Raw genomic sequence first — 112,926 nt, 5'->3', positions numbered from 1 at the left:
GTCTGCTCGGCGCGCCGCGGCGCATGGCGTACTACGACTACACCGCGCCCGGCCTCGAACAGCAGGCCATCTGGGTGGCGATGTCGGCCATCGGCGGGTTCGTGCTGGTAATCTCCGGCGTACTGTTCATCTACATTCTCGCCAAGTCGCAGTTCGGACCGCTGACGCAGCCCAAGGAATTCCGCTTTAGCCTCGCGACTCATCCTGTGGATCACGTGCCCGCCGCGCTGAACAGCTTCGGCCTGTGGGTCGGGCTGATGATCGCCCTGACGGTCGTCAATTACAGCGTGCCGGTCTTCCAGCTACTGCGGCTGCAGCAGACCTCCGTGCCGGCGGTCGTCGTCGGAGCCCAGCGATGAATCAGGAACGCGTCTTCAGCATGCGCAACCCATGGTTCGTGACGAGCGTGGGCGGCATCTTCGCGGTGGCGGTCATTTCGATCCTGATCGGCTTTATCTGGCTGCCGTCGGCCAACGGCGACTTCAGCGGACGCGGCTTGTGGGCGACGATCTGCAGCGCGGCCGGCGCACCGTCGAGCTGGTACGGCGGCGGCACGAACCTCTCCGGGCCGGCGCCCAGCGAGGTGGTAGTGTTGCCGCCGCGCCAGGTGAATGCCGATGCGGCCTCCATCGGGCGCGGCGCGACCATCGCGACGCAGAACTGTTCGATGTGCCATGGCGTGCTCGGCACCGTGCAGGTCACCGCGCCCGCGCTCGCCGGTCAGTACGCAGACGTGATCTACAAGGAGTTGCGCGATTACCAGAACGGGCTGCGCGTCAACGCGATCATGCAGCCGATCATCCAGAGTCGCAGCGACCAGGATCTGCACGATCTGGCCGCATATTACGCCTCGCTGCAACGGGCCGCGCCGGCCGAACCCGGCGGCGCGACAGGGGCCGCTCAGGATGTCGACGCCGTCAGGCTGGCGATGCAAGGCGACCCGATCCGCAACATCGCGCCGTGCGCGGCGTGCCACGGGCAACTGGACCGCAAAGGCGCCGCGCCGTGGCTCGGCGGCCAGGCGTCGATCTATCTGGCCGCGCAGATGCAGCGCTTTGCGAGCGGCGAGCGCCACAACGACATCAACGAACAGATGCGCAATGTGGCGCGGCATCTGACGCCGCAGGAAATCGACGGGCTGGCGAAATACTATGCCGCCCAGCCTTAGCGGCGATGCAGCGACCGCTCTATGCAGCGACCGCTCGCGCGCCGCTGCCGCTCTTACGCGCAGAGCCGGTTGCCGCTGAGCGCGCGGCGGGCGCCCCGCCCGCCCCGGTGCGGAAAACCGCCACCGCCGCCGTCAGGCGGCGCGCCTGATCTTCCAGCGAACTGGCCGCCGCAGCCGCCTGCTCGACCAGCGCCGCGTTCTGCTGCGTCACTTCATCCATCTGCGCGACCGCGAGATTGACCTGATCGATGCCGATGCTCTGCTCCGTCGCCGCGGCGGCGATCTCGCTCATGATCGAGCTCACCCGGGCGATCGCCTCGACGATTTCGCTCATCGTCGTGCCCGAACGCTCGACCAGTTGCGCGCCGGTTTGCACGCGCCCATTCGAATCGTCGATCATCGTCTTGATCTCTTTGGCGGCGCCCGCGCTGCGCTGCGCGAGCGAGCGCACTTCGCTTGCCACCACCGCGAAGCCGCGGCCCTGCTCGCCCGCGCGAGCCGCTTCGACCGCGGCGTTAAGGGCGAGGATGTTGGTCTGGAACGCAATGCCTTCGATCACGCCGACGATATCGGCGATCCGGCGCGAATCGTCGACCATGTGATGCATCGTGCCGACCACCTGCTGGGTCAGCTCACCGCCCTGCGCGGCGAGCGTCGAAGCGCCTTGCGCGAGCGAGCTCGCCTGCTTGGCGTTCTCGGCGGTTTGCTTGACGGTGGAGGTGAGTTGTTCGATGCTCGCCGCAGTCTCTTCGAGCGAGGCGGCCTGCTCTTCGGTGCGCTGCGACAGGTCGGTGTTGCCGGCGGCGATTTCGCTGACGCCGGTGTCGATCGATTCGGTGCCTTGACGGACCGTGTTCACGGTCGAGATCAGCGAGTCCTGCATCTTGCGCAGCGCGGCGGCGAGCTTGCCCATTTCGTTGTCGCTGACGACTTCGATACGCCCCGTCAGGTCACCCCCGGCAATGCGCTCGAACTGGCCGATCGTCGCATCCACCGGATCGACAATCGCGTGCACCAGCACCACCCGTCCCAGCCACGAAAACACCAGCGCCAACACCATCCCCACGCCGACCGCGACGCTGATTGCAAAGAAACGGTCCTGCGCGTCCTGATAGCGTTGTGCGCCATGGCTCAGTTGCAGTTGCTCGAGGGTGAGCATCGCCTTTTCGTAGTTGTTGTAGAGCGAAGGCAGCTTGTGCGCCTGCAATTGCTGGAAGCCCGGCTTGTCGCCCGACTTGAGCGCGGCCATCGCCGGCTCGACGCCCTCGTGCAGGAAGAGGTCGCGCTTGTCCTGCATGTCCTTGATCAGGCGCTGCTCTTCGTCATCCGAACCGGCGCGGCTCACATAATGGGCAAGGCGATCGTTCGAGACTTTCAGATACTGGTCGAAGCGCTGCAGAACCGCCGTTGCACCGTCCTGATCGTTCAAATCGACAAGCGACGCGTAGGTGGCCAGCGCCAGGCGCAAACGCAGCAACTGGCCGGCGCTGCCTTCGAGATCGGCTACCGCGGGGGTATCCACCGTATACATCTGTTGCAGCGAGTCGTTACTGGCGCGTAAGGACAGCAGCCCCGCCGCCGCCCCGATCAGCAATACGACGCCGAAGAAGACGATCATCAAGGTCAGGCAAGCGCGGATCGACAACTTGTTCAACATGGCCAGGTCTCCAATGGGCTTACCCGCCGAAGGTCGAGCAAGCCCCCCGGACAGGCGTGCTGCGCCCAAGCCCTCTGGCCAGGTTCGCAACTTGTTTAAAAATTAAGCGAACGCCACATGGAATGGTCTACGGCTGTCTGGCCGAAAACTTTATGGTTCTCGTCAGACAAAATGCCTTACCGGTTCTCCCAACGACGCGCTGTCCTGGATATTGGCAGCCTCGCTAATCGATGCGCCGGTATTGTTGCCTGTCACCACGCGGTGGTTGATGCGTCAGGTCAAGGAGCCGAGGCAGGCGCCGGCCGCCGCAGCGGGACTACCCGAGGTTGTTCTCGCCGGCGAGTTGCAGGAAAGTAGCGAAGCGATGTTCCGCGGAGCCGCGCGCCATGTACGAAATCGGTTCGGCCTTGCTGGTGTTCGTGCTGCTTCTGGCCGGCACGGGAGCGGGTGTGCTGGTGCGGCCGCTGCTGCCGGAAGAGCACAAGGCCCACGAAACGGTGCAGTTGATCCAGTTGGTGATCGGCATGCTCGTCACCTTTGCGGCGCTCGTGCTGGGACTGATGACGGCGTCGGCCAAGAGCAACTTCGACACGGTCGGCAACGACTTTCGGACCTACGCCGCTGACCTGATCCAGCTCAACGCGACCTTGCGTCAGTACGGCACGGACGCCGGCGAAGTCCGGCAACTGCTGCGCGCCTATACGGCCGCGGCCATCGCCAGCACCTGGCCGTCCGAGCCGCGTCCCGCCGGCGACTACTACCCGACCGACATTCCAAGCGAGAACAATTCGGAAAAGCTGGAAGACACCCGGCTCGGCGACATGCTCAATCTGGCCGGCGTACACCTGCGGCAACTCTCCCCGAGCGACGTCTACCACCAGCGGCTGCTCGAGCAAGGTATCGAGCAGTTCGAGCGGATCGTTCAGGCGCGCTGGAAACTGATCGAAGAAGCGCACAGCACGATTTCCCAGCCGTTCTTCACGACGCTGACGTTCTGGCTGTTCGTCATCTTCCTGAGCTTCGGCTTGATCGCGCCACGCAACGCGCTGGCCCTCGTGACGATCACGCTTGGGGCGCTGTCGATTGCCTCGGCCGTGTACGTGATCGTCGATCTGGATACGCCGTTTACCGGCCCGATAGTCGTATCGAGCCAGCCCATGCGCGACGCGCTGATGCATTTGAACCGCTAGCGGCCCTGGCTCAGCAAGCCACCATCTTTTCGCGAGCCCACGCCACCGCGGCGCGCGCCGGAGCGATACCGGTTGCACGGACACGCTCGGCCAACTCAAATACGCGCGGACCGATCTGCGCGACTTCGGCGAGCACCGCCTGTTCCTCGCCCGAACCCTGATATTCCCGCACACAACTAATGATGCCGCCTGCATTCACGAGGAAATCCGGCGCGTAGAAAATGCCGCGCTGATGCAGCACGTCGCCTTCGGCCAGCGAAATCAACTGGTTGTTGGCGCCGCCGGCCACCACCTTGAAACGGCACTGCGCCGCGACCGCTTCCGTGATCGAACCGCCGAGCGCGCAAGGCGCGAACACGTCCGCTTCGACACCGGTGATCTCCGCCGTGCCGACCACACACGCATTGAAGCGCTGCTGGGCACGCGCCGTTTTGACGGCGTCGATGTCCGAGACGATCAATTGCGCGCCCGCCCGATGCAGACGCTCGCACAGATCCCAGCCCACCGAGCCGAGGCCCTGCACCGCCACCGAGACGCCGTCGAGCGACTTGCGTCCAAGCGCCGCCTCCACGGCGGCCAGCAGGCCGACGAACACGCCATAGGCGGTACGCGGCGAAGGGTTACCGCCGTACACGTCGCCGGCGCGCGGAATGCCGCTTACATAGCCGGTCTCGCTTTGCACGGCGCGCATGTCGTCGGCGGTCGTGCCGACATCCTCAGCCGTGATGTAGATCCCTTCCAGCGATTCCACCAGCCGGCCGAACGCCTTGAACAGCGCGCCGCGGTCGGACACGTCTGGGCGGCGCAGGATCACGGCCTTGCCGCCGCCGAACGGCAGATCGGCGAGCGCGTTCTTGAACGCCATGCCTTGCGACAGGCGCAGCGCGTCGTTGTAGGCCTCATGGTCCGATGCGTATTGCCAGAAACGGCAGCCGCCGAATGCTGGGCCGCGCGCCGTGCTGTAGACGGCAACGATGGCTTGCAGTCCGGAGGCGGCGTCGGTGGCGAGGACGATGCGTTCGTGCGCGGGTTCGCCGTGCAGTCCAAAGAGCGTGCCGGCGGCAGTGGTCGTCAGTCGGTCCATCGATATTCCTTCCTTGTGGGCGGAGAGTTCGTCATCCGCGCGAAGCGATCGCTTCGCGCCTGGCCGCATGCGGACCGGATCGCGGCGGCATGCGGAGTTCGGGCGAGGCGCACGGCGGGTGATTTTGGTGCATCCCGACGGCAAGAGTGTATGCGGCCAATTCCGGGGATTTCTTCTGTTTATCTGGCATCATGCCGGCCAAGGCAAAAGCTTCGGCTATTTATGGCCACTTATAAAGACGAATCGTCTTCCCGCTTGCGGCGCGCGGAAGACCCATTGGAGGACGACATGAAGCTCGACGCGATCGATCAGCGGATCCTGCGCGAACTGCGCAGCGACGGCCGCCTGTCCAACGCCAAACTGGCCGAGCGCGTCGGCCTGTCGGCCACGCCGTGCTGGAACCGGGTGCGCGCGCTCGAAGAAGCGGGCGTGATCGAAGGCTATGCGGCGCTGCTCAACCAGAAGGCGCTTGGCCTGCCCGACACCGTCATCATCGAAGTGACGCTCGACAAGCACGACGAGCGCACGCTGGAGCGCTTCGGCGAGGCGCTCGCGGACCTGCCGGAAGTGGTCGAGGCGTTCCTCGTCTCCGGCGAATACGACTATCTGATCAAGGTGGCGGTGGCGGGCACCGAAGGCTATGAGTCGTTCCTGCGACGCAAGCTCTACCGCCTGCCGGGCTTTCAGAACAGCCGCTCGATTTTTGCGCTGCGCTGCCTGAAGCGCTCGGTGTCGGTCGAGCCTTGAGGGGTTTTCCCGGGCTGCTGGAACAACGCAGGTACAGCAAAATGCTGCGCGCATGACCCGGCGCCGTTGCATCAAGGGTCAACCATTGCGGCAGGGCAAAACGCTGATTCGAACTGGTGCAGGCGATGCACCAAGATGCGCTAGATGGTTTCCTCTAGTTTCGGCGTTTCCAAAATCGCGCGTTCTTTCGGCGTGTTATAAGCGCGATACCCTGTCGACCGTGCGGTAGCTACGGATACCTAAACACGGCTGACTTTTTGTAATCCAATCAGTCAGTTGCCTCGATATCAACGAGGCAGCGGACCGATGGGCGGGAATCGGGACATGCTTTTGGCATGCCTTCTGCTTAGGGTGCCGTCGCCTCAAACCAGCGTGCCGCCGACACAATCGGTGTTGCGTGCTGATGGGACTTTCGATAACGAATGTTGCGCGTCAACGGCAAAACGCTTGCCGGACAACGCGCATGACTGCTGGCTCACGGCTCGTACGCCGATGGGCAGGTCGTCCATGGTTGTGGCTTCAACGACAGGAAGAATCGTAAGTGAAACGTATGCAAGTGGTATCGGCCGCCGGGCGACGACAAGGCGGTACACCCATGCCGGCAGGGCAAGACCTACAGGTATCCTCGAACGCGCAAGGCGCGCGGCAAGCCGACCCGGGCGAGCCACCGATGCACGCCGCATCGCCCCGTCGCTCCGTGCAAGACTTTGCGCGGCGCCATCTGTCTTCAGACATCCTCTTCCTCACCCGACGTCCATACCCGCTCGCGGGCCACGACGCGTTGCCGCCTGATCCCAGGTGAGCTGCGTCGTGCTGCGACGTCGTGCTTTTCTCTCCGCCGCCGGCCGCGCTGTTGCGCGGGGCGCGGTTTTCTCTTGAACCTCTTCTTTCGAAACTTCGAAACAGGCCATGAAACTGTCGCAATCCCTTACTGCGGTGCTCTCAGCGATCACGTTCACCTTTGCCGGCACGGCGTCGGCAGTCATCGTGCCACCGGGCACCTCGCTCGCCGCCAAGCAGGAATTGACCCGGCAGGTGCCGACCGAAGTCGAATCGCTCGACCCCGCGCATATCGAATCGTGGACCGGCAATACGATTGGCCTCGACATGTTCGAGGGGCTCACGCGCATCGGCGCCTCCGGCGCGGTCGTACCGGGCGTGGCCGAGTCGTGGACGCGCACCGCGCCCGACACCTGGGTGTTCAAGCTGCGCCATGACGCGAAGTGGAGCAACGGCGAGCCGGTCACGGCGGCCGATTTCGTCTACTCGTGGCAGCGCGTGCTCGATCCGAAGACGGGCTCGAAGTACACGATCCTGGTGGAATTCGTGAAGAACGCAAAGGCGATCATCGCCGGCAAGGCGCCGCTCACCTCGCTCGGCGCGCGGGCGGTCGATCCGTACACGCTCGAAGTGAAGACCGAAGTACCCGCCGCGTTCTTCCCCGAACTGGCCGCCATGCCGACCATGGCGCCGGTGAACAAAGCGGTGGTGGCCAAGTTCGGCGATAGCTGGACGCGTCCGGGCAACATGGTGAGCAACGGTCCGTACACGCTGACCGACTGGGAGCCGAACAACCGCATCGTGATGGTCAAGAACGCCAAATACTGGAACGCGCCGCAGGTGGTGATCACGAAAGTCACCTACGTACCGGTGGAAAGCGATGAGACGGCGATGCACATGTACCAGTCCGGCCAGATCGACTATACGTATTCGATCCCATCGGGCATCTACGCCCAGGTCAGCAAGCAGTTCGGCAAGGAACTCCAGACCGGCGTGCAAATTGCCACCTATTTCTATAGCCTGAACAACAACGACCCCGCGTTCCACGACCCGCGCGTGCGGCTCGCGCTCTCCATGGTGATCGACCGCGACCTGCTCACGTCGAAGCTCACCCAGGCCGGCGAGTTGCCGATGTACGGCCTGATCTCCAAAGGCACCAAAGGCGCCGCCGTCTACACCCCAGACTGGGCAAGCTGGCCGATGGCCAAGCGCGTCGACTATGCGCGCGGTCTGTTGAAGGCCGCCGGTTATTCAGACGCGAAGCCGCTCGCCTTCACCCTCACCTACAACACGAGCGACCTGCACAAGAAGGTGGCGCTTTTCTCCACCTCGGAATGGCGCACCAAGCTCGGCGTGAATGCGAAGCTGGAGAACGTCGAATACAAGGTGCTGCTGAGCGAGCGCCATGCGGGCAAGGTGCAGGCCTCGCGCGACGGCTGGTTCGTCGACTATAACGACGCCATGTCGTACTTCGATCAGCTCCGCTGCGGCAGCATGCAGAACGATCAGAATTTCTGCGATCCGAAGGTCGACGCGCTGGTCGACCAGGCCAATGGGCAACTCGACGACGCACGCCGCACCGCGTTGCTCACCCAGGCGCACAATCTGGCCATGAGCGAAACGCCGATGGTCCCGCTGTTCCAGTACTCGGCGGACCGTCTCGTGAAGCCGTATGTGGGCGGCTACCTGCCGACCAACTACGTCGACCAGCGTGCGTCGCAGGACATGTACCTGCTGGCCCACTGAACCCTGCTCACTGACCACTGAACGTTGAAGTAACGGAATCCGCCATGCTCGCCTACGCGCTGCGCCGCACCCTCTGGGTCATTCCAACCGTTCTCGCCGTGATTACGGTGTGCTATCTGATGTTGCACGCGACGCCCGGCGGTCCGTTCGACACCGAAAAGCACCTCTCGGCAGCCACCCTCGCGAACCTCAATGCGAAATATCACCTCGACCAGCCGCTCTGGAAGCAGTACCTGCTGTATCTGAACGCGTTGCTGCATGGCGACCTGGGGCCGTCGGTCCGCTACGTCGACTGGTCGGTCAACGATCTGGTGAGCAAGGCGCTACCGGTCAGTCTCGGCGTGGGCGGCCTCTCGGTGCCGATCGCGCTGGTGCTGGGCGTGCTGCTCGGCACAGCCGCCGCCGTGCGCCGCGACGGCATCACCGATCGCATCGTGATGCTGCTCGGAAACGTCGGCAATGTGGTTCCGCCGTTCGTGCTCGGGCCGGTGCTGGTGTGGGTGTTTGCGATTCTGCTCAAGCGTTCCGATGGCCACGGCTGGCTGCCCGCCGGCGGTTGGGGCGACGGCGGCTGGCACTACCGCGTGCTGCCGATGGCGTTGCTGGTCATCATCAACGTCTCGTCGATTGCGCGGGTGATGCGCGGCAGCATGATCGAAGTGCTGTCGGGCAACTTCATCCGCACGGCGCGCGCCAAGGGCCTGCCCGGTCACGTGATCGTGCTGCGTCACGCACTCAAGCCCGCGTTGATGCCGGTGGTGTCGCTGCTCGGCTCGATCTGCATTTCGTCGATTACCGCGGCCGTGGTGACGGAGTCCGTGTTCGCGCTGCCGGGCCTCGGGCAACTGGTGGTGGACGGCGCCATCAACCGCGACTACACGCTCGTGCTCGGGCTCGTGGTGCTCACCACGGTTACGGCCGTCGTGTTCAACCTGCTTGTCGATCTGGCGTACGCGTGGCTCGACCCGCGCATCCGTTACTGAGCTTTCCGTTACGGAACCCGCCCCGATCATCGAACTTCGCTAGAGACGCCATGAACACCTCCCCTTCCACTGCGGCGCCCACAGCTACCGCTGCCGCCCCGCGCCGCTCGCGCAGTCCGCTCGAACTGGCCTTCAGGCAGTTTCTGCGCAACCGCGCCGCACTCGTGAGCCTCGTGATTCTTGGGCTCATCATCATTGCCTGTTTTGCAGGCCCATTGTTCCTCTCCAACGACCCCGCCGCCAACGACTGGGGCGCGATCAGCATGGCGCCGACGCTGCAGGGCCAGCACTGGTTCGGCACCGACGAGCTGGGCCGCGACCTGCTGGTGCGTACGCTTGCCGGTGGGCGCGTGTCGCTCGAAGTCGGACTGCTCGGCACGCTGGTGTCGGGCCTGATCGGCGTCGCCTGGGGCGCCACGGCCGGCTATATGGGCGGACGGACCGACGCGGTCATGATGCGTATCGTCGACATGATGTATGCGATTCCCTACATGCTGATCGCCATCCTGATGATGACGCTGCTCGGCCGCGCCTTCTATCTGGTAGTCCTGACGATCAGCGCGTTCTCATGGCTCGATATGGCGCGCGTGGTGCGCGGCCAGACGCTGTCGCTGCGCACGCGCGAGTTCATCGACGCGGCGCGCGCCACCGGTGTGCGGACGCCGGGGATCATCGCGCGGCACATCGTGCCGAACCTGCTCGGCGTGGTGGTGGTGTACGCGACGGTCACCGTGCCGGGCATCGTGCTGACCGAATCCGTGCTGTCGTTTCTCGGCCTGGGCGTGCAGGAACCGATGACGAGCTGGGGGGTGCTGATCAACGACGGCGCGCAAAAACTGGAGTCGATGCCGTGGCTGCTGTTGTGCCCGGCGGTGATGCTGTGCGTCACGCTGTATTGCGTGAATTTTGTAGGCGACGGGCTGCGCGACGCGCTCGATACCAAGGAGCGGTGAGATGGCGTTGCTCGAAGTAAAAGACCTGGGGGTACGCTTCACACGGCGCGACGCGTCGCCCGTGGATGCGGTGCAACGCGTGTCGTTCACGCTCGAAAAGGGCAAGACGCTGGGGATTGTCGGCGAATCCGGCTCGGGTAAAAGCCAGACCGTGATGGCGCTGCTCGGACTGCTGCCGGGCAACGGTCAGGCGTCCGGCGAAGCACTCTACGCGGGACGCAACCTGCTGACGCTGAGTCAGCGCGAACTGAACCAGATTCGCGGCGATCGGATCGGCATGGTGTTTCAGGATCCGATGACCTCGCTCAATCCGTTTCTGACCGTCGAGCGGCAGATGACCGAAGCGCTACAGATGCACCGTGGCGTATCGCGGCGCGAGGCGCGCCGCCAGGCCATCGAAGCGCTGCAGCGCGTGTGGATTCCGGACGCGGCGCGGCGCATCGACCGCTATCCGCATGAGTTTTCCGGCGGCATGCGCCAGCGGGTGACGATCGCCACCGCGCTCTTGACCGAACCCGAAATCCTCATTGCCGACGAGCCGACTACCGCGCTCGACGTGACGGTGCAGGCGCAGATCATCGAACTGCTGCGCGAGCTGAATCGCGACCTGGGTACCGCGATCATCCTGATCACGCACGACATGGGCGTGGTAGCGGGACTCGCCGACGACGTGATGGTGATGTACGCGGGCCGGACCGTGGAGCGCGCAAGTGCGCACGCGCTCTTCGAGCACCCGACTCATCCTTATACGCGCGGGCTGCTCGACGCGTTGCCGCGACTCGACGACGGCGATAGGACACATGACATCGACGCGCCGCTGCGCACGATCGCGGGCAATCCGCCGGCGCCGGGCGCGGTTATCGAAGGTTGCGCGTTCGCGCCACGCTGCGCGCTGGCGCGGGAACGCTGCCACAGCACGCGGCCTGAACTGGAGCCGGTTGCCGGTGTGACGGACGGCTGGCGCGCATGTCTGCGGCCTGTCGCGGAGATTGAGGAGGTGGTGCGGTGAGTGATACGGCAACGCGCCAGGCGGCGCATGGCAATAGTGAATTGACGGACTCATCGCCCGGTGGCGCAGCAAGCGCTGCGCGGACTGCGCCGGTTGGCGAGCCGGTGTTGACGGTGCGCGATCTCAAGGTGCATTTCCGCGTGCCGCGCGGCGGCTATCCGTGGTCGCCCAAGGCGACGCTGCGCGCGGTCGAAGGCGTGTCGTTCGACATTCGCCGCGGCGAGACCGTGGGACTCGTCGGCGAGTCGGGCTGCGGCAAGTCGACGTTGGCAAGGGCGATTATCGGCTTGACGCCCGTGACGGAAGGCAGCGTGCGTTGGCGCGATACCGAAACGGTCAGCGATGGACGGCGCCCTGCCGCTGCAATGGAGCTGCTGCGCAAAGACGTGCAGATGGTGTTTCAGGACCCGCTTGCGTCGCTGGATCCGCGCATGACGATCGAGCAGATCGTCACCGAACCGCTGAAGGTGCAACGGCCGGGCCTCGGACGTGACGAGACGCATGCGCGGGTAGTGACGATGCTCGAACGCGTGGGGCTCGGCGCGCATCATCTGTCGCGGTATGCGCATGAGTTTTCCGGCGGGCAGTGCCAGCGGATCGGGATTGCGCGGGCGCTGGTCGGTGAGCCGCAACTGGTAATTTGCGATGAACCGGTGTCCGCGCTGGATGTTTCGATTCAGGCGCAGATTGTTAACCTCTTGCGCGATTTACAGCGGGAGTTGTCGCTTTCGCTGCTGTTTGTCGCGCATGATCTGGCGGTCGTCAAGGCGATCAGCCAGCGGGTGCTGGTGATGTATCTCGGGCGGGTGATGGAGCTTGGGACGCGCCAGGAAGTGTATGGATCGCCGCAGCATCCTTATACGCGGGCTTTGTTATCCGCGGTGCCAAGGCCGGATCCGGCGACGGAGCGCACGCGCAAGCATGCGGTGCTGACGGGAGAGATGCCTTCGCCGCTGAATTTGCCCTCTGGGTGTGCGTTTCGCACGCGCTGCCCGGAAGCGATTGCGGCTTGCGCTGAAGAGGTGCCGCAGTCGGTGTCGCGTGGGACGGGGGATCGGAGGGTGGCTTGTATCCGGGTGGGGGTCGATCTCCGCGAGGCGCCGCCCGTTGTCTGAGCAATGTTTAAGCGGCAGGCGCCCGGTCCGCGGACCGGGCTGAAACCGCGCGACATATCTTGCCCATATTTTTTAACCGGACCGCTCCCTAGACTGGCTTCATGGGACGCGATGGTGATGGTTTGCCGCAGGCGATGCGTCCTGCCACAAACCGGAACTCTCGCATCATGGTCTCAATGGGAAAACTTGGGCTTTATGTCTCAGCGTTCATCGTCAGTGTGTCGATGATCGAAGCATGGGTACTCAGCCGCAAAAACCGCAACAGCAGCACGCCTTTCGACTGGCATGAAGTGATGCTGTCGCTGGCCGATCTGGTTGGCCGCAAACTCCTCGCGCTATTGCCGCTCTCGCTCGCGACGCCGATCTTCGCGTTCGCGTGGGAGCATCGCATTCAGACGATCACGATCAACAGCGCGCTGATGGTCTTGCTGCTGTTCGTCGGGCAGGAATTTTTCTACTACTGGTATCACCGCGCGTCGCACCGAATCCGCTTCTTCTGGGCGACGCATGCGGTTCACCACTCGCCCAATCAACTCACGCTCTCTTCGGCGTACCGGCTCGGTTGGACCGGCAAGCTAACCGGCACGGCGATGTTCTTTGCGCCGCTTGTGTGGCTCGGCATCCGGCCTGAGATCGTACTCGCGGCATTGATGATCAATCTCTGGTATCAGTTCTGGCTTCACAACACGTGGATGCCCAAGCTTGGGTGGTTTGAATATGTGTTCAATACGCCGTCCGCGCATCGGGTGCATCACGCTTCGAATGCGGAGTATCTCGATGCGAACTACGGAGGTGTGCTGATTATCTTCGATCGGCTGTTTGGGACTTATGTTGCGGAGCGTGAAGACTTGCCTTGTCGGTATGGGTTGACCACGCCGACGCGGTCGCACAATCCGTTTGTCGTGCAGTTCGAGCACTGGGTGAGCCTCGCAAAAGATATCGCGGCGTCGAAGCGGCCTTGGACTGCGGTTGAATATTTGCTGCGGCCGCCGGGGTGGAGAGCGGATGGCGCGGGGGAGACGACCGAGGATTTGCGGCGGCGGGCTTCGATGTAGGGTGTGCGGGTTGCGAGAGGTCGCGTGGCCCTTCTGCTTCCGTAGAAGCGACAAGAATGGGATATCCGTATTTCCTATGGGCCACTCGTGTATCCAAGGCAACCCATTACGCTGAAGAGCGCAATCGCCAACAGGAACAAGCCAAGCAAGACATGAACGAGGAGAAACTGGATGGGCGATTGGGACTTGTATACGACGACGCCGCGAGCTTGGCATGTGTTTCTTAGTTGAGGCCGAGCGACGGCCAGCCTGCCGGGTCAGATCTCTAGTTGCTCCTACCCGCACATAACCAATGTCAACGGCAGCGGTAAAACTGGACCAAGGCCTCTACTTTTTGCTGTCTTTGCCGTAAACCCGGTCATCGGCTATCCACGACACTCGGGCATTCCTTTGCCGCAGGACTCCCTACACCGAGTCGATAATCTCGCCACGACTGCGGGACGACGACGTTTGGACCGAGTGTACCCACCACAACGTTACCGTGTCTGTTTCTATTACCACCGGAAAACTGGCTGTTCTCGCAGGCCGACATCCTTTGATGGTCGGTGCACTAGGCAGCCTGATGGCATTAGGCGTAATGGCAATCAGTCTGGTCACACTTCTGGCCTCTCGTGACGCCGCTGTCGAACATGCTCATGAAACCTCCAGAAACGTTACCGCCGTTCTGGTCAGCAACATCGCCCGGACGATTGAAACGTCAGACAATTCACTTCGTGCCTTGATTGCCGCGCTGAACAAGCCTGCTGTCCAGAGCATGGATGCGGACCTGCGTCACGAATTGCTGTTTGACCGGACCGCTGCCGAGTACGTTACCGGTATGGGGGTGACGGATAATAAGGGACGACTAATCGACGGCTGCTGTTCCAGCTCCCATACTTGGGATTTCAGCGACCGGGATTACTTCATTGCTCATCGCCAGTCGGCGAATGTCGGGCTGTATGTGTCATCAGTCTACCGGGCACGGTCGCGGCCTGGCGCGCAGTCAATTGCGATGACGAGAAGGATGAGCCAGCCCGATGGGTCATTCGGCGGAGTAGCGATTGTTGCCATTGACGTCGAGTACTTTAAACAACTTCTTGCAAAACTGGACGTGGGGCCAAACGGCGTCACTGCGATCGTTCGTACGGACGGTACGCTGGTGGCCAGAAATCCCCCATTCAGCCAGGCAAGGCTGGTCAATCTGGGTAAGTCACCGACGTTTCCGCGTATGGTGAACCATGATTCCGGGTTCTATTCTGCTCCCTCGATCTCAGACGGGGTCCTGCGCCTGTATACATTTCAACGTGTTCCCGGGACGCCGCTCATCGCCGTTGTCGCGCCGGCGGAAAGCGACGTGCTGGCATCCTGGAAGCGATTGTCATGGATAGTCGGAGTCTCAGCCTCGTCGGTTAGCCTTGCGTTCTGCACGGTGGTCTGGCTCCTTGCTTTTGCGTTGCGGGACCACGCAAAGACTCAGGTACTGCTTACGGAGCTAACGCAAACCGATCCGCTGACAGGGCTCAGGAACCGCCGCGCCCTCGACGAGGTCCTCGAGAACGAGTGGCGAAGACTGCAGCGCAGCGATGGTTCCCTGTCGCTGCTGTTCGTCGATGCGGACAGCTTCAAACAGTACAACGACAGGCATGGTCACGCGCAAGGTGATATTGCACTGAAACATCTCGCGGAATGCATCAATCGACACACGCGTCGTCATGGCGATCTCGCCGCGCGATACGGCGGGGAAGAGTTTGTTGTCGTGCTGCCCGATACGGACAAAACGGGAGCGGCTCAGATCGCTGAAGCTATACGTCAGGAAGTTGAGCATGGGCGAGCGACAGTACCATCCGGGGCAATTCCACCGTTCACGGTCAGTATTGGGTGCGCGACCGGTCGACGCTCACTTCCATCGTCACTGGATGAATTGACGAATTCAGCTGATCTGGCGCTGTACGCGGCCAAAAGGAGCGGAAGGAATGCCGTCGTCTCCGCAGGCGATATTGCTGCATCGCCTCAGCCGCAGAGCTGATTGCACTCCTTGACTGTGCCTGTCTCATTCTGATGTCCGGGCGGTCAGTCGTGGAAGAATAGCGACCGGTTGAATCCGCAGTCGATTAGCCCCACTCGGCTCGACCGCGCATGCCAAAGAACAATGGCGGCGACGCGAAACGAAACATGAGTATCAATCGCGTAATACGGATACCCCAATAATTTGAACTGACAGAGTTGCTGTTTACATTTTCCGAGGTAGCAGTCCAGTAGAAGACCAACCCATTTCGAAAAGGCGAAAACAAGAAAAAAGGGAAGTCAAATCAATGACTTCCCTTGGGTTATTTACAAAACCCGGTTAGGTCGACTTCAGAACGGAATATCATCATCCATCTCATCAAACCCGCCACCCGCCGGCGCGCTCGGACGGCTAGCTCCACCGCCGCTACCGCCACGCGAAGCGCCACCACCCGAAGCCACGCGACCACCACCACCGCCACCACCACCGCCGCCACCACCGCCACCACCACTCCGCTCCGACGGCTCACCGCGGCTATACCCACCCTCATCACCGCCGCCGCCCATCGACCCGCCACGGCCACCAAGCATCTGCATCTGCTCAGCAACGATTTCGGTTGAGTAACGATCGGTGCCATCCTGCGCTTGCCACTTGCGCGTACGAATCCGCCCTTCGATATAAACCGACGAGCCCTTCTTCAGATACTCGTTAACAATCTCGGCAAGACGCCCGAAAAACGAAACGCGATGCCACTCGGTGGCTTCCTTCATTTCGCCGGACGTCTTGTCCTTGTACCGGTCCGTCGTCGCAAGGCGGATGTTCGCCACTGCGTCGCCGCTCGGAAGATAACGGACTTCCGGATCGGCTCCGAGGTTGCCGACGAGAATGACCTTGTTCACGGATGCCATGAGTTTCTCCTGTTGATTCCGTTGCAGGCGGCGCGGCAACGCACATTTCACATCTCAGAACCAGCCGGCCCGAGACGAAAACTGCGCCTCAGCCGGCCACCGGTGAGTTGTGTTACGCCTTCTTGCGCGGCGGCTGCTTCATATTTGCCGCGATTATAAGCCAGCAAAATACCAACCCAGAGCACGCGAAGAACACCGCGCTCTGCCCGTCCGCTTTCAGCAACACGCCGCCGATCACGCCGCCGATGGCCAGGCCAATCGACTGCGTGGTGTTGTACACGCCCGTGGCCGCGCCCTTGCGCGAACCGGGCGCCAGCTTCGACACCAGCGAAGGCTGCGACGCTTCAAGAATATTGAAGCCGAGAAAGTAGATAAAGAGGATCCCGGCCACACTCAGAATGGTATGGGGTGCGACGCCCAGCAGCAACTGTCCGATCAGGATAAGACCAATCGCACCGACGAGCACGCTCTTCATCTTGCCGCGCGTTTCCGCCGCGATGATCGCCGGGACCATCATCACAAACGACAGCCCCATCACCGGCAAATAAACCTTCCAGTGCGACGCAACGGGCAGCCCGCCTGCTTCCAGAATCCGCGGCACCACCAGAAACAGCGCCGTTTGCGTGGCATGCAGCACCAGCACGCCGAAATTCAGGCGCAGCAACTCGACGTTGTGCAGCACTTCCGAAAACGGTGCGCGCACGTGCACCGGCATCGGTGCGTCGGGCACGATCCAGATCACCACGCCGATCGCCAGAATCGAAAAAATGCCGACCAGCGTGAACAGGCCGCTCATGCCCACCCACTGAAATACGATTGGCGCGCCGACAATCGCCACCGCGAACGACACGCCGATGCTGCCGCCCACCATCGCCATCGCCTTGGTGCGATGCTCCTCGGAGGTGAGATCGGCGATAAAGGCGAGCACGGCGGACGACACGGCGCCCATCCCCTGAATCACCCGGCCGACGATAATCCACGTCATGTCGTGCGCGCCGGCCGCGACAAAGCTGCCGAGCGCGAAGATCGCGAGCCCCGTGGCGATCACGGGCTTGCGGCCCACCTTATCGGAAATCCAGCCGTAGAAGATATACAGCAGCGATTGGGTCACGCCGTACGCGCCAAGCGCGATCCCCACCAGCAGCACATTGTCGCCGCCGGGGATGGTTTTCGCGTAGATCGAGAACACCGGCATGATCATGAACAGACCGAGCATGCGCAGCGCGAAGATGCCTGCGAGCGACACGGTCGCGCGCATTTCAGGCGCGCTCATGCGTGAAGATGTGGCGGACGGATTGGACATCGGGAACGTGTTTTGAATAATCTGGACGGCCTGGGGCCGGGGACACACCGTGGGGCAGCATACCCTCGGCAGCCTGCCGTGAGCCAGCGTCGGCCTGCGGCAAAGGCCCGCAGACGTCTTGCAGCCGCGAAAAAAGGCCCCACCTGCAACCCTTCGTCACGGCGCTGAGAACCGTTGCCTTACGGCTTGCCGCGCGCCTGTAGGGCGCTGTCAGGTAGCCGTAACAGCGGTCTTGAAAAGTCGTTATAGTAGCAGGTTTAGCCTCTTCCTCTTTCCGCCAGGTCATGGATCAACGCGTGGAACAAATCCGTATCCGTGGGGCCCGTACCCACAACCTGAAGAACGTCAGTCTCGACCTGCCGCGTCACAAACTCATCGTGATTACCGGCCTGTCGGGCTCGGGCAAATCGTCGCTTGCCTTCGACACGCTCTACGCGGAAGGGCAGCGGCGCTACGTCGAAAGTCTCTCCGCCTACGCGCGGCAATTCCTGCAATTGATGGAAAAGCCCGACGTCGACCTGATCGAGGGGCTGTCCCCCGCCATTTCGATCGAGCAGAAGGCCACTTCGCACAATCCGCGCTCCACGGTCGGCACCGTCACCGAGATTCACGACTACCTGCGTCTGCTGTTCGCGCGGGTCGGCACGCCGTATTGTCCGGACCACGAGATTCCGCTGGAGGCACAAAGCGTCTCGCAGATGGTCGACGCCGCGCTCGCACTGCCGGAAGACACCAAGCTGATGATCCTCGCGCCCGTGGTGGCGAACCGCAAGGGCGAGCACGTCGAACTGTTCGAGGAAATGCAGGCGCAGGGCTTTATCCGCTTTCGCGTGCGTTCGGGCGGCGGCACCGCCAACGAAGAGGTCGCGAAGATCTACGAAGTGGACTCGCTGCCGAAGCTGAAGAAGAACGACAAGCATACGATCGACGTCGTCGTCGACCGTCTGAAAGTGCGCGCCGACATGAAGCAGCGCCTCGCCGAATCGTTCGAAACCGCACTGCGCCTCGCAGACGGCCGCGCCATCGCGCTCGAAATGGACACCGACAAGGAGCATCTGTTCAGCTCCAAGTTCGCCTGCCCGATCTGCTCGTATTCGCTGCAGGAACTCGAGCCGCGCCTCTTCTCGTTCAACAATCCGATGGGCGCATGCCCGGAGTGCGACGGCCTCGGCCAGATCACGTTCTTCGATCCCAAGCGGGTAGTCGCACATCCGTCGCTGTCGCTGGCAGCGGGCGCCGTGAAGGGGTGGGACCGGCGCAACCAGTTCTACTTCCAGATGCTGCAAAGCCTCGCGGCGTTCTACGAGTTCGATATCGACGATGCCTTCGAAGACCTGCCGGAAAAGGTCAAGAAGATTCTGCTGTTCGGCTCGGGCAAGCAGACCATTCCGTTCTCGTATATCAACGAGCGCGGTCGCGCATCGGTGCGCGAGCATGTGTTCGAAGGGATCATCCCGAATCTCGAGCGCCGTTACCGCGAGACCGATTCGGTTGCAGTACGGGAAGAACTCGCCAAGTACCAGAACAACCAGGCCTGCCCCGCCTGCGAAGGCACGCGCCTGCGCCGTGAAGCGCGCTTCGTGCGCATCGGCGCGGACGGCGACGCGCGCGGCATTTTCGAAATCAGCGGCTGGCCGCTGCGCGATGCGCTCGGTTATTTCCAGACCCTGCGCCTGGAAGGTTCGAAGCGCGAGATCGCCGACAAGGTGATCAAGGAAATCGTCGCGCGGCTGATGTTCCTGAATAACGTCGGGCTCGACTATCTGTCGCTCGAACGCAGTGCGGAAACGCTTTCGGGCGGCGAAGCGCAGCGCATCCGGCTGGCCTCGCAGATCGGCTCCGGTCTCACCGGCGTGATGTACGTGCTGGATGAGCCGTCGATCGGCCTGCATCAGCGCGACAACGACCGTTTGATCGCCACGCTGAAACACCTGCGCGACCTCGGCAACTCGGTGATCGTCGTCGAGCACGACGAGGACATGATCCGCATGGCCGACTATGTGGTCGACATGGGGCCGGGCGCCGGCGAACACGGCGGCATGATCATCGCCGAAGGCACGCCCAAGGAGGTGGAGGCCGATGCGGCGTCGATTACCGGCCAGTATCTGTCGGGCGAGCGCACGATTCAGTATCCGGACGAGCGCAAGGAGCCGGACGAACGGCGCCTGCGCATCGTCGAGGCGTACGGCAACAATCTGCAGCGCGTCACGCTCGACCTGCCGGTGGGCCTCCTGACCTGCATCACCGGCGTCTCCGGCTCGGGCAAGTCCACGCTGATCAACGACACGCTGTATCACGCCGTCGCGCATCACCTGTACGGCTCGTCGGCCGAGCCGGCGCCGTACGAGTCGATCGAAGGCCTCGAGCACTTCGACAAGGTCATCAATGTCGACCAGTCGCCGATCGGCCGCACGCCGCGTTCGAATCCGGCCACGTATACGGGCCTCTTCACGCCGATTCGCGAGCTGTTCGCGGGCGTGCCCGCCTCGAAGGAACGCGGCTACGATCCCGGCCGCTTCTCGTTCAACGTCAAGGGCGGCCGCTGCGAGTCCTGCCAGGGCGACGGCGTGCTGAAGGTGGAAATGCACTTTCTGCCCGACGTGTACGTGCCGTGCGACGTTTGCCACGGCAAGCGCTACAACCGCGAAACGCTCGATGTGCAGTACAAGGGCAAAAACATCAGCGAAGTGCTGGAGCTGACCGTCGAGAGCGCCTATGAGTTCTTCAAGCCGGTGCCGGTGGTGGCGCGCAAGCTGAAAACCTTGCTGGACGTGGGCCTTGGCTACATTCGCCTGGGGCAGTCGGCCACCACCCTGTCGGGCGGCGAAGCGCAGCGTGTCAAACTTTCGCTGGAACTGAGCAAGCGCGACACGGGTCGCACTCTATACATTCTCGACGAGCCGACCACCGGCCTGCACTTCCACGACATCGCGCTGCTGCTCGAAGTGATTCATCGTTTGCGAGATCAGGGTAATACCGTGGTGATCATCGAGCATAATCTGGATGTAATCAAAACCGCGGACTGGCTGATCGACCTCGGCCCGGAAGGCGGCGCCGGCGGCGGCCAGATCATCGCCCAAGGCACGCCGGAGCAGGTGGCGAAGTCGAAGGCAAGTTTTACCGGTCGATATCTGGCGCCACTGCTCAAACGCGATGCCGCCAAAAAGTAATGCCGCAAACCCTGGGTTGGATACGGAAATAAGCCATGACCAAGCGTAACGAGGCGCCCGAAGATGGGCAGGTGCAGGATCTGCGCCCACGCCCGGTCAGGCTGACGAGCGACATGAGCCTGCCAAAACTGTCCGCCGTCGAGATCGGCAGCTATCTGCTGATGCTGTTCGGCATGTGGGCCGTCCTCAACCTGCGGCTGCTCGGCGCGTTGCTGGCCGGTCTGCTCGTGTATCAGCTCATCCAGACGATCGCGCCGCGCATCGAAAAGCACATGTCCAGCCAGCGCGCGCGCTGGCTCTCCGTGGTGATTCTGGCGGTGGTGATCGTCGGCGGGCTGACGTTGCTCGTGATCGGCATCATCGATCATTTCGAGGGTGACGTACCGAACGTGCAGGCGCTGCTCGATCAGGCCATGCAACTGATCGACGAGGCGCGCGGCCGGATTCCGCAGTTCGTCGCCAACTATCTGCCGGTCGACACCGATCAGATGAAAGCGCGCGCCACCGAACTGATGCAAACGCATGCCGGCATGCTGCAGCAAGGCGGCAAGAATGCGGCGCGGGTCTTCACGCATATCCTGATCGGCATGATCATCGGCGCGATCATCGCGGTCGGCGCGCAGAAGCATATGCAACGGTTGCCGCTGTCCACCGCATTCGTCACCCGCGTGACGCGCTTTGCCGACGCTTTCCGCCGCATCGTGTTCGCTCAGGTGAAGATTTCGGCCATCAATGCGGTCTTCACCGGCCTCTTCCTGCTGGTGCTGCTGCCGATCTTTCACGACCGGCTGCCGCTCTCCAAGACGCTGGTGCTCGTCACGTTTATCGTCGGTTTGCTGCCGGTGATCGGCAATCTGATCTCGAACACGATCATCGTCGCGGTGGCGCTCTCGGTGAGCTTTCCGGCCGCGGTCATGTCGCTGGTGTTCCTGATCCTGATCCACAAGCTCGAGTACTTCCTGAACGCGCGCATCGTCGGCGGGCAGATCGAGGCGCGTGCGTGGGAACTGCTGATCGCAATGCTGGTGATGGAAGCCGCGTTCGGCATCCCCGGTGTGATTGCCGCGCCGATCTTCTATGCGTATATCAAGCGGGAGCTGATCTATCTGCGGCTGGTGTGACCGCCTCCTGAGCGACGGCTCGCTTGGCCGGCGCTTCGCCCCATGAAAAAGGCCGCCTGTCGCAATGACCGGCGGCCTTCGTTTTTTTGCCAGGCGGCGTCAGCTCAGCCCACGGCTTAGCGGAACACCACCGTCTTGCTGCCGTTCAGCACGATGCGATGTTCGACGTGCCACTTCACCGCCCGCGCGAGCGTCACGCATTCGACGTCGCGGCCAATCGCCGTAAGCTGATCCGGCGTCATGCTGTGGTCGACCCGCTCCACTTCCTGCTCGATGATCGGGCCTTCGTCGAGATCGGTCGTCACGTAGTGCGCGGTTGCGCCGATCAGCTTCACGCCGCGGTCGAACGCCTGGTAATACGGCTTCGCGCCCTTGAAGCTCGGCAGAAACGAGTGATGAATATTGATCGCACGGCCCGCGAGACGCTCGCACAACTGCGGCGAGAGAATCTGCATATAGCGCGCGAGCACCACCAGATCGGCCTTGTGCTCGCCGATCACTTCGAGCACGCGCGCTTCCTGGGCCGCCTTCCCTTCGGGCGTCGACGCCATCAGCGGGAAATGGTGGAACGGAATGTCGTAGCTCGCGGCAAGTTGATAGAACTCCTTGTGGTTCGAGATGATCGCCGGAATCTCGATGCCAAGCTGACCGGTGCGGTAGCGGAACAACAGGTCGTTCAGGCAATGGCCGATCTTCGAGACCATGATCACCACGCGCGGCTTCACGTTGGCGTCGTGCAGTTCCCAGCGCATGCCGAACTCGTCGGCTAGCGTGCCGAACGCGGCGCGCAGCGCCTCCAGACCGGGATCGCCGCCCACCTGCTGGAAATGCACGCGCATGAAAAACTCGCCCGTGTGGCTATCGCCGAACTGCGCCGAGTCGAGAATGTTGCTGCCGCGCTCGAACAGAAAGCCCGATACGGCATGCACGATGCCGGGCCGGTCGGCGCACGACAGTTGGAGAATAAAGCTGTGATCGGTCGACATGACCTGGGTGACTCCCTTCTTCAATGCGTAATGTGTTGCTTGCGCTATGCGACGGCGGGCGGTTCGAACAGCGCGTCGATCCCCGCGCAGTCCTGCGCATCGATCCAGCGGCGGCGCAGCAGGCAGTCGAGTGTCGCGAGGCTGGCATCGACCGTCATGGCGTCCTCTTCGATCCAGCGCGCCACTTCATCGATGCGCGCCAAGCGGTGCTCGCCTACTTCACCGTCCTGATTGCGCGGCGCGAAATCTGCCGGCAACGCCAGGTCGTAGACGAAAATCTGCTCGGCCTGAGTGCCTTCCGGCAGCGACTGCAGCACGTGCACCGTCCGCCCTGCCGTGGCACGCGTGGCGATCGCCTCGGGAATGCCGGCTTCTTCCCAGCACTCCTTGACGATCGTCGCCTCGATGCCGAAGCCCCAGCCGATCCCGCCCGCCACCACGTTATCCAGCATGCCCGGATCGGTCGCTTTGGTGTCGCTGCGGCGCGCAATCCACAGTTGCGGTGCGCCATCCGCGTATTCTACGACGCCGTTCAGATGCACCGCGTAGGTCATCGTGCCGAAGAAGCGCGACGCGGCGCGTTCGATGTACGCAAGCGGCGGCGCGTCGAAGGCATTGCGGATCGCATAGGTTTCGTCGCGCCAGCCGGGAATGCGGCCATCCGCGGCAAGCGCGCCGATCACGGCGCCCAGCGCCGCGCTGCGTAGGTCGAGCGTATTGAAGCGCGACGATAACGTTACGCACGCGGCATCGAGATCGAAGACATCCGGCCAGCGGGCCAGCAACGGCAGATCCGTTGCACGAACCCAGCCGACCTGCTGGCCGTCGATCCAGAACGGCCGATGCGCGTGCGCTTCGAAGCGGCGCGCCTTGGTGATGCAGGGCAAAGTCATGAATGCTCCAACTGCACGGCGAGCCGCGCCGCGCAAGTCAATTCGGACGCTCGTTAAACGCGTCAGTCGCGCAGCGCGACACGAATGCCGATCGCGATAAAGGTCGCACCGGCAAGGCGATCGAGCCACACGCCGACGCGCGGGCGGCGCTTCAGCCAGCCACCGATCATCCCGGCACACACGCCGAACAGCGAAAACACCACCACGGTCTGCAGCATGAACAGCGCGCCCAGTTCGAGCATCTGCAGCGTCACGCTCTGCACGCCATGCGGTTCGATGAACTGCGGCAGGAACACGAGGAAAAACAGCGTCACTTTGGGGTTCAGCATGTTGCCGAACACGCTTTGGCGGAACACCGACCACAGCGGCTGAGCCGGACGCTCATGAGCCGTGGCGAGCCCCTGGCTGCGCAGCGCCTTGATGCCGATCCAGATCAGGTAAGCGGCGCCCGCGTACTTGATAGCCTGGAAGGCCAGCGGCGAAGAGCGCAGCAACGCCGCCACGCCCAACGCGGCGAGCGTCGTGTGGAACGTGATGCCGGCCGCAAAGCCGAGCGCGGCGACGAGGCCGGCCGCGCGCCCTTGCGAAATGCCGCGCGCCAGCACTTGCAGGTTGTCCGGGCCGGGCGCCAGCGTGATCGCCACCGAAGTGGCGAGGAACAGCAGGAAATTGGGCATGCTTCTTACCTCGTCGCGAGTGTGTTGCCGGTGGCCGCGCATCTTCGGGCCAAGCCTGATGAACCTGCGCCGGCGGGTCGGCCCGAACGGGTCGCCTCCGGCGGCTCGATGCTAGTGACCGCTAAACTCGGTCACGGTAAACAGCGGCAGCCCCGCCGAGCGCAGCAGCGCGGACCCGCCCAGCTCCGGCAAGTCGATAATCGCCGCGCCTTCGATCACCTCTGCGCCCAGCCGCTCGAGCAGCTTCTTGCCGGCCATCATGGTGCCGCCGGTCGCGATCAGATCGTCGACGATCACGATGCGGTCGCCCGCCGAGCAGGCATCTGCGTGAATCTCGACGGTCGCCGTACCGTATTCGAGCTCGTACGACTCGGACTCCGTCCTGTACGGCAGCTTGCCCGCCTTGCGGATCGGGATGAAGCCCACGTTCAGCTCGTAAGCCAGCACCGGCCCGATGATGAAACCGCGTGCGTCGAGGCCCGCGACGTAGTCGAGCTTGGCGTCGATATAGCGCTGCACGAACAGGTCGATCAGCACCCGAAACGTCTTCGGATGCTGCAGCAGCGGCGTGATATCGCGAAACTGCACGCCGGCCTGGGGCCAGTCGGGCACGGTGCGAATCTGGCTTTTGACGAACGCAGCCGCGTCGAGCGGCGCGCTCGCAAGCGCGTTGGACATGATGACTCCAGATGGATCCCGATGGATCCGGGTAAAAGACCTAAGAATCTCGCGCGGCGGCCGCGCCCGCCCGGCGATGCCGCGACAGCCGCTCTTCGGCTTCGGCCAGCGCTTCGGGCAGGCCGCGCAGCACGACGATGTCGCTCGCGCGCAGCTTGGTGGACGGGTCCGGCTCCACGCCGCGAATGCCGTGGCGGCGGATCGCCGTCACCTCGACGCCCAGCTCGAACAGCCCCACCTCCGCCAGCGTGCGGCCCACCGCGTCCGAGTTCTCGTCGACCGGCACCGATTGTAGTCGCACCTGCTCGTGACTGTCGTCGTCGCCCACGTCGTCGGCGCCGTGGAAATAGCCGCGCAGCAGACTATAACGCTCGTCGCGCATCTCCTCGACACGCCGCACCACCCGCCGCATCGGCACGCCCATCAGCACCAGCGTATGCGAGGCGAGCATCAGGCTGCCTTCGACGATCTCCGGAATCACCTCGGTCGCCCCGGCGGCGAGCAGCTTTTCGAGGTCGGCGTCGTCCACCGTGCGCACGATGACCGGCAAGGTCGGCTCGAGTTCGTGGATGTTGTGCAGCACCCGCAACGCGGACGGTGTATTGGCGTAGGTGATCGCCACCGCGGCGGCCCGGTGAATCCCGGCCGCCAGCAGCGACTCGCGCCGCCCGGCGTCGCCGAACACCACCGACTCGCCCGCCGCCGCCGCAGCCGCCACCCGGTCGGGGTCGAGGTCGAGCGCGACATACGAGAGCCCTTCGTGTTCGAGCATGCGCGCGAGGTTCTGCCCGGCCCGCCCATACCCGCAGATGATCGTATGGCCGCTTTGCTTCAGGCTTTGCGTGGCGATGCGCGTCATCTGTAACGACTGCATCATCCATTCAGTGGACGACAGCCGCAGCACGATGCGATCCGCGTTCTGGATCATGAACGGCGCGGCGAGCATCGACAGCAGCATCGCCGCGAGAATCGCCTGCAGGAAGGTAGGGTCCACCAGGTGCTTGTCGAGAATCAGGTTCAGCAGCACGAAGCCGAATTCGCCGGCCTGGGCGAGGCCGATGCCGGTGCGCATCGCCACCCCGGGCGAGGCGCCGAACAGGCGCGAGAGCGCCGTCACCATGATCAGCTTCAGCACCATCGGCCCGATCAGGAAGGCCAGCACAATGAACGGATGCTTCCAGATCACGACCGGATTGAGCAGCATGCCGGTGGTGACAAAGAAGAGCCCAAGCAGCACGTCGCGAAACGGCTTGATGTCTTCTTCCACCTGATGCCGGTACGGCGTCTCGGCGATCAGCATGCCGGCGATGAACGCGCCCAGCGCGAGCGAGAGCCCGAACTTGTCGGTGATGAACGCCGCGCCGAGCGTGACGAGCAAGAGGTTCAGGATGAACAGCTCCTGCGAACGGCGCCGCGCCACCACGTTGAACCAGCGCGTCATGAAGCGCTGCCCGACGATCAGCAGCAACGACAGCGCCACGACGATCTTCACCGCCGCGAGGCCGAGCGCCGTCATCAGGCTGCGCGAGTCGCCGCCCAGCGCCGAGATGATGATCAGGAGCGGCACCACCGCCAGATCCTGAAACAGCAGCACCCCGAAGATATTGCGGCCGTGTTCGGTCTCGATCTCGAGCCGCTCCGCCAGCATCTTGCTGACGATGGCCGTCGACGACATGGCCAGCGCCCCACCCAGCGCGATGCTGCCCTGCCAGGTAATGTGAATCCAGCGCTCCAGCACGAAGCCCAGCCCCACCGCCACCGCTACCGTGCCGAGCACCTGCAGCAGGCCGAGTCCGAACACCAGCCTGCGCATCGAACGCAGCTTGGAGAGCGAAAACTCCAGTCCGATCGAGAACATCAGGAACACCACGCCGAACTCGGCGAGGTTCTGCGCGCCTTGCGAATCCGGAATCAGGCCGAGCGCATGCGGCCCGACGACGATGCCGACCGTCAGGTAGCCGAGCATGGGCGGCAGGTTCAGGAAACGGAAAACGACGACGCCCGCCACCGATGCCAGCAGCAGGAACAGCGTCATTTCGAGCGGGGAAATCATCGGAAAGCGTCCTGGTTCGTCGACATAACCATCGCACGCGAACCGCCGTGCGACAAGGTTGAGGGGCCGGTAAGGGCAGCGGCTGGGCACGGCAGGCCCGGCGCGGCGAACAAACGCCTTTGCTATACTCCGCGCATGATAGCGAAAATCAATGGCGACCGGGCACTCGCGCTCGCTCGCGACGTGCTCGACATCGAAGCGGACGCCGTGCGCGCGCTTCGCGATCAACTCGACGATGGCTTCGTCGAGGCGATCGACTTCATCCTTAGCTGCCGCGGCCGGGTAGTCGTCTCCGGCATCGGCAAATCCGGCCACGTGGCCCGCAAGCTGGCGGCGACCTTCGCCAGCACCGGCACGCCCGCGTTCTTCGTGCATCCGGCCGAAGCCAGTCATGGCGACCTCGGCATGGTCACGGCGGACGACGTGTTCGTGGCCATGTCCAATTCCGGCGAATCCGAAGAGCTGATTGCGATCCTGCCGCTCATCAAGCGGCTCGGCGCCAGGCTGATCGCGATCACCGGCAAGCCGGCCTCGAGCCTCGCTCAACTGGCCGACGTGCATCTGAACGCCGGGGTCGCCAAAGAAGCCTGCCCGATGAATCTCGCGCCCACCGCCAGCACCACCGCCGCGCTCGCACTCGGCGACGCGCTCGCGGTTGCGGTGCTCGATGCCCGCGGTTTCGGCCCGGACGACTTCGCCCGCTCGCATCCGGGCGGCGCACTCGGCCGGCGTCTGCTCACCTACGTGCGCGACGTGATGCGCACCGGCGACCAGGTGCCGAAGGTGATGCCCGAGTCCACCGTACGCGATGCGCTGTTCCAGTTGACCGCCAAGCGTATGGGCATGACGGCGATCGTCGACGAGAACCAGCGCGTCAAAGGCATCTTCACCGACGGCGACCTACGCCGCGTGCTCGAACGCAGCGGCGACTTCCGCGACCTGCCGATCGCCGCGGTGATGACACCCGGCCCGCGTACCATCGGTCCGGACCAACTGGCGGTCGAAGCGGTGGAACTGATGGAGCGCCACCGGATCAACCAGATGCTGGTCGTCGACGAAGTGGGCAAGCTGATCGGCGCGCTCAACATGCACGACCTGTTCTCCAAGAAGGTGATCTGATGGCTGCCGCGCCCCTTACCGCCACTGAACGCGCGCGCCGCGTGAAGCTGATGATTTTCGACGTCGACGGCGTGCTGACCGACGGCGGCCTGATGTTTACCGCCGAGGGCGACACGATGAAGTCGTTCAACTCGATGGACGGCCACGGCGCGAAGCTCCTGCGCGAAGCCGGCATCGAGACGGCCATCATCACCGGCCGCAAGTCGGGCATCGTCGCGGTGCGGGCCAGGGAGCTGAAGATCACGCATCTGTATCAGGGCATCGAAAACAAGCCCGAAGCGTTTGCCGACCTGCTCAGGCAGACCGGCCTCACGGCCGAGGAATGCGGCTATATGGGCGACGACTGGGTCGACCTCGGCGTGATGCTGAAGGTCGGCTTTGCAGCGGCGCCGGCCAATTCGCATCCGGAAGTGATCGCGCGCGCCCACTGGGTCAGTGAAGCGCGCGGCGGCCACGGCGCGGTGCGCGAAGTGTGCGATACCTTGCTGCGCGCGCAGAACAAATACGACTCCCTGCTCGCGGCCGCGTGCAGCGGCGGCCAGCAGCAGGGCCTCGTCGGATGAACCAGTTCCGCCTTACTTCGCTGATCCCGCTCGTCGCCATGGCGGCGCTCGCCGGCATCACGTGGTGGCTGCTGCAGGCCACCGCGCCGCCGCCGCACGAAGGCGAGATCAAGCCCAAGGAGCACACGCCCGACTACTTCGCCGACAATTTCTCGGTGTCCGAACTGGATCAGTCGGGGGCCACGCAGTACCGGCTGACCGCCGCGAGCCTGATCCATTACGAAGACAATGAACTGAGCGATCTCGTCAAGCCGGCCATCCGCGCCTTCCAGCCGGGCAAGCCCATCGTCACGGCGACCGGCGACACCGGCACCGTCAATGGCGACGCCTCGATCGTCGATCTGTACGACCACGCCCGCATCCTGCGCGCCGCCGGCGACGGCGACCCGCCGATGCAGGCCGATTCCCAGCATTTTCGGGTGCTGGTCAACGACGATGTGATCGAGACCGAAAAGCCGGTTAAACTTCAGCGCGGCCTGTCAGTCATGACGGCCAGCGGCATGAACTACAACAACGTCAGCCGGGTAATGCAGCTGTTCGGCAACGTCCGTGGCGCGATCGCCGCGTCCGACGCCTCCGGCGGCTCCCTGAAGCAACCCGGGTAATCCAATCCAGCGTGACTGCATGAACGAATTGTTCCCCCGTTTTGATACCGGCCGCTCGCGCGGCTTGTCCGCGTGCCGCGCTGGACTTGTTGCGCTGCTGGTCGCGTTGCCGCTGGCCGGCATGGCGCCGCCGGCGCACGCCGAACGCGCCGACAAGGACAAGCCGCTCAATATTGAAGCGGACAACATGACCTACGACGACCTGAAGCAGGTCAACATCTTCACCGGCCACGTCGTGGCCACCAAAGGCACGATCGTCATCAAGGCCGACCGTGTCGAAGTGACCCAGGATCCGCAGGGCTACCAGTACGCCACCGGCACGTCGAGCGGCGGCAACCTGTCGTATTTCCGCCAGAAGCGCGAAGGCCTCGATGAATATGTCGAAGGCACCGCCATCCGCATCGACTACGACGGCAAGCAGGATCTCACCACGCTCACCACCAACGCCACGGTGAACCGCCTGCAAGGCCTGTCGACCGTGATGGATACGGTCCACGGCAGCGTCATCACCTATGACGGCCAGAACGACTTCTATACCGCCAAGGCGGGCAAGGATGTCGCCGGCCCCGGCAACCCGAGCGGCCGCGTGCGCGCCATGCTGTCGCCGCGTAACGGCGGCGCCGCGCCGCTCACCGGCGCCTCGGCCACGCTCGTCCCGTCCACCACGCTCCAGGGAACCCCGGCCCAGTGAACTCAGTGAATTCGCCCTCCCTCCCCCATCGCAAGCCGGCTGGGACCAGCAGTTCGCTGGCAGTTCGCAATCTGAAGAAGCGCTACGGTTCGCGCACGGTCGTCAAGGACGTGTCGCTCGACGTCAAGAGCGGTGAAGTGGTCGGCCTGCTCGGCCCGAACGGCGCCGGCAAGACCACCTCGTTCTATATGATCGTGGGCCTCGTGCCGCTCGACGCTGGCGAGATCGATCTGGACGGCAAGTCGATCAGCCTGCTGCCCATCCACAAGCGCGCCTCGCTCGGCCTGTCGTATCTGCCGCAGGAAGCTTCGGTATTCCGCAAGCTCAGCGTCGAAGAAAACATTCGCGCCGTGCTGGAGCTGCAACTCGACGAAAGCGGCAAGCGCCTCGACAAAGACACCATCACCACCCGCACGGAAGCGCTGCTCGACGAACTGCAGATCGCCCATCTGCGCGCCAATCCGGCGCTGTCGCTGTCGGGCGGCGAACGCCGGCGCGTGGAAATCGCCCGTGCGCTCGCTACCAACCCGAGCTTCATCCTGCTCGACGAACCGTTCGCCGGGGTGGATCCGATCGCTGTTCTGGAAATCCAGAAGATCGTGAAATTCCTCAAGCAGCGCAACATCGGCGTGCTGATTACGGACCATAACGTACGCGAAACGCTCGGCATCTGCGATCATGCGTACATCATCAGCGACGGCAGCGTGCTGGCCGCCGGCGCGCCTGGCGACATCATCGAAAACGAAAACGTGCGGCGCGTCTACCTGGGCGAGCACTTCCGCATGTAACGAGGCGAGGGGCTCCACGGCGGCATCTCCGGCCGCCCGCCCTTGCTGCAGCGGCCTTCCCGTATTTTTGACGCGGCAGGCCGCCTTCTCCCCCGCAGACCCAATCCCGGTGCACGCGTTATTGCGAATGTCGCAAGGTATCGCGGTCGTGGCAAACTCTTTACAATGAATCTCAACCTGCCATGAAAGCCAGCCTACAACTCCGCCTGTCGCAGCATCTTGCGCTGACCCCTCAACTGCAACAGTCCATCCGGCTGCTGCAGCTGTCTACGCTCGAACTGCAGCAGGAGGTCGCGATGGCGATCTCCCAGAACCCGCTGCTCGAAAACGAGGACGACTGGATCGCCAGTCCGTTGCGGGTCGCGGCCGACGGCTCGCTGATCGCCCAGGCGCCGGGCAACGCGGCGCCGGAGCAGATGGGCAGCAGCACCGCCACGTCGTCCACCAGCACCAGCGAGCGCGCCGAAAGCGGCGAACCGCAGGGCGTGGACGAGTACAACGGCCTCGCGGCCGACGGCAACGGCGACTCCAGCCAGTGGAATCTGGACGACTACGGCCGCTCCGGCACCGCCTCCGACGACGACGACCTGCCGCCGCTGCAGATCCACGAATCGAGCACCTCGCTGCGCGACCACCTGATGGCGCAATTGCGAGTCACCCAGGCGAGCCAGCGCGACCGGGCGCTGATCACCTTCCTGATCGAATCCCTCGACGACGACGGCTATCTGACCGCAACACTCGAGGAAGTGCAGGCCGACCTGCCCGAAGAACTCGAAGTCGACCTCGACGAACTGAACGCGGCGCTCGCGCTGCTGCACAGCTTCGATCCGGCTGGGGTCGGCGCACGTTCGGCTTCCGAATGCCTGAAGCTGCAATTGCTGCGCCTCGAAGCCTCGTCTACCCGAACGCTCGCCCTCGACATCGTGGCCCACCACCTGGAGCTGCTTGCCGCGCGCGATTTCACGCGCCTGCGCAAGCACCTGAAGGCAAGCGACGACGAACTGCGCGACGCACATGTGCTGATCCGCTCGCTCGAACCGTTCCCGGGCGCCACCTACGGCAAGGCCGAGGCCGACTACGTTGTGCCGGACATCATGGTGCGCAAGACGGGCCAAGGCTGGCAGGCCGAGCTGAATCCGGAAGTCGTGCCGAAACTGCGTATCAATCACCTGTACGCCAATATTTTGCGTAACAACCGCGGCGACCCGGGCAGCGGCTCGCTGCGCCAGCAACTACAGGAAGCCCGCTGGCTGATCAAAAATATCCAGCAGCGCTTCGAGACGATCCTGCGCGTGGCGCAGGCCATTGTGGAGCGTCAAAAGAGCTTTTTTGTGCACGGCGAAATTGCCATGCGGCCCTTGGTTTTGCGGGAAATTGCTGATACGCTGGGCCTACACGAATCAACTGTCTCGCGTGTGACAACCGGTAAATACATGCTGACCCCATTCGGGACGCTTGAATTTAAGTACTTCTTCGGATCACACGTTTCGACTGACACGGGCGGCGCGGCCTCTTCCACGGCCATTCGCGCCCTCATCAAGCAACTGATAGGAGCGGAAAACACCAAATCTCCCCTTTCAGACAGCCGCATAGCCGAACTGCTGGCGGAACAAGGATTCGTGGTCGCACGGCGCACCGTCGCGAAGTACCGCGAAGCCCTCAGGATTCCGGCAGTCAACCTGCGCAAGTCTCTTTAGCCCGTCGCGTCGTGTGGCGGGCATTTTCCGGCCGCTCCGCCCGTTGGCGGACAGGCCGGCCGATGCGACCTGCCAGTAGTCAGTCAACGGGGGATGACACAGGCGAGCCGTCAGATCGACCGGTACTGCCCCATCGTGTGGACCAAGCGGCCACTAGCTTGGAGAAGCACTATGAATCTGCAGATCAGTGGACACCATCTCGAAGTAACGCCAGCGTTGCGAGAATACGTGATCACCAAACTGGATAGGGTGCTAAGACATTTCGATCAGGTGATCGATGGCAGTGTGGTCCTCTCGGTCGACAACCACAAGGAAAAGGAAAAGAGGCAGAAGGTTGAAATCAACCTGCATCTGAAGGGCAAGGACATTTTTGTCGAGAGCTGTGACGGCGACCTGTACGCCGCGATCGATCTGATGATCGACAAGCTCGACCGGCAAGTTATCCGTCACAAAGATCGCCTGCAGGGTCATCAGCACGAAGCGATCAAGTATCAGCCGCTGGCGCCGCAAGTGGAAGTGCCGCCGCAATAAGCAAGATTAGAAGGGGTTTTCCTGACCTAGCTAAACCGCCCGGCGACGGGCGGTTTTTCGTTGGGTGATGCAGCCGCAAGCCTGGCGGGAGCCGGTCGCCGCATCGTGTCACGGCGGCGCTATGCGCGGCACTGCACATGGCACTACTATCCGTGGATGGCGCGCCGCACCATCCACGGTCGCGCTGTTCTATAATGGGCCGGTTACCATCGGGGTCAATCGGGGTTATTCAGCGGGAGTCCTGCGCTTTCGGGCTCCCAAGCACATCGCCGTGAGCATCAGTCGAGAATGGAACGCCACTCAAACGCCACAGCGAGGAGTATCCAGGCCACGTTTCCGCCTGCCAACATGAATCGTTTAGCCAAATTTCTTCCCCTCGAAAACGTCGTCGTCGGACTATCGGTCACCAGCAAGAAACGCGTCTTCGAGCAAGCGGGTCTGATTTTCGAAAACCAGAACGGTATCGCCCGCAGCACGGTCACTGACAATCTGTTTGCGCGCGAGCGCCTCGGGTCGACCGGTCTTGGCGAGGGCGTCGCGATTCCGCACGGCCGGATCAAAGGCTTGAAGCAGCCGCTCGCCGCCTTCGTGCGCCTCGCCGAGCCCATCCCCTTCGAATCGCCCGACGGTCAACCCGTCTCGCTGCTGATCTTCCTGCTGGTGCCCGAGCAGGCCACCCAGCAACACCTCGAAATCCTCTCGGAAATCGCCCAGTTGCTGTCCGATCGCGAAGCCCGCGAGCGGCTGCATACGGAAGAAGACCGCGAAGCATTGCATCGACTGCTCACTCAGTGGCAACCTTGATGCATCGGCGCCAATCCGCACGTCGGTCCCCCGCCTGCGAGCGGCTTGGGACCCGTGTCGAACCCGGCTCGCGCCGGCCAATCCGGCTGCGCTGACGCAGCCGGCGTATGCGGGGCAGCGGCCCACACTGGAGTCACGGACTCATGGATACGTCCAGCATCAACGCCCAAAGCATTTTCGACGACAACGCCGCCATGCTGAAACTCAGCTGGCTGACGGGGCATGAAGGCTGGGAGCGCGGCTTCTCGGCAGAAACGGTCGCCAATGCCACCTCGAGCGCCGACCTCGTCGGCCACTTGAACCTGATCCACCCGAACCGGATCCAGGTGCTCGGCGACGCCGAAGTCGACTATTACCAACGCCAGTCCGACGAAGACCGCTCGCGCCACATGGCCGAACTGATCGCCCTCGAACCGCCGTTCCTGGTGGTGGCGGGCGGGGTCGCCGCGCCGCCGGAACTGGTGCTGCGCTGTACCCGTTCGTCCACGCCGCTCTTCACCACGCCGATGTCGGCCGCCGCCGTGATCGACAGCCTGCGTCTGTACATGTCGCGCATTCTGGCGCCGCGCGCCACGCTGCACGGCGTGTTTCTCGACATTCTCGGCATGGGTGTGCTGCTCACCGGCGATTCCGGCCTCGGCAAAAGCGAACTCGGCCTCGAGCTGATCAGTCGCGGTCACGGCCTCGTGGCCGACGACGCGGTGGATTTCGTGCGCCTCGGGCCGGATTTCGTCGAAGGCCGCTGCCCGCCGCTGCTGCAGAATCTGCTCGAAGTGCGCGGCCTGGGCCTGCTCGATATCAAGACCATCTTCGGTGAAACCGCCGTCCGGCGCAAAATGAAGCTCAAGCTGATCGTTCAGCTCGTGCGCCGCCCGGATGGCGAATTCCAGCGCCTGCCGCTGGAAAGCCAGACCGTCGACGTACTCGGCCTGCCTATCAGCAAGGTCACCATCCAGGTGGCGGCCGGCCGCAACCTGGCCGTGCTGGTGGAGGCCGCCGTGCGCAATACGATCCTGCAACTGCGCGGCATCGACACGCTGCGCGACTTCATGGATCGCCAGCGCCTCGCCATGCAAGACCCGGACAGCCAGTTTCCAGGCAAGCTGATCTGAAACCGCACGACGCGCCCGGCTGTCGCAGGGCGCGCGCGGGGACCAGATGCTATGATGAAACGTACCGATTCGACGACTCCATGCGCATTATTCTGATCACCGGTATTTCCGGCTCCGGCAAATCCGTTGCACTGAACGCGCTTGAAGACGCTGGCTATTATTGCGTCGATAATCTGCCGCCGCGCTTTCTGCCGCAACTCGCCACCTATCTCGCGGAAGACGGGCAAGACCGTCTCGCGGTCGCGATCGACGCGCGCTCGAGCGCCTCGCTCGACGACATGCCCGCGATGATCCGCGACCTGTCGCGCGAGCACGATGTGCGCGTGCTGTTTCTGAACGCCAGCACGCAGGCGCTGATCCAGCGCTTCTCCGAAACGCGCCGCCGCCACCCGCTGTCCGGTTCGGCCTCGCGCAACGCCGACGTCGGCCTGCTGACGTCGCTGGAAGAAGCGATCGAGCGCGAACGTGAACTGGTGGCGAATCTGGCTGAATTCGGCCATCAGATCGATACCAGCAACCTGCGCGCCAACGTCTTGCGCGCCTGGGTCAAGCGCTTTATCGAACAGGAGCACAGCGGTCTCGTGCTGATGTTCGAGTCGTTCGGTTTCAAGCGCGGCGTGCCGCTCGACGCCGATTTCGTGTTCGACGTGCGCACGCTGCCGAACCCGTACTACGATCATGAACTGCGTCCCCTCACCGGGCTCGACAAGCCGGTGATCGATTTCCTCGGCGCGCTGCCCGTGGTGCAGGACATGATGGGCGACATCGAGATGTTCCTCGTGAAGTGGCTGCCCCACTTTCGCGACGACAACCGCAGCTACCTGACCGTGGCGATCGGCTGCACCGGTGGCCAGCATCGTTCCGTATTCATTGCCGAGACGCTTGCCGCGCGTCTTGCCAAACAGGCCAATGTAATCGTGCGGCACCGCGATGCGCCGGTCGACGTCGGCGAATCATCGAAGTTAGTGGCTTAACCGGCCGCACCGCGCGGCCTTAACCCGAAGCGTTGCGCCATGCCCTCTACTTCTGTGCTTGCCGATGTGCCGCTGTTTCCGCTGCACACGGTGCTGTTTCCCGACGGGCTGCTGCCCCTGAAGATCTTCGAAGCGCGCTATCTGGATATGGCGCGCGACTGCCTGCGCGAAAAAACGCCCTTCGGCGTGTGCCTGCTGAAAAGCGGTGGAGAAGTCGCGCAGCCGGACGAACCGTCCGTGCCTGAAAACGTCGGCTGCCTTGCTGAAATCGAAGAGTGCGATGTCGAAACCTTCGGCATGCTGCTGATCCGCGCGCGCGGTACGCGGCGCTTCAAGCTGCTGTCGCATCGTGTCGAGCCGAGCGGCCTGCTGGTCGGCATGGCCGAACCGCTACCCGACGACCTGCCGCTCGAAGGCAACGACCATCTGGCCAAATTCGGCGCCTGCGCGGAAGTACTGGAACGGATCATCGCGACAATCCGCGAACGCGATCCGGACAGTCTGCCGTTTGCCGAGCCGTTCAAGCTCGACGATCCGACATGGGTGTCCAACCGGCTTTCGGAGGTGCTGCCGATTGCCCTAAAGGCGCGGCAAAAGTTGATGGAACTGCCCGAAGCCGGCGCGCGTATCGACGTGGTTCATCACTACATGCAGCAGCATCAGTTGTTGTGAGGGCACCGGCGCGGTGGAGTTCGCGACAAAGCTAACGCCGCCAGCAGGCCCATAGCAGCAAGCGCTACAGCAAAGATCCGTGCAGACCGTCCAACAGCTTGCGCACCGGCGCCGGCACGCCGTACGCGTCGATATCGCGCAGCGCGACCCAAACGGTTTCCGCATCGCCGAGCGCCAATCCCGCCCAGCCAGCCCCGGCGCGATCCAGCTCCGCAAGGCGCGGCTCGATATCGAGCCGGAAATGCGTGAACGTGTGGGTGAGAGGCGCGAGCGGCGAGACGGCACCGGCGCCGCCGAATTCACGCACCCGCTCGGCTAATGCAACTTCGTCGGCCGCTTCCGGCAAGCTCCACAACCCACCCCAGATACCCGACGGCGGCCGTTTTTCGAGCATCACCGCGTCGCCGTCGCACAGCACGAGCATCCACGTGCGGCGCGTCGGCACCGCCTTTTTGGGCCGTGCAGCGGGCAGTTGACGCTGCCGGCCGGTCACGTTCGCCACGCAGTCAGGCGCGAACGGGCAGCGCTCGCAGTCGGGCTTGCCGCGCATGCAAAGCGTTGCGCCGAGATCCATCAAGCCCTGCGTATAAGCGCTCACGTCGGCATTGTTGGCGTTGGACGGCAGCAGCGATTCGGCCAGCGTCCACATGGCATTCTCGACACGTTTTTCGCCAGGGAAACCTTCGACGCCGAAAACGCGCGCCAGCACGCGCTTCACATTGCCGTCGAGAATCGTTGCGCGCGCGCCGAACGCAAACGACGCGATCGCCGCCGCCGTCGAACGGCCAATGCCCGGCAGGTCGGCCAACGCCTCGACCGAAGCCGGAAACGCCCCGCCATGCCGTTCGACTACCGCCTGCGCGCAACGGTGCAGATTACGGGCGCGCGAGTAGTAGCCGAGGCCGGCCCACAACGCCATTACGTCGTCGAGCGGCGCAGCGGCGAGCGCGGCGACATCCGGAAAACGCGCCAGAAACCGCGCGTAATAGGGAATCACCGTCGACACCTGGGTTTGCTGCAACATGATTTCCGACAGCCAGATGCGATACGGGTCACGCGTGTTCTGCCACGGCAAATCGTGGCGGCCATGCTGGCGTTGCCAGGAGATCAGGCGCGCGGAAAAATCGGCCAAGGCCGGCTTGACGGACAAAACAGGAACGGTGGCCGTCGAAGACGGCGTTAGGCGAGAGGGCATCGAAAAATTAGCGCTGGCAGGTCGGACAGAAGTAAGTCGAACGCTGCCCCTGCACGATCTGTTTGATCGGCGTTCCACACACCCGGCATGGCAGCCCCGCGCGATCATAGACGAAATAGTCGAGCTGGAAGTAACCGCTTTCGCCATTGCTGCCCACAAAATCGCGTAGCGTGCTGCCACCTTTGTCGATCGCGGCGGCGAGCGTCACGCGCACGGCGTCGGCCAACAGGTCGTAGCGGACCAGCGAAACGCGGCCGGCTGGCGTAGTAGGCCTGATGCCGGCGCGAAACAGGCTTTCCGATGCGTAAATGTTGCCCACACCCACCACGATCTCGCCCGCGAGCAGCGCCTGCTTGACGGAGACCTTGCGCCCGCGCGTCTGCCGGTGCATCAACGCGCCCGAAAACGCCGAGGAAAACGGCTCGACGCCGAGACCGGCGAGAAGCGGATGCTCCAGCACGTCACCGTCTTCGCGCGCATGCCAAAGCACCGCGCCAAAGCGCCGTGGATCGCGATAGCGGAGAATGAACTCGTCGAAGATCCAGTCGACATGATCGTGCCTGGCCGCCACCGGCAGGTGCGGCAGATTGCGCAGCACCCGCAGCGTACCGGTCATGCCGAGATGGACAATGAACCAGCCCGCGTCGATTTCGAACAGCAGGTACTTGCCGCGCCGCTCGACCTTGTGAATCACATGGCCCCGCAAGGTTTTCGCAAGGTCGGCTGGAATCGGCCAGCGCAACGCGGGGGTGCGGACGTCGACGCGCTCGACCCGGCGTCCGGAGACATACGGTTCGATTCCTCGTCGGGTAACCTCAACTTCTGGCAACTCTGGCATGTCTAACTGGTCTGCAACTTGCGTGAGTGGTTGTGCGCTTATTGTAGCGAGCGCGTTACAATCGTCCGAAACATTGAACGGATTTCCATGAACTTGTCCTTCGTGAAGCTGTTTTCGAAGCGCCCGGCGCGCACTTCCCGCGTGCCGCACGCCGTGTCCGCTCGCCGCTTGCTCGGCGCGGCGGCGCTTGCCGTATGGGCGCTCGCCGCCATGCCGGCGCATGCGCAAGATCCTTCTCCTGATTCGGACGACAACTCCGTCTCCATGCCGGATGCGCTCGGGGTGCAAACGGCGGACGACCAGAAGGATCTGCCCAGCGTCCCGCTGACGAGCCAGATCGTGTTCCAGGTGCTCGCGGCGGAAGTCGCCCTGCAGCGCGATCAGCCGGCGCCGGCGTATCAGACCTACCTCGCACTGGCGCGCGATACCCACGATCCGCGGATGGCGCAACGCGCTACCGAAATCGCGCTGGCCGCACAAAGTCCCTCGGACGCGCTGGCGGCTGCGCAGTTGTGGCAGCAGTATGCGCCTACGTCGGAACGCGCCGCGCAACTCGATGCTTCGCTGCTCGTGCTGTCGGGCAAGCCGGACGACGCCGAGCCGCTGCTCGCGAACGAACTCGCGAAGGTGCCGGAACAGAATCGCGGCAGCGCGATCCTCGCGCTGCAACTGCTGATCTCGCGCGGACCGAATCGCATCGGCGGCCTGCATGTGCTGCAGGACCTGCTGAAGAACGACCTGAACCGCCCCGAAGCGCAGCTCGCTATCGCCCGCCAGCAGATCGTGGCGAACGACGCGCCGGGCGCACGCAAGTCGCTCGAGCAGGCGCTCACGCTGAAGCCCGATTATCTGCCGGCTGCGTTGACGCTGTCGCAGATGGGCCCGGAAGAGCGCAAGGAAGGCATCGCCTCGCTGGAAAGCTACGTTCAGCAGAATCCGAAATCACATGATGCGCGCCTCGCGCTGGCGCAGATGTATCTCGCCAGCGACCGCCTCGACGACGCGCAAAAGCAGTTCGAGCAGATGCACAAGGACAACGCGAACGACCTGACGCCGATGATGGCGCTCGCGCTGATCAGCATCCAGAAAAAGGATTTCCCGACCGCGCAGACCTATCTGCAGCAGTATGCGCAGAAGGCGGAGAAGACGCCGGGCGCCGATGCAGGCCAGGCGTATATCTATCTCGCGCAGCTTTCGCTCGAACAGAAGAACGACGCGGCAGCGGGCGACTGGCTCAACAAGATTTCGCCGTCGAGCCAGCAATACATTCCGGCGCAGATCACGCGCGCCCAGTTGCTCGAAAAGCAGAACAAGCCTGACGATGCCCGCAAGCTGCTCGCCGGCCTGCAGACCCCGGACCCGCGCGATCAGGCCTTGATCGCCCGTACGGACGCCGCCATCCTGTTCGACGCGAAGCGTTATCCGGAAGCCGAAGCGCGGCTCGCGCAAGCCACCGCCGACTTCCCGGACGACCCCGATCTGACCTACGATTACGCGATGGCGGCCGAGAAGAACAGCCATTACGACACGATGGAAGCGCAGTTGCGCAAGCTGATCGAAACGCAGCCGGACAACCCGCAGGCCTACAATGCGCTCGGCTATTCGCTGGCGGACCGCGGCGTGCGGCTGCAGGAAGCCGACAAGCTGATCCAGAAGGCTTCGTCGCTGGCGCCGGACGACGCCTTCATCATGGATAGCGTCGGCTGGGTCAAGTACCGCCTCGGTGACATTTCGGATGCGCTCAAGCTGCTGCGCAAGGCCTACGATCTGCAGCCGAACGCGGAAATCGGCGCGCACCTGGGCGAAGTGCTGTGGAAGACCGGCGCGCAGGATCAGGCACGCGACGCCTGGCGCGAAGCGCGCAAGCTGGAACCTGACAACGATACGCTCCTCAAAACGCTCAAACGTTTTCAGGTGAACGATCTCTGATGCTGCTTTCGAACCGCCCTACCCGCTCTCTTCGCTTGTTCGGTTATCTCCAGGCGCCGCGTCGCGCGGCGCTTGGGCTGGCAGCGGCGGCGGCCGTCTCGCTGGCCGGCTTGACTGGCTGCGCCTCGGTCAGGCCACAACAGCCGTCGCTGTCGAACGCCACGACCTCCGTCACCGCACAGACGAGCCGCGCCTATCACGGCCGCTTCGCGGTTCAGTACGTCGACCAGAACGGCCAGCAACGCAACGCCTACGGCAACTTCGACTGGCAGGAAGCCGGCGATACGGTCACGCTGCAGTTGCGCAATCCGCTCGGCCAGACGCTCGCGATCGTGACGTCGTCGCCGGCCGCGGCCTCGCTCGAGCTGCCGAACCGCCAGCCGCTCACCGCCGACAACGTGTCCACGCTGATGCAGAATGCGCTCGGCTTTGCGCTGCCGGTCGAAGGCTTGCGCTACTGGCTGCAGCCATCGGCTGCGCCCACCTCGCGAGCGAGAACCGAAAAGGATCCGCAAGATCCGTCGCATCTGAAGGAAATCGTCCAGGACGGCTGGACGATCGACTATCTCGCGTATGCTGACGCACCGGCCACCGGCCTCAAGCGAGTCAACCTGAGCCGCGAGGAGCCACCGCTCGACATCAAGCTCGTGCTCGACCAATAGATCGGTCAGCGCCGCGTTGGCCTCGTGTTAGCCCCGCCATTTGTCCTGACTCATGATTGAAACGAACGATTCGCTGCGCGATTGCCTCGCGCCAGCGAAACTGAATCTCTTCCTGCACATCACCGGCCGCCGGCCGGATGGTTATCACGCGCTGCAGACCGTGTTCCAGTTGCTCGAGTGGGGCGACACGCTGCATTTCACGCGTCGCGACGACGGCCTCGTCACGCGCAGCAGCGACGTATCCGGCGTGCCGGCCGAGCAAGACCTGACCGTGCGCGCCGCACTGCTGCTGAAAAACCATACGGGCACGCAGCAAGGCGTCGACATCGAGATCGACAAGCACCTGCCGATGGGCGCCGGCCTCGGCGGCGGCAGCTCGGACGCGGCCACCACGCTGCTCGCATTGAACCGTCTCTGGAAGCTCGATTTGCCACGCGAAGAACTGCAGGCGCTGGCCCTGAAGCTCGGCGCCGACGTGCCTTTCTTTGTGTTTGGGAAAAATGCGTTCGCAGAGGGTGTCGGAGAAGCGTTGGAGGCTGTACAATTGCCCGCTCGTAATTTCCTTGTTGTGACGCCTCGGGTTCATGTTCCAACTGCAGCGATTTTTTCCGAGAAATCGTTGACAAGAGATTCAAAACCCCTCACAATTACGGACTTTCTTGCACAGCATAGTTGCAGCGCAGAATGGCCAGACAGTTTCGGCCGCAATGACATGCAGCAGGTTGTCGTGGGAAAATACGCGGAAGTTGCGCAGGTGCTTGGATGGTTTGAAAACATCGCGCCGGCGCGAATGACTGGATCAGGTGCAAGTGTTTTTGCAGCGTTCCGTAGTCGCGATGAAGCAGAAGCGGCGCAAGCCAAACTGCCGAGCGGCTGGAACAGCGCGGTAACAGCAAGCCTGGATACACATCCACTCTTCGCTTTCGCGTCATAGGTTTTGCATCGTCGAGCGGTCCTACACGCTCGGTGAAGCTCAAAGTTAGTGTAGGGGAGTCGCCAAGTTGGTTAAGGCACCGGATTTTGATTCCGGCATTCGAGGGTTCGAGTCCTTCCTCCCCTGCCAAAAAATTCTCGCATTTCCTCGCCCCCCAGCCAGAAGCAGGTGCATGATGAGCAGCCATGACGGCCTGATGGTTTTTACTGGCAACGCGAATCCCGCGCTTGCACACGAAGTCGTAAAAATCCTCGGTATTCCCCTCGGCAAAGCAATGGTCAGCCGTTTTTCTGACGGTGAGATCCAGGTCGAGATTCAGGAAAACGTGCGTGGCAAGGATGTCTTCGTCCTGCAATCCACCTGCGCACCGGCGAACGACAATCTGATGGAACTGATGATCATGGTCGATGCGCTCAAGCGCGCATCCGCTGGCCGGATCACTGCTGCTATCCCCTACTTCGGCTATGCCCGTCAAGATCGCCGCCCGCGTTCGGCGCGCGTGGCAATCTCGGCCAAGGTCGTGGCGAACATGCTGGAAATCGCCGGCGTCGAGCGGATCATCACGATGGATCTGCACGCTGACCAGATTCAAGGTTTCTTCGACATCCCCGTTGACAACATCTACGCAACGCCCGTGCTGCTCGGCGACCTGCGCAAGCAGAATCACGAGAACCTGCTGGTCGTGTCGCCGGACGTCGGCGGCGTGGTGCGCGCGCGTGCACTGGCCAAGCAACTGAACTGCGATCTCGCGATCATCGACAAGCGTCGTCCCAAGGCGAATGTCGCTGAAGTGATGAACATCATCGGCGAAGTCGAAGGCCGTACCTGCGTGATCATGGACGACATGGTCGACACCGCCGGCACGCTCTGCAAGGCGGCCCAGGTGCTGAAGGAACGCGGTGCAACCAAGGTGTTTGCGTATGCAACTCACCCGGTTCTGTCGGGCGGCGCCGGCGAGCGTATCGCTGCTTCCGCGCTCGACGAACTGGTCGTGACGGATACGATCCCGCTCGGCGAAGAAGCCCGCTCGTGCGCGAAGATCCGCTCGCTGACCAGCGCAGGTCTGCTGGCCGAAACGTTCTCGCGGATCCGCCGCGGCGATTCGGTGATGTCGCTGTTTGCAGAAAGTTAAGTATTTGCGAAGGCGCAACGTGATTCACGTTGCGCTTTTGCACAATCGGCATGAGCGAACGAAGGTTCGTGCCGTCGAGTCTGGGGCCTCAGCCAAATTGGCGTGAAGGCCCCGTTTTTACTGCCTGGTCGCGGGCAGTGCATTGGAGATTCAACATGAAAGTAGTCGCTTTCGAGCGTTCCCTGCAAGGTACGGGTGCGAGCCGCCGCCTGCGTATTTCCGGCAAGACGCCGGCAATCGTTTATGGCGCTGGTGCTGAACCACAAATGATCGAACTCGATCACAACGCGTTGTGGCACGCCCTGAAGAAAGAAGTTTTCCACTCGTCGATTCTCGATCTGGAAGTCGGCGGTAAGTCGCAACAGGTTCTGCTGCGCGACGTGCAATACCATCCGTTCCGTCAGCTCGTGCTGCACGTGGACTTCCAGCGCGTCGATGCATCGAAGAAGCTGCACACCAAGGTGCCGCTGCACTTCATGAACCAGGAATCGAACCCGGCAGTCAAGCTGTCGAGCGCGGTGATCTCGCACGTTCTGAACGAAATCGAAATCGAGTGCCTGCCGTCCGCACTGCCGGAATTCCTCGAAGTCGACCTCGCGAAGATCGAAGCCGGTCAAACGATGCACGCCAAGGACATCGTCCTGCCGGCTGGCGTCGCGCTGGTTGCACACGTTGAAGCTGAAAACCCGGTGGTTGCATCCGCGACGATCCCGGCTGGTGCAGTCGCTGAAGGCGACGCTGCTGCTGCAGGCGAAGGCGAAACGCCGGCTGCGTAAGCTGCATACAGCGAGCAATCCTCTCGATCCGTTTCAATGGAACGGACGATGTGACCCGCCGGGGAGAACCTCGGCGGGTTTTTTTTCGGTTTTTTCCAGGTCGCGTGGCATGCCGCCGGCCCTTATCCAATCATGATCAAACTGATCGTGGGGCTCGGCAATCCGGGCGCCGAATACACTGCGACGCGTCACAACGCCGGTTTCTGGCTGGTCGATCAACTGGCGCGCGAAGCCGGCACGACCCTGCGTGACGAGCGGCGCTTTCACGGCTTCTATGCGAAAGGCCGCCTGCACGGCGAAGAGGTGCATCTGCTCGAGCCGCAAACGTACATGAACCGCTCGGGTCAATCGGTCGTCGCGGTGGCGCAATTCTTCAAGATCCTGCCCGACGAAATTCTCGTGGCGCACGACGAACTCGATCTGCCTCCCGGCACCGTCAAGCTCAAGCTCGGCGGCGGCAGCGGCGGCCATAACGGCCTGAAAGACATTTCAGCGCATCTGACCACGCAGCAGTATTGGCGGCTGCGTATCGGTATCGGCCATCCGCGCGATCTGATTCCCGAAGGCGCACGCGCCGGTGCGAAGCCCGACGTCGCCAACTTCGTGCTGAAGCCGCCGCGCCGCGAAGAGCAGGAAGTGATCGACGCGTCGATCGAACGTGCGCTCGTGCAAATGCCGCTGGTGGTGAAAGGCGAACTCGAGCGCGCGGTGATGCAACTGCATCGCAACGTGTAGGTGCGTCTCGCGCGGCCGCCACGGATTTTGCGGCCCTGCCGGGGCTATCGATCAAGATCGAACCGGGATCGACCCGCAGCCATCCATGCAACCATCTTGTATAGGACCGGAGTAGCGCGCTGAAGCGCTAACCTCGATCGACCGCAGTCAAACTGCATGGGATCGGAGTAAGCGCTGAAGCGCTAACTCCGATCGACATAGGAGCCAAGCTTGAGCCGCTATTGGAGTGACATCGTCCATCGTCTGACGCCGTATGTGCCGGGCGAACAGCCCGCGCTTGCTCATCCGGTCAAGTTGAACACCAACGAGAACCCATATCCGCCGTCGCCGCGCGTGCTGGAGGCAATCCGCCAGGAGCTCGGCGAAACTGCGCAGACGCTGCGCCGCTATCCCGATCCGACCGCGCGCAAGCTGCGCGAAACCGTCGCCGCGCATCACGGCCTCCGCGCCGACCAGGTGTTCGCCGGCAACGGTTCCGACGAAGTCCTCGCGCTTGCCTTCCAGGCGCTGCTCAAGCACGACAGGCCGATCCTGTTCCCGGACATCACGTACAGCTTCTATCCGACCTACGCACGGCTCTTCGAAGTCGAATACCGGACCATTCCGGTGGAAGATGCCTTCGCGATTCGCGTCGACGACTACGCCCTGCCCAACGGCGGCGTGCTGTTACCCAATCCGAACGCGCCGACCGGCCACCCTTTGCCGCTAAGCGAGATCGAGCGACTCGTGGCGCGGCATGGCGAGTCGGTCGTGGTGATCGACGAAGCGTATGTGGATTTCGGCGCGCAGTCGGCGCTTGGGCTGATCGACCGCTACCCGAATCTGCTGGTGGTGCAAACGGTCTCGAAGTCGCGCTCGCTGGCGGGCATGCGGGTGGGCTTCGCGTTCGGGCATCCGGATCTGATCGACGCGCTGAACCGCGTGAAGGACAGCTTCAACTCGTATCCGCTCGACCGGCTTGCTCAGGTCGCAGCGATTGCCGCCTATCAGGACGACAAGTGGTTCCGCGACAGTTGCGCGAAAATCATCGCGAGCCGCGAGCGGCTCTCTGCTGGCCTGACTGCCCTTGGCTTCAAGGTTGTGCCCTCGGGAGCGAACTTCGTATTTGCCCGCCACGAGGGCTATGACGCGGCGACGCTCACCGCACGGCTAAAGGATAAGGGGATTTTCGTGCGCCACTTCAAGGCGCCGCGCATCGATCAGCACTTGCGGATCTCGATCGGCACCGACGCGGAATGCAACACCTTGCTGGCAGCGCTGGAGGATGTGTTCCGCGCGTACGTGGGGTAAGGGGACAATGAGGCTGATGGCGAAGCACACACGCCTCGCCACAGCACCCTCAGTCTTCCTCAGGCCTTGGCGGCCTGCAACGCGTGATACTTGGCCAACAGGCCCTCAGGCGTCTCCAGGTGCTGCGGGTCACGCGGAATGCACTCCACCGGACACACCTGGATGCACTGCGGCTCGTCGAAATGACCGACGCATTCGGTGCATTTCTTCGGGTCGATCACGTAGATTTCCGGGCCCATCGAAATTGCGTCGTTCGGGCACTCAGGCTCGCAGACGTCGCAATTGATGCACTCGTCGGTAATCATCAAGGCCATACTTCTCTCACTTCACGCCGGCGCGAGGCCGGCTGTCATTCCGTCAAACCGGTAGTTTACGCCGGTTAGGGCTGCCCCGCCCGACCCTCTTCCTGCCCCAGCAAGGCGACCTTGTCCTTCAGCCACTTTTCGACGGACGGAAACACGAACTTGCTGACGTCGCCGCCCAACTGGGCGATCTCACGCACGATGGTCCCGGAGATGAACTGGTACTGATCCGACGGCGTCATGAACATGGTTTCGACGTCGGGCAGCAGATAGCGGTTCATGCCGGCCATCTGGAACTCGTATTCGAAGTCCGACACGGCGCGCAAGCCGCGCACGATCACCCGCGCGTTGTTGCTTCGGACGAAATCCTTCAATAGCCCCTTGAAACTCATCACCTGCACATTGGGGTAATGACCGAGCACTTCGTGAGCAATATCGAGGCGCTCTTCGAGGGTGAAGAACGGCTTCTTGTTGCGGCTGTCGGCAACGCCTACCACCAGCGTGTCGAAAATGCTCGACGCGCGCCGAACGAGGTCTTCGTGACCGCGCGTCAGCGGGTCGAACGTTCCCGGGTACACGGCGACTACCATGAGACTTCTCCTCTCTTCAGACAAATGGGCACGTCAAGCACGCCCACAGGACGTGTTTGCCGCCAGTCGCGCGCGTAACGGCAAACCGTCCGGGCGCTTGTTTTAGAACGCGCATTATTCCTCATTTTCGCGCTGCAGCAAATGATAGTAGACCGCCCCGGCTTTGCCTTGCCGAACGATGGTCCAGCCCGCCAGCGCGGGCGTCTGTGCGATGTCGAGCGCATCTCCGGCTTCCACATAGAGGAAACCCTCGGCACTGACGAGCGGCGCCGCCAGTTCCAGCGCGCGGCCGAGCAGGTTCGAGTCGAACGGCGGGTCGAGGAACACCACGTCGAACGAGCCGGGCGCAAGGCTTGCGGCGAGGCGCAACGCGTCGGCTTCGGCAATTTCAATCGTATTGGGTGCGAGACGAGCCTGGTTGGCGCGCAGTTGCCCGGCCGCCTTCGCCTGCCGCTCGACCATGAGGACCCGCGCAGCGCCGCGCGAAGCCGCCTCGAAGCCGAGCGCGCCGCTACCGGCAAACAGATCGAGACAGCGCTGGCCGTCGAGACGCTGGCCGAGCCAGTTAAAGAGCGTTTCGCGCACGCGGTCCGGCGTGGGACGCAGACCGTCGAGGTCGAGCACCGGCAGCGGGGTGCGTTTCCAGTCGCCGCCGATAATGCGGATGGCGTGCGGCTTGCCGCGGTGGGACGGAGCGCTTTGCGCACGGGAGGCAGAAGGACGGGGCATGCAGATTCGAGCAGTTGAACAAACAGTTAGGCGGTTCGCCCGCAGGCGCTTGCTTGCGCCGGGGTTGGAAAGCCAACGTTACCACAGGGTGACAGGCATCTCACCCTGGCCGGATGGCTAATGCGGCTTGATCACGGCAAAGCGCCGGGCCGCAGCAAGCTTTCCGCCCAGCAGAAAGTCTCCCGCCCCGAAAGAAGTCCCCTCAGGGGGCCGGGCGCGAAGCGACAGGTTCGAAGGGCACTGACACGCTCGCCTGATAAAATGAGCGGCTTCCAGCGCCTTGCATCCCGCATTGTCACGCTGCCTGCCGCTGCCACCCGGCCCTACCGGCTGCGCGCACCGGCGCTCGCTCTCACCACGCCAGATCATGTTCAGCTTTTTCAAACGATTCACGGGTTCGAAAGAGCCCGACGCAACGCCCGAAGAATCGCAGACGGCGCCGGAATCCGTCGCGCCGCGTGCGCCTGTCGAGGCCTCGCGTAGCGCGGCGCCGCGTGCTGAAGCCGTCCCTGCACGCCCAGCCGCGCCGCAGCCGGTCGTCAACCATGGCGCACAAGCCACGGCCGCACGCAACGAGCCGCTTACGCCGCTGCAGGCGGAGCCTGAAGACGAACCCGCGCTCGAAACGGTCGAGATCGTGCCGCCGCCCGTGCCCGAAGCCGCCGCGAAGAAGTCCTGGCTCACACGCCTGAAAAGCGGCCTGTCGAAGACCAGCTCGAACCTGACGGGCATCTTCATCGGCACAAAGATCGACGAAGACCTGTACGAAGAGCTCGAAACCGCCCTGTTGATGTCCGACGCGGGCGTCGACGCCACCGAGTTTCTGCTCGAAGCGCTGCGTGAAAAAGTGCGCGCCGAGCGCCTGACCGATCCGCAACAGGTCAAGGCTGCGCTGCGTACGCTGTTGATCGACCTGCTCAAGCCGCTCGAAAAATCGCTGATGCTCGGGCGCGCCCAGCCGCTCGTGATGATGATCGCGGGCGTGAACGGCGCGGGCAAGACCACCAGTATCGGCAAGCTCGCCAAGCATCTGCAGAGCTTCGATCAGTCCGTGCTGCTCGCCGCGGGCGACACGTTCCGCGCCGCGGCGCGCGAACAGCTCGCGATCTGGGGCGAACGCAACAACGTGACGGTCGTCTCGCAGGAAAGCGGCGACCCGGCCGCGGTAATCTTCGACGCGGTGGGCGCCGCGCGCGCCCGCAAGATCGACGTGTTGATGGCCGACACGGCTGGCCGTCTGCCGACCCAGTTGCATCTGATGGAAGAGTTGCGCAAGGTCAAGCGCGTGATCGGCAAGGCCATGGACAGCGCCCCGCACGAAGTGCTGCTCGTGATCGACGCGAACACCGGTCAGAACGCCCTCACGCAGGTGAAGTCGTTCGACGACGCGCTCGGCCTCACTGGTCTGATCGTCACCAAGCTCGACGGCACGGCCAAGGGCGGGATTCTCGCGGCGATTGCGCGGCAACGGCCGATCCCGGTGTACTTCATTGGCGTCGGCGAGAAGGTCGAAGATTTGCAGCCGTTCAGCGCGGAAGAGTTTTCCGACGCGCTTCTCGGCAGCTAAACCGCTCAGCCCGCCTCCGTCTCACGCCACCTCACTCCGCGTCCGGCTGCACGCCGGGCGCCGCGCGCGCAAACGCGTCGAGCTGCGACGCGTAATCGTGAATCCGCTGAATGGTCGGAAACCGCGTCACGTCGACCTTGAAGCGCTGCGCGTTGAAGACCTGCGGCACCAGACACGCATCGGCCAGCGTCGGCGTATCGCCGAAACACAGCTTGCCGGTGCGCGGATCGCCCGCGAGATGTTCCTCGAGCGTCGCAAAGCCCGCCTCGATCCAATGCCGGTACCACGCGTCCTTGGTCTCGTCGTCGGCGCCTACCGTGTGCTTCAGATACCTCAGCACGCGCAGGTTGTTCAACGGATGGATCTCGCACGCAATCTGCAGCGCCACCGAACGCACATATGCCCGATCGGCCGGCGCCTTCGGCAAAAGCGGCGGCTGCGGATGCGTTTCTTCCAGATACTCGATGATCGCCAGCGACTGCTGCAACACGTTGTCGCCGTCGACGAAGGTGGGCACCACCGCATCCGGATTCAGCTTGCGATATTCCGGCTTGAGCTGCTCGCCGCCGTCGCGCAGCATGTGAATCGGCGCGTAGTCATACGGCAGATTCTTCAGGTTGAGCGCAATGCGCACGCGATACGACGCCGAGCTACGAAAATAGCTGTAAAGCTTCATTGTTGATGTCTCCTCCCAGCTTCCCCTCTCAGACCACGCGCACGCTGAAATCGCCCAGTCCGTCCACACCGCCCTTCATCGTGTCGCCCTTCACGACCGCGCCGACACCTTCGGGCGTGCCCGTGAAGATCAGATCGCCGGGCTGCAGTTCGAACAGCGTCGACAGGTACGCCACCGTCTCCGCCACCGACCAGATCAGTTGCGAGACGTCCGAGCGCTGCTTTTCTTCGCCGTTGACCGTCAACCAGATCGCGCCCTTGTCGACCTGCCCCACCTTCGACACCGGATGGATCGGACCGAGCGGCGCCGAGTGATCGAAGCCCTTCGCCGTGTCCCAGGGGCGGCCGAGCTTCTTGGCTTCGGCCTGCAGGTCGCGCCGCGTCATGTCGAGACCGAGCGCGTAGCCGTACACGTGTTCGAGCGCCGTCTCGACCGGAATATCCTTGCCGGGCTTGCCGATCGCCGCGACCAGTTCCATTTCGAAGTGGACGTTCTTCGATTGCGCGGGATACGGGAACGAGCCGGTCTCGCCGGGCGCGACATACACGACCGCGTCGGCGGGTTTGCTGAAAAAGAACGGCGGTTCACGGTCCGGGTCGTGACCCATCTCACGGGCGTGCGCCTCGTAATTGCGGCCCACACAGTAGATGCGGCGCACCGCGAATTGATCGCTGGACCCGACGACCGGCACCGCGACCACCGGTGCGGGAGCAAACACGTAACTCATCCCGTTCTCCAATCTTTAGTAAGCGCCGCACGCGGCAATAAAACATCGAGTGTAACGCGGGGGTGTAAAGGACGGGCGCGACCTTGCACAAACCGCGCAGATGCGATACTCACTAGAGGCACCACCGTCGGCGATCGTTGCGGATCGCAATGCCGGCACCGCCGCAGGCAAACCCATTTACCTTTGAAAACCGTGGAGGCACGCGCTCGACGTGCCTCCACCCAGCCCACCGAACCCGATGACCGAATCAGCCGATACCGCCGCCCCCGTGTTCCCCTGCGCCCGCTTGATCAAGGAGATTGGGCGTGGCCCGAACGGCGCCCGCGCGCTGACGCCTGAAGACACCCACGCGCTTTACAGCGCCATGCTGGACGGGCGCGTCGCCGATCTCGAACTAGGCGCAGTGTTACTGGCGTACCGGGTGAAGGGCGAAACCGCCGACGAACTCGCCGCGATGCTGGCCGCCGCCCACGCGTCGTTCGAGCCTGTCCAGATCCCGCATGGCGCCTACCGGCCGGTTTCGATCCCGAGCTACAACGGCGCGCGCAAGCAGCCGAATCTGGTGCCGCTGCTCGCGCTATTGCTGGCGCGCGAAGGCGTGCCGGTGCTGGTGCACGGCGTCACCGAAGATCCCGGCCGCGTGACCAGCGCGGAAATCTTCACCCATCTGCAGATTCCTCATGCACAGAACCATGCGGAAATCGAAGACAGCCTCGCGTCGCGTCGTCTCGCCTTTGCACCGATCGCCGCACTCGCGCCGAAGCTGGCGCGCCTACTTGCGTTGCGCCGGCGCATGGGCGTGCGCAATTCCACCCACACGCTCGTCAAGATCCTGCAGCCGTTCGCCCTGCCGGGCCTGCGGCTCGTGAACTACACGCACCCGCCGTACCGGGAGAGCCTCACGCAGTTGTTCAACACGCATCCGGACGCGGCGGCGGGCGGCGCGCTGCTCGCGCGCGGCACCGAGGGCGAAGCCGTGGCCGATACGCGCCGTCAGGTGCAGATCGACTGGCTGCATGACGGCATCTGCGAAACGCGGGTGGCAGCCGAGCGTTCCTCGGCCGATGCGCCCGAGGTCGAACTGCCCGAAGCGCGCGACGCCGCCACCACAGCCGCGTGGATCGATGCTGTGCTGCGCGGCGAGGCGCCGGTGCCGAGCGCCATCGAGCGGCAAATCGAAGTGATCGTGGAGATCGCCCGAACTCCCGCGTGACGGGCCCCGCGCAGCGCTGCGCGGCCACGCGCCGGGTCGCGTAACAGCGCGTTGTGCAGCGCGGCGGTTGACACGCCGCCGTCCGCTCGCATACATTGGACCCCATGCGTTCCCTTCCGAACACCCTCCGAATTACCTCCGGCCGCCTAGCGCGGCCGCTATCGCTACGTCTAGCGTAAGCCAGGCGTAGCGCCGCGCGTTGGCCGCCTCAGCGGCTCAAGCGCGGTCCTCAAAGCAGTTCCCGCAGTTCCTGTCGTACCCCAACCGTCGTTCCTCCTACAACCTGTTAGTCGTCTGCATTCGTCCGTTTACCGTTCGGACGAATCGCGAGGGTCAAATGCACGCTTCATGGGCATCACTCAAGGTCGCGACCGGCGTCATCATCGCCATGACGCACTTTGTGCGCGCCCGTTCGTTACTCCCGCTAGCGCCCGGCTGGCGGACCGTGCATCTGTGGCAGCCCGCCAGCCGCTCGACGCCACATCCCTTTGCATACGACCCAACGAACGAGGCTCACCATGTTGCGCAACCCTGCTGAAAAATACCGTCCCTTCCCCGCCGTCCGCCTGACCGGCCGAAAATGGCCCAGCCGCACGATCCAGCAAGCCCCGATCTGGATGAGCACCGATCTGCGCGACGGCAACCAGTCGCTGATCGAGCCCATGAGCATTGCGCAGAAGCTCGAGTTCTTCGAGACGCTGGTCGCGATCGGCTTCAAGGAAATCGAAGTCGGCTTTCCGTCGGCCTCGCAGACCGACTTCGATTTCGTGCGCAAGCTGATCGACGAAAACCGCATTCCCGATGACGTGACGATCGAAGTGCTCGTGCAATCGCGCGAAGAGCTGATCGCGCGCACCTTCGAGGCGCTCGAAGGCGTGCCGCGCGCGATCGTCCACCTGTACAACGCGATTGCGCCGTCGTTCCGCAAGATCGTCTTCAACCAGTCAAAAGACGAAGTGAAGGCGCTCGCGGTCGAGGGTACGCGGCTGATCAAGCAGTACGCGCAAGCGCGGCCACAGACGCACTGGACCTATCAGTACTCGCCGGAAACCTTCAGCATGACCGAGCTGCCCTTCGCTCGCGAGGTATGCGACGCCGTGGCCCAGACGTGGCGGCCCACGCGCGATCACAAGATGATCGTCAACCTGCCCGCTACCGTCGAGGCCGCCACGCCAAATGTGTTCGCCGATCAGATCGAGTGGATGGACCGCAATCTCGGCTATCGGGACAGCATCGTGCTGTCGGTGCATCCGCATAACGACCGCGGCACCGCGGTCGCCGCCGCCGAACTCGCCTTGCTGGCGGGGGCGGATCGCATTGAGGGTTGCCTGTTCGGCAATGGCGAGCGCACCGGCAACGTCGACCTCGTCACGCTGGCAATGAACCTCTACACCCAGGGCATCGACCCAGGTCTCGATTTCTCGGATATCGACGCGGTCCGCCGCGTGGTGGAGCGCTGCAACCAGCTTCCAGTGCATCCGCGTCATCCGTATGCCGGCGATCTGGTCTACACGGCGTTCTCCGGCTCGCATCAGGACGCGATCCGCAAGGGCTTCGCGCAGCAGCGGCCGGACGCCGTGTGGGAAGTGCCGTATCTGCCGCTCGATCCGGCCGATGTGGGTCGCAGCTACGACGCCGTGATCCGCGTGAACAGCCAGTCCGGCAAAGGCGGCTCGACCTACCTGCTCGAGCGCGGCATGGGCTTTACGCCGCCGCGCCGCGTGCAGATCGAGTTCAGCCACGCGGTGCAGGCCGCCGCTGACAGCAGCGGCACGGAGATGAGCGGCGAGGCGATCTGCGCCTTGTTTGCCCGTGAATACTTCGAGCGCGTCGGACCGGCGCGGCGCGTCAATGCGTCGACAGTGCGGTGGGTGAATCGTGAGTTCAGCATCGCGGCGCCGAAACCCGCGCGTGACCAGTCTCAGGCGCAGCAGGAAGTGCCGCAAGAAGCGCACGAGCAGCACGCCGAGCGCGTCGCCGCTGTACTGGGGGCTGCTGCCGGGCAACCGGTTGAAGTCACCTCGGTTGAAAGCGCACGTACGTCGGACGGCCGCACTGCGGTGTTCGTGGGCTGCCGGGTTGGGGAACAGGTGGTGCGGTACGGCGTCGGAGTGAGCGAAGAAGGCGCGGCGGCAGTCGTGGACGCCGTCATCAGCGCGGTCAACCGCTGCGCGTGGAAGCACCCGGACCAACGGGTGGCGGCCTGACAGGAACCAGGCGGCGAACGGGATGAAGCAGCAAAAGCAAAAGCAGGAGCAGGAGCAGGAGCAGGCAGCAGGAGCAGGAGCAGGAGCAGGAGCAGGAGCAGGAGCAGGAGCAGGCAGCATAAGCGGGCGCGGCACGATCTGCCGCCCCCGCGCACGGGCCGCTTTACACAGCCGCCCGGCGAACGAGGCTCACCGGCCTCACTCGATCGCGCAACGCGTCGCCTGCCACGCCACCAGCCGCCACTGGCCATCCTCCTGCGCATGAATCGCGGTGTAGGCAATCGGGAACAGCAATGCGCCGTTGTTCGCCTCCATCTCGATCAGCGCGCGGCCGGTCACGACGCAGGTCTCGCGCCCCACCGGCAACACCTCCTGCGACTGGATCTCGATCTGCCGATAGCGCCGACGCCCCGCGGTGATCCCGTCGATGAACTGCTGCTTCGTTTCGCGTTTGCCATTCGTATGGACATAGCTCACGTTGTCGGAGAGCAGCGAATCGAGCAACGGCCCATTACCGTCGACCATCGCGCGAAAGCGGTCGCGCTCCAGTCCACGAATCGCTTCGATCACTTTTGCGGCCATTGCTCAGTCCCTTTAGCTCGACGGGCCGACAGCGGCCACGGTCGTCAGAAGTTATATTGCAAATATAGCTGGCTGAAATTTATACCAGGATTCGGCTCTTTGATACCGCCGTTGGATACATGCTGAAACCGGTAGCCGGCCAGATACTGTTGACGGCTGCCGAACGCCACGCCGACGCCGGCCATTTCGGCGAACTGAAACGTGGTGGCAAGTGTAAAGGTCGAAGATATGCGCGGGTTGGTCAGCAACCGGACACCACCACCGACCTCCACAAACGGACGGATTGCGCCCGAGTCTTTGATGAACCGAATCACCGGGGTCACGCCGAATTCGCCGATGTTTTCATGAACGTTGCCCTCGTCCGTATGCCACCAGGCGGCGTGGGCCTCGCCGATCAGTGCGAAATGCCAGTCACCGATATGCCACCAGGTCAGATCCGGGTCCCAGACGAGGCCTAGATCGGTTTTCTTCACATGATGGTCGCCTACACCGAGCGCGAGTTGCACACCGAATTCGTCGGCGCGGACCGCAGCGCCGGGGCCAAGCAGCATTGCGGCAAGCACGCAACCCAGCGTGACGTGCAGCGCCCGGCGGCGCCAAGCATTGTTTTTCTTGTTCATCGAACACCCGTTTGACCAGGTTGAACGTGGGCGACGCGCCGGCAATGCGCCCCGTTATTGGGGGCCGCAAGAGCAATGAATCATAAGAAGAAAGCCGGAATTCGTCAGATTATTATGCCGAATGGTAGAAAATCGGCGATTCCTCGCAATCAATCGCACATTTATAGCAGATCCTACGCCCATCCCACTGATGCTGCATCTGGCGTATGATGCTATTGAAAAGCAAATTTTGATAGCCAGACGGGAACCAGGATACCCCCACGCGCTCTAAGTATTAGCACTCGGTAATTCAGAGTGCTAACATCCACGCTGGAGTCGAAATCTGACTGAGCTTTTGGGCTCATTCCAAAGGAGTTTTATACGTGAGCAACGCAATGACCCTTCCGAGTACTCTGAGCCAGCCGTCGGCTAAGGCCGCTTCGGCAGGTGCACTGGCGCTCTCGCATTCTTCGCTGCTGCCCGGTCAACTGGGCAATATCGACGCCTACATCCAGGCCGTAAACCGGATTCCGATGCTGACGCCGGCGGAAGAACGCCAGTTCGCCACCGAATTTCGCGAGCATGCCAATCTGGAGTCGGCGCGCCGCCTCGTGCTGTCGCACCTGCGGCTGGTAGTGTCGATCGCGCGCAACTATCTGGGCTATGGCCTGCCCCATGCCGACCTGATACAGGAAGGCAATATCGGCCTGATGAAGGCCGTGAAGCGCTTCGATCCGGAGCAAAACGTGCGTCTGGTGTCGTACGCCATGCACTGGATCAAGGCCGAAATTCACGAGTACATCCTGTGCAACTGGCGCATGGTGAAGGTCGCCACCACCAAGGCGCAGCGCAAGCTGTTCTTCAACCTGCGCAGTCACAAGCAAGGCTTGCAGGCATTCACTCCGGAAGAGATCGACGGTCTCGCCAAGGAGCTGAACGTCAAGCGCGAGGAAGTGTCCGAGATGGAAACGCGTCTGTCCGGCGGCGATATCGCGCTGGAAGGGCAAGTGGAAGACGGCGAGGAATCGTACGCGCCGATCGCCTATCTGGCCGATTCGCATAGCGAACCGACCGCCGTGCTGGCCGCACGCCAGCGCGACAAGCTGCACAGCGACGGCATTGCCAGCGCCCTCGAAGCGCTCGACGCACGCAGCCGCCGGATTATCGAAGCCCGCTGGTTGCAGGTGGAAGATGACGGCTCGGGCGGTTCGACGCTGCACGACCTAGCAGACGAATTCGGCGTCTCGGCCGAGCGCATCCGCCAGATCGAAGCGAGTGCCATGAAAAAAATGCGTAGCGCATTGAACGATTACTCGTAACACACCGGCCCTCAGAGGCCCGTTGCGCCCCTGTCAGGCATCAGCCCTGCCCTCGTAAGACGGCAGGGCTTTTTCATTTCCGCCCCGCAAACCCCACCCCATTTCCTTGACGTATCGCAAGCTTGCTTGTATTAGTTAGATCGACGGCATGCTTACGCGACCCAATGCCACAGTCGCGAACTTCCTCGCTGCCAGCCCCCTATCTTAATATCGTTATGCACTCGCCAAGCCGCCTGCGCGGCTTGAATCCGACCGGATAAACCGGTGTGAAGTCGTCTATCGACCGATCATGACCATAACGTTACACGACAGGAATCCGCCTCGCCCCGCCCTGCGTGCGCGACTCGCCGGCTGGGTACGCGGCCCCACTTTCGGGCGGGATATCGCCATCGTGCTTGCCATCAAATTTGCACTCCTGATGGTGCTCAAGTACGCATTCTTCAATCATCCGGCGGCGCAGGACATGTCCATGCCGCCCGCACTCGTCGCACAGGCACTGCTCTCGGCGCCTGCCTCGCATCCGTCTCAAGGTGATCAACATGCCCGTTAGCGAAGTCGTCGACCTCTCGCGCCTCCAGTTTGCCGTGACGGCGCTTTATCACTTTCTGTTCGTCCCGCTTACGCTCGGCCTGTCCTGGCTGCTCGTCATCATGGAATCCGTCTATGTGATGACCGGCAAGCAGATCTATAAGGACATGACGCAGTTCTGGGGCAAGCTGTTCGGCATCAACTTCGCCATGGGCGTCACGACCGGCCTCACGCTGGAGTTCCAGTTCGGCACCAACTGGTCGTACTACTCGCATTACGTCGGCGATATCTTCGGCGTGCCGCTCGCCGTCGAAGGGCTGATGGCGTTCTTCCTCGAATCGACCTTCGTCGGCCTGTTCTTCTTCGGCTGGAACCGCCTGTCACGGGTGCAACATCTGATCGTCACCTTCCTCGTGGCACTGGGCTCGAACCTGTCAGCGTTGTGGATTCTGGTGGCCAACGGCTGGATGAACAATCCGGTCGGTGCCGAATTCAACTACGAAACCATGCGGATGGAACTGTCGAGTATCTTCGCGGTGCTGTTCAACCCGGTTGCACAGGTGAAGTTCGTGCACACGGTGTCGGCCGGCTATGTGACGGCATCGATGTTCGTACTCGGCATCTCGTCGTGGTATCTGCTCAAGCGCCGCGACACGGAATTCGCGCTGCGCTCGTTTGCGATTGCCGCGGGCTTTGGCCTCGCATCGACGATCTGCGTGATCGTGCTGGGCGACGAATCCGGCTACCGCACCGGTGAAGTTCAGCAGGTCAAGCTCGCCGCGATCGAATCGGAATGGGAAACGGCGCCGGCGCCCGCCCCGTTCACGATCTTCGGCATTCCGAACCAGAAAGAAGAACGCACCGACTACGCGATCCGGATTCCATACGCGCTCGGCATCATCGCGACGCGTTCGCTTGATGAGCCGGTGCTGGGTCTGAAGGATCTGATTGCGCAGAACCAATTGCGCATCAAGGACGGCATGATCGCGTACGGCGCGCTGCAGCAGCTCAAGCAGGGCAATGCCACCGACGACGCCAAGGTGGCCTTCGCACTCCATAAGGACAATCTCGGCTACGCCCTGATGCTCAAGCAGTTCACCGCCAACGTCACCGACGCCACGCCTGACCAGATCGCCCAGGCGGCCAAGAAGACCATTCCGCCCGTGTTGCCGGTGTTCTTCTCGTTCCGCATGATGGTGGGGCTCGGCATCCTGTTCCTTGCGACCTTCGTGCTCGCGTTCTGGTTCTGCGCGCAGCGTTCGCTGCTGCTCGACAAGCGCCGCTGGTTCCTGCGCTGGGCGGTGTGGGCGATACCGTTGCCGTGGATTGCGGCCGAATTCGGCTGGATCGTCGCCGAGCTGGGGCGTCAACCTTGGACCATTGCCGGCATCCTGCCCACGGCGCTGTCCGCCTCGAGCCTGACGGCAACGGACCTGTATCTGAGTATCGGCGGCTTCGTGGTGTTCTACACGGTGCTCTTCGTGATCGAAATTACGTTGATGTTCAAGTACGCGCGGCTCGGCCCGTCGTCACTGCATACAGGGCGGTATCACCACGAATCGCCGCCGGGTCAACCTGCCACGCCGCTGACCACCACGACCGCATGATTCGCCATCGGACTGCGCAAGCTGCATTAAGGGAAAAATCATCATGGATTACGCAACCCTCAAAGTGATCTGGTGGGTCCTGATCGGCGTGCTGCTGATCGGCTTCGCCCTCACCGACGGCTTCGACATGGGCACGGCCATTCTGCTGCCATTCATCGCCAAAACCGATGCGGAGAGGCGCATCGTCGTGAACACCGTCGGCGCGACGTGGGAAGGCAACCAGGTCTGGTTCATCACCGCCGGCGGCGCCATGTTCGCGGCCTGGCCGCTCGTCTACGCGGCCTCGTTCTCAGGCTTCTACTTCGCGATGCTGCTGGTGCTGTTCTCGCTGTTCTTCCGGCCGGTGGGCTTCGACTACCGCAGCAAGCGCGAAGATCCGCGCTGGCGCAGCGCGTGGGACTGGGCGCTGTTTATCGGCGGCTTCGTGCCGGCGCTGGTGATCGGCGTCGCCTTCGGCAACCTGCTGCAAGGCGTGCCGTTCTCGTTCGACACCGATCTGCGCGTCACCTATCACGGCAGTTTCTTCGCACTGCTCAACCCGTTTGCGGTGTTGTGCGGGCTCGTCAGCGTCTCGATGCTGGCCGCGCACGGCGCCGCTTTCGTGAAGATGAAGACGGACGGAGTGATTGCACGGCGCGCGTCGCTGGCGCTGCGCATCGCGTCGCTGAGTTGTGTGGCGCTGTTCGTGATTGCCGGAGTGCTGATCGCCACCATGATCGGCGGCTATCAGATCGTCGACGCGGCGCCGCTCGATTCGGTCGCCAACCCGCTGCTGAAGAGCGTGATCGGCGCGCCTGGCTTGTGGCTCACCAACTACTCCACGTATCCGTGGATGGTCGCCGCGCCGCTGATTGGCCTCGCGGGCGGCGTGCTGGCGTTGCTGATCGCGAACTCGCGCTTCGAGAAAAGCGCATTCATCTGTACGGGGCTGATGATCGTCGGTGTGATCCTGACGGCGGGCTTTTCGATGTTCCCGTTCATCATGCCTTCCTCGCTTGACGGACGCAGCAGCCTCACGGTGTGGGACGCGACCTCGAGCCAGATGACGCTGCAGATCATGCTGGTCGCGGTCATCATCTTCCTGCCGCTCATCCTCATCTATACGAGCTGGGTGTATCGCGTGATGCGCGGCAAGGTAACGGCCGCCGCGCTCGAAGAGAACCAGCACACGATGTATTGAGGCGTCCCGCGCATCGCAGCGCGGCAGTCACTGGAACTGAATTCATAGGAGCACATGATGTGGTATTTCAGCTGGATTCTCGGTGTTGGCGTGGCGCTCGCGTTCGGCATTGTCAACGTGATGTGGCTTGAATCGCGCCGCCCTGCGGAAGCTGCGGTGAAGCGCAGCAAGGCAGAGTAACCCGGTGTGATTACGGCCACATGGGCCGCGTCCGCATCGAACGGTAAACGAAGAACGGCGCCCAAAATGGGCGCCGTTCCTTCTTCTCCAGCTTCACTCACAGCGACACGGAAACGGCCAAAGCCGCTCCCGTGTCACCTGCATCAGGCCGGTTGAGGCGCAGTTCCACCCGTTGCGTCCGCCGCCGGCAGACGCGCCGACAGCGCCTGTGCATAACGCACAGCCGCATCCCCGACGACAATATGGAACGTATCCGGCGAGATCCACGCGACGTCGAGTGAAGCGAGGCGCTGACGGTCCACCGCAGCCGGATCGCTCACCACCACGCGCAGACGCGTCGATGCAATCGCATCCAGCGCAACGATATTGGTCGCTCCACCGAACACCGCCAGCCAGCGTGCCGGATCGGGATCGAGCGGACCACCCTGCGCCGCGACGGCCGCCGAACCAGACGCAGCAGCCACGGGCGCTGCCGCCGCCACTGCCGGTTTGGTTGCGTCGCCACCGCCTTGCGCTATCACCGTACGGATTTCATCGGCGATGATGTCCGCTTCCGGTCCGATGATCACCTGCACGCTGCTCGCGCCGCGCTTCAACACGCCACGCGCGCCGATCGTCTTGAGGTCCGTTTCCGAGACCTTGCTGGGATCCACCACCGACAAACGCAGACGCGTCGTGCAGGCATCCACGATAGACAGATTGGCCGCACCGCCCAGTGCCGCGATGTAGCGCTCGGCACGCGGCACGGCTGCGGCTGCAGCCGGCGCCACGAAGCCGCCCTTCTCGAACGACTCCACCTGCTCTTCAGCGGCAGCGGGTTCGCGGCCCGGCGTCGCCATGTTGAACTTGCGGATGAAGAAGCGGAACAGGCCGTAGTACACCACCGCATAGATCGCGCCGATCGGCAGCGCCCACCAGCCCTTGGTCGACAGGCCGTAGTTCAGCACATAGTCGATCGCGCCCGCCGAGAAGGTAAAGCCGAGGTGAATCCCGAGCGCCGAACAGATCGCGAGCGACAGCCCGGTCAGCAGCGCGTGGATCACGTACAGCACCGGGGCGAGGAACATGAAGCTGAATTCGATCGGCTCGGTCACGCCCGTCAGGAACGAGGTGAGCGCCATCGAGAACAGCAGGCCGCCGACCATCGCACGGCGCTCCTTCGGCGCCTCGTGGAGCATCGCAAGGCAGGCTGCCGGCAGGCCGAACATCATGATCGGGAAGAAACCCGTCATGAAAGTGCCTGCGGTCGGGTCGCCCGCAAAGAAGCGATGCAGGTCGCCCGTCACCGCAGCGCCACCGCCCGGCGGCGTGAAGTTGCCGAACACGAACCACGTCAGCGAGTTCAGGATGTGGTGCAGCCCCGTCACCAGCAGCAAGCGGTTCAGTACGCCGAACACGAATGCGCCGATCGCGCCCGCGGTGGTCAGCCAGTGGCCGGCCAGATCGATCGCGGCTTGCACCGGTTGCCACACGTAGCCAAGCACAATGCCTATCACCAGACAGGTCACCCCCGTGACAATCGGCACGAAGCGCTTCCCTCCGAAGAAGGCGAGGTACTCGGGCAGCTTGATGTCCTTGTACCTGTTGTACAGCAGGCCCGCCACAATACCGGCCACGATCCCCGACAACACGCCCATGTTGAGCTTGTCGTTGATGTCTTTCATCACCGCGATTTCGATCAGATAACCGATCGCGCCCGCGAGCGCCGCCACGCCGTTGTTGTCCTTCGCGAAGCCGACCGCCACGCCGATTGCAAACAGCAGCGGCAGGTTGTCGAAAATCGCGCCACCGGCATCGGCGATCATCTTGATGTTGAACACATCAGGCTGGCCGAGCCGCAGCAAAAGCCCTGCGACCGGTAGCACCGCAATCGGCAGCATCAGCGCGCGGCCGAGTCGCTGCACCTTCAGAAACGGATTCCCATCCATTTACACCTCCAATCCTTCGTCTCGTCGTCGAGTCGTTGCTTTACGTGGTTGTTGAGCGAAATTCCGCCGTGGACCATGTGGGGTTCAGTCCAGCGGCCAGGTTTCGCGGCTCACTGCTCTTACCGCCTGCGCCGATTCGAGCGCCAGGACATCCTGGGCGCGTTGCCGGCACAGTTGATAATCGAGGTTGCGCACTCGCGCCTTGATGCCCGGCACCGACACCGGGTCCACCGACAGCTCGGTCACGCCGAGGCCGACGAGCAGCGGCACGGCGAGCGGATCGCCTGCCAGTGCGCCGCACACGCCGACCCATTTGCCATGCTTGCCGGCGCCCTCCACGGTGGCCGCGATCAGCCGCAGCACCGCCGGATGCAGGCCGTCGGCCTGGGCAGCGAGGTCGGCCTGGCAGCGGTCCATCGCCAGCGTGTATTGAGTCAGGTCGTTGGTGCCGATCGACAGGAAGTCCGCGTGTTGCGACAGTTGATCGGCCAGCAGCGCGGCCGACGGCACTTCGATCATCACGCCCACTTCGATCGGGTCGGTGCGGCCCTGCTCGCGCGCAAATTCGTCGATGCGCTTGCGTAGGCGGATCAGTTCGCCGGCGTCCGTCACCATCGGCAACAGGATGCGCACGGCGCCGAGCGGTTGCACCGCCAGCAGGCCACGCAACTGGTCGTCGAGCAGGTCCGGGCGCACTTGCGCAAGACGGATGCCGCGCAGGCCGAGCGCCGGGTTCGGTTCAGGCGGCAAGGTCAGATAGTCGACTTCCTTGTCCGCGCCGACATCGAGCGTGCGGATGATTGCGGTGCGGCCGGCGAGCGCGTCGACGATCGACTGATAGCTTTGCCGATGCTCGTCGGTGGTCGGCGCTGCCGCGCGGTGGATAAACAGCAGTTCGGTACGCAACAGCCCGACCGCATCAGCGCCGTTCTCGACCGCCGTCTTTGCATCGTCAAGCGTGGCGATGTTGGCGGCCACTTCGATGGCACGGCCGTCCGCGGTCGCGGCCGCCTGTTGCGAAGTGCGGCGGTTCGCTTCGCGCACGCCGGCAAGACGCGTCCGTTCGGTACGGGCGCGTTCGACATCGAGCGCAGTCGGTGCGAACTCGATTCGCCCCGCTGTCGCATCGACCACGACCTGGGTGCCTTCGGGAATCGCATGCAGCGCATCTCCCACGGCCACCAGCGCGGGAATACCGCTTTGCCGCGCGAGAATCGCAGCGTGCGAGGTGGCGCCGCCGCGTGCCATCACCAGTGCGGTGACGCGTGCGCGGTCGAGCGACGACAGATCGGACGGCGTGAACTCTTCCGCGACCAGCACCGCTTCATCCGGCAGCGTTCGCGCCGCGTTGTTCGAATAGCCGAGCGCACGCAGCACGCGTTTTTCGAGGTCGCGCAGATCCGCGGCCCGCTCGGCGAGCAGCGCGTCGTCGATTTTCGTCAGGACTGCAATCTGTGCGCGGATCGCTTCGCGCCAGGCGAAGCCAGCGCTCTTGCCGAGGCTGATCAGGTCGCGTGCGGCGTCGAGCAGCGTCGGATCTTCGAGCAAAACACGGTGCACCGCGAAAATCCCCGCCTCGCCATGCGCGCCGCGTTGCGAAGCGTCGCGCACTGTCGTATTCAGTTCCGCGTCGACCGCGGCGAGCGCCTTGTCGAGCAGGCGGCTTTCCGCAGCCGAGGTGCCGCTCGCGGTTTCGGGCGGATCGAGATCCGCGTCGTCCCAGCGCACCAGCTTGCCGACCGCGACGCCAGGCGCCGCGCACACGCCGGCGAGCGTGTTCGGCGCCAGCGGCGCACCACTGGCTGACGCCGCCGTTTGCGGCGCCGGCGAGCTTTGGCGGGCCGGCTTTTCTTCGACTTCGCCGTGCGCTTCGCGCTGCAATTCATGCGCGACCGCTTCGACCGCCGCCGCAGCTTGCGGACCGACGCCGAGAATTTCCACCGTCGCGCCTTCGCCCGCACCGAGGCCGAGCAAACCGACGACGCTTTCGATCGGCGCCTTGCGTCCTTCGTAGCGCACTTCGACGCGTGCATCGAGACCGCGTGCCGCTTCGCGAGCGCGTGCTGCCGGGCGCGCATGCAAGCCGCCGGCATGGGCCAGCGTCACGAGCTGACGCGCTTCCGCCGTCACGTTGGTGGCGTGGCGCGATGCTTCCGCCGCCGCCCCGGCGCGCGGCCGCAGCAAAAGCAGCGGGGTTTCGCCGGCCTTCAACATGCCACTCTCGGCGCGCTCGACAATCTCGAACGCATCCGAGTTGGCAATCGCGATCACCGAAACGAGGCTCGGCGCATTGCAGCCCACCAGGTCCTGATCGAACTCGATCAGCAGATCGCCCGCATGCACGTGAGCACCCTGCGCGACCTTCGGCGAAAAACCGCGGCCGTTCAGCTCGACCGTATCGATGCCGATATGCAGCAGGATCTCCACACCTTCGGCTGTCGCAAGCGTCACCGCATGACCGGTGCGCGCGAGGTGCGTGACCACCCCGTCGCACGGCGCGACGAGTTGGCCCACCAGCGGGTCCACGCCAATTCCATCACCGAACATGCCGCCCGAAAACACAGGGTCGGGCACGTTCGCGAGGGGCACGACCGGGCCGGTCATGGGCGCGAGCAAAACAATATGGCCTTGGGAAGGGCTCATCAAGCGGGACTCCTCGACACGTCGCATCTGATTTCTCGATCAGTGAGTTTCGGTGACTTTATTCAGATGGCGCGGCGCATCGGGGTTGCGTCCGCGTGCGGCGGCAAGACCCGCAGCCATCACGTAAAAGGAAAGAATCGCGGCGATCGGATCGAGCGCCGCATGTGCCGTCGTGACGAGCGGCAAGGTGGCTTCAGGCACGTCTTGCGGCGCGGCGAGCAGCACGCGTGCGCCGCGCGCCTGCATGTCGCGGGCAAGCTGGATCAGGCCGGCCTGCTCCGGGCCGCGCGGGGCGAACACGAGCAGCGGGTAGTCGCGATCGATCAGTTCCATTGGACCGTGACGCACTTCGGCGCTCGAAAACGCTTCGGCCTGGATGCCCGAGGTTTCCTTGAGCTTGAGCGCCGCTTCCTGCGCAATGGCGAGACCCAGGCCCCGGCCGATCACGATCATGCGCTCGACGCCGCGCAGTTCTTCGACCGCTTTGCTCCAGTCGAGCTTGCCCGCGCTTTGCAGGGCATCGGGCAAGCTGCGCAGCGCGCCGAGCAGCGCGTCGTCTTGCTGCCAGTGAGCCACCAGTTGCGCGGAAATCGACAGCATCGCGATATAGCTCTTGGTGGCCGCCACGCTCAATTCAGGACCGGCGACGAGCGGCAGATGCCATTCGCAGGCGTCGGCCAGCGGCGATTGCGGCGCGTTCACGGCCGCCACGGTCAGCGCGCCGGCTTCGCGCAACGCAACCATCGTGCCGACCAAATCCGGACTCTTGCCGGACTGCGAGAAAGCGAGAGCCAACTGATCGCGCACCTTCAGCGGCGCCTGCTGCAGTGTCGCCACGGACATCGGCAACGAAGCGACCGGCACGCCGATGCGGCTCATGGTAAGGCTTGCGAAATAACTCGCGGCATGATCCGAACTTCCGCGCGCCACCGTCAGGGCGACGTGCCGCGGCTGTTCCGCGAGTTTGGCCGCCAACACCTGAACGCGCGCGGTATCGGCAAGCTGCGCGGCGACCGTTTCGGCGGACGCCAGCGCTTCGTTAAGCATATTCGACAATTGATTCTCCTTCGACGTAAGTCGCGCTCAGCGCCAGTTCACGATCGAACACGACGATATCGGCCCAGGCACCGCGCGCGATGCGGCCGCGGTCTTCGATGCCGAGATAGTCGGCGGCGTAGCGCGACAGACGATTTGAAACATCGGCCATAGGCAGGCCGAGCGATACCAGGTTGCGCAGCGCCTGATCCATCGTCAGGGTACTGCCGGCGAGCGTGCCGTCTGCGAGACGCACACCGCCCAGACACTTGGTGACATGCTGGCTGCCGAGGCGGTATTCGCCATCGGGCATGCCGGTAGCCGAAGTGCTGTCGGTCACCACGTAGACGCGCGGAATCGCCCGCATCGCGGCGCGAATCGCGCCTGGGTGCACGTGCAGCAGGTCGGGGATGATCTCGGCGAACTCGGCGTGCGCGAGCGCCGCGCCGACCATGCCGGGATTGCGGTGATGCAGCGGCGACATCGCGTTGAACAGATGCGTGAAGCCGCATGCACCGTGCTTGAGCGCCGCGACCGCGTCGTCGTAGGTGCCGAGCGAATGGCCGAGTTGCACGCGTACGCCGCGTGCCGCGATTTCGGAGATGATGTCCATATGGCCGGAGATTTCCGGCGCAATCGTCACGACGCGAATCGGCGCGATGGACAGATACTTGAGCACCTCGTCGAGCACGGCGGACACCGCGGCGTCCGGCTGCGCGCCGAGCTTGCCCGGGTTGATATACGGGCCTTCGAGGTGAACACCGAGCACGCGCGAGCAGCCCGGCGTGCGCACCCGGGCCACGTCGCCGAGATTCGCGACCACGCTCATCAGCTCTTCGCGCGGCGCGGTCATGGTGGTGGCGAGCAGGCTCGTAGTGCCGAAGCGGGCATGCGTGCGCGTGATCGTCTCGATCGCGTCGCCCGCTTCCATCACGTCGGCGCCGCCGCCGCCGTGCACGTGCAGATCGATGAAGCCCGGCAGGATGTAGGGCGCGTCGTTGGTGGACGGGTCGACGCGCTCACCTGTGAGCGACGTGATGCGGCCGTTTTCGTATTCGAGCGTGCCGTAAATCCACCCATCGGTGGTGAGTATGTTTCCGGTCAGCATGAGTCTCTCTGATAATACGTAGTGCGATACGTTACTGATTCGTGCCCTTCAACGTGGCACGCGGGTCGCGCCGTTATTGCGCCGCGCTTCTCAAGCTGTATGTCACGGTGTTTGTCGCGTTATTGGCGCAGTTCGGCGACAAAGTCGTAGTAATCGTCCCGGCAGTAGGTGTCCGTCAATTCAATCGCCCGCTGGTCGGCGCTATAGCCGATACGCGTAATCACCAGCAGCGCCGAGCGCGGCTCGACGTCCATCAGCGAGGCAATCTCGCTCGTCGCGTTGACGGCCCGAAAGTGCTGCAGCGCGCGCACCACGGCCATGCCGCGCTGCTCCAGATAGCTGTAGAGCGACACGCCGATTGCCTGCGGGTCGGGCACGATCGCGGCCGGCAGCGCCGAATGCTCGACCGCCATCACGATGCCGTCGGCGCGCCGCAAGCGCCGCAGGCTCGTCACCGCCGCACCCGGCGACAGACCCAGGTGCACCAGCTCGTCGCGATTGGCGGCGCGGATGCCGCGCTCGAGCCACACCGAGTCGGGACGAAAGCCCCGCTGCTGCATCTTCTTGGTGAAGCCGGTGAGCCGCGACAGCGGATCTTCGACGCGCGGCGTGATGAAACTGCCCGCGCCTCGCGAGCGCCGGATCAGACCTTGCTCAACCAGCAACTCGATCGCCTTGCGCGCGGTGATACGCGACACGCCGATCGCATCCGACAGCGTGCGCTCCGACGGCAGCGCTTCGCCCGCCGACCACACGCCGCAGTGGATCGCCGTGGCCAGGTTGCGCGCGAGTTGCAGGTAGAGCGGCGTGACGTTGCGAGCGTCAGGCATCAATGCGGACCAGCGTGTTTCCATGGGCTCAGGTGGGTCGGGAGGAAGAGCATGGGCTGCGAAGTGAGAGCCCATTATATAACCACCATAATACCAGTCAATCGAGTTGTTCCATGCCCTGTCGATTGGCCACAAGTCATTGATGGAAAAGGAAATCCAGCATTCCAGGCAGCACTTTTGGTGCGTTTGAGGTGATCGGTATTTACCCGTATTCGAGAGAATTTCGAGCCCTGCAGCGAACCACTGGTTCGCTACCGCACGGAGGCGACCACCCTACGGGACTACTTTTGTAATACCAATATCTGTAAGCACGGATCCTGCGCAGCTTTTGCCGTTTTTATATAGGATGGCATCCGATAGGGTGCTGTGTGATACCCGCAAGAACCTCCGGGGAGCCGTACGTTGACCGATTCCGCAGCGCTGCGGCGCGCTGAGGCCGTCCGCCACTTCAACCGCTTTTACACGAAACACATCGGTGCGCTGCACGAGCGTCTGCAAAAGAGCCCGTTCTCGCTGACGGAAGTGCGCGTGCTGCACGAACTGGCACGCGGACGCACGCAGACCGCCACTGTCCTCGCGCGCAACCTGGGGCTCGACAGCGGCTATCTGAGCCGTCTGCTCACGAGCTTCGAGCGCCGCAACCTGATCACCCGCCGGCCGTCGGAGAGCGATGCGCGGCAGTCGCTGATCGCCCTCACCGATCAGGGTCACGCCGCCTACGAGCCGCTCGACACCGCCGCCATCGACGAAGTGCTGTCGATGCTGAGCCGGCTCGCGGTGAATTCGCAGGACACCTTGATAGGCGCAATGAAGCTCGTCGAACGGCTGCTCGACGATCAGTCGCGCCGCGGCATCATCACGCTGCGCGCGCCGCGCGCGGGCGAGTACGGCTGGCTGGTGCACCGGCAGGCGCTGCTGTTTGCGAGCGAACACGGCTGGGATCACACCTTCGAAGGCCTGCTCGCGAGGACCGTCGCCGACTTCACCGAGCATCACGATCCGGTGCGCGAGACCTGCTGGATCGCTGAACAGGACAACGCTATCGTCGGGTCGGCGCTGGTGGCGGGCGTGTCGGCCACGGTCGCGCGCATCAGGCTGCTGTATATCGAGCCTGACATGCGCCGGCTTGGCATCGGCACGCAACTGGTCGACGAGTGCATCCGCTTTGCCAGGCGTGCCGGCTACACCAAGATCACACTGACTACCGCGACAATGCTCGGCGAGTCGCGGCGGCTTTGCGAACGCGCCGGCTTTGTCTGCGCGAGCGTGGCGACGGAGGTGCGCTTCGGTCACGAGCTGACGGTGGAGCGCTGGGAGCGCAATCTGTAAAGCGTGAGGCGGCCCGTTGTATCGTCGGCGGTGGTTGGACACAAGGCTGCTGTGTTGAACCCGGGTTTGTCGCTGCGCTCGCCGCCCGCCGCATCTCGCACCTCGCACCTCGCACGAAAAAAAGCGCTATGGTTTCCCATAGCGCTTTTGCGGTTCAACCCGTCATCCGGGCGGCCGGCTCGCTTAGAACGACGGCACCACCGAACCCTTGAACTGCGTCTTGATGAACTGGCGCACGTCATCCGACTCGTATGCGGCAACCAGCTTCTTCACCCACGGCTTGTCCTTGTCCTGGATACGCACGGCGATCAGGTTCGCGTACGGGCTGTGAATATCCTCGAGCGCGATCGCGTCCTTCGTCGGCTGCAGACCACCGGCTAGCGCGAAGTTGGTGTTGATCGCAGCAGCGTCGACGTCGGACAACGAGCGCGGCAGTTGCGCGGCATCCAGTTCGAGCAGCTTCAGCTTCTTCGGATTGTCCGCGATGTCGAGCGGCGTCGCGCTGTTGCCGTTCACGCCGGCGCCGGCCTTCAGCTTGATAACGCCTTGCGCCTGCAGCAACAGCAGCGCGCGGTTCTCATTGGACGGATCGTTCGGCACAGCGACCTTTGCGCCTTGCGGCAGATCCTTCAGCGACTTGAACTTCTTCGAGTAGACGCCGAGCGGCGAAATGTAGGTGAGGCCGGCGCTCACGATCTTGTAGCCACGCTGCTTGATCTGGCTATCGAGGTACGGCTGGTGCTGGAAGCTGTTGGCGTCCAGATCGCCGGCGTCGAGTGCGGCGTTCGGCTGGACGTAATCGTTGAATTCGATGACCTTCACGTTCAGGCCTTCACGCTGCGCCACTTTCTGGGCCACGGCCCAGATTTGCGCGTCGGGACCACTGATCGTGCCGACCTTGATGACCTTGTCGTCGGCATGGGCGCCGAAGCTGGTGGCGAACGCGGCGGTGGCAACCACGGCGGAGAGGGCTTTCAGGATGTTTCTGCGCTGCATGTAATTCTCGCTATTTCTGATCGATGTCAGATTCGGGTGTAGAGCTGGCGAAGCGTTGTGCGCGTCGCCAACTGGACCGCAAATGGTCTCATACGCCCCGCGCAATGTGAAATATCGGGATCTCATATAGGTATGCCCCGGCGCGGTGCGAAGGGCGGCCCGGCAATGGACACGCGCTACACCGCGTAGGGTCCGTGATGAGACCTGCTGGGCCCGGTGAGTCCGCACAAATGCCCCGTTCGTGCAAGGGTTCAAGCATCGAACGATAATGGCCGGGCCGTGGCCGCTCACGAAGCGCGTCGCTCTTTCTAAACGAGGCTCCCCATGTACGTCATCAATCTCACCTATATCGTGCCGCTTGAGCAAGTCGACGAAGCGCTCGAAGCGCATCGTGCGTTCCTCAATGAACAATTCGCAGCCGGCGTGTTTGTGGCCGCGGGCCCGAAAGTGCCACGCGATGGCGGAGTCATTCTCGCGGTCAACCTCGAGCGCGAGCAGCTCGACGCGCTGCTCGCCACCGATCCGTTCGCACAACAGAAAGTGGCGCGTTACGAGGTGACGGAATTCAAGGCGACGCGGCTCGCGCCGGGACTGAACCTGCCGGTTCCGGCGTGAGTCTTCGTCGGCGAGCGGAAAACGGGAAAGCGGGGGAAATTGCTTAAGCGGAAGGACAGCGGGACATCACGCGCCTGCCCAGCAAGCGCGTGAGCGAAACTTAACCAAGCAGCAGCTTGATATCGTGCACCCAAGGCGCGGCGCCCTGGCCATCGCGAGCGAAGAGTCGCAGCTTGCCGTCGGGATCGAAGACAAAGCTGGCCGCCGTGTGGTCCATCGTGTAGCTATCGGGCGTCTTGCCCGGCACCTTGGCGTAGTACACGCGGAAGTCCTTCGTCACCTTGGTGAGCTGCGCCTGATCGGCCGGGCGCAAGCCGACAAACGAAGGATTGAAGGCCGGCACGTACTGCGCCAGCAGCGCTGCCGTGTCGCGCTCCGGGTCGACCGTGACGAACAGCACCTGAACCCGCCTGGCATCTGTCGGACCCAATTGTTCGAGTGCTTGCGACAGTTCGGCCATCGTGGTCGGACAGACGTCGGGGCAATGCGTGTAGCCAAAGAACAGCACCACCACCTTGCCCTTGTAGTCCGCGAGCGTGCGGATCTTGCCGCTGGCGTCCGGCAACGAGAAGTCCGAGCCGAACTGCGTATTGCCGGTGATGTCGACGTTCTGGAACGAGGGAGCAGGTTTGCCGCAGCCTGAGGCCAATACCGCGCCGCCGAGCGCACAGGCCATCAAGGCGGCGCGCGCCACGCGCGCTAGCCGGTGTGTGAGCATGGAGTTACGCGCCAATCAGAACACGTGCATAGTGATCGATCAGCAGCGCGGCGAACAGCAGCGACAGGTAAATGATCGAGTAACGGAACAACTGACGCGCGAGCGTATCGGAGTACTCCCGATAAATCTTCCACGCATAGGCGAGGAACACGGCACCGAGCAGCACCGCCGCCACCAGATAAACGATGCCGCTCATGCCCGAGATGAAGGGCATCAGTGCGACCGCGAACAGGATCACCGAGTACAGGAAAATATGCAGCCGCGTGTACTGCTCGCCGTGGGTGTTCGGCAGCATCGGCAGGCCGGCGTTTTCGTAGTCCTTACGGCGGTACAGTGCGAGCGCCCAGAAATGCGGCGGCGTCCACACGAAGATGATCAGCACCAGAATCCACGCGTCGCCCGGCACGTGGCCGGTGACCGCAGCCCAGCCGAGCGCCGGCGGCATGGCCCCCGAGGCGCCGCCGATCACGATGTTCTGCGGCGTAGCCGGCTTGAGCAGCAGCGTGTAGATGACCGCGTAGCCGACGAAGGTGGCGAGCGTGAGCCACATGGTCAGCGGGTTGGCGAACGTGTAGAGCGTCCACATGCCGAGACCGCCGAGCACGGCGGAGAACAGCAGGATCTGCGCGGTCGTGATCTCGCCGCGGGCGGACGGCCGCCACGAGGTGCGGCGCATCTTCGCGTCGATCTTCTGTTCGACGAGGCAGTTGATGGCGAACGCCGCACCGGCCAGCAGCCAGATACCGATGGTGCCGCCGATCAGCACGGTCCACGGCACCATGCCGGGCGTGGAGAGAAACATACCGATCACTGCGCAGAACACGGCAAGCTGCGTGACGCGCGGCTTGGTCAGCGCGATGTACTGGGAGATCCGGCTACCGGGGGTTTGGGAAAGAGTTGTGCTGTCCATGAGGGTCACGCTGGCGCGGCGTCGCGCGCAGGTAAGGCGGCGCGGCCGGGACGGCTATAAGCGATTCGAAAGTTTAGCATAACGAGCAGCAGCAGCAGGATTGCGGCGCCGCCGTTATGGGCGACTGCAATGGGCAACGGCCATTGCAGGACAATGTTGGACAAACCGGTGACGAACTGGATCAGCACCACCAGCAACACGCCGTCAGCCGGCCGCCGCAGCGATTCGAAGCGGCGCACCTTCAGCGCAAACCAGAGCAGATAGGCAATCACGACAATCGCGAAGGTCCGATGGGTCCAGTGGATCGCCACGAGCGCATCCTGGGTAATCATCTCGCCGTCGCCGGTCATGCCGAGCGCACGCCACAGGTGGAAACCGTGCGCGAAGTCCATCGGCGGAATCCATTGGCCGTTGCAGGTCGGGAAGTCCGTGCAGGCGAGTACCGCGTAATTGGTGCTGACCCAGCCGCCCAGCGCGATCTGCACGACCAGCAGCGCGAGACCCGCGAGCGCCGCCGTGCGCCAGTGGGCGGCCTCGGGTTCGTACGCGGGCAGCGGTGTCTGGCGCGCCGCCAGCCAGCCGAGCGTGCCGAGCAGCGCGAGGCCCAGCAGCAGATGCGTCGTGACGATCACCGGTTGCAGCTTGAGCGTGACGGTCCACGCGCCGAATGCGCCTTGCACGAGAATCAACAGCAGCAGCGAAGTCGGCCACCACGGCGAGACGTGCAGCGGACGCCGCTTGATGCGCGCGACCCACGCAATCACCGTCTGCGCGACGATCAGCACGCCGATCGCCATGGCGAAGTAGCGGTGGATCATTTCGATCCACGCCTTGGTCATGCTGACGGGACCGGTGGGCAGCGCCTGGTGAGCCGCGGCAATCGCCGCGTGGGCGATAAACGGCGAGGCCGTGCCATAGCAACCGGGCCAGTCAGGACAACCGAGCCCGGAGTCGGTCAGGCGCGTGAAGCCGCCGAACATCACCAGGTCCAGCGTCATGAAAGTGGTGACCCAGACCAGCTTGCGGAATTTATTGTCGTCGGCCCTGACCCATACGTAGGACAGCGGCAGCAACGCAATGCACAAGCCGATCAGGCCCAGTTGCAATACGAACATCTCTCTACCTTCTCTCAAGGAAACGCCGGGCCGCCCCAAGTTTTCCGCCCCGAAGGAAGTCCCCGAGGGGGATTGCCCCCCTCGGGGGGCCTGGCGCGTAAGCGGCAGGTCTGGGGGCGCTCAAATTAAACGCAGCGGCCAATAGTGCTACAGACGGTTCAGTCCGCGGTACACCCTGGCGTGCGATAAAACGCCGCATCAGCCGATGCTCGACCACTTCAGCAGCTTGGTTAAGTCGCCCTTGATCTTGCTCGGGTTCGGATCTTTCGGAAAACGCATCATCAGGTTGCCGTTCGGATCGACCACGAAGATGTGATCGGTGAGCGTCGTACCCGCATCGACGGGCAGCCACGCCGCCAAAGCGGCCGGATCGGCGATCAGCTTGCGCGTGTCCGGATAGGCGTTCTGGATCACGTCGGCCACGTTCCCGGCGTCGGTGCGCAGCCAGACCTCGACGACCCGCTCGCGCTCCGGGCCCTGCGTCGCCCGCACCTGGCGCATGAAATACAGCTTGGTTACGCAAGCCTTGTCGCAAGCGCTGCTGTCTACCGAAACCATCAGCCATTTCCCGCGCAGCGACGCGAGCTTCAGCGGCTTGCCGTCTTCACCGGTCACCACGAGCGCGTCGGGAATCGGCCGCTGCGGCTCGACGAGCGTGCCGTAACTGGTCGTGCCGCCGGCCGGCTTGATCACGTAATAGGTGAAATACGAGCCGACCACGGGAGCCGCGCATACCAGCGCGATCAGCAGCATCATCCAGCGGCCGCGTCGCCACGACCCTTTGCTGCGGGGCTGGCCGGACCTGGCCACAGGGCTGGCGGATTGGCCGGCTTGCGGCGTGCGGGGAGATTGCGTCGACACTACAGAACCTCTTTCAATGATTGCGCCGTGTGCATCAAGCGCTCGGCACGTGCTCTTTCTTCGCGGCGCGCCGCGCGGCGTACAGGCCGAAAGCGAGCGCCGCAATGGCCATGCCCCACCATTGGAGCATGTAGCCGTAATTGCGTTCGACGTCGGTGTCCGGCGCCGGCCAGTCGCGCACGAGCTTGTCGCCGTCGTCGCTCAACTGCTGGATCACGAACGGCTGCAGCGGCAGGCCGGTCTCGGCGGCGTAGGCGCCCACGTCCAGATTCTGGCGGATCGACTGATGCGGAGCCGAACCGCCCTGCCCCAGTTCGAACGCGCGAGTGGCATCGGCACGCGCAATCCCTTCGATCTCGATCTGCCCCGGCGGCGTGACGTACGGCGCAATCACGGTGCGGTCGTTGATGTTGCGCGGCAACCAGCCGCGATTGACCAGCACGTACCCGCCTTCGGCGAGTTTAAAGGGCATCACGACGTAAAAACCCGCTTGATCGTTATACGGGCGATTGTCGAGATAGACCACCTTGTCGGCGACAAAACTGCCGCGCGCGCGCACCCGGTGAAACTCGATGTCTTTCAGCGCTATCGGCGCGCTGCCGACCGGCTCGGCCGGCGCGTTCCCGAACTGCGTGATATGGGCCTGCAGCGCCTCTTTCTGATGCGCGCGATCGCGCTGCCAGAACCCCAGCCGCACCGTTACCGCAACGACAATCAGAATCAGCAACGCAGGCAGCCAGCGGATATTCATCGCGCTTGCCCCGACGGCACACAGCGCGCGACGCACGGTGCGATAATAACCATATTGCCTTCGCGCTCCTGAATTTCAGCCGATTTCATGCACATTCTCGTTCCCATCGCCTTTGCCCTGATCATTGCCAGCATGGCCTCGGCGCTGTACTTCATGATGCACGACAAGGGTAAGACGAAACGTATGGTCTGGTCGCTGGCTACCCGTGTGGGCCTGTCGATCTCGCTGTTCCTCTTCATCCTGTTTGCGCACTGGATGGGCTGGATCCAGTCGACCGGCATCCCTTACGGCCGCTAGATCGCGGCGCGCAATTTCCGCATCAATTCCGCTTCAGTCCCGCCCCGGCAGGAAGTCCCCTCGGGGGGGGCCCGGCGCGTCAGCGGTAGGCTGGGGGCACTCATAAGCAAAACGCCGCCCTGACAGGGTCGAGGGCGGCGCTGCGTCAGTCCTGCATACTACTCGTTGGCTTCGCGACCTGCAGCGAAACCGGCAATTCAAAGCGCTGCGCGTAACCCGTCACAAAAACCGCAGGAACAGATACTGCGCGCAGACCCGCAAGCCTTACAGCCAGTACACAACAACGTACAGCCCGAGCCACACCACGTCCACAAAGTGCCAGTACCAGGCCGCCCCCTCAAACGCGAAGTGGTGTTCCGGTGTGAAGTGGCCGCGAATCAGGCGCACCAGCACCACGGTCAGCATCGTGCCGCCGAGGAACACGTGGAACCCGTGGAAACCGGTCAGCAGGAAGAAGGTCGAGCCGTACACGCCCGAAGCCAGCGTCAGGTTCAGCTCGTTATAGGCGTGGTAATACTCGAAGCCTTGCAGGAACAGGAAGCACAGGCCCAGCAAGACGGTGGCGGCCAGCCATGCAATCGTCTTGTTGCGATGGTCCTCGCGCAGCGCATGGTGAGCGACCGTCAGCGTCGCGCCCGAGGACAGCAGCAGCGCCGTATTGATGGTCGGGACCGGCCACGGCTGCATCGACTTGAAGTGCGATACCAGCGTTGCCGGACCGGTGTTCGGCCACACCGCGGTGAAATCCGGCCAGATCAGCTTGTAATCGAGGCTGCCCAACTGGTGCATGGCGATTTCGCGGGCATAGAACAGCGCACCGAAAAACGCGCCGAAGAACATGACTTCGGAGAAGATGAACCAGCTCATGCTCCAGCGGTACGACTTGTCGACCTTCTTGCCGTACATGCCGCCTTCCGATTCGGAGATTGCATCGCCGAACCAGTGCCACAACGTGAAGAGCAGCCACAGCAAGCCAGCGAGCACCGTGATGGGCGCCCAGCTTTCGCCGTTGATCCAGGCCGCAAGCGATGACAGCATGACCAGCAGCCCGATGGCCGCGCTGATCGGATGCCGCGACGGATGCGGTACGAAATAGTACGGGCTCTCGTTTTGACCGCTCATTCTTGATTCTCCACTTCAGTCCAGTTGTTCCGCTTGACCCGGTTTAGTCCGGCTGTCTCTTCGGCGGCGCGTCGATACCGCACCACTTCACTCTAATCTCGGGCCGCGCCTTTGGCCCCATGCTGCCCAGCGCTGCCGCCTTAGCCCACCACCGCATGCACGACCAGAATCAGCAGGCCGATAAAGATGGCCGCACCGACCAACGCCGCCACCAGCACGTGCAGCGGGTTGAGCTGGGTGGCGTCCGATTCCAGGTCGCGCCGCTTGCGCACGCCGAAAAACGCCCAGAACACGGCTTTCATCGACTGGCCGAAGCTGCTCTTTCGACCGCTACGCCCCTCGTCGCTACCATCGTTGTGGCTCATTACCTTCTTCTTCCTTCGCCTCGCGCATGACGCGTCAGGCATCGGGCGCCGCAGCCTTGACCGGCCCCGCAGCCTTGGCCGGCCCCGCTGTCCCGCTCGTCACCGGGGCGGGCGTATTGAGTTCGAAGAACGTGTACGACAAGGTGATCGTCTTCACATCCTTCGGTAATTTCGGGTCGACGACGAACACCACCGGCAACCGCTTGACCTCGTTCGCAGCCAGCGTCTGCTGCGTAAAACAAAAGCATTCGATCTTCTTGAAGTACTCGGTGGCCTGTTTCGGCGCGTAGCTCGGAATAGCTTGCGCGTGAATCGTGCGCGCCTGTTCGTTGCTCACCGTGTACATCACCGTCATGACTTCGCCGGGATGCACGTCGAGGCTGTGCTGCTCCGGCTTGAAACCCAGCGGGCCGCGCGCGTTCGCATCGAATTCGACCGAAATCGTGCGGCTCATGTCGACCTGCGTATTCTTCGCTTCCCGTACCGTCGCGTCGCGCTGCACGAGATTGTTGATACCGGTAATCTGGCAGATCGCGCGATACATCGGCACCAGCGCAAACCCGAAACCGAACATCAGGAACGCGACCACGACCAGCTTGATCAGCATCGACCGGTTAAACGAGCGGTCGGTCTCCGCCGGCGGTTGCATCGACATCGAACTTCCTCAACAAGCCATCGAAGCAGCCCGGTAATCCAGCTCGGGCAAATCCCTGTCGCACAGTCACGCTCAGGAGAAAAAGCTCCGTTTGACAAAGATACCCACGAAAAAAGCGGCGGCGATGGCCAGCATGATCAGACCGAGCCGCAGGTTGCCCGCGCGGATTTCCTCGGGCGTACGTCGTTGTTGTGGATTCCGGGTCATGCTGGAGCTTCTCGAACCTTCACTGATAAGAACCGCCGCCACGCTACGACTCTGCGGCTTTGCCGCATCCGGCCCGGCTTGCGCCAGGACCGGGCCAGCACCTGCAATGCCGCTTCGAACGATCGCTTACTCGACCGTCGGCGGGTTTTCGAACGTATGGAACGGAGCCGGGCTCGGCACGGTCCATTCGAGGCCCGTCGCACCGTCCCACGGCTTGTCGCCGGCCTTTTCGAGCTCGCCGCCGCCGCGGTAAGCCGGCAGCGCCACTGCAAACAGAAAGTACACCTGGGCGAGGCCGAAGCCGAACGCGCCGATCGTGATGACCTGGTTCCAGTCGGTGAACTGCGCCGGGTAGTCGGCGTAACGACGCGGCATGCCTGCGAGACCCACGAAGTGCATCGGCAGGAAGGCGAGGTTAAAGAAGATCATCGAGGCCCAGAAGTGGATCTTGCCGCGCGTCTCGTTGTACATCCAGCCGGTCCATTTCGGCGACCAGTAGTACCAGCCGGAGAACAGGCCGAACAGCGAACCGGCCACCAGCACGTAGTGGAAGTGCGCCACCACGAAGTAGGTCCCGTGATACTGGATGTCGAGCGGCGCCATGGCGAGCATCAGGCCCGTCAGACCGCCGAAGGTGAACACGAACAGGAAGCCCACCGCAAACAGCATCGGGGTTTCGAACGTCAGCGAACCGCGCCACATCGTGGCAACCCAGTTGAACACCTTCACGCCCGTCGGCACGGCGATCAGCATCGTGGCGTACATGAAGAACAACTGGCCGGTCACCGGCATGCCGGTGGCGAACATGTGGTGCGCCCAGACCATGAACGACAGGATGGCGATCGACGACGTCGCATACACCATCGAGCTATAGCCGAACAGCGGCTTGCGCGCGAAGGCCGGGATCACCTGCGAGACGATCCCGAACGCCGGCAAGATCATGATGTATACCTCGGGATGCCCGAAGAACCAGAAGATATGCTGGTACATCACCGGATCGCCGCCGCCTGCCGCGTTGAAGAACGACGTGCCGAAGTGGCGGTCGAACAGCAGCATCGTGATCGCACCGGCCAGAACCGGCATCACGGCGATCAGCAGGTAAGCGGTGATGAGCCACGTCCAGACGAACATCGGCATCTTCATCAGCGTCAGGCCCGGCGCGCGCATGTTCAGGATCGTCACGACGATGTTGATGCCGCCCATGATCGACGAGGCGCCCATCAGGTGGACCGCGAAAATCGCGAAATCCATGCCCGGGCCCATCTGCGTGGAGAGCGGCGCATACAGCGTCCAGCCGGCCGCCGTGGCGCCACCGGGCGAGAAGAACGAACCGACCAGCAGGACCGCCGCGACCGGCAGCAGCCAGAAGCTGAAGTTGTTCATCCGCGCGAACGCCATGTCCGAGGCGCCGATCTGCAGTGGCACCATCCAGTTCGCAAAACCGACGAAGGCCGGCATGATCGCGCCGAACACCATGATCAGCCCGTGCATGGTGGTCAACTGGTTGAAGAACTCAGGGCGCATGATCTGCAGGCCTGGTTCGAACAGCTCGGCACGGATCATCAGCGCCATCACGCCCCCGGAGAGGAACATGGTGAACGAGAAGATCAGGTACAGCGTACCGATATCCTTGTGGTTGGTGGCGTACAGCCAGCGGCGCCAGCCATGCGGCGTGCCGTGAGCATGGTCGCCGTGTACGTGCTCGTGGCCCGCAACTACATCGTGTCCAACGCTAGACATGACTATCTCCTAAAGCGAATACTGCGATGCTGACCATCAACACGTCAGGCTGCCGGGCTGATCTGAACACGGCGTGCTTCTTTGGCGTCGCTGCCGCCCGTGACCGTTTCCGGCTTCTTTAAAATAATATGGTCTTCGGCAATACCGGCGGCCTTCAGCGCGTCGCGCACGGCTTCCGCGCGGCTCTTCGCGAGCTTCGCGTTGACCTCGGCCGAACCGGTTGCATCCGTAAAGCCCGACACTGCGAACTTCGCGTCCGGATGCGCCTTGGCGTAGTCGGCGGCCGCGGCGACCGCGGCCTTCGCGTCGTCCGGCAGCGTGCTCTTGCCGGTCTCGAAGTAGACGTTGGCCGGCAACGCTGCTGCGCTGTCCGAGGAAGCGGCAGCCGCCGGCGCCGCAGCGCTTGCGGCACCTGCGTCGCTGGCTGCGGCTGCGCCGCTCGCGCCTGCGGCGGCGTCAGCCAGGTGGTCGCCGCCTTCCGGCAGCTTGCCGTTGCGGGCGTCAGCCACCTGCTTCGGCTGGAGAATGTCACCCGTGTGGTTGCCCCACGAGTTGCGCTCGAACGTGATCACCGAAGCGATTTCGACGTCGTTCAGCGTAGGCGCCCACGACGGCATTGCATTCTTGCCCTTCAGCACGAGGCTCACGTGTTGAGCGATCGGGCCGTTGGCGATCTTGCTGCCGTCGAGCGCCGGGAACGCGCCCGCGCCCTTGCCGGTCGGCTGGTGGCAGACCGCGCAGTTCGATGCGTAGACCTTGCCGCCGCGTTCCATCAGCTCGGCCATCGTGTAGGTCTTGTTGGGGTCGTCAGCGCCGGCGGCCATTTTCTTCTTCTGCTCGTCGACCCACTTTGCGTAATCGTCAGCCGACAGAACCTCGACCACGACCGGCATGAACGCGTGCTCCTTGCCGCACAGTTCGGTACAGAAGCCGCGGAACGTGCCCGTCCTGTCAGCCTTGAACCAGGTGTCGCGCACGAAGCCCGGAATCGCATCCTGTTTCACGCCGAAAGCCGGCACGTACCAGGAGTGGACCACGTCGTTGGCGGTGGTGATGATGCGGATTTTCTTGTCGACCGGCACCACGAGCGGGTTGTCGACTTCCTGCAGATAGGTGTCGCTCTTCGGCATCGTACCGTCGACCTCGGCACGCGGCGTGCTGAGCGTGGACAGGAAGCTGATGCCCTCGCCCGGACCCTTCACGTAGTCGTAACCCCACTTCCACTGATAACCGGTGACCTTGATGGTCAGATCGGAGTTGGTGGTGTCCTTCATCGCCACGACCGTCTTGGTGGCGGGCAGCGCCATCAGCACGACGATGACGAACGGGACAATCGTCCAGATGATTTCGACGGTGGTGCTTTCGTGGAAATGGGCGGCCTTGTGGCCTTTCGACTTGCGGTGAGCAAAGACCGAATAGAACATCACGCCGAACACACCCACGAAGATCACGGTACAGAGGATCAACATGAACGTGTGGAGGTGATAGAGCTCCTCAGCGATAGCGGTTGCAGACGGCTGGAGGTTGATCTCGTTGACGGCGGGGCCACCCGGACTGTCGCCCACTGCCAGCGCGGCACCTGCAAAGAGCAGCCCGGTAAGCGCCAGCCCGCCCATGAGGGCTCGCTTGATTGTTTTCATAGATTCCTTACCCAAATTTTCCATTCAAACCCTCGACCCCGCTGGAAGGCTGCCTCGCGCTCCCCTGAACGGCGCGAGCCTCGGTGCGTCTAGCAACGCCTGAGCCACATGCGCAATTCGCCTGCAAATTGCGCGCGCCGATACTGCGCAAGGTGTTGCCCGATCATGATCGTCTGGCCACGCGAGACCAGTTTGATGTGGTCACGCGGCGTTGCGCCCGGCTCGATCCGCACCCAGCGCGGATTGAATTCGAACAGCGTGACTTGCTCCGCGCTCACCCGCTCGATGACGAGCCGGTTCGGAAACAGCCTGATGCGTTCGTAATCCACAGCATGACGCGCGTAAATTGCAAAAGCGATACCGACCGCTACCAACTCGATGCCGGTGAACGGCAGCACCAGCCAGGCGCCGATCAGATCCAGCATGAAAGCAATGAGCAGCGAAACCGCTGCAAGCGACACATAGAACCATACGAACTGCTTCGGCGACACCGAGCAGTTGCGTTTCATCGTCCAGTCCTTCAGGACCGGTTCCGACTCCGCCAGCAGATCAGATGACGCCATCGCTGTCTCCTGCGAGTTGCCTCTTAATCCTGCCTGTTACCGCTGCCTGGTGCCGCTTCGCGCCGCCTTTTGCTGCTGCCCGGCGCCTCGGGCCTGCCGCCCCGAAGGTGGGAGCTTCGAGCGACAAACTGACGCATTATAGGCGCGTTCAATGGCATCCACAAGCAACGCCCTATCGGCTTGCAAGCCAAGCCCGACAAGCCTCTGCGCCGTTTTGACGCATCTTGAGAAGCACTTTTACCCCGCTAATTTCAGACATAACAGATGCCCTCTTTACCGCTTCAACGATTCTTTGACGGACCTCGTCCAATGTCCTCCAGACGCACGATTCCATGACCTTCGGCGGTCATGCGCGGCACCGCTTTCCAGGCATGTCCGTAGATCACCTCGAAGGTCAGGGCGAGCGTTCCGTCGTCCCGCCGGCGTGCCTCCAGCGCGGCCAGCAACGCCTTGTAGAGACGCCGCGAGACCGGCCCCGCAGCGCCGCCCACGGGCAGACCAGCCTCGCGCTCGAACGGGTAAGCCCCCCAGCGGCGCACGTCGGCAAGCAGCGATTGCGGCGACTGATAGGTGATAGTGAGCGTCTCCTGGTCCATCACCGGAATCTCGAAGCCGCTCTCAACCAGCATATCGCCCAAGTCGTGCATGTCCACGAAATCGATCACGTGCTTGCGCGACGGCACGCCGTGCGCCGCCTCTACTTCAGCGTAGGCGCCACGCAATTCCTTGAGCGTATCGGGGCCGAGCGTGCTGAACATCAGGAGGCCGCCCACCTTCAGCACGCGCTGCCATTCGGGAAACACGAGATCGGGCCGCGAGTGCCAGTGCAAGGCGAGGTTTGACCAGATGAATTCGAAGGCGCCCGGCGCAAAAGGCAGGGCCGAGAAGTCGGCCTGGGCGAAGCGCGGACCGCGCGCGCCGAGCGCCTTGCCAATCGAGGCGGGCAGGAAACGCCGCCAGCTAGTCTCGCCGGCGTCGTGGCGCAGCGCCCGGGTGAGCATGACGTGCGAGAGGTCGGTGCCGAACACCGGCGCCTCGGGAAAACGCTCGCGCAGTCCGGGCAGGTCGTCGCCCGCGCCGCAGCCCGCGTCGAGCACGGCGGCCGGACTGACCTTGATATAGGCGAGGCGCTCGCCCATGCGCTGCGCAATCTCGCGCGGCAGGAACGCTACATCGTCGAAGGTCGCCGCGCGGCGGTCGAAAATCCGCTGCAGGCGCCGGGAATCATAGGCCGGACGGCCAGATTTAGCGGCAGATGGGGGCATGGGAGTCACACGGACGAAGAGCACGAAGTATACTCGCTCGCTCCCCTCCATTCAGCGCAGGAGGCCTTTCGCGGGCGGCCCATCGATGCGATTTCAGGCGTCAGTTTCTTCACCTTGCGGCCGGCTTGCAGAATTTGCAACCCGGCTGGGTTCGTCATGGCCACGCCTTTTGCACGCCGCCCTGCCGAATCTTTGCGCACTATGCGGCAATTTGTCGCAGAACACGCTCTGCCGGGGCTGTGACGAGGCTTATGCGAATGAAGCACGCTTGCGTTGCGCGGTCTGCGCGGTGCCACTGTCCGCGTCGCGGCGCGGCAAGCGCACTGGTTACCGGTGCGCGGACTGTGTCGCCACGCCGCCGCCGTTCGATGCCACCCTTGCACTGGCCGACTACCGGGCGCCGCTCGACACGCTGGCAGTCGGTTTGAAGTTTCGCGCCCGGCTAAGGCTGGCCGACGAATTCGCCCACCGGCTCGCGCGCCTTGCGGACGATATGCTCGACGCATCCGAATGGCCCGATGTGATGGCGCCAGTGCCGCTCGCGGCGAAGCGGCTTGTCGAACGCGGCTATAACCAGGCGTGGCAGATTGCCGGGCCGCTAGCCCGCGCGCTCCATATAAGGAGCGACGCCACGCTGCTCGCGCGCGTGATCGACACCGCGCCGCAGTCGCGCCTCGACCTGGACGCGCGCCGGCAAAACGTCGGCCGGGCCTTCAGGATCACCGGTCAGGTGCGCGGCCTGCACGTGGCGGTAGTCGACGATGTCATGACCACCGGCGCCACGCTCGAAGCCCTCGCGCGCACGCTAAAGGCCGCGGGCGCGCGGCGCGTCACCAACTTCGTCGCACTGCGCACGCCGAAAAACTAGTCTCCATTGGCTCACATCATGTTTAACGTCGTACTCGTCGAACCCGAAATCCCGCCGAACACCGGCAATGTCATCCGCCTATGCGCCAATACCGGCGCGCGCCTGCATCTGATCGAACCGCTCGGCTTCCCGCTCGACGACGCCAAGATGAAGCGCGCAGGCCTCGACTATCACGAGTACGCCCAGATGCACGTGCATGCCGACTGGGCCGCGTTCCTGGCCAGGGAAACACCGGACCCGGCGCGCATGTTCGCGTTCACGACGCGCGGCTCCGGCGCTTTTCATGCGCATTCGTTCTTGCCCGGTGACTGGTTCGTGTTCGGCGCAGAGACGCGCGGGCTGCCGGATGGCGTGCTCGAACAGTTCGCCGCCGAACAGCGGGTACGCTTGCCGATGCGTCCGGGTAACCGCAGCCTGAATCTGTCGAATACCGTTGCGGTGGTGGTGTTCGAGGCCTGGCGTCAAGCCGGCTTCGAAGGCGGCGCCTGACGGCGCGAAGCCCGCGCGGCGAAGTCAGCCAATCCAGCCTGATAACGCGCGAACATGGCCTCGTCGAAGCAGGCGAACACAACATGCTCGATGGTGGGCGCCTGCGGTAGCGTTGCGAGGACGGTGCTAATCGCAATGCCAACCGCCTGTTCCGCCGGAAAGCGGTAGATGCCGCAACTGATTGCGGGAAACGCGATGCTCTTGCAGCCCGCCTGCCCGGCGAGTTCAAGCGAGCGCCGGTAGCACGACGCCAGCAGCTCAGCCTCGCCGCGGCCTCCGCCTTGCCAGACCGGCCCCACCGCGTGAATCACGTGCTTCGCCGGCAACTGGTATCCCGCAGTGATTTTCGCGTCGCCGGTCGCGCAACCGCCGAGCGTTTCGCATTCGCGTAACAGCGCGCGCCCTGCGGCGCGATGAATCGCGCCGTCCACCCCGCCCCCGCCCAGCAGCGAGGTGTTGGCCGCGTTGACGATCGCGTCGAGCACCAGCGTCGTGATATCGACGACGCGCGCCTCGAGCGAGCAATGACCTGATGTGAGCATGGAGAACCTCGCCATCCGAAACGTCGATAAGACGTGGACAGCGAGGAGAGGGCAACGGTTCAGCGCAAAACGGAACGGCTACTCGGCTTTGGCATCCCGGCGCAGCAGCGCGTTGACTGCGTCGCGCGGAGCGACGCCATCGAACAGCACAGCGCAAACGGCCTCGGTGATCGGCATGTCGATCGAGTGAGAGCGAGCGATTGCCAGCACCGCTTGCGCGCAACGTACCCCTTCGGCCACATGACCCAGACCGCCGAGGATGTCGTCGAGCGTACGCCCGGCGGCCAGTTGCAGGCCCACCGTGCGGTTGCGCGACAGATCGCCGGTGGCGGTCAGAATCAGATCGCCAAGACCAGTGAGACCGGTAAACGTCTCAGCCCGGCCGCCGAGCGTCACGCCGAGGCGCGACATTTCGGCCAGACCGCGCGTGATCAGCGCGGCCCGCGCATTGAGGCCAAGACCCAGGCCGTCCGCGATACCCGTTGCGATTGCCAGCACATTCTTCACCGCGCCGCCCACTTCCACGCCGACGACGTCGTCGCCGGTATAGATGCGCATGGCGCCATGGTGAAACGCCGCCACGGTACGCTCGCGGCAAGCTGCCGAACCGCTCGCGATAGTCAGCGCGACCGGCAGGCCCTGCCCCACTTCACGTGCAAAACTGGGGCCGGACAACACGCCATTGCTGCCGTGACCGGACAGCTCGGCAGCCACGACCTGATGCGGCAACAACTGCGTATCCGCCTCGAAGCCTTTGCACAGCCACACCACGTGAGCCGGCACCTTGCCGGCGGCACGCATGGCCTGGAACAGCCCGCGCAAGCCGGCCACCGGCGTCGCGACGACGCAAAGCGCATCGTCGGCGAGCGCGTGGCTCAACGCCGCATCGAGATCGGCTTCGTAGCGAAGCCCAGCCGGCAAAGCAACGCCCGCCAGATAGCGGGCGTTTTCATGCGCGGCGGCGAGCTCGGCGACCAGCGCCGGCTCACGCGCCCACAGCACCGTATCGTGCCGCACAGCCAGATGGCCCGCGAGAGCGGTGCCCCATGCACCAGCGCCGAGAACGGCGACTTTCATACCCGGCACTGCGCGCAACGCTTAGTGCGTGACGCCGTTCTGCGCCGCGCCGTCTTGCGAGCCGAGCTGTGCGAGACGTTGCTCGTAAAGGGCCTGGAAGTTGATTTCGGCGAGGTGGATCGGCGGGAAGCCTGCGCGGGTAATCGCGTCGGCGATGTTCGAGCGCAGGTACGGAAACAGGATCGTCGGGCAGGCGATGCCGACCAGCGGATCGATCTGCTCAGCCGGAATGTTGCGGATATCGAAAATACCGGCTTGCTTGGCTTCGATCAGGAACGCGACCTTGTCCGACACCTTGGCGGTCACGGTGCCCGTGACGAGGATTTCGAACACCGTGTCGGCGAGGCGCTCGGCCTTCACGTCGACTTCGACTTCGACCGACGGCATTTCCTGTTCGAGGAAAATGGCCGGCGAATTCGGCTGCTCGAGCGACATGTCCTTCAGGTAGATGCGCTGGATGTTGAAGAACGGCTGGTTATTCTCGTCGGACATGATTGGAGGTTCCCTGATATGGTCATTGTGGCGCGCCATGCTGCCATGGCACGCCGGATCGATGCGATGCGCCGCGCCCACCGCGGGCGTCGGCACACCGGCTTGTTCTGGTACTGCCTTGCCTGCCCGCAGCCGCGCCCGGCAAGCTGCGGCGCGCTTAGGCGGCTTCGAGCAGCGGCATCAGGCCGCCCGCGCGATCGAGCGCGGAAAGGTCATCATAGCCGCCCACATGCGTCTCGCCGATGAACACCTGAGGAACCGTACGGCGCCCCGTGCGGCTCATCATTTCTTCACGCCGGGCCGGATCTTTGTCGATCAGCACCTTTTCGACGTTCGCAACGCCGCGCGACTTTAAAAGACGTTCGGCCATCTGGCAATACGGGCACACCTGGGTGCTGTACATGATTACCTTGTTCACTTCGCTGCTCCTTGTTTCACAACCGGCATGCCGGCTTGCTGCCAGGCGTTCAGGCCGCCTTCCAGCACATGGACTTCGGCGTAGCCCGCGTCCTGCACGACGCGCACCGCCTTGTTCGACTGCTGGCCGGTCTGGCATACCAGCAGCACCGGGTTGCTCTTGTTCTTCACGAGCTGGCCGACCTTCGCCTGCAACTCGGCAAATTCGAGATGCCGTGCCGAGGGCAGATGACCGTTGGCGAACTCCGCCGACGGACGCAAATCGATGACCACGGCGTTGCGGCGGTTGATCAGCTGGGTGGCGGCGGCAGCGGACAGCCCGCCGCGGCCCCGGCGGCTGATCGACGGCCACAGGAGCAACCCACCGGAGATGAGGACGATCGCGATCAGTACAAGGTTTGTGTAATCGGTGAAGAACTTCACGGAAAATCCGCCGAAAAAGAGAGAAATCGGAATGAGGCAATCCGACCATTATAAAATAACCGCCTGACGCGATGGCGACGGCCCATTTGGCCGCGTGCGCCGCGCTTTACCGCTTCCTTACTACTGACCGGCCATCTTATGTACAAACTCGTTCTCATCCGCCACGGCGAATCGACGTGGAACAAGGAAAACCGCTTCACCGGCTGGGTCGATGTCGACCTGACCGAGCAAGGCAATCGTGAAGCGCAGCAGGCTGGCGTGCTGCTGAAGGAATCGGGCTACACGTTCGACATCGCCTACACGTCGGTTCTGAAGCGCGCGATCCGCACCCTTTGGCACGTACAGGACCAGATGGACCTGATGTACCTGCCGGTGGTCCACTCGTGGCGTCTGAACGAGCGCCACTACGGCGCGTTGTCGGGCCTGAACAAGGCGGAAACCGCAGCCAAGTTCGGCGACGAACAGGTGCTGGTCTGGCGCCGCAGCTATGACACGCCGCCGCCCGCACTCGATCCGTCCGACGAACGCACCGCCTACAACGACCCGCGCTACGCCAAGGTGCCGCGCGAGCAACTGCCGCTCACCGAGTGCCTGAAGGATACGGTGGCGCGCGTGCTGCCGATCTGGAACGAGTCGATCGCACCGGCCATCAAGTCGAACCGCAAGGTGCTGATCGCCGCACACGGCAACTCGATCCGCGCGCTGGTGAAATACCTCGATAACATCTCGGACGACGAGATCGTCGGCTTGAACATCCCGAACGGCGTGCCGCTCGTGTATGAACTGGACGAAAACCTGAAGCCTATTACGCACTACTATCTGGGCGACCAGGAAGCCATCGCCAAGGCCCAGGCCGCGGTCGCAAAGCAAGGCAAAGCCGGCTGAGCCCCGCAACGAGGCCGCAGCGAACCCAATGGGCGGCGCGTATACGCCGCTCATTTGGGGTCCTGAGCGCCATGCTCATTCGCTGCATAAGACGCAATACAAAACTGCAGAAAACACGCTGTGCGCCCTGGTAGAAACCCGCCAGGCGCGCAGCGCAACACCACCCGCGCGCGCACCGCGAGATCCGTCTTTCCGGTTACCGCGCCTTTCTTCCATACCGCAGCGCAAATCCTCAGAACCTGGTACACCACACGCTGTCGAACTGCGATTACCATCGCTGTGCACTGCCTGAGCGGGTGTGCAGTTATACTTGTCCGTCCCCATCTCTTTGACGCTGCCACGCGCTTCCGACCGCAACAGACTCTATGCGAAAGAACCTGAAAAATATCGGCCTGATTGCCGCGGGCCTTGCTACCGGCGTTTTTGCCACGCTGCAACTTTCCGCCTCGGCCCAGCAGCCTGCCAGCAGCGCGGTCGCCCCGCTGCCGCTCGACCAGCTGCGCCTGTTTGCCGAAGTTTTCGGACAGATCAAGCACGAATATGTCGAACCGGTCGACGACAAGAAGCTCCTCACGGCCGCCATCAAGGGCATGGTCTCGAGCCTCGACCCGCACTCGTCGTATCTGGACAAGACCGATTACGAAGAACTGCAGGAACAAACCAAGGGCCGCTTCGCCGGCCTCGGTATTGAAATTTCGTCGGAAGACGGCCTGATCAAGGTGATTTCGCCGATCGAAGACACGCCCGCGTTCCGCGCCGGCATCCGTCCGGGCGACCTGATCACGCGCATCAACGACAAGCCGGTGCGCGGCATGACGCTCGACCAGGCGGTCAAGCAGATGCGCGGCGACCCGGGCACCAAGGTCACGCTGACCATCTTCCGCAAGACCGACGACCGCACCTTCCCGCTCACCGTCACGCGCGCCATCATCAAGGTGCAGAGCGTGAAGATGAAGATTGTGGCGCCGGGTTATGCGTACATCCGCATCACCAGCTTCCAGGAACGCACCACGCCGGATCTGGCTGAAAAGCTTCAGGAAATCGCGCGCCAGCAGCCGAACCTGAAGGGCCTGATCCTCGACCTGCGCAACAACGGCGGCGGTCTGCTGCAAAGCGCGGTCGGCGTAGCCGGCGCGTTCCTGCCGCCGGATTCGGTGGTGGTCTCGACCAACGGCCAGATCCCGGATTCGAAGCAGGTCTATCGCGACACCTACGACAACTATCGTCTGCCGTCGTTTGACAGCGATCCGCTGAAGGACGAAGCGCCGATCTTCAAGACCGTGCCGATGATCGTGCTGACCAATGCCTACTCGGCGTCGGCCTCGGAAATCGTCGCGGGTGCGCTGCAGGATCAGCATCGTGCGCTGATCGTCGGCAAAACGACCTTCGGCAAGGGTTCGGTGCAAACGGTGCGTCCGATGACGGCCGACACCGCACTGCGCCTGACCACGGCGTACTACTACACGCCGAGCGGCCGCTCGATCCAGAACAAGGGTATCCGTCCGGATATCGCAGTGGACCAGTATGCGGACGGCGATCCGGACGACGCACTCGTGACGCGCGAAGTGGATTATTCGAACCACCTCGCCAACACGCAGGATCCGAACGAGAAGAAGGAACAGGAACAGCGCGAACAGGAGCGCATGGACCAGTTGCGGGCGCTTGAAGAGCAGAACGACAAGAAGACGCCGGAACAGCGCCAGAAAGACCGCGACCGCAAGCCGGTCGAGTTCGGCTCGGCAGACGACTTCATGCTGCAGCAAGGCCTGAACAAGCTGGAAGGCAAGCCGGTGCAAGAGTCGAAGTCGCTCACCGAACGGCGTCTGGCGCAAAACAAGCCGGAGCAATCCGCTTCGGCGCCGGTCGCGGTCAAGCCGACCACCCCGGTGCCGGGCATGGGCGCATCGGCGAGCACGCCGGCTTCCGCTCCGGCTCCGGCCTCGCAAAGCAACTAAGTAGCAAGCTTCACCCACGGGTCTTCGCGGCATGCGCCGCGAAGACCCGTTTTCTTAAGCGCGCTTAAAATAACCAGAACGAACACTCGCGCAGCAGCGCCGCACCTGATCTTATAAACGGCCTGCCGGCCGTCACCGCGCGACTCACCCTGCGCCCCGCCATGAACGACGATCAACTTCTCCGCTACTCACGCCATATCCTTGTCGACGAACTCGGTATCGAAGCTCAGCAGCGTTTTCTCGATGCCCATGCAATCGTCGTCGGCGCGGGTGGGCTGGGCTCGCCTGCGGCAATGTATCTGGCCGCGGCCGGCGTGGGCAAGTTGACCCTCGTGGATGCCGATACGGTCGATCTCACCAACCTGCAACGCCAGATCCTGCATGTGACGGCCTCGGTTGGCCGCAGCAAGGTCGAATCCGGGCGCGATACGATCGCTCAACTCAATCCCGAGGTGGTGGTGGATGCGGTCGCGCAACGCGTCGACGATGCGTGGCTCGAAGCGGCCGTGCCGCACGCCACGGTCGTGCTCGATTGCACCGATAACTTTGCCACCCGCCACGCCATCAACCGCGTGTGCTGCGCGCATGGCGTGCCGCTCGTCTCGGGAGCCGCGCTGCGCTTCGACGGGCAGATCAGCACGTTCGATTTCCGCGACGCGGCGTCGCCCTGCTACGCGTGCGTCTTTCCGGAAGATCAGCCGTTCGAGGAAGTGGCCTGCTCGACGATGGGCGTGTTTGCACCGACTGTAGGGATCATCGGCGCGATGCAGGCAGCCGAGGCACTGCGCGTGATTGCCGGCATCGGCACGCCGCTGGTGGGCCGCCTGATGATGCTCGATTCGCTGCGGATGGAATGGAACACGATGCGCATCGCCCGCCAGCCGGATTGCCCGGTGTGCGGCGACGCGCATCGTCGTCAGGCACTCACGCCAGCGCAACCAGCTTGAGCGCGGCCTGCACCTCTTCCGGCTCGAACGAAGCCAGCACATCCGCCACCGGCTTCTCCAGCGTCTTCACGTGCGAGCGCAGGATCTCCTGCTTCACGACCAGCAACTGGCTGGGGTGCATCGAAAACTCGGTGAGACCCATGCCGAGCAACAGACGCGTCAGGGCCGGGTCGCCCGCCATTTCACCGCACACCGAGACCGGCACACCCGCGCGCTTCGCCTCGCGCAGCGTGAAAGCGATCAGATGCAGCACCGCCGGATGCAGCGGGTCGTACAGATGTGCGACCGCATTGTCCGCGCGGTCGATCGCCAGCGTGTACTGGATCAGATCGTTGGTGCCGATCGACAGGAAATCGAGCCGCTTCAGGAACAACGGCAAGGCAATCGCCGCCGCCGGAATCTCGATCATCGCGCCGACCCGCACGTTCGGATCGTAGGCAAGCCCCGCGTCGTCGAGCTGACGCTTGGCCTCCCGAATCAGGTCGAGCGTCTGGTCGATCTCCAGCGCATGCGCGAGCATCGGAATCAGGATCTTCACGGTACCGAACGCCGACGCACGCAGGATGGCGCGCAACTGCGTGAGGAACATCTGCGGCTCGGACAGGCTCCAGCGGATCGCGCGCAGCCCCAGCGCCGGGTTCGCGGCAGTCTCGTAACCGTCGCCGCCGCTCATCGAATCGAGCGGCTTGTCGGCGCCCACGTCGATCGTGCGGATCGTCACCGGCAGCCCGTTCATCAGTTCCACCGCCCGCTTGTAGGCCTCGAACTGCTCCTCTTCGGCCGGCAGCTTGTCCTTGTGATTCATGAACAGGAATTCGGTGCGGAACAGGCCGATGCCGGTTGCCCCCGCATCCACCGCCGCCTTCGCGTCGTCCGGCAGTTCGATATTCGCGCACAGCTCGATGCGCGTGCCGCACAGCGTCTGCGTAGGCGAGAACTTCAGGCGCTGCAGCTTGCGCTGTTCCAGCGCCTTCTCGCTTTGCCGGTACGAATACTCTTCGAGCACGATCGGCGCCGGGTCGACGATCACAATGCCGTGATCGCCGTCGACGATGATCAGATCGTCCTGGCGGATCAGCGCGCTCGCATGCTGCACGCCGACCGCAGCCGGAATGCCGAGGCTGCGCGCGACGATCGCCGTGTGCGAGGTGCGGCCACCCAGATCCGTGACGAAGCCCTGAAACGTCTGCGTCTTGAACTGCATCATGTCGGCCGGGGCGATGTCGTGCGCGACCACGATCATTTCGTCGCACGCGCCGTGCACGCTTTCCACCAGACTCGCGGCCGTTGCGCCGGCCAGCGCCTTCAGCACGCGTTCGACCACCTGCTGGATGTCGGCTTTGCGCTCGCGCAGATACTCGTCTTCGATGTCGTCGAAATGGCGCGAAATGCGCTCGAGTTGCTCGGTTAGCGCCCACTCGACGTTATAGCGGCGCGTGCGGATCAGATCGATGGTTTCCTGAACGAGCATCGCATCGTTCAGGATCATTGAATGAACGTTGATGAACGCACCCATCTCGCTCGGCGCGTCCGCCGCGAGATCGTTGCGCAATGCATCCAGCTCCTGATGAACGAGTTCCTGGGCCGAGCGGAAACGCTCGACCTCGCCCTCGATCTGGGCGGGTTCGACTAAGTAGTGGTCGACGTCGAGTGCCGCCGGGGCGATCAGATAGGCCCGCCCGATGGCAATACCGCGTGACACGGGAATTCCATGCAGCGTGAACGACACGCGCACCTCCTCTAGTTGTGTGATGCCGCGGCAGACCGCTGCAATGCTCTCAGACCTTGCACGTCATTATAAATTCCGCAGCGACCCAGCGCGCGCTTCGACGCTGTGCAACGCAGCACGAGCCTGCGCCAGATTGCGTGCAACTATGGCACGCCTCGCTGACATCGCGCCTGCCCGAAGCTTGCGATACCGCGGCGGCGCAGTACGAAGCAGGCCACATCGCGATACCGATTGTGACGCGCTAAAAAAAACGCCGCGGGAAGCCGCGGCGTCATGACACAAACGAATCTGTGCGCGGCGCGTTACTGACCTTCGCCGAATTTATCAGCGATCAGTTTCAGTAGTGCGTCCATGGCTTCTTTTTCGTCGGGGCCTTCGGTTTCGATCAGCACCGTGCTGCCGATACCCGCGGCCAGCATCATCACACCCATGATGCTTTTTGCGTTGATGCGCCGCCCGTTGCGGCTCATCCAGATTTCCGCCTGGAAGTTACCCGCGAGTTGCGTCAGTTTGGCCGACGCGCGCGCGTGCAGCCCCAGCTTGTTCACGATAGTCGTTTCCTGTTGCAGCATGTAATGGTCCGAAGCGCGGGTAATGATGTTATGAAAGATGAAACTGAAACCGTTATAGGCTCGTCGAGCCTTGCTTTTGCTTGAGATCGGTCTCCGGCGGTGTGGCCGGCGCCGGTGCTGCGCAGCAGTCTGCCGCGGCCGATGGCGACGTTACCGCTGCGGGCGTGCCGGGAACGATCGCCTGCACGCCTTTGGTCGCCCCTAACAGCGCCTTCTCGGCCAGCGTGTCGAGCGGCGTGGCGCGATAGCAGACCGCACGCAGCAGCATCGGCAGATTCACGCCGGCCAGCACGCGCACCTGCGGCAACGAGGCGAGGCGCGCGGCAATGTTGGAAGGCGTCGCGCCGAACATGTCGGTCAGCACCAGCGCGCCGTTCTCTTCCTTGAGCCGTTCGATCTCGGAGTATGCGAAGGCGACCACCTGCGCGGGATCGCAATCCGGCGACACGTCGATGACGCCGATACGGGCCGGTAAGCCCCCGTAGACGTGCGCGATACAGTCTCTGAGCGCCGTTGCGAGGGGGGCGTGTGCAATGATCAGAATGCCTGCCATGTCAGCCTTGCTGCAAAAAAACGGCCCTGAACTGTGGCCCGGGTTTTAACCCGGTCGTCACACCCTCGACCGGCCGATGGTCAAGAGGGTCAGATTGGCGCTTCACGACGCCCGCTCGCCGGGCCTGTCCAGCCCGGCGGCGAACGCCTGAGCAACGCTCAGTTGCCCGCTGATGCCTGCCTGCTGGGCGCGGCCCCATGCTGCACGCCTGCCGGCGATGCTAACCGATACGGGTCGCCGCAGAAACGCGGGCATTGTAACAGGCTCATTTTCGCGCTTCCGCCACTTGTTCGCCCGGCGCCGCCGCGGCAGCCCTTCGCACCCTTTACCCGACCGCACGCTCCAGCGCATCGATGAACATCGCGGCGACGTCGAAACCGGTTTGATCCATGATTTCGCGGAAGCACGTCGGGCTCGTCACGTTCACTTCGGTCAGCCAATCGCCGATCGCGTCGAGCCCCACCAGCAGCAGGCCGCGCGCGGCCAGCACCGGCGCCAGCGTTTCGGCGATCTTGCGGTCGTGCGCGGTCAGCGGCTGCGCAACACCGAGGCCGCCCGCGGCGAGATTGCCGCGCACCTCGTTGCCCTGCGGGATGCGCGCGAGCGCAAACGGCACCGGCTGGCCGCCGATCAGCAAGATGCGCTTATCGCCGTCCTTGATCTCGGGGATGAATTTCTGCGCCATCACCGAACGCGCGCCATCGTGGCTCAGCATCTCGATGATCGAACCGAGGTTCATGCCGTCGGCCTTCACGCGAAACACGCCCATGCCGCCCATGCCGTCGAGCGGTTTGAGGATCACGTCGCCGTGCTCGGCGTGAAATGCGCGCAGCCTTGCGGCGTCGCGCGTCACCAGCGTCGGCGCCACGAACTGCGCAAATTCGCCGATCGCGAGCTTTTCCGAGTGGTCCCGAATCGCCTGCGGCTTATTGAAGATGCGGGCGCCGCCGCGTTCTGCAAGCTCCAGCAGCCACGTCGACGTCACGTACTCCATGTCGAACGGCGGGTCCTTGCGCATCAGCACCGCGCCGAAGCTCTTCAGCGAGCGCGGCGCCGCGGCGTCGGCCGCGTACCACGGGTCGCGATGGCCGTCGGCTTCGTCGCCGACAATCGCAAAACGCCGCACGTTCGCTTCGACGTCCGCCCCGGTCCATGCCAGGTGCCGCGGCTCGCAGGTGTAGAGCGTGTGGCCGCGCCGGGCCGCCTCGGCCATCATCGCGTAGGTCGAATCCTTGTAGATCTTGAAGTGATCCAGCGGGTCGGCGATAAAGAGAATGTCCATGGAGGTCCTGGTGCGCCCTGATGGGCTTGGCATTATGCGTTAAACAAGAGGCGGCGGCGTGAACCGTGCCGCCCGCCGGCCCGGCTCAGCGGAATGCGTCCACGGCGCCGGGATCATCTGGGCGGCGTTGCGGACGCCGCTCAGACCTGGATGGCTTCCGGATCGGTCTTTTCCAGCTCCACCGAGGCGGCCAGCAAGCCGAGGCGCGCCACCACGCCGTACATATAGAAACGGTTCGGCGGCGCCGCACCGGGCTTCGCATGCGCATCGGGCAACGCCGTGTGCTCGAAGCCGAGCGGCACGAAGTGCATGCCCGGGGCATTCAGGTTCTGATCGCGCTCGCGGCTGCCGTGGACGCGGTAGAAGCCGCCCACCACGTAGCGGTCGATCATGTACACGACCGGCTCGGCGACTTCCTCGCCAATCCGCTCGAACGTGTAGACGCCCTCCTGGACGAGCACGTCGTGAACCTCGAGGCCGTCCTTGGTGGCCGCCATCTTCGCGCGTTCGCGCTTGGTGAGCGCGGCGACTTCCGAGGCGTCGTGCACGGTCATCACGCCCATGCCGTAGGTGCCCGCATCCGACTTGATGACCACATACGGCTTCTCCGAGATGCCGTACTCGCGGTACTTCCTCGCGATCTTCTTCAGCACGCCGTCGATCGCCTCGGCCAGCGCCTCTTCACCGGTGCGCGCCTGGAAATCGACGCCTTCGACGTGAGCAAAGTACGGGTTGATCATCCACGGGTCGATCTCGACCATCTTGGCGAACTTCTTGGCGACGTCGTCGTAGCAGGAGAAATGCGTCGACTTGCGGCGCACCGCCCACGCGGCGTGCAGCGGCGGCAACACATACTGCTCGTGCAGGTTTTCGAGGATGGGCGGAATGCCGGCCGAGAGATCGTTGTTCAGAAGAATCGAACACGGATCGAAATTCTTCAGGCCGAGCCGGCGCGCCGAACGCTCGAGCGGCTCGAGGACGATCTTCTGACCGTCCGACAGCGCGATCGTGACCGGGCCGACAATGCTTTCGTCGAGCGTGCCGAAGCGTACGTTCAGGCCAGCCTGGCGCATGATGGTGGCGAGCCGCGCGACATTCTCCAGATAAAACGCGTTGCGCGTGTGGCGCTCCGGAATCACCAGCAGGTTCTTCGCGTCCGGGCAGATCTTTTCGATCGAGGCCATCGCCGCCTGCACGGCGAGCGGCAACACTTCCTGCGGCAGGTTGTTGAACGCGCCGGGGAACAGATTGGTGTCGACCGGCGCGAGCTTGAAGCCCGCGTTACGCAGGTCGACCGAGCAGTAGAACGGCGGCGTGTGTTCCTGCCATTCCAGACGAAACCAGCGTTCGATGGCGGGCGTAGCGTCGAGGATCTTCCGCTCGAGATCGAGCAGCGGGCCGTTTAACGCCGTAACTAGGTGCGGAACCATTGATCACTCGCAGACTGGAGAAAAAAGATTGTAGAGCAAATGCTTCGTCCATTTGGGGACGGTTTCTCCATTCGCAAGCAGAGGGACGGATGCATTCTCACTATTGGCGCAATAGCCGGCAGGAGACTGCTCCTGCAGAACAGTCTACCCCGATTCATCCCCGTAACAGCAAAGACCGCACCAAGAAAAAAGCCCGCCGGAAGGCGGGCCAAAATCGCTGCGCTTGATTCGTGATTCGTAAAACTGAAATCCTCGAAGCGGGATAAGCCTTTCTGAAAGCTTATTCGACGTGTTCGCCGTGCAGGCTCACGTCCAGACCTTCGCGCTCTTCCTCTTCCGTCACGCGCAGGCCCATCACCATGTCGATCACCTTCAGCAGGACGAAGCTGACAACGCCGCTGTAGATCAGCGTCGTCAGCACGCCTTTGGCCTGCAGGATCACGCTGCCGTCCGCGCCGCCGATGTCCTTCACCGCGAACACGCCGGTCAGCAGGGCGCCGACGATACCGCCGATGCCGTGCACGCCGAAGCAGTCGAGCGAGTCGTCATAGCCGAACTTGCCCTTGAGCCACGTAGCCGACCAGAAGCAGATCACGCCAGCCGCAATACCGATCACCAGCGAACCGGCCACACCGACGTAGCCCGAAGCCGGCGTGATGGCCACCAGACCGGCCACAGCGCCCGAAGCGATACCGAGTGCCGACGGCTTGCCCTTGGCGATCCATTCGGCAAACATCCAGCCCAGTGCGGCAGCAGCGGTTGCCACTTGCGTCGCCAGCATGGCGAAACCGGCACGGCCGTCAGCAGCCACAGCGGAACCTGCGTTGAAACCGAACCAGCCCACCCACAGCATCGCCGCACCGACCAGCGTCAGCACGAGGTTGTGCGGAGCCATCACTTCCTTGCCGTAGCCGACACGCTTGCCGAGCACGAGGCAGCAGACCAGACCGGCGATACCGGCGTTGATGTGCACCACCGTGCCGCCTGCGAAGTCGAGGATGCCGGCGGCCGACAGCCAGCCGGTCGGTTCCCAGACCATGTGAGCGATCGGCGAGTAGACGATGATCGACCACAGCGTCATGAACACCAGCATGGCCGAGAACTTCATGCGGTCAGCAAAGGCACCGGTGATCAGCGCCGGCGTGATGATCGCGAAGGTCATCTGGTAGACGAAGTAGACCGTTTCCGGGATCGTCGGAGCCAGGTGGCTGACCGTCAGCGTGGTCGCCTTGTCGCCGTGGATGTAATTCATGCCGGCCAGCAGGACACGCGAGAAGCCGCCGATGAACGAGCCGCCCGGCGTGAACGCGAGGCTATAGCCGATCACCGTCCAGACGATCGTCACGACGCAGGTGATCGCATAGCTTTGCATCAGCGTGGCGAGCACGTTCTTCTTGCGGACCATGCCGCCGTAGAAGAGCGCGAGACCCGGGATCGTCATGAACAGCACGAGCGCGGTGGAGGTCAGCATCCAGGCGGTGTCGCCGGAGTTGATCTTCGACGAGTCGACCGAGAACGGCGCGGTCGGTGCAGCCGGTGCTGCGGCAGCAGCGGCTGCCGAGGCATCAGGTGCGGATGCCGCAGTTGCAGTTGCCGGTGCCGAAGCAGCGGCAGCCGGAGCGGAAGCGTCCGGCGCCGGCGCGCTGGCCGTCGTATCGGCAGGCGCCGAGGCGGCTGCAGGGGCGGAAGCGTCGTCCGCGAGGGCGGCGCCAATACCGCCCGCAAGCAGCGATCCGGCCATCAGCAGGGACATCAATAATTTGCGCATCTTCGTTTTCCTCTTGTCGCTTAGTCGCTATCGTTCTAATTACAGGGCGTCCGCCCCGGTCTCCCCGGTGCGGATCCGAATCACTTGCTCGATCGGCGTGACGAAAATCTTGCCGTCGCCGATCTTGCCGGTCCGTGCCGCCCGCTCGAGTGCTTCGATCGCCTGGTCGACGATGTCGTCCGAGACCGCGGCCTCGATCTTCACCTTCGGCAGGAAATCGACGACGTACTCTGCGCCCCGGTACAGCTCGGTGTGGCCTTTCTGACGCCCAAAGCCCTTCACTTCTGTCACCGTGATTCCGGAGACGCCGATTGCCGACAAGGCTTCGCGCGCCTCATCGAGCTTGAACGGCTTGATGATTGCGGTAATCAGTTTCATGAAATCCTCGCTGTAGTTGCGTAACCCGTTTGCGTAACCTTGTTTCCCCTGAACCGTTGCGTCGACACGCGGCTACTGCTCCCACCCGTATCGGTGCAGTGCCGGTAAAAGCTCCCGGCAGTGCGCGCCGGGCAGTAACAGCAACTCGCATGCCATGTGACAATTCGGGCGACTGGAACCGGTGCCGTCGGCAGCCTTGGGCGCCCCCTGGCCGGATGGCCAACGTGGGCGGGCGACGGTGGCGCGCCGCCTGGATCGTTGCTAGAGTGTTCGCAGGCTCTGGATTCGAAGGCGCGCACCAAACGCGCTCATGCGGCGGGACGGGTAACGCAGCCATGCACCAGAAACGATCATTCGCTGATCCGGAGCACAGACGTAATGACATATGCACAATTTTTGTGCACCCAAGGGGAACACCATGAAACAACCGAACGACGTCTTCAACGATTTGCAGGCGCGTATGAGCGATCTGCTCAAGAACTCGCCGGCCAAGGATGTCGAACGCAACGTCAAGGCCATGCTGTCGCAAGGCTTCTCGAAGCTCGATCTGGTTACGCGCGAGGAATTCGATACGCAGACCCAGGTGCTGGTGCGCACGCGCGCGCGCCTCGAGGAACTGGAGCGGCGCGTCGCCGAGCTCGAACAGAAGCTGCCCGTGACGCACACGTCTTAAGGCCGGGTTGAATGCTGCACATCACCGGCAAGCGAGCCGTGACGTCATCAGCGTTTTAGGGAGTCGTGCGCGCCGCCGGCGCGCCGTCTGACGGGAGAACACATGTCGCTTGCCGTGGTGCGCAGTCGCGCGCCGGCCGCTGGCCGCGCGCCTGAAGTAACGGTCGAGGTTCACCTCGCCAACGGATTACCCTCTTTTTCGATCGTCGGCCTCCCCGATCTCGAAGTGCGCGAGAGCCGCGAACGCGTGCGCGCCGCGCTGCAGAACTGCGGCTTCGACTTTCCGGTGCGCCGCATCACCGTCAATCTCGCCCCCGCCGACCTGCCCAAGGAATCCGGCCGCTTCGACCTGCCGATTGCACTGGGAATTCTCGCTGCGAGCGGGCAGATTCCGGCCGAATCTTTAGCGCATCGCGAATTCGCCGGCGAGCTGTCGCTGACCGGGGCATTGCGGCCCATGCGCGGGGCGTTTGCGATGGCGTGCGGGACGGCGCGAAGCCATGTGGCGCAGGGACACGCCGAGTGCTCGCAGCAAGTTTCCTTGGCCCCCTCGGGGGATCTGACGCATAAGCGGCAGGTCTCGGGGTCCTCAGAACTCTATCTGCCGGCGGCGAGCGCGGCGGAGGCGGCGCTCGTGCCCGGCGTGGATGTCTACGGCGCATCCGACCTGCCCTCGCTCTGCGCCCATCTGGCCGGCGAACCGGATGGCCGGCTGACGCCGGTCGCCGCACCTGAGCTCCCCGCCACGCCAGCCACGCCGCCCGCCGACATGGCCGATGTGATCGGTCAGCGCGCCGCGCGGCGGGCGCTGGAAGTCGCCGCCGCCGGCGGTCACCACGTGCTGATGGTCGGGCCGCCGGGCGCCGGCAAGTCGATGCTGGCCGCGCGCCTGCCCAGCTTGCTGCCGCCCATGACCGACGACGAAGCGCTCACCTCGGCGGCGCTGCTATCGGCCAGCATGTCGGGCTTCTCGCCGGCGCAATGGCGGCAGCGGCCGTTCCGCGCGCCGCATCACTCCTCGAGCGCGGCGGCGCTGGTGGGCGGCCGCAACCCGCCGCAGCCTGGCGAGATCACGCTGGCACATCTGGGGGTTCTGTTTCTCGACGAGATTCCTGAATTCGATCGCCATGTGCTGGAGACGCTGCGTGAGCCGCTCGAAGCCGGACGCATTACGATTTCGCGCGCTGCCCTGCAGGCGGATTTCCCGGCGGCCTGCCAGTTGATCGCCGCGATGAATCCCTGCCCGTGCGGCTGGCGCGGCGATCCGAACGGACGCTGCCGCTGCACGCCGGAGATCGCGGGGCGCTACTTGCGCAAGCTGTCCGGGCCACTGCTGGACCGAATCGACATCCAGATCGAGATTCCTGCGCTGACCTCTGCCGAGCTCGCCGCCCGTTCCAGCGCCGCCGGCGAGCCGAGCGCCGCGATCGCCGCCAGGGTCGGCGCGGCGCGAGCCCGGCAACTGGCCCGGCAGAGCAAAACCAACCGCGAACTGAGCGGGCGCGAGGTCGATGAGGTGTGCCGGCCGGATGCCGCCGGTGAGGCGCTGCTGCGCGAAGCAGGCGATCGCTTCGGCTGGTCGGCGCGAGCCTATTATCGGGTGCTGAAAGTCGCCCGGACGATCGCGGACCTGGCTGGAGCGGAGGTGCCGAGCGGCACCCAGATCGCGGAAGCCGTTCAGTACCGGCGCGCGTTTGCGATCGAATAAAGCAAAAAAATAGCTGTCAAGACTTGACTTATGCACACAAAAGCATTCCTCACAAATTTACAGGCAATTGAAAGGTAGTCTTAAGGGGCTTCCTGGAGAGCCTTGATTTTATTGATCTTTCTGATTTTCCCCGAGACGGGGAAAAGTGGCCGGAAGCCCACGGGACGGGCATTTGCGGCATTCCTGGCAAGGTTCTCCACAAAGTTATCCACAGGCGCTGTGCGTAACGGGAAAACCCCCATAAAATCCGGCTATTAGCGCCATATCCTGCGAAGGAACTTTCACTGTGGGCAGGGATCCATGTCGCCCCGCTCGCCAGGTCGCGGTACCTCAATAAAGCTGAAAAGACTGAAAAAACTGGTCCACCTGCTCTTGCGGCAGCGGCTGGCTGGCGATGATCGCCGCCTGATAGACGTGCCGGCCATGGGCCACGAGCCGTGCGTAGATCGTCCGAGGTTCCTTGTCTTCGCCGGCCTTGCCGTTCAGCGTCATTTCCAGGCCGGACACCTGGCCGCCTGCCGCAAGCGGAATCTGCACCGTGTGCGCAGCGGGCGTCGCGCTGACATTGCGGGCCAGTCCGTCGCGCAGGAAGTCCAGCGCCGTGCGCTGCGTCAGCGGGTCATCGGACGGCAGCGTCAAGGTGCCGACCGCGAATACAGCCTTGCCGGCCTCGGCGGTTTGCATCGCCATTTGCATCGAGGTGCCGCCAATCTGGATCTGGCGCGCATCGTTGCTCGGCTTGGCCGGCAGGTCGACGGTGTAGCCGTTGTCGTTGTTCATGATCGTGCGCCAGTCGTAGGTCGGCGAACAGGCGGCCAGCAAACCGCCCACGGCCAGTACGCAGGTGGCGACGCCCAGCACGGCGCGCGCCTTCGCCAGACCCGAAGGCAAGCCGCGCAGGCTCGCGGTGGCAAGGCCTACGGCAAGATTGGTGAGACGACGCGGGGAGTAGAGACGAACAACGGCAAAGACGGGTTGGAGCATGAGGACGAAGCCGGGAGGGATCAAGACATAAAACCCCATTATCCGCCGATCATGCAGACACCGACAGCGCACCGGCCGCGTCCTGCCACCGCGCCGGATTGCGGCTACAATACGAACGCAACATTGCGCGCGTGCTGCGCGAAATCTCGAGGTCCCGTTCATGAGCCCTACCCCGTCTACCCCCGTATCGAAGCGCACGAGCCCGGTCCGCTACATTGCCGCGGCGGTTGTCGCCGGTGCAATCGCGATTGCCGGCTATTTCGCCTTCAACGGCCAGCAGCACGTGCCGGATGCCACTTTCACGCTGCTGTCGGGCCAGAAAGTCTCGACCGGCGATCTGAAGGGCAAGGTTTACCTCGTCAACTTCTGGGCAACCAACTGCGACACCTGCATGAAGGAAATGCCGCAGATGGTCGACACGTATAACCGCTTCAAGGGCAAAGGTCTGGAATTCGTCGCCGTGGCGATGAACTACGACGCGCCCATGTACGTCACCAACTACAGCGAGACGCGCCGTCTGCCGTTCAAGGTGGCCATGGATGACGGCTCCGCGGCCAAGCAGTTCGGCAATGTGCAACTGACGCCGACCACCTTCGTGGTCGACAAGGACGGCAAGATTCTCAAGCGCTACGTGGGCGAGCCGCAGTTCGCCGAGCTCGACCAATTGCTGGAAAAGGCGCTGAACGCCGCCTGACGTAGCGAAGCATCGAATAAAAACGCGCCGGTAGCGGGCTTGTCCGCTACCGGCGCGTTGCTTTTGGGGCCTGCCGGCCAAGGGTCCGGGCCAAGTCCACGGCCCCGGGTCACGGCGGCGCTCAACGCTCGCCGTCCCCCTTCACCGCGATCCCGTAGCGCTTGATCTTCTCGTAAAGCGTCGCCTTGCCCAATTGCAAGCGGTCCGCCGTCACCGCCACCGCACCGCCCGTCTGTTCCAGCGCCTGGGCGATTACGGCCCGCTCGAACTGCTCGACGCGCTCCTTGAGCGACTGCGCGTCCGCCGCCTCATCCACCGAAGCTGTCATCGGATCCTCCGCCACGCCGAGCACAAGGCGGTCGGCGGCATTGCGCAGTTCCCGCACGTTGCCCGGCCAGTCGCGCTGCATCAGGCCTGCCCGCTGACGCTCGGTCAGGATAGGCGCGGGACGCTCGTAGCGCACCGCAGCGTCGAGCAGGAAATGCTCGAACAGCGGCACGATGTCTTCGCGCCGCTCCGCAAGCGGCGGCAGCGCAATCGTCACCACATTCAACCGGTACAGCAAGTCGCGCCGGAACGTGCCGGCCGCGACATGCTCGGTCATGTCGCCCTTGGCGGCGGCCACGATGCGGCAATTGACGCGAATCGGCTGGTTCGAGCCGAGGCGCTCCAGCACGCCGTCCTGCAGTACCCGCAGCAACTTGACCTGCAGCCCGAGCGGCATGCTCTCGATTTCATCGAGAAACAGCGTGCCGCCCGATGCGTGCTCGAGCTTGCCGATGCGCCGCTTTGCCGCGCCCGTAAACGCGCCGGGCTCGTAGCCGAACATCTCCGACTCGAACATCGGTTCCGGCAACGCGCCACAATTGACCGCGATAAACGGCTTGTCACGTCGTGGCGACAGTTCGTGCAAGCTACGCGCAATCAGTTCCTTGCCCGCGCCGGTATCGCCGTTGATCAGCACCGACGCATCGGTGGGCGCGACATTCGCAATCAGCCGCCGTACCTGCTCGATCACCGGACTGCGGCCGATGATGCGCGGCGCCACCGCGTTCTGCCCCGCCAGCTCGCGGCGCAGCGCGTGATTCTCGAGGACCAGCGTGCGGCGCTCCAGCGCGCGCCGCACCGTTTCGATCAGGCGCTCCGACGCAAACGGCTTTTCGATGAAGTCGTACGCGCCGTCGCGCATCGCCTGCACCGCCATCGAAATGTCGCCGTGACCGGTGACGAGAATCACCGGGACATCGGGTGCGCGCTCGTGGCATTGGGCGAGCAGATCGAGCCCGCTCGCGCCCGGCAAGCGGATATCGCTGACGATCACGCCCGGAAACTCCGCGCTGATGGCGCGCGTCGCCGCTTCCACCGACGCATAGCCGGTGACGTCGAACCCGGCGAGCTGCAGGCTTTGCACGCTCGCGCGGCGCACCAGTTCGTCATCCTCGATATACAGCACCGGCAAACTATTGTTGACCATTGTCCTTACCACCTTAAAGCGCCCGAGCGCATCTGAAGCCGCCTGAATTCAAGGCCCCGCAACGAGCGGATCGGTTGCCTGCACGCGCACCCGGCGCAGCGTCAGCACGAACAGCGCGCCACCGTTCGGCGCGTTGCGCGCCACCAGCGAACCGCCTGCGTCGCGCGCAATCGACGACGAGATCGCGAGGCCGAGCCCCAGTCCCTGGCCCATCTCCTTCGTCGTAAAGAACGGTTCGAAGAGGCGCGGCAAGACGTCGTCCGGAATGCCGGGGCCGTTGTCGTGGACCGAGATGGATAGCGTCGCTGGGGCCGCTTCGATTTCGATTTCGATCCTGGGCACAGCGGTGACCGCAGCAGCAATGGCGGCTCCCGGATGGCCGGCCCCCGCTTCACCAGCCGAAGCGTCCAACGCATTCCCCAGCAGATTGATCAGCACCTGCTCAAGCCGCAAGTCATCGCAGTTCGCGACCAGCTCCGGATGCTCGTCAGACGCATCGAAACGCGAACGCGTGCCCGCCTCGGCATCGACCACCGTCAACACCACCTCCACGCCCTGCAGGCGCTTTTGCAACAGCGCCAGCACATTGCGCAACGCCCGTGCGAGCGGCGCCCGCGCGCTGCGTGGCCGCGCCCGCCCCACGAACAGTTTTAGCTGATTGGTGATCTTGCCCATGCGCTCGGTCAGCGCCGCAATCGCTTCGAGGTTTTCGCGCGCCGACGCCTGATCGCCGCGCTCCAGCAACACCCGTGTGTTATCCGAGAACCCACGCAGCGCGGCCAGCGGCTGGTTCAGCTCATGCGTGATGCCCGCCGCCATCTGGCCAAGCGCCGCCAGCTTGCTCGCCTGGATCAGTTCGTCGTGCGCGGAGCGCAGTTCCTGCTCGGCACGCGTGCGTTCGCTCACTTCCTTCTTGAGCTGCTCGTTCGCCTGCGACAGATCCGCAGTCCGCTCCGCCACTCGCTGATTCAACTCCGCATACGCGCGCTGCAGCAGCTCACGGCTACGCATCATCTCGCGCACGCGCGCCCGCCGGGTTCTCCAGTAGAACGCCAGCAGGCACAGCGTGACGTAGCCAAAGCCCGTGACGATAGCGGCGTTGCGCGCGTCGGCGTCGACCGGCTCGACGCTCGCCATCGTGATCAGTTGCCAGTCGGGCTCGCCGATTGCCCGCCGCGACGCCAGATAGCGCGGCGCATACCGCCCGCCGCCGACGCGCACGATCTGCGCATCGCCTTCGAGCGTACGCTCGATCGTCACCGGCAGCGGCGGAATCTCCTGCTGCGCATACTGGCGCGTCTGATAAATCGAGTTGGCCACCGCCCCCGACAACGGCCGCACCGTGTGGTATTTCCACGCCGGCATCGACGACAGAAAAATCACACCGTGATCGTCGGTGACGATCAGCGGCTCAGAGGCATCCGCGCCCTGAAACCATTCCAGATTGAGTTTGACGACCGCCACACCGACGATCTTGCCCTCGCGCCGCACCGGTTGCGAGATGTAGTAGCCGGGATCGTGCGAGATGGTGCCGATGCCGAAAAAGCGACCCACGCCGCCCTTCACTGCATCCATGAAATACGGCCGGAACTGATACTCGACGCCGACAAAACTCTCCGGCTCGTACCAGTTGCTCGCCGCGACACAGAGTCCGCCGGCCTGAATGATGTAGGTGGCCGTGGCCCGCGCGTGGCCGTTCAGGTCTTCCAGATAGCGGTTGGCGCGCTCGACGTTAGGCGCGCTAGGTGTGACCAGCACATCCTGTACGAACGGATGCTCGGCAAGCAGGTACGGCAGCGATTCGTAGCGCTCCAACGTGCTCTTGAGCGCATTGGTCGTACGATCGACGCGCACCGCGGCGTTGCGCCGCAAGCTGTCGATGCCGCGCTGCCACGTGATGCTCCACGTGAGCCCGCACGCTGCCACGAACCCGGCAACGAGCGCGAAGAGGATCAGCAGGCGGCGCGTCACGTTGATGGATTCCGGTCAGTGGGGTGCACTTATTGTGGCATAACGCGTCGGGGCGGACGGCGTGACGGCCGGGTGGTGGGCACCCGTGCCGTCAGCGCCTGCTCCACGTCCAGCAACCCTGGCAGGCGAAGCGGCGGCCCCGCGGACAGCGCCGCCCTACAACACTTACGCGCCTGCCGTTTCCTTCACGGTCACCACTTCGCCGCGCAGTGCCGCACGCAGCTTGTTGCGATCGAGTTCCTTCTCCCACGCCGACACCACCACGGTGGCCACGCCATTGCCGACGATGTTCGTCAGCGCACGGCACTCGCTCATGAAGCGGTCGATGCCCAGAATCAGCACCATGCCCGACAGCGGAATGGTCGGCACCACGGCCAGCGTCGCCGCCAGCGTGATGAAGCCGGCGCCCGTCACACCGCTCGCGCCCTTCGACGTCAGCATCGTGACGGCGAGCAGCGTGAGCTGCTGGGTAAGCGTGAGATCGGTGTTGGTGGCCTGCGCGATGAACAGCACGGCCATCGTCATATAGATGTTGGTGCCGTCGAGGTTGAACGAGTAACCGGTCGGCACTACGAGGCCCACCACCGAGCGCGAGCAGCCGAGCTTTTCGAGCTTCAGCATCAGTTGCGGCAGCGCCGCTTCCGACGAACTCGTGCCGAGCACGATCAGCATTTCTTCCTTGATGTACGCCACGAAGCGCAGCACGCTGAAGCCGACCATCCGTGCGATGGCGCCGAGCACCACCACGACGAACACAATCGAAGTCAGATAGAACGTGCCGATCAGCTTGAGCATGGGCAGCAGCGAGCCGATGCCGTACTTGCCGATAGTGAAGGCCATCGCGCCGAACGCGCCGATCGGCGCAAGCCTGGTGATGATGCGCACCACGCCGAACAGCACGCTCGAGAGGCTTTCGACCAGATCCGTGACGACCTTGCCGCGCTCGCCGAGCGTCGCCAGCACGCTGCCGAACAGCAAGGCGATCAGCAGAATCTGCAGGATTTCGCCTTGCGCGAACGCATCCGTGATCGTGTTCGGGATGATGTGCATCAGGAAGTCGACCGTGCTTTGCCCGTGCGCCTTGGCCGCGTACGAGGCGACTTCCTTGCCGTCGAGCGTCGCGGGATCGACGTTGAAACCCGCGCCCGGCTTCAGCAGGTGCGTGGCGATCAGGCCGAGCACCAGCGCGAACGACGAAACCACTTCGAAGTACAGCAGCGCCTTGCCGCCGACCCGGCCGACCTTCTTCATATCCTGCATGCCGGCGATGCCGGTGACGACCGTACAGAAAATGATCGGCCCGATCACCATCTTGATCAGCTTGATGAAGGCGTCGCCGAACGGCTTCATGTCGATAGCGAGGGCCGGCGAGTAATGACCGAGGACAATACCGACGATGATCGCGGCGATCACCTGGACATAGAGCACTTTATAGAAGGGTTTCTTCACGATGGTTCCTGCGATGTGGATGAGCCAGTGGCCTGCCACGCTGCGCATCATGCGAACGAATAGACGTGTCGCCTGTGCACGGCATCGGGCCGCGACAAGACGACGAATTCAGAAATACCGGGAGGGGAAATCGGACATCGTTGTCTCCATGCTTTAGTTGTCGGGCCTTTGCGGCCGCGCTTCTACTTTGCAAGGTCGATGCCAGCTAGATAGCCAGCCCTTCACTTTGATTTTTAAGGATTTTTTTGGCGCCGGGCGCGCCCACCGTCCAGCTTTCCAGAAATCCGGACGGTGGGCGTCGGGGATTCTGGACAAAAAAATGCCTTCCTCTCGGCAGGAAGGCATCTTCAAATGGAATATCGGAGACTTTATTGTTCGTGGGCTTCGGGTAGGGGTACCGCTGCGAAGCTCACATCTCAATATTAGGACGGTTCCGGCGCGCTTACCGTTAAGCATTGTCAAATCGCACACCGTCCTGCGAAGTGAACTGGGCAAGGTCGGCGTATCGACATCGTCGTTGCCCCATGACTTCGGGTAAACCAGTGATAAGCTGAACGACATATCGTTTTTTTCGAAGTGATGTCGCCAATGCTGAACTATCGCCATCTCTATTATTTCTGGATCGTCGTCAAGGAGGGCGGCTTCGCGCGCGCGGCCGAGCGCCTCGACATGGCCGTCCAGACCATCAGTGCGCAGGTGCGCGAGCTGGAAAAATCGATTGGGCGCCAGTTGCTGAAATCCGCGGGGCGCGGCGTCGCCATGACTGAAGCCGGCGAGACCGCCTTCAGTCGCGCGGAGCAGATTTTCCAGATCGGCGAAGCGCTGCTCGACGAGATACGCGAGGCGGGAGAGCAACGTATTGCACGGCTCGCCGTGGGTCTGTCCGACGGTATTTCCAAGCTCGCCGCTCACGCGCTGCTTGCGCCGGTACTCGATACACCGTCGCTCAGGCTCCTATGCCACGAAGGCGAGCATGCGCAACTGTTGTCGGAACTCGCGCTGCATCGGCTCGATCTGGTGCTCGCATGCCAGCCGGCGCCGCACAACGCGGACCTGCGCATCGTGAGCCAGCGCCTCGTCGGCTCGCCCGTCGACTGGTACGGCCCCGCGGCGCTCGTCCACAAGGCGTCGCGCGCCGGCTTTCCGCAGTGCCTCGCCGATTTGCCGGTACTCTTGCCCACCGGGCACGCCGCGCTACGCGCACGGCTGGACCGGTGGTTCGAGACAGCGGGAATCCGGCCGCGGATCGTCGGCGAATTCGAAGACAGTGCGCTGATGGCGGTGTTCGGCGCGCGCGGCCTCGGCGTGTTTCCTCTCGCGGAACTGGGTGCCGCGGACCTGTCCTTACTGCGAGGGCTGCGCCGGCTCGGCCGCGCGGACGGCGTGATCGAAGAGATCCACGCGATCCGTTCGCGGCGCGGCCAGCATCATGCGCTCGCCTCTCAGGTGGTCGACGCCGCGCGTTCGTGAGCACGCAAGACGCCTCGCGGGATACCGTGGCGAACGGTGGCAACCGGTGCCGGAGCGGGTCCCCACGCATTAAAAACGGCCGCTAGCACGGCGATTTCGCCATCCGCGAGATAGCCGTCGGCGATCGCGGCGGCGATACACAGGCGCATGACCTTGCGTCGCAACGCCGGGTCGTCGATCTCGCCAAGCAGCGTGGCAAGCATGGACGTGTCCATCTGGCCGACCGTCGGCGCGAGCGGCGCGTGGGTGATGGAGTGATCCTCGCACAGCGCCTGCACGATCTGCGCGAATTGCGCCGGCGCGAGACCGAGTTGACCGGCAATATCGAGCTTGTCGAGTGCACGCTCCTCGGAGCTGCAGACGTGCCCGTCGGAGGTCAGCACCAGCGCGACGATGCGTGCGGCGGCTTGAGGACTGTTGCGGGGATAGCTTCGCATGACCAGGCTCCTTTCGCGGACGATGTCCGCAGTGATGATGAGCCCCAGTTTGCGTCAGGTTCCGAATCGGATAAATCTGCTAATCCGGGAGTAATGGTTCGCAAAAACCGAAACATCCCCGGCTAGGCCGCCGCTTTCCCCTCGGCCGCCCGGTCCCCTACGCCGCGCCCTCTTCCAGCACCAGCAGGTTTTCGTGCGAGAAGCCCAAAGCCACCGGCTGGCCCCGCTCGGGCAAACGGCGATTCGGATCGTTGAACACATCGAGAGAAATCACCGCCTCCTTGACCCGCGCGCGGATCCGCACCACAGCGCCGAGAAAATTCACTTCCTCGACCGTCGCCGCCAGCGTGTTGCGTCCTGCCGCCGGCTCCTCCAGCACGATCGCCTCCGGCCGCAACGCCAGCAGACGCTTCTTGCCGGCGTCATCCGGCGCGAGTTGCTGCGTGGTCACGAGCTCTTGGCCATCGACCGCCATCTTGCCGCTCGCCGGGTCCACCACATGGCCGGACAGGATATTCAGCGTGCCGACAAACGACGCCACAAAGCGCGTGCGCGGATAGTTATAGATCTCCGAGGAAGTGCCGACCTGTTCGACGCGCCCTTCGTTCATCACCACGATGCGGTCGGAGATGGACAGCGCCTCCTCCTGGTCGTGCGTCACGAAGATCGACGTGATGCCCAGTTCGCGCTGCAGCGCGCGAATATCCTGGCGCAGCGAAATGCGGATCTTTGCATCGAGTGCGGAGAGCGGCTCGTCGAGCAGCAGGACCTGCGGCTTGCCCGCCAGCGCGCGAGCCAGCGCCACGCGCTGCTGCTGGCCGCCCGAAAGCTGCCACGGGTAACGCTCGCCGACCTGCGGCAGCTTGATCAGCTCCAGCATCTCGTCGACGCGCTTGCGAATCTCATCCTGCGGACGACGCGCCACGCGCAGGCCGAAGCCGATGTTGTCGGCGACCGTCATGTTCGGAAACAGCGCATACGACTGAAACACCATCCCGACCTTGCGCTGGCGCGTACGCAGATGCGTCACGTCGCGGCCGTCGAGGCGGATCACACCGCGCGTCGGGCTCTCGAAGCCCGCGATCATGCGCAGCACCGTGGTCTTGCCGCAGCCCGACGGACCCAGAAAGGTGATGAACTCGCCGCGCTCGATCTTCATGTCGAAATGATGCAGCGCCGTGTTCGCCCCGAAGGACTTGTGCAGATTTTCGATCTCGAGGAATGCCATGATTCGAAGCCTCAGTTCATCAGGGTTTTTGTCCGGCGGCCGCGCGCGATGCACCGCGCGCCGAGCCGAATACCTGGATCAGCCCCATCGAGGCCCAGGTGATGACGAACGCGATGATCGCGAGCGCCGACGGTTCGTAGGCGCGGTTTGCGCCGATCAGTTGCAGGTACGGTCCGAACGCCGGCCGGTCGAGCAGGCTCGCCAGCGTGAACTCGCCGATCACCACCGCAAAGGTGAGGAAAGCGCCGGACAGAATCCCCGAGCGGATATTCGGAAAGATCACCTTGAACAGGATGGTCGGCCAGCTTGCGCCAAGGCATTCCGCGGCTTCGGTCAGGGAGCGCACGTCCACCGAGGCGAGACCCGCATCGACCGAGCGGTACATGTACGGCAGCGACAGCGTCACGTAGCCGAACACCAGCAGCAAATCGGTGGCGCGCTCGTTGCCGGTGAGCGGCAGGATCGAGCTGCTGTTGTAGATGCGCAGGTAGCCGAACACGATCACGATGGCCGGAATCACCAGCGGCAGCAGCGTGATGAACTCCACCGCCGGTCGCAGCTTCGGCAGACGCAGGCGGACCCAGTAGGCCGTCGGCACCACCAGCAGCACGCCCACCACGATCGTCAGGACTGCCATCAGCATCGAGTAGCCGAACGAGGCCTGAAAACGCGGGTCGCCGAGCACGACGCGGTAGGCGTCAAAGCTATACGAATCGCGCCGCATACGCAGGCTGAATTCGAAGGTGGCGGCGAGCGGAATCAGGAAATACAGCGAGCCCACGACCATCGCGGTCCATGCGCCCACACGCGACTGGCTTTTCATCGACGCCCCCTTTCGGCACGCGCGCGCAGCCAGATGTAGCCGCCGTTCGACAGGCCGGTGACGAGGATCATGCCGAGCGCCAGTGCGTAGCCGAGATTCTGGTTATGCAGCACGTCGCCACGAATCTGCGCGTACAGCAGGATGGTGACGATGTTCAGCGAGCTGCCGGTCAGCGCATAGGCGGTCGCCACCGCGCCGAACGAGTTCGCGAACAGCAGCAGGGTCGCGCCGAGCGCGCTCGGCCACAACACCGGCAAGGCGACGTAGCGCCAGTAGTGCAGCGAGGTGCCGCCGAGGCAGTCGCAAGCCTCGCGCCATTCGCGTTTCAGACCGTCGAGCGCGGGCGTGACGATCAGGACCATCAGCGGAATCTGGAAGTACAGATACGTCACCGTCAAACCGGTGAAGCTCAGGATGCTGAAGCCCGTGGAGTACAGATTGAGGCCGACGTATTTCTTCAGCAGGACCGTGACGAGACCGACGCGCCCAAGCGTACAGATGAACGCGAACGCGAGCGGCACGCCTGCAAAATTCGAAGCGACACCGGAGAAGGTCATCAGCGTCGGGCGAATCCAGCCCGGCAGGCGCCCCTGCACGGCGGCCCAGGCGAGCAGCGAGCCGATCACGGCGCCGCCGGTGGCCGAGGCCGCACTGACCTTGAAGCTGATCCAGTACGCGTCCAGCACGCCCGGCTGGAACAGGTCGCGGAAATTCGCGAGCGTGAAGTGTCCTTGGGAATCCTGAAACGCGCCCACCATCAGAAAGCCGGTCGGCAGGATCAGGAACAGCAGGGCAAAGATGAAGAACGGCGCGACGCCGAGCCAGGTCAGGAACTGGGACGACGCCTGCGGTCCCTTGACTTGGGGCGTCGGCGTGGGCACCGGCGGAACCAGCAGGTCCGGTTGTGCCGACCCGACATCCGATGAAGCGGTCATAGGCCACCCTTGGGGCAATCAGGCTAACGCCGGGGCCGCGCGGGGCGACACTCCAGGGAGGTCACGCGGGTTCCGGCACACAGCATGCGGGAGCAATAAAAAAATATCCAGATGGGGCGCCACGGCCAACCTGCACGCCGCCTTGCCGCCATCCGGATTCGAACAACCACTTACTGCAACTTTTGCTTCACCTCTTTAAACCAGCGCCAGTCTTACTTCACGTTTGCGCCGACCACTTCGTCCCAGTGCTTGGTGATCGTGTCCTTAT

At 63.6% G+C, this 112,926-nt stretch carries 109 protein-coding genes and 1 tRNA gene (2 of these 110 running past the window's edge); 52 read left to right on the top strand and 58 right to left on the bottom strand.

All coding sequences use genetic code 11. The features are described from left to right. Both AC1ECK_RS25650 and AC1ECK_RS25645 read left to right on the top strand, forming a co-directional pair. A protein-coding gene (locus tag AC1ECK_RS25650) for a b(o/a)3-type cytochrome-c oxidase subunit 1 (protein WP_480324092.1) crosses the window boundary here: on the top strand, positions 1 to 359 show its 3' portion. It extends 1,267 nt beyond the left edge of the window; only the last 359 of its 1,626 coding nucleotides appear in the window; the start codon falls outside the window, past its left edge; its stop codon occupies positions 357 to 359. Beyond that, entirely contained in the window at positions 356 to 1,168 is an 813-nt protein-coding gene (locus tag AC1ECK_RS25645) for a c-type cytochrome (protein ID WP_480324090.1), read from the top strand. The genes AC1ECK_RS25650 and AC1ECK_RS25645 overlap by 4 nt, the downstream gene beginning before the upstream one ends. Positions 1,169 to 1,187: 19 nt before the next feature. Here AC1ECK_RS25645 and AC1ECK_RS25640 read toward each other — a convergent pair whose 3' ends face one another. Next, entirely contained in the window at positions 1,188 to 2,825 is a 1,638-nt protein-coding gene (locus AC1ECK_RS25640) for a methyl-accepting chemotaxis protein (RefSeq protein WP_480324088.1), read from the bottom strand. A gap of 386 nt (positions 2,826 to 3,211) precedes the next feature. Here AC1ECK_RS25640 and AC1ECK_RS25635 point away from each other — a divergent pair, with 386 nt between their 5' ends. After that, entirely contained in the window at positions 3,212 to 4,015 is an 804-nt protein-coding gene (locus tag AC1ECK_RS25635) for a bestrophin-like domain (RefSeq protein WP_480324086.1), read from the top strand. A gap of 10 nt (positions 4,016 to 4,025) precedes the next feature. Here AC1ECK_RS25635 and AC1ECK_RS25630 read toward each other — a convergent pair whose 3' ends face one another. Then, on the bottom strand, positions 4,026 to 5,099 hold the full coding sequence (locus AC1ECK_RS25630) for a Leu/Phe/Val dehydrogenase (RefSeq protein ID WP_480324084.1): 1,074 nt from the start codon (positions 5,097 to 5,099) through the stop codon (positions 4,026 to 4,028). 288 nt (positions 5,100 to 5,387) lie between these two features. On the opposite strand from AC1ECK_RS25630, the gene AC1ECK_RS25625 reads away from it, so the two are divergent. From AC1ECK_RS25625 to AC1ECK_RS25590, 8 genes are all read left to right on the top strand, one after another. Further along, a complete protein-coding gene (locus tag AC1ECK_RS25625) occupies positions 5,388 to 5,846 on the top strand; it encodes an Lrp/AsnC family transcriptional regulator (protein WP_090684976.1) in 459 nt (152 codons plus the stop codon). 909 nt (positions 5,847 to 6,755) lie between these two features. Then, positions 6,756 to 8,372 (top strand): peptide ABC transporter substrate-binding protein, encoded by a 1,617-nt coding sequence (locus AC1ECK_RS25620; RefSeq protein ID WP_480324082.1) that lies wholly within the window; start codon positions 6,756 to 6,758, stop codon positions 8,370 to 8,372. A gap of 44 nt (positions 8,373 to 8,416) precedes the next feature. Next, the gene (locus AC1ECK_RS25615) at positions 8,417 to 9,355 is read left to right on the top strand and encodes an ABC transporter permease subunit (protein ID WP_480324080.1); all 939 of its coding nucleotides are present in this window, start codon (positions 8,417 to 8,419) and stop codon (positions 9,353 to 9,355) included. Between the two features lie 50 nt (positions 9,356 to 9,405). Next, positions 9,406 to 10,308 (top strand): ABC transporter permease, encoded by a 903-nt coding sequence (locus AC1ECK_RS25610; protein WP_480324078.1) that lies wholly within the window; start codon positions 9,406 to 9,408, stop codon positions 10,306 to 10,308. A 1-nt stretch (position 10,309) separates the two neighbouring features. Then, positions 10,310 to 11,317, top strand: coding sequence for an ABC transporter ATP-binding protein (locus AC1ECK_RS25605; protein ID WP_480324076.1), 1,008 nt, complete (start codon positions 10,310 to 10,312; stop codon positions 11,315 to 11,317). A 104-nt stretch (positions 11,318 to 11,421) separates the two neighbouring features. Next, entirely contained in the window at positions 11,422 to 12,432 is a 1,011-nt protein-coding gene (locus tag AC1ECK_RS25600) for an ABC transporter ATP-binding protein (protein ID WP_480324148.1), read from the top strand. A 167-nt stretch (positions 12,433 to 12,599) separates the two neighbouring features. Continuing rightward, positions 12,600 to 13,487 carry a sterol desaturase family protein gene (locus tag AC1ECK_RS25595; RefSeq protein ID WP_480324074.1) on the top strand — a complete coding sequence of 296 codons (888 nt, stop codon included), beginning with the start codon at positions 12,600 to 12,602 and terminating at the stop codon, positions 13,485 to 13,487. A 538-nt stretch (positions 13,488 to 14,025) separates the two neighbouring features. Beyond that, positions 14,026 to 15,492 carry a sensor domain-containing diguanylate cyclase gene (locus AC1ECK_RS25590; protein WP_480324146.1) on the top strand — a complete coding sequence of 489 codons (1,467 nt, stop codon included), beginning with the start codon at positions 14,026 to 14,028 and terminating at the stop codon, positions 15,490 to 15,492. A gap of 329 nt (positions 15,493 to 15,821) precedes the next feature. On the opposite strand, the gene AC1ECK_RS25585 is transcribed toward AC1ECK_RS25590, so the two are convergent. Next, positions 15,822 to 16,379, bottom strand: coding sequence for a single-stranded DNA-binding protein (locus tag AC1ECK_RS25585; RefSeq protein WP_480324072.1), 558 nt, complete (start codon positions 16,377 to 16,379; stop codon positions 15,822 to 15,824). Between the two features lie 112 nt (positions 16,380 to 16,491). Beyond that, the gene (locus tag AC1ECK_RS25580) at positions 16,492 to 17,682 is read right to left on the bottom strand and encodes an MFS transporter (protein ID WP_480324070.1); all 1,191 of its coding nucleotides are present in this window, start codon (positions 17,680 to 17,682) and stop codon (positions 16,492 to 16,494) included. A 296-nt stretch (positions 17,683 to 17,978) separates the two neighbouring features. Here AC1ECK_RS25580 and uvrA point away from each other — a divergent pair, with 296 nt between their 5' ends. Next, a complete protein-coding gene (gene uvrA, locus AC1ECK_RS25575; RefSeq protein ID WP_480324068.1) occupies positions 17,979 to 20,852 on the top strand; it encodes an excinuclease ABC subunit UvrA in 2,874 nt (957 codons plus the stop codon). 35 nt (positions 20,853 to 20,887) lie between these two features. Beyond that, positions 20,888 to 21,973 (top strand): AI-2E family transporter, encoded by a 1,086-nt coding sequence (locus AC1ECK_RS25570; protein ID WP_480324066.1) that lies wholly within the window; start codon positions 20,888 to 20,890, stop codon positions 21,971 to 21,973. 116 nt (positions 21,974 to 22,089) lie between these two features. Here the strand turns inward: AC1ECK_RS25570 and purU are convergent, their stop codons facing one another. The 5 genes from purU to AC1ECK_RS25545 all read right to left on the bottom strand — a co-directional run bounded on the left by purU (position 22,090) and on the right by AC1ECK_RS25545 (position 27,260). After that, positions 22,090 to 22,959: a formyltetrahydrofolate deformylase gene (gene purU / locus AC1ECK_RS25565; RefSeq protein WP_480324064.1), complete on the bottom strand. Its 870-nt coding sequence runs from the start codon at positions 22,957 to 22,959 to the stop codon at positions 22,090 to 22,092. 44 nt (positions 22,960 to 23,003) lie between these two features. Then, on the bottom strand, positions 23,004 to 23,852 hold the full coding sequence (locus AC1ECK_RS25560) for an NUDIX hydrolase (protein ID WP_480324062.1): 849 nt from the start codon (positions 23,850 to 23,852) through the stop codon (positions 23,004 to 23,006). A gap of 62 nt (positions 23,853 to 23,914) precedes the next feature. Next, on the bottom strand, positions 23,915 to 24,529 hold the full coding sequence (locus tag AC1ECK_RS25555) for a LysE family translocator (protein WP_480324060.1): 615 nt from the start codon (positions 24,527 to 24,529) through the stop codon (positions 23,915 to 23,917). A 111-nt stretch (positions 24,530 to 24,640) separates the two neighbouring features. After that, positions 24,641 to 25,207 (bottom strand): adenine phosphoribosyltransferase, encoded by a 567-nt coding sequence (locus tag AC1ECK_RS25550; RefSeq protein WP_480324058.1) that lies wholly within the window; start codon positions 25,205 to 25,207, stop codon positions 24,641 to 24,643. Positions 25,208 to 25,247: 40 nt separating this feature from the next. Next, the gene (locus AC1ECK_RS25545) at positions 25,248 to 27,260 is read right to left on the bottom strand and encodes a monovalent cation:proton antiporter family protein (RefSeq protein WP_480324056.1); all 2,013 of its coding nucleotides are present in this window, start codon (positions 27,258 to 27,260) and stop codon (positions 25,248 to 25,250) included. 135 nt (positions 27,261 to 27,395) lie between these two features. Between AC1ECK_RS25545 and kdsD the strand changes: the two genes are divergently transcribed. The 11 genes from kdsD to AC1ECK_RS25490 all read left to right on the top strand — a co-directional run bounded on the left by kdsD (position 27,396) and on the right by AC1ECK_RS25490 (position 36,816). Then, positions 27,396 to 28,379: an arabinose 5-phosphate isomerase KdsD gene (kdsD, locus tag AC1ECK_RS25540; RefSeq protein WP_480324054.1), complete on the top strand. Its 984-nt coding sequence runs from the start codon at positions 27,396 to 27,398 to the stop codon at positions 28,377 to 28,379. Further along, entirely contained in the window at positions 28,379 to 28,942 is a 564-nt protein-coding gene (locus AC1ECK_RS25535) for a KdsC family phosphatase (RefSeq protein WP_480324052.1), read from the top strand. The genes kdsD and AC1ECK_RS25535 overlap by 1 nt, the downstream gene beginning before the upstream one ends. After that, the gene (lptC, locus tag AC1ECK_RS25530) at positions 28,939 to 29,547 is read left to right on the top strand and encodes an LPS export ABC transporter periplasmic protein LptC (protein ID WP_480324050.1); all 609 of its coding nucleotides are present in this window, start codon (positions 28,939 to 28,941) and stop codon (positions 29,545 to 29,547) included. The genes AC1ECK_RS25535 and lptC overlap by 4 nt, the downstream gene beginning before the upstream one ends. A 19-nt stretch (positions 29,548 to 29,566) precedes the next feature. Further along, positions 29,567 to 30,238, top strand: coding sequence for a lipopolysaccharide transport periplasmic protein LptA (lptA, locus tag AC1ECK_RS25525; protein ID WP_480324048.1), 672 nt, complete (start codon positions 29,567 to 29,569; stop codon positions 30,236 to 30,238). A 5-nt stretch (positions 30,239 to 30,243) separates the two neighbouring features. Continuing rightward, a complete protein-coding gene (gene lptB / locus AC1ECK_RS25520) occupies positions 30,244 to 31,026 on the top strand; it encodes an LPS export ABC transporter ATP-binding protein (RefSeq protein WP_480324046.1) in 783 nt (260 codons plus the stop codon). A 182-nt stretch (positions 31,027 to 31,208) separates the two neighbouring features. Further along, positions 31,209 to 32,723 (top strand): RNA polymerase factor sigma-54, encoded by a 1,515-nt coding sequence (locus tag AC1ECK_RS25515; RefSeq protein WP_480324044.1) that lies wholly within the window; start codon positions 31,209 to 31,211, stop codon positions 32,721 to 32,723. Positions 32,724 to 32,894: 171 nt separating this feature from the next. Then, positions 32,895 to 33,254: a ribosome hibernation-promoting factor, HPF/YfiA family gene (hpf, locus tag AC1ECK_RS25510; protein ID WP_090684953.1), complete on the top strand. Its 360-nt coding sequence runs from the start codon at positions 32,895 to 32,897 to the stop codon at positions 33,252 to 33,254. Positions 33,255 to 33,542: 288 nt separating this feature from the next. Further along, positions 33,543 to 34,058: a PTS sugar transporter subunit IIA gene (locus tag AC1ECK_RS25505; protein WP_137955000.1), complete on the top strand. Its 516-nt coding sequence runs from the start codon at positions 33,543 to 33,545 to the stop codon at positions 34,056 to 34,058. 143 nt (positions 34,059 to 34,201) lie between these two features. Beyond that, positions 34,202 to 35,170 (top strand): HPr(Ser) kinase/phosphatase, encoded by a 969-nt coding sequence (gene hprK / locus AC1ECK_RS25500; RefSeq protein WP_480324042.1) that lies wholly within the window; start codon positions 34,202 to 34,204, stop codon positions 35,168 to 35,170. Positions 35,171 to 35,250: 80 nt separating this feature from the next. Continuing rightward, complete coding sequence (gene rapZ / locus AC1ECK_RS25495; protein ID WP_480324040.1) at positions 35,251 to 36,144, top strand: RNase adapter RapZ; 894 nt, start codon at positions 35,251 to 35,253, stop codon at positions 36,142 to 36,144. Positions 36,145 to 36,183: 39 nt separating this feature from the next. Then, on the top strand, positions 36,184 to 36,816 hold the full coding sequence (locus tag AC1ECK_RS25490) for an LON peptidase substrate-binding domain-containing protein (RefSeq protein WP_480324038.1): 633 nt from the start codon (positions 36,184 to 36,186) through the stop codon (positions 36,814 to 36,816). Positions 36,817 to 36,880: 64 nt separating this feature from the next. Here the strand turns inward: AC1ECK_RS25490 and mutY are convergent, their stop codons facing one another. Together mutY and mutM are read right to left on the bottom strand one after the other, a co-directional pair. Beyond that, on the bottom strand, positions 36,881 to 38,011 hold the full coding sequence (gene mutY / locus AC1ECK_RS25485) for an A/G-specific adenine glycosylase (RefSeq protein WP_480324036.1): 1,131 nt from the start codon (positions 38,009 to 38,011) through the stop codon (positions 36,881 to 36,883). A gap of 7 nt (positions 38,012 to 38,018) precedes the next feature. Beyond that, entirely contained in the window at positions 38,019 to 38,849 is an 831-nt protein-coding gene (gene mutM, locus AC1ECK_RS25480) for a bifunctional DNA-formamidopyrimidine glycosylase/DNA-(apurinic or apyrimidinic site) lyase (RefSeq protein ID WP_480324034.1), read from the bottom strand. Between the two features lie 87 nt (positions 38,850 to 38,936). Here mutM and AC1ECK_RS25475 point away from each other — a divergent pair, with 87 nt between their 5' ends. The 8 genes from AC1ECK_RS25475 (at position 38,937) to hisC (ending at position 46,307) form a co-directional block, all read left to right on the top strand. Further along, a complete protein-coding gene (locus AC1ECK_RS25475) occupies positions 38,937 to 40,778 on the top strand; it encodes a tetratricopeptide repeat protein (RefSeq protein WP_480324032.1) in 1,842 nt (613 codons plus the stop codon). Between the two features lie 35 nt (positions 40,779 to 40,813). Further along, positions 40,814 to 41,440 (top strand): lipoprotein insertase outer membrane protein LolB, encoded by a 627-nt coding sequence (gene lolB / locus AC1ECK_RS25470; protein ID WP_480324030.1) that lies wholly within the window; start codon positions 40,814 to 40,816, stop codon positions 41,438 to 41,440. A gap of 52 nt (positions 41,441 to 41,492) precedes the next feature. After that, positions 41,493 to 42,374 carry a 4-(cytidine 5'-diphospho)-2-C-methyl-D-erythritol kinase gene (gene ispE / locus AC1ECK_RS25465; protein ID WP_480324028.1) on the top strand — a complete coding sequence of 294 codons (882 nt, stop codon included), beginning with the start codon at positions 41,493 to 41,495 and terminating at the stop codon, positions 42,372 to 42,374. Between the two features lie 52 nt (positions 42,375 to 42,426). Then, positions 42,427 to 42,503 (top strand) — tRNA-Gln (locus AC1ECK_RS25460). Between the two features lie 43 nt (positions 42,504 to 42,546). After that, entirely contained in the window at positions 42,547 to 43,506 is a 960-nt protein-coding gene (locus AC1ECK_RS25455; RefSeq protein ID WP_480324026.1) for a ribose-phosphate pyrophosphokinase, read from the top strand. A gap of 155 nt (positions 43,507 to 43,661) precedes the next feature. Continuing rightward, positions 43,662 to 44,282 (top strand): 50S ribosomal protein L25/general stress protein Ctc, encoded by a 621-nt coding sequence (locus tag AC1ECK_RS25450; protein ID WP_480324024.1) that lies wholly within the window; start codon positions 43,662 to 43,664, stop codon positions 44,280 to 44,282. 132 nt (positions 44,283 to 44,414) lie between these two features. Further along, positions 44,415 to 45,017: an aminoacyl-tRNA hydrolase gene (pth, locus tag AC1ECK_RS25445; protein ID WP_480324022.1), complete on the top strand. Its 603-nt coding sequence runs from the start codon at positions 44,415 to 44,417 to the stop codon at positions 45,015 to 45,017. 210 nt (positions 45,018 to 45,227) lie between these two features. Further along, positions 45,228 to 46,307, top strand: a complete 1,080-nt coding sequence (gene hisC, locus AC1ECK_RS25440) for a histidinol-phosphate transaminase (RefSeq protein ID WP_480324020.1) — start codon at positions 45,228 to 45,230, stop codon at positions 46,305 to 46,307. Between the two features lie 59 nt (positions 46,308 to 46,366). Here the strand turns inward: hisC and AC1ECK_RS25435 are convergent, their stop codons facing one another. From AC1ECK_RS25435 to rsmD, 3 genes are all read right to left on the bottom strand, one after another. Continuing rightward, positions 46,367 to 46,621 carry a YfhL family 4Fe-4S dicluster ferredoxin gene (locus AC1ECK_RS25435; RefSeq protein ID WP_480324018.1) on the bottom strand — a complete coding sequence of 85 codons (255 nt, stop codon included), beginning with the start codon at positions 46,619 to 46,621 and terminating at the stop codon, positions 46,367 to 46,369. 65 nt (positions 46,622 to 46,686) lie between these two features. After that, on the bottom strand, positions 46,687 to 47,199 hold the full coding sequence (gene coaD / locus AC1ECK_RS25430; protein WP_480324016.1) for a pantetheine-phosphate adenylyltransferase: 513 nt from the start codon (positions 47,197 to 47,199) through the stop codon (positions 46,687 to 46,689). Positions 47,200 to 47,313: 114 nt separating this feature from the next. Beyond that, complete coding sequence (gene rsmD / locus AC1ECK_RS25425) at positions 47,314 to 47,928, bottom strand: 16S rRNA (guanine(966)-N(2))-methyltransferase RsmD (RefSeq protein ID WP_480324014.1); 615 nt, start codon at positions 47,926 to 47,928, stop codon at positions 47,314 to 47,316. Between the two features lie 367 nt (positions 47,929 to 48,295). On the opposite strand from rsmD, the gene ftsY reads away from it, so the two are divergent. Further along, entirely contained in the window at positions 48,296 to 49,495 is a 1,200-nt protein-coding gene (gene ftsY / locus AC1ECK_RS25420; RefSeq protein WP_480324012.1) for a signal recognition particle-docking protein FtsY, read from the top strand. A 31-nt stretch (positions 49,496 to 49,526) separates the two neighbouring features. Here the strand turns inward: ftsY and maiA are convergent, their stop codons facing one another. Beyond that, entirely contained in the window at positions 49,527 to 50,171 is a 645-nt protein-coding gene (gene maiA / locus AC1ECK_RS25415) for a maleylacetoacetate isomerase (RefSeq protein WP_480324010.1), read from the bottom strand. Between the two features lie 28 nt (positions 50,172 to 50,199). Continuing rightward, the gene (locus AC1ECK_RS25410) at positions 50,200 to 50,898 is read right to left on the bottom strand and encodes a fumarylacetoacetate hydrolase family protein (RefSeq protein WP_480324008.1); all 699 of its coding nucleotides are present in this window, start codon (positions 50,896 to 50,898) and stop codon (positions 50,200 to 50,202) included. A 238-nt stretch (positions 50,899 to 51,136) separates the two neighbouring features. Here AC1ECK_RS25410 and ybiB point away from each other — a divergent pair, with 238 nt between their 5' ends. Together ybiB and leuA are read left to right on the top strand one after the other, a co-directional pair. Further along, positions 51,137 to 52,111, top strand: coding sequence for a DNA-binding protein YbiB (gene ybiB, locus AC1ECK_RS25405; RefSeq protein ID WP_480324006.1), 975 nt, complete (start codon positions 51,137 to 51,139; stop codon positions 52,109 to 52,111). 518 nt (positions 52,112 to 52,629) lie between these two features. After that, positions 52,630 to 54,318 carry a 2-isopropylmalate synthase gene (gene leuA, locus AC1ECK_RS25400; protein WP_480324004.1) on the top strand — a complete coding sequence of 563 codons (1,689 nt, stop codon included), beginning with the start codon at positions 52,630 to 52,632 and terminating at the stop codon, positions 54,316 to 54,318. A 198-nt stretch (positions 54,319 to 54,516) separates the two neighbouring features. Here the strand turns inward: leuA and AC1ECK_RS25395 are convergent, their stop codons facing one another. Together AC1ECK_RS25395 and AC1ECK_RS25390 are read right to left on the bottom strand one after the other, a co-directional pair. Beyond that, entirely contained in the window at positions 54,517 to 54,900 is a 384-nt protein-coding gene (locus tag AC1ECK_RS25395; RefSeq protein ID WP_480324002.1) for a nuclear transport factor 2 family protein, read from the bottom strand. A 44-nt stretch (positions 54,901 to 54,944) separates the two neighbouring features. Further along, the gene (locus tag AC1ECK_RS25390; RefSeq protein ID WP_480324000.1) at positions 54,945 to 55,520 is read right to left on the bottom strand and encodes an acyloxyacyl hydrolase; all 576 of its coding nucleotides are present in this window, start codon (positions 55,518 to 55,520) and stop codon (positions 54,945 to 54,947) included. Positions 55,521 to 55,882: 362 nt separating this feature from the next. Between AC1ECK_RS25390 and rpoH the strand changes: the two genes are divergently transcribed. From rpoH to cydX, 5 genes are all read left to right on the top strand, one after another. After that, positions 55,883 to 56,818 carry an RNA polymerase sigma factor RpoH gene (rpoH, locus tag AC1ECK_RS25385; protein WP_480323998.1) on the top strand — a complete coding sequence of 312 codons (936 nt, stop codon included), beginning with the start codon at positions 55,883 to 55,885 and terminating at the stop codon, positions 56,816 to 56,818. Between the two features lie 289 nt (positions 56,819 to 57,107). Further along, positions 57,108 to 57,368: a cytochrome oxidase putative small subunit CydP gene (cydP, locus tag AC1ECK_RS25380; RefSeq protein ID WP_480323996.1), complete on the top strand. Its 261-nt coding sequence runs from the start codon at positions 57,108 to 57,110 to the stop codon at positions 57,366 to 57,368. Then, entirely contained in the window at positions 57,358 to 58,953 is a 1,596-nt protein-coding gene (locus AC1ECK_RS25375) for a cytochrome ubiquinol oxidase subunit I (RefSeq protein WP_480323994.1), read from the top strand. Before cydP ends, AC1ECK_RS25375 begins: the two co-directional genes overlap by 11 nt. Before the next feature lie 43 nt (positions 58,954 to 58,996). Next, positions 58,997 to 60,133, top strand: coding sequence for a cytochrome d ubiquinol oxidase subunit II (gene cydB / locus AC1ECK_RS25370; RefSeq protein WP_480323992.1), 1,137 nt, complete (start codon positions 58,997 to 58,999; stop codon positions 60,131 to 60,133). A 57-nt stretch (positions 60,134 to 60,190) separates the two neighbouring features. Further along, complete coding sequence (cydX, locus tag AC1ECK_RS25365; RefSeq protein ID WP_480324144.1) at positions 60,191 to 60,313, top strand: cytochrome bd-I oxidase subunit CydX; 123 nt, start codon at positions 60,191 to 60,193, stop codon at positions 60,311 to 60,313. Between the two features lie 143 nt (positions 60,314 to 60,456). Here cydX and nagE read toward each other — a convergent pair whose 3' ends face one another. The 5 genes from nagE to AC1ECK_RS25340 form a co-directional block, all read right to left on the bottom strand. Continuing rightward, positions 60,457 to 62,241, bottom strand: a complete 1,785-nt coding sequence (gene nagE / locus AC1ECK_RS25360; RefSeq protein WP_480323990.1) for an N-acetylglucosamine-specific PTS transporter subunit IIBC — start codon at positions 62,239 to 62,241, stop codon at positions 60,457 to 60,459. Between the two features lie 84 nt (positions 62,242 to 62,325). Continuing rightward, on the bottom strand, positions 62,326 to 64,911 hold the full coding sequence (gene ptsP / locus AC1ECK_RS25355; RefSeq protein ID WP_480323988.1) for a phosphoenolpyruvate--protein phosphotransferase: 2,586 nt from the start codon (positions 64,909 to 64,911) through the stop codon (positions 62,326 to 62,328). A 12-nt stretch (positions 64,912 to 64,923) separates the two neighbouring features. After that, complete coding sequence (locus AC1ECK_RS25350) at positions 64,924 to 65,931, bottom strand: SIS domain-containing protein (protein ID WP_480324142.1); 1,008 nt, start codon at positions 65,929 to 65,931, stop codon at positions 64,924 to 64,926. Next, positions 65,924 to 67,027 (bottom strand): N-acetylglucosamine-6-phosphate deacetylase, encoded by a 1,104-nt coding sequence (gene nagA, locus AC1ECK_RS25345; protein WP_480323986.1) that lies wholly within the window; start codon positions 67,025 to 67,027, stop codon positions 65,924 to 65,926. Before nagA ends, AC1ECK_RS25350 begins: the two co-directional genes overlap by 8 nt. A gap of 119 nt (positions 67,028 to 67,146) precedes the next feature. Further along, a complete protein-coding gene (locus AC1ECK_RS25340) occupies positions 67,147 to 67,881 on the bottom strand; it encodes a GntR family transcriptional regulator (RefSeq protein WP_480323983.1) in 735 nt (244 codons plus the stop codon). Positions 67,882 to 68,259: 378 nt separating this feature from the next. Here AC1ECK_RS25340 and AC1ECK_RS25335 point away from each other — a divergent pair, with 378 nt between their 5' ends. Beyond that, a complete protein-coding gene (locus tag AC1ECK_RS25335) occupies positions 68,260 to 69,186 on the top strand; it encodes a bifunctional helix-turn-helix transcriptional regulator/GNAT family N-acetyltransferase (RefSeq protein ID WP_480323981.1) in 927 nt (308 codons plus the stop codon). Positions 69,187 to 69,369: 183 nt separating this feature from the next. On the opposite strand, the gene AC1ECK_RS25330 is transcribed toward AC1ECK_RS25335, so the two are convergent. After that, positions 69,370 to 70,182: a MetQ/NlpA family ABC transporter substrate-binding protein gene (locus tag AC1ECK_RS25330; RefSeq protein ID WP_480323979.1), complete on the bottom strand. Its 813-nt coding sequence runs from the start codon at positions 70,180 to 70,182 to the stop codon at positions 69,370 to 69,372. A 324-nt stretch (positions 70,183 to 70,506) separates the two neighbouring features. Here AC1ECK_RS25330 and AC1ECK_RS25325 point away from each other — a divergent pair, with 324 nt between their 5' ends. After that, positions 70,507 to 70,797: a YciI family protein gene (locus AC1ECK_RS25325; protein ID WP_480323977.1), complete on the top strand. Its 291-nt coding sequence runs from the start codon at positions 70,507 to 70,509 to the stop codon at positions 70,795 to 70,797. Between the two features lie 100 nt (positions 70,798 to 70,897). Here the strand turns inward: AC1ECK_RS25325 and AC1ECK_RS25320 are convergent, their stop codons facing one another. The 5 genes from AC1ECK_RS25320 to AC1ECK_RS25300 form a co-directional block, all read right to left on the bottom strand. Further along, positions 70,898 to 71,515, bottom strand: coding sequence for an SCO family protein (locus tag AC1ECK_RS25320; RefSeq protein WP_480323976.1), 618 nt, complete (start codon positions 71,513 to 71,515; stop codon positions 70,898 to 70,900). 4 nt (positions 71,516 to 71,519) lie between these two features. Further along, the gene (gene cyoE / locus AC1ECK_RS25315; RefSeq protein ID WP_480323974.1) at positions 71,520 to 72,425 is read right to left on the bottom strand and encodes a heme o synthase; all 906 of its coding nucleotides are present in this window, start codon (positions 72,423 to 72,425) and stop codon (positions 71,520 to 71,522) included. Positions 72,426 to 72,430: 5 nt separating this feature from the next. After that, the gene (locus tag AC1ECK_RS25310; protein WP_480323972.1) at positions 72,431 to 73,540 is read right to left on the bottom strand and encodes a COX15/CtaA family protein; all 1,110 of its coding nucleotides are present in this window, start codon (positions 73,538 to 73,540) and stop codon (positions 72,431 to 72,433) included. Positions 73,541 to 73,738: 198 nt separating this feature from the next. Next, positions 73,739 to 74,401, bottom strand: coding sequence for an SCO family protein (locus AC1ECK_RS25305; protein WP_480323970.1), 663 nt, complete (start codon positions 74,399 to 74,401; stop codon positions 73,739 to 73,741). A 34-nt stretch (positions 74,402 to 74,435) separates the two neighbouring features. Further along, on the bottom strand, positions 74,436 to 75,152 hold the full coding sequence (locus AC1ECK_RS25300) for an SURF1 family protein (protein WP_480323968.1): 717 nt from the start codon (positions 75,150 to 75,152) through the stop codon (positions 74,436 to 74,438). Positions 75,153 to 75,239: 87 nt separating this feature from the next. Between AC1ECK_RS25300 and AC1ECK_RS25295 the strand changes: the two genes are divergently transcribed. Next, positions 75,240 to 75,449, top strand: coding sequence for a twin transmembrane helix small protein (locus AC1ECK_RS25295; protein WP_090684914.1), 210 nt, complete (start codon positions 75,240 to 75,242; stop codon positions 75,447 to 75,449). Positions 75,450 to 75,713: 264 nt separating this feature from the next. On the opposite strand, the gene AC1ECK_RS25290 is transcribed toward AC1ECK_RS25295, so the two are convergent. From AC1ECK_RS25290 to AC1ECK_RS25255, 8 genes are all read right to left on the bottom strand, one after another. Further along, on the bottom strand, positions 75,714 to 76,571 hold the full coding sequence (locus AC1ECK_RS25290) for a cytochrome c oxidase subunit 3 (protein ID WP_480323965.1): 858 nt from the start codon (positions 76,569 to 76,571) through the stop codon (positions 75,714 to 75,716). A 140-nt stretch (positions 76,572 to 76,711) separates the two neighbouring features. Next, on the bottom strand, positions 76,712 to 76,936 hold the full coding sequence (locus tag AC1ECK_RS25285; protein WP_480323963.1) for a DUF2970 domain-containing protein: 225 nt from the start codon (positions 76,934 to 76,936) through the stop codon (positions 76,712 to 76,714). Positions 76,937 to 76,970: 34 nt separating this feature from the next. Further along, on the bottom strand, positions 76,971 to 77,591 hold the full coding sequence (locus AC1ECK_RS25280) for a cytochrome c oxidase assembly protein (RefSeq protein WP_480323961.1): 621 nt from the start codon (positions 77,589 to 77,591) through the stop codon (positions 76,971 to 76,973). Positions 77,592 to 77,663: 72 nt separating this feature from the next. Continuing rightward, the gene (locus AC1ECK_RS25275) at positions 77,664 to 77,798 is read right to left on the bottom strand and encodes a cytochrome oxidase small assembly protein (RefSeq protein WP_480323960.1); all 135 of its coding nucleotides are present in this window, start codon (positions 77,796 to 77,798) and stop codon (positions 77,664 to 77,666) included. 126 nt (positions 77,799 to 77,924) lie between these two features. Further along, positions 77,925 to 79,538 carry a cytochrome c oxidase subunit I gene (gene ctaD, locus AC1ECK_RS25270; RefSeq protein ID WP_480323958.1) on the bottom strand — a complete coding sequence of 538 codons (1,614 nt, stop codon included), beginning with the start codon at positions 79,536 to 79,538 and terminating at the stop codon, positions 77,925 to 77,927. 44 nt (positions 79,539 to 79,582) lie between these two features. Next, positions 79,583 to 81,202 carry a cytochrome c oxidase subunit II gene (gene coxB / locus AC1ECK_RS25265; RefSeq protein WP_480323956.1) on the bottom strand — a complete coding sequence of 540 codons (1,620 nt, stop codon included), beginning with the start codon at positions 81,200 to 81,202 and terminating at the stop codon, positions 79,583 to 79,585. Positions 81,203 to 81,267: 65 nt separating this feature from the next. Continuing rightward, positions 81,268 to 81,741 (bottom strand): DUF2244 domain-containing protein, encoded by a 474-nt coding sequence (locus AC1ECK_RS25260; RefSeq protein WP_480323954.1) that lies wholly within the window; start codon positions 81,739 to 81,741, stop codon positions 81,268 to 81,270. Between the two features lie 281 nt (positions 81,742 to 82,022). Beyond that, positions 82,023 to 83,006 (bottom strand): methyltransferase domain-containing protein, encoded by a 984-nt coding sequence (locus AC1ECK_RS25255; RefSeq protein ID WP_480323952.1) that lies wholly within the window; start codon positions 83,004 to 83,006, stop codon positions 82,023 to 82,025. Positions 83,007 to 83,091: 85 nt separating this feature from the next. Here AC1ECK_RS25255 and AC1ECK_RS25250 point away from each other — a divergent pair, with 85 nt between their 5' ends. Beyond that, the gene (locus AC1ECK_RS25250) at positions 83,092 to 83,874 is read left to right on the top strand and encodes a phosphoribosyltransferase family protein (RefSeq protein WP_480323950.1); all 783 of its coding nucleotides are present in this window, start codon (positions 83,092 to 83,094) and stop codon (positions 83,872 to 83,874) included. 18 nt (positions 83,875 to 83,892) lie between these two features. Further along, positions 83,893 to 84,363, top strand: a complete 471-nt coding sequence (gene trmL, locus AC1ECK_RS25245; protein WP_480323948.1) for a tRNA (uridine(34)/cytosine(34)/5-carboxymethylaminomethyluridine(34)-2'-O)-methyltransferase TrmL — start codon at positions 83,893 to 83,895, stop codon at positions 84,361 to 84,363. On the opposite strand, the gene AC1ECK_RS25240 is transcribed toward trmL, so the two are convergent. The 5 genes from AC1ECK_RS25240 to AC1ECK_RS25220 all read right to left on the bottom strand — a co-directional run bounded on the left by AC1ECK_RS25240 (position 84,336) and on the right by AC1ECK_RS25220 (position 87,314). Then, positions 84,336 to 84,905: an O-acetyl-ADP-ribose deacetylase gene (locus tag AC1ECK_RS25240; RefSeq protein WP_480323946.1), complete on the bottom strand. Its 570-nt coding sequence runs from the start codon at positions 84,903 to 84,905 to the stop codon at positions 84,336 to 84,338. The two genes, trmL and AC1ECK_RS25240, sit on opposite strands and share 28 nt — an antisense overlap. A 78-nt stretch (positions 84,906 to 84,983) precedes the next feature. Beyond that, positions 84,984 to 85,982, bottom strand: a complete 999-nt coding sequence (locus AC1ECK_RS25235; protein ID WP_480323944.1) for an NAD(P)H-dependent glycerol-3-phosphate dehydrogenase — start codon at positions 85,980 to 85,982, stop codon at positions 84,984 to 84,986. A 21-nt stretch (positions 85,983 to 86,003) separates the two neighbouring features. Continuing rightward, a complete protein-coding gene (gene secB / locus AC1ECK_RS25230) occupies positions 86,004 to 86,474 on the bottom strand; it encodes a protein-export chaperone SecB (RefSeq protein ID WP_074300905.1) in 471 nt (156 codons plus the stop codon). A gap of 157 nt (positions 86,475 to 86,631) precedes the next feature. After that, positions 86,632 to 86,892 carry a glutaredoxin 3 gene (gene grxC / locus AC1ECK_RS25225; protein ID WP_480323942.1) on the bottom strand — a complete coding sequence of 87 codons (261 nt, stop codon included), beginning with the start codon at positions 86,890 to 86,892 and terminating at the stop codon, positions 86,632 to 86,634. Continuing rightward, positions 86,889 to 87,314 (bottom strand): rhodanese-like domain-containing protein, encoded by a 426-nt coding sequence (locus AC1ECK_RS25220; protein WP_090684900.1) that lies wholly within the window; start codon positions 87,312 to 87,314, stop codon positions 86,889 to 86,891. Before AC1ECK_RS25220 ends, grxC begins: the two co-directional genes overlap by 4 nt. A gap of 138 nt (positions 87,315 to 87,452) precedes the next feature. Here AC1ECK_RS25220 and gpmA point away from each other — a divergent pair, with 138 nt between their 5' ends. From gpmA to AC1ECK_RS25205, 3 genes are all read left to right on the top strand, one after another. Beyond that, complete coding sequence (gpmA, locus tag AC1ECK_RS25215) at positions 87,453 to 88,199, top strand: 2,3-diphosphoglycerate-dependent phosphoglycerate mutase (RefSeq protein WP_480323940.1); 747 nt, start codon at positions 87,453 to 87,455, stop codon at positions 88,197 to 88,199. A 365-nt stretch (positions 88,200 to 88,564) separates the two neighbouring features. Beyond that, complete coding sequence (locus AC1ECK_RS25210; RefSeq protein ID WP_480323938.1) at positions 88,565 to 90,154, top strand: S41 family peptidase; 1,590 nt, start codon at positions 88,565 to 88,567, stop codon at positions 90,152 to 90,154. Between the two features lie 161 nt (positions 90,155 to 90,315). After that, positions 90,316 to 91,101 carry a HesA/MoeB/ThiF family protein gene (locus AC1ECK_RS25205; protein WP_480323936.1) on the top strand — a complete coding sequence of 262 codons (786 nt, stop codon included), beginning with the start codon at positions 90,316 to 90,318 and terminating at the stop codon, positions 91,099 to 91,101. Here the strand turns inward: AC1ECK_RS25205 and ptsP (AC1ECK_RS25200) are convergent. The 7 genes from ptsP (AC1ECK_RS25200) to AC1ECK_RS25170 form a co-directional block, all read right to left on the bottom strand. Beyond that, on the bottom strand, positions 91,079 to 92,830 hold the full coding sequence (gene ptsP, locus AC1ECK_RS25200) for a phosphoenolpyruvate--protein phosphotransferase (protein WP_480323934.1): 1,752 nt from the start codon (positions 92,828 to 92,830) through the stop codon (positions 91,079 to 91,081). The two genes, AC1ECK_RS25205 and ptsP (AC1ECK_RS25200), sit on opposite strands and share 23 nt — an antisense overlap. A gap of 302 nt (positions 92,831 to 93,132) precedes the next feature. Then, positions 93,133 to 93,402: an HPr family phosphocarrier protein gene (locus tag AC1ECK_RS25195; RefSeq protein ID WP_480323932.1), complete on the bottom strand. Its 270-nt coding sequence runs from the start codon at positions 93,400 to 93,402 to the stop codon at positions 93,133 to 93,135. 52 nt (positions 93,403 to 93,454) lie between these two features. Further along, positions 93,455 to 93,955, bottom strand: a complete 501-nt coding sequence (locus AC1ECK_RS25190) for a PTS sugar transporter subunit IIA (RefSeq protein ID WP_480323931.1) — start codon at positions 93,953 to 93,955, stop codon at positions 93,455 to 93,457. A 325-nt stretch (positions 93,956 to 94,280) separates the two neighbouring features. Continuing rightward, on the bottom strand, positions 94,281 to 95,237 hold the full coding sequence (gene gshB / locus AC1ECK_RS25185; RefSeq protein WP_480323929.1) for a glutathione synthase: 957 nt from the start codon (positions 95,235 to 95,237) through the stop codon (positions 94,281 to 94,283). 140 nt (positions 95,238 to 95,377) lie between these two features. Next, a complete protein-coding gene (gene gshA, locus AC1ECK_RS25180) occupies positions 95,378 to 96,667 on the bottom strand; it encodes a glutamate--cysteine ligase (protein ID WP_480323927.1) in 1,290 nt (429 codons plus the stop codon). A gap of 280 nt (positions 96,668 to 96,947) precedes the next feature. After that, positions 96,948 to 98,435 carry an ammonium transporter gene (locus tag AC1ECK_RS25175; protein WP_480323925.1) on the bottom strand — a complete coding sequence of 496 codons (1,488 nt, stop codon included), beginning with the start codon at positions 98,433 to 98,435 and terminating at the stop codon, positions 96,948 to 96,950. A 39-nt stretch (positions 98,436 to 98,474) separates the two neighbouring features. Next, complete coding sequence (locus tag AC1ECK_RS25170) at positions 98,475 to 98,813, bottom strand: P-II family nitrogen regulator (protein WP_006048089.1); 339 nt, start codon at positions 98,811 to 98,813, stop codon at positions 98,475 to 98,477. 418 nt (positions 98,814 to 99,231) lie between these two features. Here AC1ECK_RS25170 and AC1ECK_RS25165 point away from each other — a divergent pair, with 418 nt between their 5' ends. Further along, positions 99,232 to 99,486: an accessory factor UbiK family protein gene (locus AC1ECK_RS25165; RefSeq protein WP_074300916.1), complete on the top strand. Its 255-nt coding sequence runs from the start codon at positions 99,232 to 99,234 to the stop codon at positions 99,484 to 99,486. A gap of 102 nt (positions 99,487 to 99,588) precedes the next feature. Further along, a complete protein-coding gene (locus AC1ECK_RS25160) occupies positions 99,589 to 101,193 on the top strand; it encodes a YifB family Mg chelatase-like AAA ATPase (protein ID WP_480323922.1) in 1,605 nt (534 codons plus the stop codon). Positions 101,194 to 101,523: 330 nt separating this feature from the next. Here AC1ECK_RS25160 and AC1ECK_RS25155 read toward each other — a convergent pair whose 3' ends face one another. After that, positions 101,524 to 102,177, bottom strand: coding sequence for a hypothetical protein (locus tag AC1ECK_RS25155; RefSeq protein ID WP_480323921.1), 654 nt, complete (start codon positions 102,175 to 102,177; stop codon positions 101,524 to 101,526). A 160-nt stretch (positions 102,178 to 102,337) separates the two neighbouring features. On the opposite strand from AC1ECK_RS25155, the gene AC1ECK_RS25150 reads away from it, so the two are divergent. Beyond that, positions 102,338 to 102,871 carry a peroxiredoxin family protein gene (locus AC1ECK_RS25150; protein WP_480323919.1) on the top strand — a complete coding sequence of 178 codons (534 nt, stop codon included), beginning with the start codon at positions 102,338 to 102,340 and terminating at the stop codon, positions 102,869 to 102,871. A gap of 121 nt (positions 102,872 to 102,992) precedes the next feature. Here the strand turns inward: AC1ECK_RS25150 and AC1ECK_RS25145 are convergent, their stop codons facing one another. The 3 genes from AC1ECK_RS25145 to AC1ECK_RS25135 all read right to left on the bottom strand — a co-directional run bounded on the left by AC1ECK_RS25145 (position 102,993) and on the right by AC1ECK_RS25135 (position 107,765). Beyond that, a complete protein-coding gene (locus AC1ECK_RS25145) occupies positions 102,993 to 104,345 on the bottom strand; it encodes a sigma-54-dependent transcriptional regulator (RefSeq protein ID WP_480323917.1) in 1,353 nt (450 codons plus the stop codon). A 48-nt stretch (positions 104,346 to 104,393) separates the two neighbouring features. Further along, positions 104,394 to 106,316: a sensor histidine kinase gene (locus AC1ECK_RS25140; protein WP_480323915.1), complete on the bottom strand. Its 1,923-nt coding sequence runs from the start codon at positions 106,314 to 106,316 to the stop codon at positions 104,394 to 104,396. 165 nt (positions 106,317 to 106,481) lie between these two features. Continuing rightward, positions 106,482 to 107,765 carry a dicarboxylate/amino acid:cation symporter gene (locus AC1ECK_RS25135; RefSeq protein ID WP_480323913.1) on the bottom strand — a complete coding sequence of 428 codons (1,284 nt, stop codon included), beginning with the start codon at positions 107,763 to 107,765 and terminating at the stop codon, positions 106,482 to 106,484. Between the two features lie 588 nt (positions 107,766 to 108,353). Here AC1ECK_RS25135 and AC1ECK_RS25130 point away from each other — a divergent pair. Next, positions 108,354 to 109,235, top strand: coding sequence for a LysR family transcriptional regulator (locus AC1ECK_RS25130; protein ID WP_480323911.1), 882 nt, complete (start codon positions 108,354 to 108,356; stop codon positions 109,233 to 109,235). Here the strand turns inward: AC1ECK_RS25130 and AC1ECK_RS25125 are convergent. The 5 genes from AC1ECK_RS25125 to AC1ECK_RS25105 form a co-directional block, all read right to left on the bottom strand. After that, positions 109,208 to 109,672 carry a TerB family tellurite resistance protein gene (locus AC1ECK_RS25125; RefSeq protein WP_480323909.1) on the bottom strand — a complete coding sequence of 155 codons (465 nt, stop codon included), beginning with the start codon at positions 109,670 to 109,672 and terminating at the stop codon, positions 109,208 to 109,210. The two genes, AC1ECK_RS25130 and AC1ECK_RS25125, sit on opposite strands and share 28 nt — an antisense overlap. Positions 109,673 to 109,829: 157 nt before the next feature. Further along, positions 109,830 to 110,900: an ABC transporter ATP-binding protein gene (locus AC1ECK_RS25120; protein WP_480323907.1), complete on the bottom strand. Its 1,071-nt coding sequence runs from the start codon at positions 110,898 to 110,900 to the stop codon at positions 109,830 to 109,832. Between the two features lie 19 nt (positions 110,901 to 110,919). Continuing rightward, on the bottom strand, positions 110,920 to 111,723 hold the full coding sequence (locus tag AC1ECK_RS25115) for an ABC transporter permease (RefSeq protein WP_480323905.1): 804 nt from the start codon (positions 111,721 to 111,723) through the stop codon (positions 110,920 to 110,922). Further along, entirely contained in the window at positions 111,720 to 112,658 is a 939-nt protein-coding gene (locus tag AC1ECK_RS25110) for an ABC transporter permease (RefSeq protein WP_480323903.1), read from the bottom strand. The genes AC1ECK_RS25115 and AC1ECK_RS25110 overlap by 4 nt, the downstream gene beginning before the upstream one ends. Before the next feature lie 212 nt (positions 112,659 to 112,870). Then, positions 112,871 to 112,926 carry the 3' end of an ABC transporter substrate-binding protein gene (locus AC1ECK_RS25105; RefSeq protein WP_480323901.1) on the bottom strand. The gene runs 1,057 nt beyond the window's last position, so the window shows 56 of its 1,113 coding nt (coding positions 1,058-1,113); its start codon lies off the right edge, out of view — the gene reads right to left on this strand; its stop codon occupies positions 112,871 to 112,873.

Source organism: Paraburkholderia sp. SSBN10T (genome assembly GCF_056619545.1).
Note: the sequence above shows the minus strand (reverse complement) of the source record. Positions and strands in the feature narration are given on the sequence as shown.

Coding starts and splice junctions, on each gene's coding strand:
- ftsY (WP_480324012.1), top strand. CDS start 48,296: ATGTTCAGCTTTTTCAAACGATTCACGGGTTCGAAAGAGCCCGACGCA.
- AC1ECK_RS25605 (WP_480324076.1), top strand. CDS start 10,310: ATGGCGTTGCTCGAAGTAAAAGACCTGGGGGTACGCTTCACACGGCGC.
- kdsD (WP_480324054.1), top strand. CDS start 27,396: ATGATAGCGAAAATCAATGGCGACCGGGCACTCGCGCTCGCTCGCGAC.
- cyoE (WP_480323974.1), bottom strand. CDS start 72,425: ATGGACAGCACAACTCTTTCCCAAACCCCCGGTAGCCGGATCTCCCAG.
- AC1ECK_RS25160 (WP_480323922.1), top strand. CDS start 99,589: ATGTCGCTTGCCGTGGTGCGCAGTCGCGCGCCGGCCGCTGGCCGCGCG.
- gshB (WP_480323929.1), bottom strand. CDS start 95,237: ATGGACATTCTCTTTATCGCCGACCCGCTGGATCACTTCAAGATCTAC.
- AC1ECK_RS25210 (WP_480323938.1), top strand. CDS start 88,565: ATGCGAAAGAACCTGAAAAATATCGGCCTGATTGCCGCGGGCCTTGCT.
- mutM (WP_480324034.1), bottom strand. CDS start 38,849: ATGCCAGAGTTGCCAGAAGTTGAGGTTACCCGACGAGGAATCGAACCG.
- AC1ECK_RS25515 (WP_480324044.1), top strand. CDS start 31,209: ATGAAAGCCAGCCTACAACTCCGCCTGTCGCAGCATCTTGCGCTGACC.
- trmL (WP_480323948.1), top strand. CDS start 83,893: ATGTTTAACGTCGTACTCGTCGAACCCGAAATCCCGCCGAACACCGGC.
- pth (WP_480324022.1), top strand. CDS start 44,415: ATGATCAAACTGATCGTGGGGCTCGGCAATCCGGGCGCCGAATACACT.
- gpmA (WP_480323940.1), top strand. CDS start 87,453: ATGTACAAACTCGTTCTCATCCGCCACGGCGAATCGACGTGGAACAAG.
- ispE (WP_480324028.1), top strand. CDS start 41,493: ATGATTGAAACGAACGATTCGCTGCGCGATTGCCTCGCGCCAGCGAAA.
- AC1ECK_RS25295 (WP_090684914.1), top strand. CDS start 75,240: ATGCACATTCTCGTTCCCATCGCCTTTGCCCTGATCATTGCCAGCATG.
- AC1ECK_RS25320 (WP_480323976.1), bottom strand. CDS start 71,515: ATGCTCACACACCGGCTAGCGCGCGTGGCGCGCGCCGCCTTGATGGCC.
- AC1ECK_RS25110 (WP_480323903.1), bottom strand. CDS start 112,658: ATGACCGCTTCATCGGATGTCGGGTCGGCACAACCGGACCTGCTGGTT.
- AC1ECK_RS25275 (WP_480323960.1), bottom strand. CDS start 77,798: ATGACCCGGAATCCACAACAACGACGTACGCCCGAGGAAATCCGCGCG.
- AC1ECK_RS25300 (WP_480323968.1), bottom strand. CDS start 75,152: ATGAATATCCGCTGGCTGCCTGCGTTGCTGATTCTGATTGTCGTTGCG.
- hpf (WP_090684953.1), top strand. CDS start 32,895: ATGAATCTGCAGATCAGTGGACACCATCTCGAAGTAACGCCAGCGTTG.
- AC1ECK_RS25255 (WP_480323952.1), bottom strand. CDS start 83,006: ATGCCCCCATCTGCCGCTAAATCTGGCCGTCCGGCCTATGATTCCCGG.
- AC1ECK_RS25585 (WP_480324072.1), bottom strand. CDS start 16,379: ATGGCATCCGTGAACAAGGTCATTCTCGTCGGCAACCTCGGAGCCGAT.
- AC1ECK_RS25620 (WP_480324082.1), top strand. CDS start 6,756: ATGAAACTGTCGCAATCCCTTACTGCGGTGCTCTCAGCGATCACGTTC.
- AC1ECK_RS25550 (WP_480324058.1), bottom strand. CDS start 25,207: ATGTCCAACGCGCTTGCGAGCGCGCCGCTCGACGCGGCTGCGTTCGTC.
- AC1ECK_RS25350 (WP_480324142.1), bottom strand. CDS start 65,931: ATGCTTAACGAAGCGCTGGCGTCCGCCGAAACGGTCGCCGCGCAGCTT.
- AC1ECK_RS25250 (WP_480323950.1), top strand. CDS start 83,092: ATGCGATTTCAGGCGTCAGTTTCTTCACCTTGCGGCCGGCTTGCAGAA.
- AC1ECK_RS25125 (WP_480323909.1), bottom strand. CDS start 109,672: ATGCGAAGCTATCCCCGCAACAGTCCTCAAGCCGCCGCACGCATCGTC.
- lptC (WP_480324050.1), top strand. CDS start 28,939: ATGAACCAGTTCCGCCTTACTTCGCTGATCCCGCTCGTCGCCATGGCG.
- AC1ECK_RS25390 (WP_480324000.1), bottom strand. CDS start 55,520: ATGAACAAGAAAAACAATGCTTGGCGCCGCCGGGCGCTGCACGTCACG.
- coaD (WP_480324016.1), bottom strand. CDS start 47,199: ATGGTAGTCGCCGTGTACCCGGGAACGTTCGACCCGCTGACGCGCGGT.
- AC1ECK_RS25580 (WP_480324070.1), bottom strand. CDS start 17,682: ATGTCCAATCCGTCCGCCACATCTTCACGCATGAGCGCGCCTGAAATG.
- AC1ECK_RS25545 (WP_480324056.1), bottom strand. CDS start 27,260: ATGATTTCCCCGCTCGAAATGACGCTGTTCCTGCTGCTGGCATCGGTG.
- AC1ECK_RS25615 (WP_480324080.1), top strand. CDS start 8,417: ATGCTCGCCTACGCGCTGCGCCGCACCCTCTGGGTCATTCCAACCGTT.
- AC1ECK_RS25310 (WP_480323972.1), bottom strand. CDS start 73,540: ATGTTCGTATTGCAACTGGGCCTGATCGGCTTGTGCATTGCGTTGCTG.
- lptA (WP_480324048.1), top strand. CDS start 29,567: ATGAACGAATTGTTCCCCCGTTTTGATACCGGCCGCTCGCGCGGCTTG.
- maiA (WP_480324010.1), bottom strand. CDS start 50,171: ATGAAGCTTTACAGCTATTTTCGTAGCTCGGCGTCGTATCGCGTGCGC.
- AC1ECK_RS25170 (WP_006048089.1), bottom strand. CDS start 98,813: ATGAAACTGATTACCGCAATCATCAAGCCGTTCAAGCTCGATGAGGCG.
- AC1ECK_RS25235 (WP_480323944.1), bottom strand. CDS start 85,982: ATGAAAGTCGCCGTTCTCGGCGCTGGTGCATGGGGCACCGCTCTCGCG.
- nagA (WP_480323986.1), bottom strand. CDS start 67,027: ATGCTGACCGGAAACATACTCACCACCGATGGGTGGATTTACGGCACG.
- AC1ECK_RS25340 (WP_480323983.1), bottom strand. CDS start 67,881: ATGGAAACACGCTGGTCCGCATTGATGCCTGACGCTCGCAACGTCACG.
- AC1ECK_RS25165 (WP_074300916.1), top strand. CDS start 99,232: ATGAAACAACCGAACGACGTCTTCAACGATTTGCAGGCGCGTATGAGC.
- AC1ECK_RS25555 (WP_480324060.1), bottom strand. CDS start 24,529: ATGCCCAATTTCCTGCTGTTCCTCGCCACTTCGGTGGCGATCACGCTG.
- AC1ECK_RS25260 (WP_480323954.1), bottom strand. CDS start 81,741: ATGGCGTCATCTGATCTGCTGGCGGAGTCGGAACCGGTCCTGAAGGAC.
- ctaD (WP_480323958.1), bottom strand. CDS start 79,538: ATGTCTAGCGTTGGACACGATGTAGTTGCGGGCCACGAGCACGTACAC.
- AC1ECK_RS25190 (WP_480323931.1), bottom strand. CDS start 93,955: ATGGCAGGCATTCTGATCATTGCACACGCCCCCCTCGCAACGGCGCTC.
- AC1ECK_RS25505 (WP_137955000.1), top strand. CDS start 33,543: ATGGAACGCCACTCAAACGCCACAGCGAGGAGTATCCAGGCCACGTTT.
- AC1ECK_RS25205 (WP_480323936.1), top strand. CDS start 90,316: ATGAACGACGATCAACTTCTCCGCTACTCACGCCATATCCTTGTCGAC.
- AC1ECK_RS25535 (WP_480324052.1), top strand. CDS start 28,379: ATGGCTGCCGCGCCCCTTACCGCCACTGAACGCGCGCGCCGCGTGAAG.
- AC1ECK_RS25325 (WP_480323977.1), top strand. CDS start 70,507: ATGTACGTCATCAATCTCACCTATATCGTGCCGCTTGAGCAAGTCGAC.
- leuA (WP_480324004.1), top strand. CDS start 52,630: ATGTTGCGCAACCCTGCTGAAAAATACCGTCCCTTCCCCGCCGTCCGC.
- AC1ECK_RS25130 (WP_480323911.1), top strand. CDS start 108,354: ATGCTGAACTATCGCCATCTCTATTATTTCTGGATCGTCGTCAAGGAG.
- AC1ECK_RS25115 (WP_480323905.1), bottom strand. CDS start 111,723: ATGAAAAGCCAGTCGCGTGTGGGCGCATGGACCGCGATGGTCGTGGGC.
- cydX (WP_480324144.1), top strand. CDS start 60,191: ATGTGGTATTTCAGCTGGATTCTCGGTGTTGGCGTGGCGCTCGCGTTC.
- AC1ECK_RS25635 (WP_480324086.1), top strand. CDS start 3,212: ATGTACGAAATCGGTTCGGCCTTGCTGGTGTTCGTGCTGCTTCTGGCC.
- rsmD (WP_480324014.1), bottom strand. CDS start 47,928: ATGCCCCGTCCTTCTGCCTCCCGTGCGCAAAGCGCTCCGTCCCACCGC.
- AC1ECK_RS25450 (WP_480324024.1), top strand. CDS start 43,662: ATGAAAGTAGTCGCTTTCGAGCGTTCCCTGCAAGGTACGGGTGCGAGC.
- AC1ECK_RS25395 (WP_480324002.1), bottom strand. CDS start 54,900: ATGGCCGCAAAAGTGATCGAAGCGATTCGTGGACTGGAGCGCGACCGC.
- secB (WP_074300905.1), bottom strand. CDS start 86,474: ATGTCCGACGAGAATAACCAGCCGTTCTTCAACATCCAGCGCATCTAC.
- AC1ECK_RS25375 (WP_480323994.1), top strand. CDS start 57,358: ATGCCCGTTAGCGAAGTCGTCGACCTCTCGCGCCTCCAGTTTGCCGTG.
- AC1ECK_RS25560 (WP_480324062.1), bottom strand. CDS start 23,852: ATGACTTTGCCCTGCATCACCAAGGCGCGCCGCTTCGAAGCGCACGCG.
- cydB (WP_480323992.1), top strand. CDS start 58,997: ATGGATTACGCAACCCTCAAAGTGATCTGGTGGGTCCTGATCGGCGTG.
- AC1ECK_RS25280 (WP_480323961.1), bottom strand. CDS start 77,591: ATGTCGATGCAACCGCCGGCGGAGACCGACCGCTCGTTTAACCGGTCG.
- AC1ECK_RS25630 (WP_480324084.1), bottom strand. CDS start 5,099: ATGGACCGACTGACGACCACTGCCGCCGGCACGCTCTTTGGACTGCAC.
- AC1ECK_RS25455 (WP_480324026.1), top strand. CDS start 42,547: ATGATGAGCAGCCATGACGGCCTGATGGTTTTTACTGGCAACGCGAAT.
- coxB (WP_480323956.1), bottom strand. CDS start 81,202: ATGGAAAATTTGGGTAAGGAATCTATGAAAACAATCAAGCGAGCCCTC.
- purU (WP_480324064.1), bottom strand. CDS start 22,959: ATGTCGACCGATCACAGCTTTATTCTCCAACTGTCGTGCGCCGACCGG.
- hprK (WP_480324042.1), top strand. CDS start 34,202: ATGGATACGTCCAGCATCAACGCCCAAAGCATTTTCGACGACAACGCC.
- nagE (WP_480323990.1), bottom strand. CDS start 62,241: ATGGATGGGAATCCGTTTCTGAAGGTGCAGCGACTCGGCCGCGCGCTG.
- gshA (WP_480323927.1), bottom strand. CDS start 96,667: ATGGTTCCGCACCTAGTTACGGCGTTAAACGGCCCGCTGCTCGATCTC.
- AC1ECK_RS25155 (WP_480323921.1), bottom strand. CDS start 102,177: ATGCTCCAACCCGTCTTTGCCGTTGTTCGTCTCTACTCCCCGCGTCGT.
- AC1ECK_RS25330 (WP_480323979.1), bottom strand. CDS start 70,182: ATGCAGCGCAGAAACATCCTGAAAGCCCTCTCCGCCGTGGTTGCCACC.
- ptsP (WP_480323988.1), bottom strand. CDS start 64,911: ATGCGACGTGTCGAGGAGTCCCGCTTGATGAGCCCTTCCCAAGGCCAT.
- AC1ECK_RS25475 (WP_480324032.1), top strand. CDS start 38,937: ATGAACTTGTCCTTCGTGAAGCTGTTTTCGAAGCGCCCGGCGCGCACT.
- AC1ECK_RS25595 (WP_480324074.1), top strand. CDS start 12,600: ATGGTCTCAATGGGAAAACTTGGGCTTTATGTCTCAGCGTTCATCGTC.
- AC1ECK_RS25435 (WP_480324018.1), bottom strand. CDS start 46,621: ATGGCCTTGATGATTACCGACGAGTGCATCAATTGCGACGTCTGCGAG.
- AC1ECK_RS25610 (WP_480324078.1), top strand. CDS start 9,406: ATGAACACCTCCCCTTCCACTGCGGCGCCCACAGCTACCGCTGCCGCC.
- AC1ECK_RS25150 (WP_480323919.1), top strand. CDS start 102,338: ATGAGCCCTACCCCGTCTACCCCCGTATCGAAGCGCACGAGCCCGGTC.
- AC1ECK_RS25175 (WP_480323925.1), bottom strand. CDS start 98,435: ATGCGCAAATTATTGATGTCCCTGCTGATGGCCGGATCGCTGCTTGCG.
- AC1ECK_RS25195 (WP_480323932.1), bottom strand. CDS start 93,402: ATGCTGCAACAGGAAACGACTATCGTGAACAAGCTGGGGCTGCACGCG.
- rapZ (WP_480324040.1), top strand. CDS start 35,251: ATGCGCATTATTCTGATCACCGGTATTTCCGGCTCCGGCAAATCCGTT.
- AC1ECK_RS25120 (WP_480323907.1), bottom strand. CDS start 110,900: ATGGCATTCCTCGAGATCGAAAATCTGCACAAGTCCTTCGGGGCGAAC.
- AC1ECK_RS25240 (WP_480323946.1), bottom strand. CDS start 84,905: ATGCTCACATCAGGTCATTGCTCGCTCGAGGCGCGCGTCGTCGATATC.
- cydP (WP_480323996.1), top strand. CDS start 57,108: ATGACCATAACGTTACACGACAGGAATCCGCCTCGCCCCGCCCTGCGT.
- AC1ECK_RS25590 (WP_480324146.1), top strand. CDS start 14,026: ATGGTCGGTGCACTAGGCAGCCTGATGGCATTAGGCGTAATGGCAATC.
- AC1ECK_RS25285 (WP_480323963.1), bottom strand. CDS start 76,936: ATGAGCCACAACGATGGTAGCGACGAGGGGCGTAGCGGTCGAAAGAGC.
- AC1ECK_RS25145 (WP_480323917.1), bottom strand. CDS start 104,345: ATGGTCAACAATAGTTTGCCGGTGCTGTATATCGAGGATGACGAACTG.
- mutY (WP_480324036.1), bottom strand. CDS start 38,011: ATGCCCTCTCGCCTAACGCCGTCTTCGACGGCCACCGTTCCTGTTTTG.
- AC1ECK_RS25290 (WP_480323965.1), bottom strand. CDS start 76,571: ATGAGCGGTCAAAACGAGAGCCCGTACTATTTCGTACCGCATCCGTCG.
- ybiB (WP_480324006.1), top strand. CDS start 51,137: ATGACCGAATCAGCCGATACCGCCGCCCCCGTGTTCCCCTGCGCCCGC.
- AC1ECK_RS25490 (WP_480324038.1), top strand. CDS start 36,184: ATGCCCTCTACTTCTGTGCTTGCCGATGTGCCGCTGTTTCCGCTGCAC.
- AC1ECK_RS25570 (WP_480324066.1), top strand. CDS start 20,888: ATGACCAAGCGTAACGAGGCGCCCGAAGATGGGCAGGTGCAGGATCTG.
- AC1ECK_RS25645 (WP_480324090.1), top strand. CDS start 356: ATGAATCAGGAACGCGTCTTCAGCATGCGCAACCCATGGTTCGTGACG.
- AC1ECK_RS25410 (WP_480324008.1), bottom strand. CDS start 50,898: ATGAGTTACGTGTTTGCTCCCGCACCGGTGGTCGCGGTGCCGGTCGTC.
- AC1ECK_RS25625 (WP_090684976.1), top strand. CDS start 5,388: ATGAAGCTCGACGCGATCGATCAGCGGATCCTGCGCGAACTGCGCAGC.
- AC1ECK_RS25640 (WP_480324088.1), bottom strand. CDS start 2,825: ATGTTGAACAAGTTGTCGATCCGCGCTTGCCTGACCTTGATGATCGTC.